Source organism: Parvivirga hydrogeniphila (genome assembly GCF_023371205.1).
Taxonomy (GTDB): domain Bacteria; phylum Actinomycetota; class Coriobacteriia; order Anaerosomatales; family Anaerosomataceae; genus Parvivirga; species Parvivirga hydrogeniphila.
Window position 1 is genome coordinate 1 of the sequence record NZ_JAMCCO010000002.1, and the last position, 115,343, is coordinate 115,343.

105 protein-coding genes and 1 other RNA gene (1 of these 106 running past the window's edge) are annotated in these 115,343 nt (G+C 67.9%); 5 read left to right on the plus strand and 101 right to left on the minus strand.

Going from position 1 to position 115,343, the window contains the following annotated elements:
• From MX659_RS05735 to MX659_RS05825, 19 genes are all read right to left on the minus strand, one after another.
• A partial coding sequence (locus tag MX659_RS05735; protein ID WP_267192526.1) for a DNRLRE domain-containing protein occupies positions 1-5,943 on the minus strand: 5,943 nt, incomplete at its 3' end.
• Positions 5,944-6,111: 168 nt separating this feature from the next.
• A complete protein-coding gene (locus tag MX659_RS05740; protein WP_267192527.1) occupies positions 6,112-8,571 on the minus strand; it encodes an ATP-binding protein in 2,460 nt (819 codons plus the stop codon).
• 162 nt (positions 8,572-8,733) lie between these two features.
• On the minus strand, positions 8,734-9,732 hold the full coding sequence (locus MX659_RS05745) for an RluA family pseudouridine synthase (RefSeq protein WP_267192528.1): 999 nt from the start codon (positions 9,730-9,732) through the stop codon (positions 8,734-8,736).
• Positions 9,725-10,249, minus strand: a complete 525-nt coding sequence (lspA, locus tag MX659_RS05750) for a signal peptidase II (protein WP_267192529.1) — start codon at positions 10,247-10,249, stop codon at positions 9,725-9,727. The genes MX659_RS05745 and lspA overlap by 8 nt, the downstream gene beginning before the upstream one ends.
• Entirely contained in the window at positions 10,249-10,617 is a 369-nt protein-coding gene (locus MX659_RS05755) for a TraR/DksA family transcriptional regulator (RefSeq protein ID WP_267192530.1), read from the minus strand. The genes lspA and MX659_RS05755 overlap by 1 nt, the downstream gene beginning before the upstream one ends.
• Positions 10,618-10,700: 83 nt before the next feature.
• Entirely contained in the window at positions 10,701-11,912 is a 1,212-nt protein-coding gene (locus tag MX659_RS05760; RefSeq protein WP_267192531.1) for a PAS domain-containing sensor histidine kinase, read from the minus strand.
• Between the two features lie 99 nt (positions 11,913-12,011).
• Positions 12,012-14,786, minus strand: a complete 2,775-nt coding sequence (gene ileS, locus MX659_RS05765; RefSeq protein ID WP_267192532.1) for an isoleucine--tRNA ligase — start codon at positions 14,784-14,786, stop codon at positions 12,012-12,014.
• Between the two features lie 354 nt (positions 14,787-15,140).
• Entirely contained in the window at positions 15,141-15,422 is a 282-nt protein-coding gene (locus MX659_RS05770; protein ID WP_267192533.1) for a DUF167 domain-containing protein, read from the minus strand.
• Between the two features lie 4 nt (positions 15,423-15,426).
• Complete coding sequence (locus MX659_RS05775; RefSeq protein WP_267192534.1) at positions 15,427-16,242, minus strand: DivIVA domain-containing protein; 816 nt, start codon at positions 16,240-16,242, stop codon at positions 15,427-15,429.
• A 24-nt stretch (positions 16,243-16,266) separates the two neighbouring features.
• Positions 16,267-16,527 carry a YggT family protein gene (locus MX659_RS05780; protein ID WP_267192535.1) on the minus strand — a complete coding sequence of 87 codons (261 nt, stop codon included), beginning with the start codon at positions 16,525-16,527 and terminating at the stop codon, positions 16,267-16,269.
• Positions 16,528-16,539: 12 nt separating this feature from the next.
• Positions 16,540-17,340 (minus strand): pyrroline-5-carboxylate reductase, encoded by an 801-nt coding sequence (proC, locus tag MX659_RS05785; protein ID WP_267192536.1) that lies wholly within the window; start codon positions 17,338-17,340, stop codon positions 16,540-16,542.
• A gap of 2 nt (positions 17,341-17,342) precedes the next feature.
• The gene (locus MX659_RS05790; protein WP_267192537.1) at positions 17,343-17,882 is read right to left on the minus strand and encodes a cell division protein SepF; all 540 of its coding nucleotides are present in this window, start codon (positions 17,880-17,882) and stop codon (positions 17,343-17,345) included.
• A 25-nt stretch (positions 17,883-17,907) separates the two neighbouring features.
• The gene (locus MX659_RS05795) at positions 17,908-18,585 is read right to left on the minus strand and encodes a YggS family pyridoxal phosphate-dependent enzyme (protein ID WP_267192538.1); all 678 of its coding nucleotides are present in this window, start codon (positions 18,583-18,585) and stop codon (positions 17,908-17,910) included.
• Between the two features lie 6 nt (positions 18,586-18,591).
• Positions 18,592-19,254 carry a phosphate signaling complex protein PhoU gene (gene phoU / locus MX659_RS05800; protein WP_267192539.1) on the minus strand — a complete coding sequence of 221 codons (663 nt, stop codon included), beginning with the start codon at positions 19,252-19,254 and terminating at the stop codon, positions 18,592-18,594.
• A 98-nt stretch (positions 19,255-19,352) separates the two neighbouring features.
• The gene (gene pstB, locus MX659_RS05805; protein WP_267192540.1) at positions 19,353-20,177 is read right to left on the minus strand and encodes a phosphate ABC transporter ATP-binding protein PstB; all 825 of its coding nucleotides are present in this window, start codon (positions 20,175-20,177) and stop codon (positions 19,353-19,355) included.
• Positions 20,174-21,013 (minus strand): phosphate ABC transporter permease PstA, encoded by an 840-nt coding sequence (pstA, locus tag MX659_RS05810; protein ID WP_267192541.1) that lies wholly within the window; start codon positions 21,011-21,013, stop codon positions 20,174-20,176. The genes pstB and pstA overlap by 4 nt, the downstream gene beginning before the upstream one ends.
• Positions 21,010-21,921 (minus strand): phosphate ABC transporter permease subunit PstC, encoded by a 912-nt coding sequence (gene pstC, locus MX659_RS05815; RefSeq protein ID WP_323745490.1) that lies wholly within the window; start codon positions 21,919-21,921, stop codon positions 21,010-21,012. Before pstC ends, pstA begins: the two co-directional genes overlap by 4 nt.
• The gene (locus tag MX659_RS05820) at positions 21,918-22,745 is read right to left on the minus strand and encodes a phosphate ABC transporter substrate-binding protein (protein WP_267192542.1); all 828 of its coding nucleotides are present in this window, start codon (positions 22,743-22,745) and stop codon (positions 21,918-21,920) included. Before MX659_RS05820 ends, pstC begins: the two co-directional genes overlap by 4 nt.
• Complete coding sequence (locus MX659_RS05825; protein WP_267192543.1) at positions 22,724-23,542, minus strand: polyphenol oxidase family protein; 819 nt, start codon at positions 23,540-23,542, stop codon at positions 22,724-22,726. Before MX659_RS05825 ends, MX659_RS05820 begins: the two co-directional genes overlap by 22 nt.
• Positions 23,543-23,690: 148 nt before the next feature.
• Between MX659_RS05825 and MX659_RS05830 the strand changes: the two genes are divergently transcribed.
• Entirely contained in the window at positions 23,691-24,254 is a 564-nt protein-coding gene (locus MX659_RS05830; protein ID WP_267192544.1) for a hypothetical protein, read from the plus strand.
• A 79-nt stretch (positions 24,255-24,333) separates the two neighbouring features.
• Here MX659_RS05830 and ftsZ read toward each other — a convergent pair whose 3' ends face one another.
• The 14 genes from ftsZ to mraZ form a co-directional block, all read right to left on the minus strand.
• Positions 24,334-25,413, minus strand: a complete 1,080-nt coding sequence (gene ftsZ, locus MX659_RS05835; protein WP_267192545.1) for a cell division protein FtsZ — start codon at positions 25,411-25,413, stop codon at positions 24,334-24,336.
• 132 nt (positions 25,414-25,545) lie between these two features.
• Positions 25,546-26,505, minus strand: coding sequence for a cell division protein FtsQ/DivIB (locus tag MX659_RS05840; protein ID WP_267192546.1), 960 nt, complete (start codon positions 26,503-26,505; stop codon positions 25,546-25,548).
• Positions 26,450-27,382, minus strand: a complete 933-nt coding sequence (gene murB, locus MX659_RS05845; protein WP_267192547.1) for a UDP-N-acetylmuramate dehydrogenase — start codon at positions 27,380-27,382, stop codon at positions 26,450-26,452. The genes MX659_RS05840 and murB overlap by 56 nt, the downstream gene beginning before the upstream one ends.
• A complete protein-coding gene (gene murC / locus MX659_RS05850; protein ID WP_267192548.1) occupies positions 27,379-28,761 on the minus strand; it encodes a UDP-N-acetylmuramate--L-alanine ligase in 1,383 nt (460 codons plus the stop codon). Before murC ends, murB begins: the two co-directional genes overlap by 4 nt.
• The gene (gene murG, locus MX659_RS05855; RefSeq protein WP_267192549.1) at positions 28,758-29,882 is read right to left on the minus strand and encodes an undecaprenyldiphospho-muramoylpentapeptide beta-N-acetylglucosaminyltransferase; all 1,125 of its coding nucleotides are present in this window, start codon (positions 29,880-29,882) and stop codon (positions 28,758-28,760) included. Before murG ends, murC begins: the two co-directional genes overlap by 4 nt.
• Positions 29,794-31,104, minus strand: coding sequence for a putative lipid II flippase FtsW (gene ftsW, locus MX659_RS05860; protein WP_267192550.1), 1,311 nt, complete (start codon positions 31,102-31,104; stop codon positions 29,794-29,796). Before ftsW ends, murG begins: the two co-directional genes overlap by 89 nt.
• Positions 31,101-32,495 (minus strand): UDP-N-acetylmuramoyl-L-alanine--D-glutamate ligase, encoded by a 1,395-nt coding sequence (gene murD / locus MX659_RS05865; protein ID WP_267192551.1) that lies wholly within the window; start codon positions 32,493-32,495, stop codon positions 31,101-31,103. Before murD ends, ftsW begins: the two co-directional genes overlap by 4 nt.
• Positions 32,492-33,553 (minus strand): phospho-N-acetylmuramoyl-pentapeptide-transferase, encoded by a 1,062-nt coding sequence (mraY, locus tag MX659_RS05870; RefSeq protein ID WP_267192552.1) that lies wholly within the window; start codon positions 33,551-33,553, stop codon positions 32,492-32,494. The genes murD and mraY overlap by 4 nt, the downstream gene beginning before the upstream one ends.
• Positions 33,546-34,958, minus strand: coding sequence for a UDP-N-acetylmuramoyl-tripeptide--D-alanyl-D-alanine ligase (locus MX659_RS05875; protein ID WP_267192553.1), 1,413 nt, complete (start codon positions 34,956-34,958; stop codon positions 33,546-33,548). Before MX659_RS05875 ends, mraY begins: the two co-directional genes overlap by 8 nt.
• Positions 34,952-36,412 carry a UDP-N-acetylmuramoyl-L-alanyl-D-glutamate--2,6-diaminopimelate ligase gene (locus tag MX659_RS05880; protein ID WP_267192554.1) on the minus strand — a complete coding sequence of 487 codons (1,461 nt, stop codon included), beginning with the start codon at positions 36,410-36,412 and terminating at the stop codon, positions 34,952-34,954. The genes MX659_RS05875 and MX659_RS05880 overlap by 7 nt, the downstream gene beginning before the upstream one ends.
• A 48-nt stretch (positions 36,413-36,460) precedes the next feature.
• Positions 36,461-38,230: a peptidoglycan D,D-transpeptidase FtsI family protein gene (locus MX659_RS05885; protein ID WP_267192555.1), complete on the minus strand. Its 1,770-nt coding sequence runs from the start codon at positions 38,228-38,230 to the stop codon at positions 36,461-36,463.
• Between the two features lie 29 nt (positions 38,231-38,259).
• Complete coding sequence (locus tag MX659_RS05890) at positions 38,260-38,778, minus strand: hypothetical protein (RefSeq protein WP_267192556.1); 519 nt, start codon at positions 38,776-38,778, stop codon at positions 38,260-38,262.
• Positions 38,779-38,789: 11 nt separating this feature from the next.
• A complete protein-coding gene (gene rsmH / locus MX659_RS05895) occupies positions 38,790-39,743 on the minus strand; it encodes a 16S rRNA (cytosine(1402)-N(4))-methyltransferase RsmH (protein ID WP_267192557.1) in 954 nt (317 codons plus the stop codon).
• 10 nt (positions 39,744-39,753) lie between these two features.
• On the minus strand, positions 39,754-40,188 hold the full coding sequence (gene mraZ, locus MX659_RS05900) for a division/cell wall cluster transcriptional repressor MraZ (protein ID WP_267192558.1): 435 nt from the start codon (positions 40,186-40,188) through the stop codon (positions 39,754-39,756).
• A gap of 326 nt (positions 40,189-40,514) precedes the next feature.
• Between mraZ and MX659_RS05905 the strand changes: the two genes are divergently transcribed.
• Positions 40,515-40,664, plus strand: coding sequence for a hypothetical protein (locus MX659_RS05905; protein WP_267192559.1), 150 nt, complete (start codon positions 40,515-40,517; stop codon positions 40,662-40,664).
• A 102-nt stretch (positions 40,665-40,766) separates the two neighbouring features.
• Complete coding sequence (locus MX659_RS05910) at positions 40,767-41,777, plus strand: DUF4349 domain-containing protein (protein WP_267192560.1); 1,011 nt, start codon at positions 40,767-40,769, stop codon at positions 41,775-41,777.
• On the opposite strand, the gene MX659_RS05915 is transcribed toward MX659_RS05910, so the two are convergent.
• The 11 genes from MX659_RS05915 to MX659_RS05965 all read right to left on the minus strand — a co-directional run bounded on the left by MX659_RS05915 (position 41,770) and on the right by MX659_RS05965 (position 54,557).
• On the minus strand, positions 41,770-42,045 hold the full coding sequence (locus MX659_RS05915; RefSeq protein WP_267192561.1) for a hypothetical protein: 276 nt from the start codon (positions 42,043-42,045) through the stop codon (positions 41,770-41,772). The genes MX659_RS05910 and MX659_RS05915 overlap by 8 nt on opposite strands.
• Before the next feature lie 4 nt (positions 42,046-42,049).
• Positions 42,050-43,003, minus strand: a complete 954-nt coding sequence (locus tag MX659_RS05920; protein WP_267192562.1) for an ABC transporter permease — start codon at positions 43,001-43,003, stop codon at positions 42,050-42,052.
• Positions 42,993-44,120 carry an ABC transporter permease gene (locus MX659_RS05925; RefSeq protein ID WP_267192563.1) on the minus strand — a complete coding sequence of 376 codons (1,128 nt, stop codon included), beginning with the start codon at positions 44,118-44,120 and terminating at the stop codon, positions 42,993-42,995. The genes MX659_RS05920 and MX659_RS05925 overlap by 11 nt, the downstream gene beginning before the upstream one ends.
• The gene (locus tag MX659_RS05930) at positions 44,117-45,673 is read right to left on the minus strand and encodes an ABC transporter ATP-binding protein (RefSeq protein WP_323745491.1); all 1,557 of its coding nucleotides are present in this window, start codon (positions 45,671-45,673) and stop codon (positions 44,117-44,119) included. The genes MX659_RS05925 and MX659_RS05930 overlap by 4 nt, the downstream gene beginning before the upstream one ends.
• A 117-nt stretch (positions 45,674-45,790) precedes the next feature.
• Positions 45,791-46,864 (minus strand): BMP family lipoprotein, encoded by a 1,074-nt coding sequence (locus MX659_RS05935; protein WP_267192564.1) that lies wholly within the window; start codon positions 46,862-46,864, stop codon positions 45,791-45,793.
• Positions 46,865-46,972: 108 nt separating this feature from the next.
• Entirely contained in the window at positions 46,973-47,878 is a 906-nt protein-coding gene (gene xerD, locus MX659_RS05940) for a site-specific tyrosine recombinase XerD (RefSeq protein ID WP_267192565.1), read from the minus strand.
• Between the two features lie 69 nt (positions 47,879-47,947).
• A complete protein-coding gene (gene ald, locus MX659_RS05945) occupies positions 47,948-49,060 on the minus strand; it encodes an alanine dehydrogenase (RefSeq protein ID WP_267192566.1) in 1,113 nt (370 codons plus the stop codon).
• 90 nt (positions 49,061-49,150) lie between these two features.
• Positions 49,151-50,230 (minus strand): DUF3866 family protein, encoded by a 1,080-nt coding sequence (locus MX659_RS05950; protein ID WP_267192567.1) that lies wholly within the window; start codon positions 50,228-50,230, stop codon positions 49,151-49,153.
• Between the two features lie 19 nt (positions 50,231-50,249).
• Positions 50,250-51,863, minus strand: coding sequence for a CTP synthase (locus tag MX659_RS05955; protein WP_267192568.1), 1,614 nt, complete (start codon positions 51,861-51,863; stop codon positions 50,250-50,252).
• Positions 51,864-51,871: 8 nt separating this feature from the next.
• Entirely contained in the window at positions 51,872-52,861 is a 990-nt protein-coding gene (locus MX659_RS05960) for a hypothetical protein (RefSeq protein WP_267192569.1), read from the minus strand.
• Position 52,862: 1 nt separating this feature from the next.
• Positions 52,863-54,557 carry a hypothetical protein gene (locus tag MX659_RS05965; RefSeq protein ID WP_267192570.1) on the minus strand — a complete coding sequence of 565 codons (1,695 nt, stop codon included), beginning with the start codon at positions 54,555-54,557 and terminating at the stop codon, positions 52,863-52,865.
• A 63-nt stretch (positions 54,558-54,620) separates the two neighbouring features.
• On the opposite strand from MX659_RS05965, the gene murJ reads away from it, so the two are divergent.
• Complete coding sequence (gene murJ / locus MX659_RS05970; RefSeq protein ID WP_267192571.1) at positions 54,621-56,324, plus strand: murein biosynthesis integral membrane protein MurJ; 1,704 nt, start codon at positions 54,621-54,623, stop codon at positions 56,322-56,324.
• Positions 56,321-57,025: a glycosyltransferase family 2 protein gene (locus MX659_RS05975; protein WP_267192572.1), complete on the plus strand. Its 705-nt coding sequence runs from the start codon at positions 56,321-56,323 to the stop codon at positions 57,023-57,025. Before murJ ends, MX659_RS05975 begins: the two co-directional genes overlap by 4 nt.
• Here the strand turns inward: MX659_RS05975 and MX659_RS05980 are convergent.
• The 57 genes from MX659_RS05980 to MX659_RS06260 form a co-directional block, all read right to left on the minus strand.
• The gene (locus MX659_RS05980; protein WP_267192573.1) at positions 57,022-57,846 is read right to left on the minus strand and encodes a copper transporter; all 825 of its coding nucleotides are present in this window, start codon (positions 57,844-57,846) and stop codon (positions 57,022-57,024) included. The two genes, MX659_RS05975 and MX659_RS05980, sit on opposite strands and share 4 nt — an antisense overlap.
• 20 nt (positions 57,847-57,866) lie before the next feature.
• Positions 57,867-58,988 (minus strand): putative cytokinetic ring protein SteA, encoded by a 1,122-nt coding sequence (steA, locus tag MX659_RS05985; protein WP_267192574.1) that lies wholly within the window; start codon positions 58,986-58,988, stop codon positions 57,867-57,869.
• 67 nt (positions 58,989-59,055) lie between these two features.
• Positions 59,056-60,681 carry a DNA repair protein RecN gene (gene recN / locus MX659_RS05990; RefSeq protein ID WP_267192575.1) on the minus strand — a complete coding sequence of 542 codons (1,626 nt, stop codon included), beginning with the start codon at positions 60,679-60,681 and terminating at the stop codon, positions 59,056-59,058.
• A gap of 1 nt (position 60,682) precedes the next feature.
• Positions 60,683-61,531, minus strand: a complete 849-nt coding sequence (locus tag MX659_RS05995; protein WP_267192576.1) for an NAD(+)/NADH kinase — start codon at positions 61,529-61,531, stop codon at positions 60,683-60,685.
• A 1-nt stretch (position 61,532) separates the two neighbouring features.
• Positions 61,533-62,327, minus strand: coding sequence for a TlyA family RNA methyltransferase (locus MX659_RS06000; RefSeq protein ID WP_267192577.1), 795 nt, complete (start codon positions 62,325-62,327; stop codon positions 61,533-61,535).
• A complete protein-coding gene (gene dxs, locus MX659_RS06005; RefSeq protein ID WP_267192578.1) occupies positions 62,293-64,230 on the minus strand; it encodes a 1-deoxy-D-xylulose-5-phosphate synthase in 1,938 nt (645 codons plus the stop codon). Before dxs ends, MX659_RS06000 begins: the two co-directional genes overlap by 35 nt.
• 94 nt (positions 64,231-64,324) lie before the next feature.
• Positions 64,325-64,582, minus strand: coding sequence for an exodeoxyribonuclease VII small subunit (xseB, locus tag MX659_RS06010; protein WP_267192579.1), 258 nt, complete (start codon positions 64,580-64,582; stop codon positions 64,325-64,327).
• Entirely contained in the window at positions 64,575-65,012 is a 438-nt protein-coding gene (gene nusB, locus MX659_RS06015) for a transcription antitermination factor NusB (RefSeq protein WP_267192580.1), read from the minus strand. The genes xseB and nusB overlap by 8 nt, the downstream gene beginning before the upstream one ends.
• Positions 65,013-65,034: 22 nt before the next feature.
• Positions 65,035-65,376 carry an Asp23/Gls24 family envelope stress response protein gene (locus tag MX659_RS06020; protein ID WP_267192581.1) on the minus strand — a complete coding sequence of 114 codons (342 nt, stop codon included), beginning with the start codon at positions 65,374-65,376 and terminating at the stop codon, positions 65,035-65,037.
• Positions 65,369-66,766, minus strand: a complete 1,398-nt coding sequence (gene accC / locus MX659_RS06025) for an acetyl-CoA carboxylase biotin carboxylase subunit (RefSeq protein WP_267192961.1) — start codon at positions 66,764-66,766, stop codon at positions 65,369-65,371. Before accC ends, MX659_RS06020 begins: the two co-directional genes overlap by 8 nt.
• A gap of 2 nt (positions 66,767-66,768) precedes the next feature.
• A complete protein-coding gene (accB, locus tag MX659_RS06030; protein WP_267192962.1) occupies positions 66,769-68,643 on the minus strand; it encodes an acetyl-CoA carboxylase biotin carboxyl carrier protein in 1,875 nt (624 codons plus the stop codon).
• A 123-nt stretch (positions 68,644-68,766) separates the two neighbouring features.
• Positions 68,767-69,327 carry an elongation factor P gene (gene efp, locus MX659_RS06035; protein ID WP_267192582.1) on the minus strand — a complete coding sequence of 187 codons (561 nt, stop codon included), beginning with the start codon at positions 69,325-69,327 and terminating at the stop codon, positions 68,767-68,769.
• 17 nt (positions 69,328-69,344) lie between these two features.
• Positions 69,345-70,436: a M24 family metallopeptidase gene (locus tag MX659_RS06040; protein ID WP_267192583.1), complete on the minus strand. Its 1,092-nt coding sequence runs from the start codon at positions 70,434-70,436 to the stop codon at positions 69,345-69,347.
• On the minus strand, positions 70,433-70,879 hold the full coding sequence (gene aroQ / locus MX659_RS06045) for a type II 3-dehydroquinate dehydratase (RefSeq protein WP_267192584.1): 447 nt from the start codon (positions 70,877-70,879) through the stop codon (positions 70,433-70,435). Before aroQ ends, MX659_RS06040 begins: the two co-directional genes overlap by 4 nt.
• Complete coding sequence (gene aroB / locus MX659_RS06050) at positions 70,876-72,486, minus strand: 3-dehydroquinate synthase (protein WP_267192585.1); 1,611 nt, start codon at positions 72,484-72,486, stop codon at positions 70,876-70,878. Before aroB ends, aroQ begins: the two co-directional genes overlap by 4 nt.
• Positions 72,483-73,634, minus strand: coding sequence for a chorismate synthase (gene aroC, locus MX659_RS06055; RefSeq protein ID WP_267192586.1), 1,152 nt, complete (start codon positions 73,632-73,634; stop codon positions 72,483-72,485). The genes aroB and aroC overlap by 4 nt, the downstream gene beginning before the upstream one ends.
• Before the next feature lie 122 nt (positions 73,635-73,756).
• Positions 73,757-74,353 carry a hypothetical protein gene (locus tag MX659_RS06060; protein WP_267192587.1) on the minus strand — a complete coding sequence of 199 codons (597 nt, stop codon included), beginning with the start codon at positions 74,351-74,353 and terminating at the stop codon, positions 73,757-73,759.
• A gap of 15 nt (positions 74,354-74,368) precedes the next feature.
• Complete coding sequence (gene pilO, locus MX659_RS06065; RefSeq protein ID WP_267192588.1) at positions 74,369-75,019, minus strand: type 4a pilus biogenesis protein PilO; 651 nt, start codon at positions 75,017-75,019, stop codon at positions 74,369-74,371.
• 4 nt (positions 75,020-75,023) lie between these two features.
• Positions 75,024-75,629: a PilN domain-containing protein gene (locus MX659_RS06070; protein ID WP_267192589.1), complete on the minus strand. Its 606-nt coding sequence runs from the start codon at positions 75,627-75,629 to the stop codon at positions 75,024-75,026.
• Positions 75,626-76,744 carry a type IV pilus assembly protein PilM gene (gene pilM, locus MX659_RS06075; protein ID WP_267192590.1) on the minus strand — a complete coding sequence of 373 codons (1,119 nt, stop codon included), beginning with the start codon at positions 76,742-76,744 and terminating at the stop codon, positions 75,626-75,628. The genes MX659_RS06070 and pilM overlap by 4 nt, the downstream gene beginning before the upstream one ends.
• A 171-nt stretch (positions 76,745-76,915) precedes the next feature.
• A complete protein-coding gene (locus tag MX659_RS06080; RefSeq protein WP_267192591.1) occupies positions 76,916-78,472 on the minus strand; it encodes a hypothetical protein in 1,557 nt (518 codons plus the stop codon).
• Between the two features lie 63 nt (positions 78,473-78,535).
• Positions 78,536-79,114, minus strand: coding sequence for a prepilin-type N-terminal cleavage/methylation domain-containing protein (locus MX659_RS06085; protein ID WP_267192592.1), 579 nt, complete (start codon positions 79,112-79,114; stop codon positions 78,536-78,538).
• Positions 79,114-80,583, minus strand: a complete 1,470-nt coding sequence (locus MX659_RS06090) for a type IV pilus modification PilV family protein (RefSeq protein WP_267192593.1) — start codon at positions 80,581-80,583, stop codon at positions 79,114-79,116. Before MX659_RS06090 ends, MX659_RS06085 begins: the two co-directional genes overlap by 1 nt.
• Before the next feature lie 119 nt (positions 80,584-80,702).
• Positions 80,703-81,512 carry a prepilin peptidase gene (locus tag MX659_RS06095; RefSeq protein ID WP_267192963.1) on the minus strand — a complete coding sequence of 270 codons (810 nt, stop codon included), beginning with the start codon at positions 81,510-81,512 and terminating at the stop codon, positions 80,703-80,705.
• A gap of 112 nt (positions 81,513-81,624) precedes the next feature.
• A complete protein-coding gene (locus tag MX659_RS06100; RefSeq protein WP_267192594.1) occupies positions 81,625-82,014 on the minus strand; it encodes a competence type IV pilus major pilin ComGC in 390 nt (129 codons plus the stop codon).
• A gap of 119 nt (positions 82,015-82,133) precedes the next feature.
• On the minus strand, positions 82,134-83,348 hold the full coding sequence (locus MX659_RS06105) for a type II secretion system F family protein (protein WP_267192595.1): 1,215 nt from the start codon (positions 83,346-83,348) through the stop codon (positions 82,134-82,136).
• A 47-nt stretch (positions 83,349-83,395) separates the two neighbouring features.
• The gene (locus MX659_RS06110) at positions 83,396-84,457 is read right to left on the minus strand and encodes a type IV pilus twitching motility protein PilT (RefSeq protein ID WP_267192596.1); all 1,062 of its coding nucleotides are present in this window, start codon (positions 84,455-84,457) and stop codon (positions 83,396-83,398) included.
• 12 nt (positions 84,458-84,469) lie between these two features.
• Positions 84,470-86,137: a GspE/PulE family protein gene (locus tag MX659_RS06115; RefSeq protein WP_267192597.1), complete on the minus strand. Its 1,668-nt coding sequence runs from the start codon at positions 86,135-86,137 to the stop codon at positions 84,470-84,472.
• 80 nt (positions 86,138-86,217) lie between these two features.
• Positions 86,218-86,928: a hypothetical protein gene (locus tag MX659_RS06120; RefSeq protein WP_267192598.1), complete on the minus strand. Its 711-nt coding sequence runs from the start codon at positions 86,926-86,928 to the stop codon at positions 86,218-86,220.
• 1 nt (position 86,929) lies between these two features.
• Positions 86,930-87,457, minus strand: coding sequence for a GTP-binding protein (locus MX659_RS06125; RefSeq protein WP_267192599.1), 528 nt, complete (start codon positions 87,455-87,457; stop codon positions 86,930-86,932).
• An 18-nt stretch (positions 87,458-87,475) separates the two neighbouring features.
• Positions 87,476-89,332, minus strand: coding sequence for a DUF4388 domain-containing protein (locus tag MX659_RS06130; RefSeq protein WP_267192600.1), 1,857 nt, complete (start codon positions 89,330-89,332; stop codon positions 87,476-87,478).
• Between the two features lie 60 nt (positions 89,333-89,392).
• Entirely contained in the window at positions 89,393-90,019 is a 627-nt protein-coding gene (locus MX659_RS09100; RefSeq protein WP_323745493.1) for a roadblock/LC7 domain-containing protein, read from the minus strand.
• Positions 90,020-90,154: 135 nt separating this feature from the next.
• A complete protein-coding gene (locus MX659_RS06140) occupies positions 90,155-91,837 on the minus strand; it encodes a GspE/PulE family protein (RefSeq protein WP_267192601.1) in 1,683 nt (560 codons plus the stop codon).
• Positions 91,834-92,727, minus strand: coding sequence for a shikimate dehydrogenase (aroE, locus tag MX659_RS06145; protein ID WP_267192602.1), 894 nt, complete (start codon positions 92,725-92,727; stop codon positions 91,834-91,836). The genes MX659_RS06140 and aroE overlap by 4 nt, the downstream gene beginning before the upstream one ends.
• On the minus strand, positions 92,718-93,230 hold the full coding sequence (locus MX659_RS06150; RefSeq protein ID WP_267192603.1) for a YqeG family HAD IIIA-type phosphatase: 513 nt from the start codon (positions 93,228-93,230) through the stop codon (positions 92,718-92,720). The genes aroE and MX659_RS06150 overlap by 10 nt, the downstream gene beginning before the upstream one ends.
• Before the next feature lie 6 nt (positions 93,231-93,236).
• Positions 93,237-93,920, minus strand: coding sequence for a hypothetical protein (locus MX659_RS06155; protein WP_267192604.1), 684 nt, complete (start codon positions 93,918-93,920; stop codon positions 93,237-93,239).
• Positions 93,920-94,657: an ABC transporter permease gene (locus MX659_RS06160; RefSeq protein ID WP_267192605.1), complete on the minus strand. Its 738-nt coding sequence runs from the start codon at positions 94,655-94,657 to the stop codon at positions 93,920-93,922. The genes MX659_RS06155 and MX659_RS06160 overlap by 1 nt, the downstream gene beginning before the upstream one ends.
• Complete coding sequence (locus MX659_RS06165) at positions 94,654-95,601, minus strand: ABC transporter ATP-binding protein (RefSeq protein ID WP_267192606.1); 948 nt, start codon at positions 95,599-95,601, stop codon at positions 94,654-94,656. The genes MX659_RS06160 and MX659_RS06165 overlap by 4 nt, the downstream gene beginning before the upstream one ends.
• Entirely contained in the window at positions 95,598-96,767 is a 1,170-nt protein-coding gene (mltG, locus tag MX659_RS06170; RefSeq protein WP_267192607.1) for an endolytic transglycosylase MltG, read from the minus strand. Before mltG ends, MX659_RS06165 begins: the two co-directional genes overlap by 4 nt.
• Positions 96,757-97,188: a Holliday junction resolvase RuvX gene (gene ruvX / locus MX659_RS06175; protein WP_267192608.1), complete on the minus strand. Its 432-nt coding sequence runs from the start codon at positions 97,186-97,188 to the stop codon at positions 96,757-96,759. The genes mltG and ruvX overlap by 11 nt, the downstream gene beginning before the upstream one ends.
• A gap of 3 nt (positions 97,189-97,191) precedes the next feature.
• Entirely contained in the window at positions 97,192-99,801 is a 2,610-nt protein-coding gene (alaS, locus tag MX659_RS06180) for an alanine--tRNA ligase (RefSeq protein WP_267192609.1), read from the minus strand.
• Positions 99,802-100,965 (minus strand): AI-2E family transporter, encoded by a 1,164-nt coding sequence (locus tag MX659_RS06185; protein WP_267192610.1) that lies wholly within the window; start codon positions 100,963-100,965, stop codon positions 99,802-99,804.
• Positions 100,966-100,967: 2 nt separating this feature from the next.
• Positions 100,968-101,756, minus strand: coding sequence for a SigB/SigF/SigG family RNA polymerase sigma factor (locus MX659_RS06190; RefSeq protein ID WP_267192611.1), 789 nt, complete (start codon positions 101,754-101,756; stop codon positions 100,968-100,970).
• A 2-nt stretch (positions 101,757-101,758) separates the two neighbouring features.
• Positions 101,759-102,154, minus strand: coding sequence for an ATP-binding protein (locus MX659_RS06195; protein WP_267192612.1), 396 nt, complete (start codon positions 102,152-102,154; stop codon positions 101,759-101,761).
• A 23-nt stretch (positions 102,155-102,177) separates the two neighbouring features.
• Positions 102,178-102,510 carry a hypothetical protein gene (locus MX659_RS06200; protein WP_267192613.1) on the minus strand — a complete coding sequence of 111 codons (333 nt, stop codon included), beginning with the start codon at positions 102,508-102,510 and terminating at the stop codon, positions 102,178-102,180.
• 64 nt (positions 102,511-102,574) lie between these two features.
• Positions 102,575-103,873 (minus strand): replication-associated recombination protein A, encoded by a 1,299-nt coding sequence (locus tag MX659_RS06205; RefSeq protein WP_267192614.1) that lies wholly within the window; start codon positions 103,871-103,873, stop codon positions 102,575-102,577.
• Between the two features lie 13 nt (positions 103,874-103,886).
• Positions 103,887-104,441: a thioredoxin domain-containing protein gene (locus tag MX659_RS06210; RefSeq protein WP_267192615.1), complete on the minus strand. Its 555-nt coding sequence runs from the start codon at positions 104,439-104,441 to the stop codon at positions 103,887-103,889.
• Between the two features lie 26 nt (positions 104,442-104,467).
• Positions 104,468-104,634: non-coding RNA, 6S RNA (ssrS, locus tag MX659_RS06215), on the minus strand.
• Between the two features lie 99 nt (positions 104,635-104,733).
• Positions 104,734-106,503, minus strand: a complete 1,770-nt coding sequence (aspS, locus tag MX659_RS06220) for an aspartate--tRNA ligase (protein WP_267192616.1) — start codon at positions 106,501-106,503, stop codon at positions 104,734-104,736.
• A gap of 11 nt (positions 106,504-106,514) precedes the next feature.
• Positions 106,515-107,783 (minus strand): histidine--tRNA ligase, encoded by a 1,269-nt coding sequence (gene hisS, locus MX659_RS06225; RefSeq protein ID WP_267192617.1) that lies wholly within the window; start codon positions 107,781-107,783, stop codon positions 106,515-106,517.
• 62 nt (positions 107,784-107,845) lie between these two features.
• Positions 107,846-109,255, minus strand: coding sequence for a LuxE/PaaK family acyltransferase (locus MX659_RS06230; RefSeq protein WP_267192618.1), 1,410 nt, complete (start codon positions 109,253-109,255; stop codon positions 107,846-107,848).
• Complete coding sequence (locus MX659_RS06235) at positions 109,248-109,628, minus strand: hypothetical protein (RefSeq protein WP_267192619.1); 381 nt, start codon at positions 109,626-109,628, stop codon at positions 109,248-109,250. Before MX659_RS06235 ends, MX659_RS06230 begins: the two co-directional genes overlap by 8 nt.
• Positions 109,625-110,974 (minus strand): B12-binding domain-containing radical SAM protein, encoded by a 1,350-nt coding sequence (locus MX659_RS06240; protein ID WP_267192620.1) that lies wholly within the window; start codon positions 110,972-110,974, stop codon positions 109,625-109,627. Before MX659_RS06240 ends, MX659_RS06235 begins: the two co-directional genes overlap by 4 nt.
• Positions 110,975-111,003: 29 nt before the next feature.
• The gene (locus MX659_RS06245) at positions 111,004-111,870 is read right to left on the minus strand and encodes a cytochrome c biogenesis protein (RefSeq protein ID WP_267192621.1); all 867 of its coding nucleotides are present in this window, start codon (positions 111,868-111,870) and stop codon (positions 111,004-111,006) included.
• Positions 111,867-113,222 carry a cytochrome c biogenesis protein ResB gene (locus MX659_RS06250; protein WP_267192622.1) on the minus strand — a complete coding sequence of 452 codons (1,356 nt, stop codon included), beginning with the start codon at positions 113,220-113,222 and terminating at the stop codon, positions 111,867-111,869. The genes MX659_RS06245 and MX659_RS06250 overlap by 4 nt, the downstream gene beginning before the upstream one ends.
• Positions 113,219-113,683: a hypothetical protein gene (locus tag MX659_RS06255; RefSeq protein WP_267192623.1), complete on the minus strand. Its 465-nt coding sequence runs from the start codon at positions 113,681-113,683 to the stop codon at positions 113,219-113,221. Before MX659_RS06255 ends, MX659_RS06250 begins: the two co-directional genes overlap by 4 nt.
• Positions 113,680-115,343, minus strand: the 3' portion of a protein-coding gene (locus tag MX659_RS06260; protein WP_267192624.1) for an ABC transporter substrate-binding protein. Its footprint extends 1,051 nt past the window's final position; only the last 1,664 of its 2,715 coding nucleotides appear in the window; its start codon lies beyond the right edge, outside the window; the stop codon is at positions 113,680-113,682. Before MX659_RS06260 ends, MX659_RS06255 begins: the two co-directional genes overlap by 4 nt.

Below are 115,343 nucleotides of genomic sequence, written 5' to 3' on the forward strand. Positions count from 1 at the left end.
GGAGGTAAGCGAGCCTGAGGCCACCACCGAGCGCAGGCGCTGGCCGTAGGCGTCATACGCATAGCTCGCAGACACGCCCCGGGACGCGTCGGAGCAGCCGACAAGCCGGTCCGCGTCGTCGTAGGTAAAGCGGACGGTTTGCGGAGAAGCGGGCGTCCCTTGCGAGGCGCGCCTGCCGCGGCTGTCGAAGGAGAAGACCGTCTGCGTCGCGCCTTGCGAGATCAGCGCCGCGATGCGGCCCGAGCCTTGCTCGTAGGCAAGCGTCGTCGTCGGCTCCGAGCCGCGCTTGATGCCGATGAGGTTGCCCGTGCCGGGCTCGTAGGCGTACGCGGCATCCGGCATCCCGGAGATAGACGCGAAGGCGAGCCTGCCGTCCGCCGTGTAGGCGTAGCTGCGCACGCTGTCGGTTCGCCCGCCGAACGCGAACCGGTACGCCTCGGCCTCGAGCCTGCCGGTGTTGCCGTTGTAGGAAAGCTCGGCGCCGGGCACGGCAAGGCCCGCCGCGTAGCCGTAGCCGGACTCGGAGGAAAGCCTGCCCGCCTGGTCGAAGGCGCGCGTCTTCGAGCCGGCGCTCCCCGCGTCGATCGTGCGCGGGCGGCCGGCCGCGTCGAAGTCGCCGAAGGACAGGGACAGGAAGCCTGCCGGCGTGGAGGCGACGCGCGACGCCTCGCGGCCCGCGCCGTCGTAGGTCACCTCCACGCTCACGCCCGCATACGAGACCGTCATCGTGGTTATCGGCGAGCCGGACTCCGGGTACGTGGTGCGGCTCCAGCGGACGGCGCCGCTCACCAGATCCGTCACCGTCGTCTCGACCGTGCGCGACATCGCGTCGTACGTGCGGCTCGTGCGCTTGAGCACCGCGCCTGAGGAGCTCTCCTGGGTCTCCTGCACCACGCGCCCGAACGCGTCATGGACGTACCGGGCCACGGCGCCGTCGGCCTGCCGGGTGAAGACGGCGTTGCCGAGCGCGTCGTACGCGGTCGTCGACGCCTTGCCGTCGACCGCCTCTTCGAGCACGCGCCCGCACGCGTCGTACGTCCACGTCTTGACGACGCCGTCGGGATCGGTCTCAGAAAGCTTCCAGCCCACCGTGTTGTACACGCTGACCGTCGGGGTCGCGCCTTCCGAGGCCGCCGAGACCTGCCGCCCGGCCAGGTCGTAGCCGAACGTCGTCGTGGCGCCGTCGCTCGAGGTCTCGGAGATCTTCCGGCCGCCCACGTCGTAGCCGAAGGTCGTGACCGTCGTGCCGCCGTCCTCGGTCGGCTTGGTCTCCTTCACAGTGTTGCCGGCCTGGTCGTAGGCGTGCTCAGTCCAGCTGCCGTCCGGGTTCGTGACCCGCTTGACCAGGCCGTTCGGGTAGTACGTGGTCACGGTCGCGGAGGTCTCGGCACCTGGCGAAAGCTCGCGGCTAACGCGGCCGTAGGCGTCGTACTCCGTGCGCGTGGCCGCGGTGGGCGACGACGTGTCCGAGCCCTCCGCCCACGCCGCCGTGGCGTTGCCGCGCGCGTCGAAGCGGGTCACGGCCTGGCCGGCCACCTTGCTATCGTCGCTTGCGACCTCCCTGCCCATCTGGTCGTAGGTGTGCGTGACCGTGCCTGCCGCGACCGGCTGGCCTGCGGCATCCGCAAGGTACCTGGTCTCGACCAGCACGCGCGCTTCGGCGTCGTAGGTCTTCGCCACCCGGTCGCACCACGAGCCGTCGCGCGCCTCGCGCCACGTAAGCGTCTCGTTGCCGAGCAGGTCGTACTCGTGGTGCGTGACCGTGCCTGTGGCGTCTTCCGTTTCGAGCACGCGGCCGGCGATGTCGTAGGTGTTCCGCTCGGTGACGACGCCGCACGCGTCGGTGCGCGAGACGACGTTGCCGAATGCGTCGTAGGAGGTGCGCTCGACGAGGTCGAGGGGCTGGGCGCTGGGGGACAGGCGCACGCCTTTGCGGGTGGTGGTCTGCGCCTGGCCGCACAGCGCGAAGTCCGAGTACTCTGTCACAGCCCACTCGTTCGCATTCAGCTGTTGCTTCTCGAGGACGACGGTGCCGGACGCGTTGTACGAGTACTCCACACGCGAGCGGTCCGTGCCGGTAAGCTGCTTCTCCTCGGCGACGAGCGGGCCTGCGCCTTCGAAGCCCGTCGACGCGTAGGTACGGTAGGTCGTGCAGCCGCGCGGGTCGACCTCGCGCACGCACCTGTCGAGCGCGTCGTAGACGTACACGGTGCGGTGGCCTTCTTCGTCGACCTCCTCGATGACGTTGCCGCGTCCGTCGACCGTCCGCGAGACCTTGGCGCCAGTCGGCGAGAGCTCCTGGACGGCCTCGTTGGCAGCGTTGTACGCGTACGTCCACGTCGCGGGGGCCGCTCCTTGCCTGTACGGATCGGTCTTGGACGCCGTCGTGCCGGTGGGGTTCCACGAGTAGGACTGCAGCACGGCGGTTCCTGGCGCGCCCTCCACGGTGCCGAAGCGCGTGACGGTCGCGCTCGCGCCGGAGTACGTCACGTCGATGCGGCGCAGGCCGTCGGATACGTACCCGGGAAGCCTCAGGCTGGCGAGCCTGCCGTCGCCGCCGTAGATGACGCTCCACGACGCCGCCACGCCGCCCGGCGCGTAGCCCTCCACGGAGGCCTGTGCCAGCCGGCCGGCAGAGTGCGCCAGCACCGTGGTGCGAGCCGCGTCACTCCCGGCGTACGCGGTCACCGCGACGGTGCCCCCGCCGCGATCGGCGTACTCGACGGTCCGCGTGCCGGCCGCCGTGGCATACGTCGCGGACTGCACGTGGCCGTCGGCGTCGAAGGACACCGCGATCCTTTGGCCGTTGGCGGCGGTGATCGCAAGCGTCCCCGCGCTGCGCTCATAGGTCACGGCGTTGCCTGCCTGGTCGTAGTCGGCGAGGAGGCGTCCGGAAGCATCGAAGACGCTCGAGCTCCGGTCGCGCTGGATGAGCCGGTAGCGCAAAGCGCCGCCTACGGTCTCGGTCGCAAGCCTGGCATAGCTCCCGTTCGGCGCGTGGTAGGCGCCGCCTGCGAGCACGAACCGGTCGCGCTGCCCGGTCTCGTCGACGTAGGTGACGCTCGTCGAGGTGATCTCGAGCGCGCGCTCGAAGCTGAAGCGCCACCCCGGAGCGCCATGGAGGAGCGAGGGCGCCGTCGACGAGGAGCAGTAGCTCCTGGCGATGCGCGCGGCGGGGCCCCACGAGGCGATCTCGAGGTCGGTCGCGTCGAGCGCAAGCGCGCCCCTGTCGAGCTCGACTGCAGCGTCCATGCCGGCGACGTCGGGAAGCTCGGCGGTGGTGTGGCGGGCCTGGTCGGCGACGCGGACCGTGCGGTTGTCCAGGGTGGGCGTGTACGCCGCGCATGACGAGATGTCGGGCTGCCCGTAGTCGTTGAACGGGACGATCCTGAACCAGTAGTTCGTGCTGTCGTAGTACGTGCTGTTCGCGCCCTTGCGATACAGCGGCCTCGGGTCGTCGCGCAGATCCAGGCCCGGGCCGAGGTAACGCCGGACCTCTCCTCGATCCAAAGAGCCGAGCCAGAAGCAGCCGTTCGCCGGGTCGTAGCATCCGTTGATGACGCGAGTCGTGGCCTGGTTGATTGGCCACTGGTTCGCGATGCGGAAGTCCGACAAGCGGATCTTGGTCACGTGAGCGGAGTCGGTGTTCGCCCACTCGATGAGGTACAGCGCCGAGCCGTCGCACAGCACGCCGTCGATGTACTCGGATGGCACTGCGATGGTGCGGTCAGCGCCCTGCTTGACGCCGTCCGTGCCGAACACGCGGATCGTATAGCCGTTGTACGTCGAGCCGCCGACGCCGTACGCGACGTTGTAGATGTACTTCCCGTCGGTCGTGACCAGCACGTCGCTCGACGCCTCAGTCAGCTCCGTTCCGGTGCGTCGGTCGAGCAGCGGTGCGGAGAACGTGATCTCCCTCGACTGGTCCTCGCCCGCAGGCGCGTCTTTCCACACGCCTCGGATAGCGTTCTTCGCCACAGCCGCTCCACTGAACAGGAACCCATCGAGGTAAAACGCAGAGTAGGAGTCTTGTGCTGCAAGGCTCGGGCCGACCGTGCCATAATCCTTGCCGGCGACTGTCCCGTGGAATCCCGTGCCGATGCGCTTCCATGCAGCGGATCCGGGATAGGTCCCCCACCGCCTGACGAACAGGTACGTGCCGTCGGTGACCACAAGGCCGGCCCCACCTTGTCCCTCAACCGCTACAGTGGCGACCTGCGACATCGCTCTCGGGCTCGCGGCGCGCGTGAGCGCGTTCCTCGATGCTGGCGACCATCCTGCGATCTCGGAGTCCGTCGGGTAGATGCCGCATCCTTGGCTCGTCCACGTCGTGGCGTTCGAGCCGAGGGTGGTACCGACCTTCTCGTAAGAGTCCCCGTCCCACTGGTAGATGTTGTATCCCTCCGCACGCGGGGCGGCAGGCCATGCGAGCTTCACGCCGCCGCGCCCTGCGCGCGGAAGGTCATCCGGCGTGTCGGACACGCCGTCGCCGTTCCGGTCGACCTCGCGGAACCACTCGTAGGCCTCGTGCGTGCACGCGGAGACATCGGTGACCGGGTCGGGGATCACGGTGTAAGTCACGACGAGCTTCGGACGCAGGGCGCTGTCGGAATACTCGCGTGCGTAGAACTTCCGCCAGTGCGTCGTGTTCTCGCTGCCATCCTCTTTCTGGTAGCACATGAACCCGTAGTTCGAAGACGGGCTGGCGACCCAGTTCTGGACCGTGGTCTTGACTGCGGCCTGGGACCAGTTCACCCACACGCCGCGTCCGGCTATCGATTGGCTGGCAAGGTAGGAATACGAGGGCTTCGTGTCCCACGTGGTCGCCGTACCCCATGAGCTGGTGGCCTTGGCGAGGTAGGTCGTGGTCGAGGTGTTCGTGTAGTAGGTGTGGAACTGGTAGATTGAGAACGTAGCCGAGTCCACACGTGCGATCGACGGGATGGCGGTGAGGTCGAATCTGACGAGAGTGCGGTTATGACCGGTCGTCGAGTCGTAGTACCCGCACTTGAGCTCCGTCGACGAGTTGTAGCTCGTGGTCGGATACGCGCTGGCCACGTAGGTGTCGAGCGCCGAGACAGCCGTTAGGCTTGGGTCGATCATCACGGGGAAGCGACGGGAGGGGTCGGCGAGCCACCAGCTCGGGACGCTATAGGTGACGTACGCGCCGCCGCTCACCGGCTCGACCGTCATCGTCGCGTCAGGGCAGTAGGCTGGATCACCCGCGGCGTTCCGGCTCGAGTCGAACACGCACAGGCCGCCGATGCCGAAGACGGGCGCACCGGTTTCCGGCTCGACGAGGACCCAGCCGCCTGATCCGTCCTCGCGCAGGGAAAGCCCGCCTGCATCGAGGTAGAACCGGTAGGAGCTGGCCGCCTTCGGGGACGACAGCACGATCGTCTGCTTCATCCCGTCGTCCTGCGCCTCATAGACCAGGCTCGCGTCTGCCGCCACCCCTGCGTAGCAGGCGTGCGAGCCGAGAGCGAGCGGCCGGCCTTCGGCCACACCCAGCATGTTCAGCCCCACGGAGCGCCCCGAAGCGCTCACCCGCACCGGCGGGCCGCCAGCGGAGTCGGCGCCGAACGAGCACACCGCTGGCGCCGACTTCGTGCGGACCCTGCCTGTGGCGGGATCGCCCACGAGCGTCGTGTCGATCTCGACCCAGGCTCCGGACACGTCCCGGTAGTGGACCGGCGCCTCGGAGATCACCGCCCCGATGCGGCCGTCGGGCAGCCGGTACTGCTTGGCGTTCCTCGTGCGAAGCGAGACATCCTCGACCGCCCCCGGCGGCAGCCCGTCAGGGCTCGCGGCAGCGACGCCGTCTGCCGCGTCTTCCGCGTGCGCGGTCGACGGGAATGCTCCGAGCACAGGCGTCGTCGCAAGAGTGAACGCGAGCAGGAAAGAGACGAAGCGTGCGGACCGAGCGCGGATGAACGATCGCATGGGACCCCTCCCCCTCCGGTGCAGTGCCTGACAGGACCCCCGGCCTGTCACTGCAGAGGGAACCACGGGGGGGTGGAGGTGTCAAGAGCTTCGATCGCTTGCTCGAAGGCAGTCTGCCGCGCATACGAGGTCGAGAAGAGCTGCGCCGCTGCCTCTCCCGGCCTCTGCCTACTCCCCCGCTGGCTCCTCCAGCGGCAGCCGCACCGTGAAGGTGCTCCCGCGCCCCACCTCGCTCGCGACCTCGATGCGGCCTCCGTGCGCGCGCACGATCTCGTCGGCGACGAAGAGCCCCACGCCCAGCCCGCCGAACCGCCGCGTCGAGGACATGTCGGCCTGCGTGAAGCGGTCGAAGAGCTTCGGCGCGTCCTCGCTGCGGATGCCGACGCCTTGGTCGGACACGGCGATGAACGCCTCGCCGCCCTCGACGCCCACGCGCACCGTGACCGTGCCGCCTTCAGGCGAGAACTTCACGGCGTTGCTCACGAGGTTCTCGACGACGCGCCCGATGCGGTCCGGATCGCACACCACGAGCGGCATGTCCGGCTGCGCGTCGACGACGAGCACGTGCTCGGCGCTGCGCGGCACGGCCTCGGCACGCAGCCGCACCACTTGCTCGAGGTCCGCCGGCCGCTTCAGCAGCTTCAAACCGCCCTCGGCCTGGATCGTCGTCGCCTCCAGGAGCTCCTCGACAAGGTCGCGCATCCGGATCGCGCTCGCCTCGATCTTGCGGGCCACGTCTGCGGCCTTTCCGGCGAGGTCGCCGGGATGCATGTTCGACAACAGCTCCGCATACCCGAGGATGCTCGTGAGCGGCGTCCGGAGCTCGTGCGAGACGTTGGCGACGAACCCGCTTCGGAGCTGGTCGAGCATCCGCTCGTCGGTCACGTCGCGCTTCACGACCACGAACCGCGGTCTGCTCACGCCGTCGACCGGCGCCACCGACATCCGCTCGTAGTACCGGCTGCCGTCCTTGCGAAGCCCGATGGTGTCGCCGGTCCACGACTCCGCGACGCCTCCGAGCACGAACAGCCACCCCTCGGATTCGGCCGCCGTGTGGAGGTCGGCGATGTCCCGGCCGAGCAGCTCGGCCTCCGAGTAGCCTGTGAGACGGGCGAGCGCACGGTTGCACGACACGATCATGCCGCGCTCGTCGACGATCGCGATGCCGTCAGCCGCCGACGCGAGCGCCGCCGACTGCATCGCCTGCTCCTCGCGGCTCCGCGCAAGCGCGATGGCCGTCGCGACGGAGGCCGTCAGCCGCTCGAGCATCCGGAGCGTCGATTCGTCGATGCCGTGCGGCAGGCCCGCGAAGTACCCAGCCGCGCCCGCGACGACGCCGTCGATCCACATCGGGACAAGCGCGACGCCCCGTACGCCAGCGTTCCACAAGGGACTGCCGATCTCGAGTCCGGGCTCTTCAGCGGCCAGCACCACCGTCTCGCCGTCGAGGACACGCTCGCCGCCCGGGATCGCCTGCCAAGGCGTCGCGCGCGAACGGATCGCCTCGACGGCGTCAGCCAGGCCGTCTGCCTCGACGGTGGCGGCACCGTCCACACCCAGCAGCGCGACAGCCACCGTGCAGCGCGGGAGCCCTGATGCGGCTGCCTCGCAGACCTGCAGGAGGATGTCGGCGATCGGCGCTCCCGATGCGACACGGGCGTTGACTTCCGCGACGATCCGATCGACAGCCTGGGCCCGCTGCGTCTCCGTGACGTCCTGCCCGAACAGGTAGACCCTGCCCTCCGAGGCCGACACCGTCCAGGCGACGATCCGGGGCTCGCCCCATCGCGAGACGATCTCCTCCCGCAAGCGCACCGAGGCGCCCGCTCGCACGGCAGCCGCGAGGTTGCAGTCGTCAGCGAGGCCGAGCGCTTCTTCGAGGGTGCGCCCCACCGCGTCACCGGCGGCGACTCCGGTCAGCGCCTCTGCGCCTTTCGAGAACAGCATCACCGTGCCGGATGAGTCGAGCGCGACGACAGCCACGTCCGGGACGTCGACGACGCTGCGGGTGAAGTCGCGCTCGGCGCGAAGCTCGGCTTCGAGCGCCTTGCGTTTCGCGACATCAGCGTTGAGTTCCGCGATGAGGTTTGCCTTGACCTCGACCTCTTCGGCGAGCATCTGCATCGCCCGGCGCAGTTCCTCATTCGCCCGCTGCAGCTCCGCGGCCTTCTGCTCGATCTTGTGCACGAGTCGCGCGTTGTACTCGACGAGCACCTCGTGCTCGTCCTCGATCTCCGGTGCGCGCACCTCCTCGGGAGAACCCGCCAACTTCGCCACCTCGCCGAGCTTCTCCAGCAGCGTCAGCGGGTCGAGGGGCTTGCGCCAGAACGCGTCAGCTCCTAGCTCGAGCGCGAACCGCTCGTCTTCCGGGTCGGTGTATGAGGCGGTGTAGAAGACGAGCGGCTTCGTCTTCAGCACATCGTCCGTCTTCCACGAGCGGCAGAGCTGATAGCCGTCCATGCGCGGCATGAGGATGTCGGTGATGACGACGTCCGGCGGGTTGCTCCGTGCGATCTCGAGCGCCTCCTCGCCATCAGCGGCGGAGACGACCTCGTGCCCGCCCGACCGCACCACGGACTCGAGCAGATACCTGTTGGAAGCGTCATCGTCGACGACGAGGACCCGCACCGGCGACCCCCTTCTTCAGCCGATTCTTTACCATCCATATCTTGCAAGTATCGGCTTCAGATCCCCCCGACTGAACCCCGATAGTCCGTGCATACCCAACTGCAGGGGGTCTTTCAGCGGCGCGGTCGGAGCAGCTCGGCATCCCGAGCGCAACGAGAGCGATCAGCGCAGCCCCAGCGTCTCCAAGGCTCGCTCACCCGCGGACGTGACACCCATGGAGCGCTCGGCGATGCTGCGGTACGCGGCCTTCAGGTCCTCGGGCAGCGGATCGGCGAACTCGAGGGTCTCGCCAGTGGCCGGGTGGGCGAAGCTCAGCCGGTAGGCGTGGAGGAACTGCCGCGTCAGCCCCAGATCGGCCTTCGGATGCCGCTTGCCGTACAGCGGGTCTCCGACGCACGGATGGTGGATGTACTGCATGTGCACGCGTATCTGGTGCGTGCGGCCCGTGTACAGCTTGCACTCGATGAGGGTGTAACCGTCGTCGTGCGTCCCGGCCTCGAACCGCTCGAGCACCGTGAAGGTCGTCACCGCCTGCTTGGAGCCCTCCGTGTCGACGACCGCCATGCGGAGCCGGTCTTTCGGATGCCGCCCGATCGGCGCGTCGATGATGCCCGTATCGGGTGCGATGTAGCCGTGCACGAGTGCCGCGTACCGCCGCTCCACTGAGCGGATCTTGAGCGCTTCCGCGAGCGCCGCGTGCGCCTCGTCGCGCTTGGCGACCATCATCAGCCCCGACGTGTCCTTATCGAGCCGATGGACGATGCCGGGCCGGTCGTCGCCTGCGAGCGTCCCGAGCTCGTCCGCGTGCGCGAGAAGCGCGTGCACCAGCGTGCCCGTCTTGTGGCCGCGCGCGGGATGCACCACGAGCCCCGCAGGCTTCGAAAGCACGATGACGTGCTCGTCTTCGTAGCGGACGTCGAGCGGGATCTTCTCGGGCTCGAGCTCTGAAGGCTCCGCGTCTGGCAGGAAGACCTCGACGCGTTCGCCAGCGCGCACGACGTGGTTCTTCGCCGCCACCCGTCCGTTGACGAGCACGTTGCCGTCGGCGATGAGGCGCTGCGCGAACGAGCGGCTCACGATCGCCTCCTCGCCCGCCAGGAACCGGTCGAGCCGCTCCCCTGCGTCGTCCGCGCGCACCGTCACGACGAGCCGCTCACCCATCGCTCGCCTCGCGCGGCTCAGAGCCGGCCGCCTCGCCGGGCTCGGCGTGCGGGCCGCCACCCTCGCGCTCGCCCCCGAACAGCAGACGGATCACGACGATCGCGACGCCGATGTCGAGTCCGACGTCGGCCACGTTGAACACCGGCCAGACGCGCACGTCGAAGAAGTCGGTGACGCCGCCGAGGAACGCACGGTCGATGAGGTTGCCAGCAGCGCCGCCGGCGATGAGCCCGAGCGCCACCACGGTCCACGGATCTCTCGGAGCGTGCCGCCACCAGACGAAGGCGATCCCCGCGAGCACGATGACCGCGGACAGCATGAACCACGCCATCGCTCCCGGGAAGAGGCCGAACGCGGCGCCCGTATTGCGGACGTGCGTGAGGTCGAGCGCGCCGTCGATGACCGGAACCGACGCACCGAGCGGAAGCCAGTGCCGGACGGCCGCCTTGCTCGCCTGGTCGACCGCAAGCACGGCCCCTGCGGTGGCCACAAACCGCAGGGCAGGACGCGAGGACACTACAGGGACTCCTCCTGCGCCTTGCACGTCACGCAGAGCTCCGCCTCGGGCACGGCGCGGAGACGCTCGACAGGGATCTCGGCGCCGCAGCGACGGCAGGTGCCGTACTCGCCGGCCTCGATCCGCGCGAGCGCCGCCTCCACGCGAGCGAGCGACTCGCGGGCGTTCTCTTCGAGCGTCTTGTCGAGCTCCCGCGCGAAAGTCGCCGACCCCTGGTCCGCCATGTGATCGCGGTAGTTGTTCTCGCCCGATACGTCCGAGAGCGTCTCCCGGCCGTCCCTCTCGTACTCGGCGATCTCTTTCGCCAGGCGCTCGCGCTCCGCCTCGAGCGTCGCCTTGAGCGCATCCAGGTCCTTCGCTGCCAGCATCCGGATCCTCCGTCACAGGGCCGCTATCGAAAGACGCCCCGTCCGGGGCGCCGTGTCCTCTCTGATAAGTATAGCACTCCGGCTCAGACGGCTCCTGGCTTGCCCGAGCGCGACGGGTACCGAGCCGGCAACGTGAACACGAACGTCGTTCCCGCCACGGACGTCTCCACAAGCTCGAGCGTGCCCCCGAGCACCTCCGCGACACGCCGCGCGATGGCCAGGCCGAGACCCACGCCGTCGGGGCGCGAACCGTCCGGCAACAGCCCTTGGACGAACTCGTCGAACAGCATCTCGCGCACCGCCTCGTCGACGCCTGGTCCCGTGTCTGCGACCGCGAACCGGACCGAGTCCCCGTCGCGGGCGACAGACATCGCCACCTCTCCCCGCTCGCAGAACTTGACGGCATTCGAAGCGAGATTCAGCAGCACCTGACGCACCTTGGCCGGATCGCTCTCGATGACGATCGGATCGGTCGGCAGACGCGTCACGACCCTGAGCCCCTTGCTTGAAGCAGCCGGCGCAAGCATCTCCGCGATCTGGCTGACGAGATGGCCTGCATCGAACTCAGTGGCGTCCACCTGCAGCTCGCCGGACTCGATCGCGGCGACCTCGAGCACCTGTTCCACGACGCGCAGCAGATGCTCGCCGGCATCCCTGATCATCTCCACCTGGCGGCGCTGCTCCTCACCGAGCTCCCCAGCGAGCCCACGGAGCAGGATATCGCTGAAACCGATGACAGAATTCAGCGGCGTCCGGAGCTCGTGGCTCACGGTCCGCATGAACCGATCCTTGGCGAGGTTCGCCTGCCTGAGCTCGTCGATCACCATCGCGAGCGTTTCATTCAAGCCCTCGAGCTCGGCGGTGCGCGCCGCGACCGCCCGCTCCAGGTCTTGCTTGTGCGACGCGAGCCGCAGCTCAGCGAGCCTGCGCTCGGTGACGTCGGCCATGAAGGTGAAGTTGTACCGCTTCCCGTCGACCACCACAGGCGCCGTCACGAACTGCGCCCAGATGCGACGGCCGTCCTTGCGCGTGATCTCGAGCTCGACGTACGGGGCGCCGCCGCTGAGCGCGGCGACCGCTGCCTCGATCGCGCGGACGCGCTCCTCGGGATCCGGGTACGCGAGCTCGAACCATCCGCGCTCCCGTACCTCCTCGGCCGTGTAACCGCTGATGCGCTCCCACCTTGGGTTGTAGAAGACGATCTCGCCGTCCGGCCTGCCGATCGAGATGCCGATCGGCGCTGCGTCGAGCAGAACCTGCGCCCACTGGTCGTAGGTGAAGCCGTCAGCCGCCATGCCCGCGCGCCATCGCCGGACCGTGCGGGTCCGGTCGAGCGTCCTCAAGGCACGGACCGCCCGTCTGTGCGCTCGGCTCGGCATCGGACGCACCGCCTCTCACCTGATTCGCGCGAGCACCTCCGCGCACCGGCCGCAGACGTCCGGATGCTCGACCGACACGCCGAGCGTCCTGTAGTTCCAGCACCGCGGGCACTTCTCGCCCTCGGCCGGCAGGACCTCGACGGCAGTCTCCCCGCCCTCGCGGACCTCGACCGCCGAGACGATGAACATTTCGGCGAGCGCCTCCTCGCCCCGCTCACGCAGCACGGCGGCCGCCTCGGCCGGAACCGTCACGATAAGCCGCGCCTCCTGGCTCTTGCCGATCGAGCCGACGGCACGCGCGTCCTCGAGCGCCTTCGTCACCGCCTCGCGCACTTCGAGGACCGTCCCGTACGCCTCGCGCAGAGCAGCGGCCTCCTCGGCCGGCACCTCGACGCGCGGCCATCCGGCCAGCTGCACGCTCACGACGCCGTCTTTGAGGTGCTCGGGCATGAACGACCACACCTCTTCCGTGGTGAAGGTGAGCACCGGCGCGAGCAGCCGCACGAGCGCCCGCAGGATCTCCGCAAGCGCCGTCTGCGCGCTTCGCCGGGAGATGGAATCGGGAGCGTCTGCGTACAGACGGTCCTTAAGCACGTCGAGGTAGACGGCCGAGAGGTCGGTCACGCAGTACGTGTACACCGCGTGAAACACCTGGTGGAACCGCCACTCGTCGTAGGCCTGGGTGACCCGCTCGACCAAATCGGCCAATTGCACGAGCGCGAAGCGGTCGAGCTCACGCATCTCGCTCCACGACATGGCATCGTCCGGCTCGAAGTCGTACAGGTTCGACAGCAGGAAGCGGAAGGTGTTGCGGATGCGGCGGTACGCCTCGCTCGTCCGCTGCAAGATCTCGTCAGAGACCGACACGTCTTGCGAGTAGTCCGCGGACGCGACCCACAGCCGGACGATGTCGGCGCCGGACTCCTTGATGATGTCGAGCGGCGAGATCACGTTGCCGAGCGACTTGGACATCTTGCGGCCCTCGCCGTCGACGATGAACCCGTGCGTGAGCACGCGCCGGTACGGCGCCGCGTCGTACGCGCCGACGCTCGTGAGCAGCGCCGAGTGGAACCAGCCGCGGTGCTGGTCGGTGCCCTCAAGGTACAGGTCGGCCGGGCGGCGCAGCTCCGGGCGCGCGTCGAGGACGCTCGTGTGCGAGACGCCGGACTCCCACCACACGTCGAGGATGTCGTCTTCGGGAGCGAGGTCGGCCACGCCTGCGCCGCACCGCGGGCACGTGGTGTCGGCCGGCAGGTACTCAGCCGGCGCGCGGGTGAACCACGCGTCCGCGCCCTCGCGCTCGAACAGGTCGATCACGGCGTCGAAGGTGGCCTCGGTCGCCACGGTCTCGCCGCACTTCGTGCAGGTGAAGACCGGGATCGGCACGCCCCACGCGCGCTGGCGCGAGATGCACCAGTCGGGGCGGTCGGCGAGCATCGACCGGATGCGGTTGACGCTCCACCCCGGAATCCACTCCACCGTGTCGATGGCCTCGAGCGCGCGCGTGCGCAGCCCCGTCTTGTCCATCGAGACGAACCACTGCTCCGTCGCGCGGAAGATGACGGGCTGCTTGCAGCGCCAGCAGTGCGGGTAGCTGTGGTCGATGCTGCCTGACGCGACGAGCGAGCCGCGCTCGCGCAGCCACTCGACGATGACCGGGTCGGCCTCTTTGACGTTCAGCCCCGCGAACGGGCCGCCGCCCGCGTCGAAGGTGCCGTCGTCTTGCACCGGCATCGGCATCGGAAGGCCGTGCCGCACGCCCATCAAGTAGTCTTCCTCGCCGTGGCCTGGCGCCGTGTGCACTGCGCCCGTGCCCGTCGAGAGGTCCACGTGCTCGCCCGTCACGACGACGCCCTCGACGCCGTCGTGGACCGGGTGCGCATACCGCGCGCCAGCGAGCTCGCGCCCCGCCACGGCCGGGCCGACGACTTCGGCGCGCTCCCACCCCGCGGCAGCCGCGACGGAAGCCGCGAGGTCCTCGGCGACGACGAGCACGCGACCGTCGGGCGCTTTTAGCCCGACGTAGCGCGCGTCTTCGGCCAGCGTGACGGCGACGTTCGCCGGCAACGTCCACGGCGTGGTGGTCCAGATGAGCAGCCAGACCTCGCCTTCGGCGTCCCACGGGGTCTGCCCCAGCATCTTGAACGCCACGTAGATCGACGGCGAGCGCTCGTCCGAGTACTCGATCTCGGCTTCTGCGAGTGCGGTGTGGCAGCGGATGCACCAGTGGATCGGCTTCGCACCTTTGTAGACCGCGCCGTCGAGGTACATCTTCTTGAAGATCCGCACGTTGCCCGCCTCGTACGCGGGGTCGAGCGTCAGGTACGGATCGTCCCAGTCACCGCGCACGCCGAGCCGCTTGAACTCCTCGCGCTGCGTGTCGACGAACTTGAGCGCGTACTCGCGACACAGCGCACGGAGCTCCGCCTGCGAGATCTCGGCCATGCGCTCGGGCCCCAAGTTCTTCTCGACCTGGTGCTCGATCGGCTGGCCGTGGCAGTCCCAGCCCGGGACGTACGGCGCGAGGTACCCGCGCATCGACTTGTACTTCACGACGAGGTCCTTGAGCACCTTGTTGTAGGCGGTGCCCATGTGGATGTGGCCGTTGGCGTATGGCGGGCCGTCGTGCAGCACGAACAGCTCGCCGTCGGCGTTCTGCTCGAGCGAGCGGCGGTACACGTCGATGTCCCGCCAGAACTCGAGCCACTGCGGCTCGCGCTGCGCGAGGCTCGCCCGCATGGGGAACTCCGTCTGCGGCAGGTTCATCGTGTCCTTGTAGTCGTTCGCCACTTGATCCGCCTTTCGATCGCTCGAAACGAAAACGCGCTCCGCCCCAGCCGGGACGAAGCGCGAACAGACGCTCCGCGGTACCACCCAGCTTGCGCGAGGACCGTTCCCGCGCGCCACTCGGCTGCCTGGTAACGGAGGCTCCCGTCGGCGCCTACTGCGCGTGAAGCGGTTCGGGCCGAGGCTCGGAGGTGATCTTCGCTGCGCGCTCGCCTGCGGGCTCGCACTGTCCCCGCTCGCTGGAAGGTCTGCTCTCGCAGCTACTCGTCCTCGTCGCTGCCTGTGTCGGTGTTGCCGGCGCCTGCGCGCCGCGTGGTGCCGATGCTAGCGCAGCGCAGCTCGCACGGTCAACGCGCCCTACAGGAGCGGCGTGGGCCGCGGCCCGAACGCACGCTCCAGGTCGGGCTCGTCCACGCCGTCGACCTCGACGAGCTTGTGCCGTGACGTGTGCCCGCGCACGACGCGCACCGACGACTTCGGAACCCCGAGAGCATCGGCGATGACAGCGCACACCGCGGCGTTCGCCTGCCCCCGGTCAGGAGCGGCGGTGACGCGGACAGCGAGCTCAGCGCCCGACCAGCCGTCGCAGCCGTTCGAGCGCGCCTTCGGCGTCACTTTGACGCCGAACACGACGCCCATGGCGCTAATCGATCTCCTCGATGTCGAGGTCGTCGTCCGTCGCGCCCGCCGCGCGGAAGTCCAGCTTGAACTCAGGGACCTCGAAGCGCGGCTCCTCCTCGGTGATGTCGGGCGCCGCCACCTCGCCGAGCTGGATGCCCTGCACGAAACCGGGAGCCGGCGGCTCGCCGACCGGGGCGGCCGGCTTCTCCGCCGCAGCCTCGGCGGCCGGCTCAGCAGGAGCCGCCGCACCTCGGATCTGCGCCTCCAACGCTTCGCGGTAGGAGCGCTGGGCGCTCGTCTCCTCTGCCGGAGCAGGGGCCTGCGCTGCAGCGACCTCGACCTCGCCGACGACCTCGCCGCCGACCTCAGCGGCGAGGACCTTCACGTCCTCGGGCAGCGGGATCTCGGCCACCGAACGCAGGTGCGACTCGAGAAGCGCCCGGAACTGGGCCCGGAACGCCTCTTCGGCCTGCTTGATGCGCACGAGGTCGGCCTGCGCCTTCTGCTTCTGCTGGAGCGCGTTGTGGATGATCTCCTTCGCCTTGACCTCGGCGTCTTTCAGCACCACCTCGGCCTCGTGCTTCGCCTTGGCGATGATGTCGTCGGCGGACTTCTGCGCGGCGAGCAGCGTGTTGTTGAGCGTCCGTTCCATCTCCTGGTACGCACGCACCTTCTCCTCGGCCGCCTCGATGCGCTCGGAAAGCTCGATGTTCTCTTTGAAGAGGCGTTCGAGCTCGTCGGCTACCTGATCGAGGAACTCGTCGACCTCGACCTCGTTGTAGCCGCGCAACGACTTGCTGAACTCCTTGTGGTGGATGTCGAGCGGGGTGAGTTTCATCGGTCCGGTCCTCCCTGACCGTCGCTACGAGACCTGCAGGACCAGTCTAACCAATATCGGCCGGATGAGGTACTTCAGCGTGAGCAGCGCAACAAACGGCGAGAAGTCGATGGAGCCGACGGGCGGCACGATCCGGCGGAAGACGCCGATGTACGGCTCGCACAGCTGTCCGAGCACGCGGTAGACGTCGTAGAACACCCCCGTCGGCCGGAACCAGGACATCAAGACGTACACGATGATGAGCGTCGAGTAGAAGCTCACGAGCGAATCGACGATCCCGAGCACCGTCACGACGCCTCAGAGCTCCCGCGCACGGCGCACCGCAGCCGCCACCGCTTCGCCGAACGCCGCGCGCACCGCACGCTCCTCGAGCACCTGCACAGCCGCGATCGTCGTCCCGCCCGGGCTCGCCACCGCGTCGATGAGCGCCTCGGGGTGCGATCCTGTCCGTTCGATGAGCTCGGCCGTCCCCTTGATCGTCTGCAACGCGAGCGCGAGCGCGACGTCCTTGGACAGCCCTTGCGCGACGCCCGCACGCGCGAGCGCGTCGGCGACGAGCGCGACGTACGCCGGCCCCGACCCTGAGATCGCGGTGGCGACGTCGAAGTAGCGTTCGTCAAGCACGATGGCCGTACCGAGGGCCTCGAACAGCGACCGCACCGTCTCGACCGCCTGGTCGCTCGCGGCAGCGCCGCCGCACACCACGCTCATGCCAGCGCCGACCATGGCGGGCGTGTTCGGCATCACGCGCACCACCGCGACGCCGGCCGGCAGCAGCGCCTCGATCCGGCGGGTCTCCACGCCCGCTGCGATGGAGACCACGATCGCCTCCCGAGGGACCTCGTCTGCAAGGTGTGCGAGCACCGCGTCGATGACCTGCGGCTTGACGGCGAGAATCACGATGTCTGCGTCTCGCACGATCTCGTGACCGTCCGGGACGGCCACGAGATCGTGCGACTCGAAGACCGTCCTGCGGTCTTCGTTCGGCTCAGCGACCGAGATCTCTTCTGGGCGAGCAGCGCCCGAGGCGAGCAGGCCAGCGACGATCGCTTCCCCCATGCGGCCACCGCCGATGATGGCGATACGTCCGAAACCCACCGCTACACCCCCGAGTCGAACAGGCCGCGATCGCGCAGTTCCTTGCGCTGCGCAGCCGAGACGTCCACGTTCGCGGGCGTGAGCATGAAGACCTTCTCCGAGACCTTCTGCAGGCCGCCGTTCAGGCCGTACGTGAGACCGCTCGCGAAGTCGATGAGGCGCCGAGCGAGCTCCGGCTCGGCCGTCGTGAGGTTCATGATCACGGGCTGGCCGCTCTTGAACTTGTCCGCGATGGACTGCGCCTCAGAGAAGGAGCGCGGCTCGACGATCTGCATCTTGACCTGCGGCACCGCCCGCACGCTCGTCGTCGGCAGGGGCTCGACCGACGCGGTCCGCGCACCGTAGCCGCGGGCGCGGTCCAGGTCCGGCTCGCGCTGCAACCGGCGCACGCCGGTGCGAGCCTCGGCCTCGTACGGGCTGCGCACCGCCGGCACGTCGAGGCCGTCGGCCTCTTCGTCTTCGTCCTCGGCGTAGTAGTCGTCGTAGTACTCGTCTTCATCGCCGAGGCCCAGCCGGGCCTTTATCGAATCCCAGAGTCCCACGGCTGCATCCCTTCTCGACACGCGCTCACTTGCCGAATATGGCCCTGCCGACACGGACGATGGTCGCGCCTTCTTCGATCGCGACGCGGAAGTCGTTGGTCATCCCCATCGACAGCTCGTGCATCTCGGTGCCATTGAACCGCAACGCGGACAGAGAGGCAAAGAGGTCCGCGAGCCCGCGGAACACCCAGCGCACCTGTTCCGGTCGAGCGAGCGGCGCGATGGTCATGAGCCCGTCCACCCGAACGGAGCCCATCTCCGCGGCGGCCTTGAGCGCGTCTTCGACCTCTTCGGGCGCAAACCCGTGTTTCGTCGCTTCGCCGGAGACGTTCACCTGAAGGAGCACCGGCTGCACCACACCACGTTCGGAGGCGATACGGTCGATGCGCGCGAGCAGGTCCACCGAGTCCACGGAGTGGATGAGGACGGCACGTCCGACGACATCTTTGACCTTGTTCGACTGCAGCGTGCCGATGAAGTGCCACCGGACGTCGGGGAACAGCCCGTACTTGCCCAAGAACTCCTGGACGCGGTTCTCCCCGAAGTCCCGGATGCCGGCCGCGATGGCCTGCCTGATCTCCGCGACGCCGACGTTCTTCGTGACGGCGACGATCGTGATGTCGTCGGGGTCCCTCCCCGCCGCATCAGCAGCGTCAGCCACGGCCCTCCGGACCGCTCGGTATCGCTCGGCTATCACGCTCACTGAGCATCAGGCCTCGTCGTCTTCGCATGACGCGAAGTGGCCGGTCACCATGTACGTGATGCGCTCGCCGATGTCCACGGCGTGGTCGGCGATCCGCTCGAGGTAGCGCGACGCCAGCACCATCGACGAGCCCCATTCGATGTCTTCCTCGTCCTGCAACCGCGCCAACTCCCGGAAGAACTGCTTGAAGAGATGATCGATCGGCTCGTCGAGGTCCTGGAGCTTGCGCGACATCTCCAGGTCGTTCTTCTCCAGCGCCTCGAGCATCGCCTGGAGCACGCGCTGGACGAGGTTGCCCTGCGCCTGGATCAGGTCGTACAGCGTCTGCGGCCCCTGACGGCCGGCCGTCCGGCGCGCCGCCTTCGCGATGTTCACCGCGAGGTCTGCCATGCGCTCGAAGTGCATCGCGATGTACGCCAGCGAGTGGAGCAGGCGCAGGTCGCGCGCCACGGGGAACTGCGTCGCGATGATCTCGAGCGAGCGCTCTTCGATCCCGAGGCACCGCGCATCGATGTCGCTGTCGCCATCGATGACGCGCTGCGCGAGCTCGACGTCGCCCTCCACGAGCGCCCGGACCGCGTCGCGCGTCACATCCACGATGTCGTGACCGATGGCGAGGACGTTCGCCTTGAGGTCTTTCAGCTCCTTGCGGAATCCTTCTCGCATCATCGGCCCTTCCTCGATCGCATCTGCCTCTGCACGGATTATACCGTGCCGGAAGCCCGACGGCGCCTCGGCCGAGCCGCGAGACGGCAACGGGGCGGCGCTTAGCCGAACCGGCCGGTGATGTAGTCCTCAGTCCGCTTGTCCTTGGGGCTGGTGAAGATGTCGGCCGTCCTGCCGAACTCGACCAGCACCGCCGGCTCTCCCGAGCGTTCCTGCAAGAAGAACGCCGTCTCATCGCTCGTGCGCGCCGCCTGCTGCATGTTGTGCGTGACGATGATGATGGTGACGGACGACTTGAGCTCCGCCATCAGGTCCTCGATCTTCTGGACGCTCGTCGGATCGATGGCCGAGCACGGCTCGTCCATGAGAAGGACGTCCGGCTGCACCGCGAGCACGCGCGCGATGCACAGACGCTGCTGCTGGCCGCCGGAGAGGGTGAGCCCGCCGCGGTCGAGGATGTCTTTGACTTCCTTCCAGAGGTTGGCGCGTTCCAGCGACTCGCGCACGATGTCGTCGAGCTCCGACTTCTTCTTCACGCCGTGCAGCCGAGGCCCGTACGCGACGTTGTCGTAGATGCTCATCGGGAACGGGTTCGGCTGCTGGAAGATCATGCCTACCCGGCGCCTCAGGTCGACGGGATCGACCCCGGGACCGTAGACGTCCTGCCCGTCGAGGAGCACCGTGCCGTCGACGCGCGTACCGGGGATGAGGTCGTTCATCCGGTTCAAGCAGCGCAGGAACGTCGACTTCCCGCAGCCTGACGGTCCGATGAACGCCGTCACCGAACGCGCCTTGATGTCGCACGAGATGCCCGTGAGCGCGTGGAAGTCCCCGTAGTAGAAGTCGAGGTCGCGAACGGTGATCTTGACCTCAGGGGCGGCCCCCTCGACCGCAGGCGAAGCCGCACAATCGAGCGTGTCGCTCATCCTTGCATCCTCCTGTTCCTACGCAGCAGCCACCGCGCGGAGAGATTGAACGCGAGCACCATCGCCATCAGGAGCAGCGCCGTGCCGAAGGCGGCAGGCATGTTGATGCCCTCCATGGAAAGCTGGTACAGGTGGACGGTCATCGACCGCCCGGGGTCGGTCGGCAGGATCGGCGTGTTGATCATCGTCCCCATGGTGAAGATCACGACGGCGGTCTCGCCGACCGCCCGCCCGGCGGCGAGGATGATGCCGGTGATGATCCGGGACGCCGCCGCAGGCAGCACCACGCGGCTCACCGTCTGCCACTTGCTCGCGCCGAGCCCGTACGAGCCCCACCGGATGTACTTCGGCACGGCACGGATGGCCTCCTCGGTGGTGCGCATGACGATCGGCAGCATGAGGAACGAGAGCGCGAGCGCGCCTGATATCACCGAGAAGCCAAGCCCCATGGACTCCACGAACAGCGCGAGGCCGAACAGGCCCATGACGATGGACGGCACGCTCGCGAGCGTGTCTGCCGCGAACCGGATCGTCCGCACGAGCCTGCCCTGCACCGCGTACTCCGCGAGGTAGACCGCCGCGAGCACGGCGACCGGGGTCACGAGCAGCATCGCCAGCCCGGTGACGTACAGCGTCGCGACGATGGTCGGCCAGATGCCGCCCTCAGCGTTCACGCCGTGCGGTTCCGTGAAGATGAACTCGGGGCTTATCTGCCTCGCTCCGTTGATGAACACGTAGCCGATCACGGCGAACAGCACGACGACGGTCGTGATGCCAGCGACCCAGAACGCCGCGAGGGCGAGCGTGTTCGTGAGGTTCTTCGCGTCGCGCTTCATCGCGTCCCCTCACGCAGCCGGGAAAGCCCGCGCACCAGACCCACCAGCCCCATCGAGATGAGGAACAGGATGATCGCGAGACCGAACAAGGCGGTGCGATGGACGCCTGAAGCGTACGGCATGTCCATGACGATCTGGCTCGTCAGCGTCGAGACCGGCTTGCCGATGCCCCGGAAGAAGACGGGCGCGTTGCCCACCACCATGAGCACCGCCATCGTCTCGCCGATAGCGCGACCCATGCCGAGGATCACTGCGTCGATGATGCCGATCTTGGCCGCGGGGAGCAGCACCCGCCAGATGGTCTGCCACGTCGTGGCTCCCATCGCGTAGCTCGCCTCGCGGATGCCGTCCGGCACCGACCCCAGCGCGTCTTCGGTGAGCGTCGCGATGGTCGGCACGATCATGATGGCAAGGATGAGCCACGCCGTGAGCGGCCCGAATCCGAGCCCTCCGGTGAGGTCAGCGACGATCGGCCGCACCACGAGCAGCCCGAAGAAGCCGAACACCACCGAGGGAACGCCGGCAAGCAGCTCGACCGCCGGACGCACCACAGACCGCACGCGCGGAGGCGCGATCTCCGAGAGGAAGACCGCCGTGCCGACCGCGAGCGGGGCCCCAAGGGCGAGCGCGCCCAGCGTCACCACGAGCGAGCCCACGAGCAGCGGCAGGATGCCGAACAGGCCCTGGGTCGGCAGCCACTCGGACCCGCCAAGGAAGCCCTTCAGCCCGACTTCGCTGAAGACCGGCCACCCGCGCCATCCGACGAACAGGAAGATGAGCACGACACCCGCGACAGCCATGGTGGCGCACAGCATGAACAGGTTCTTGAGGGCCGCTTCTTTGAGGTAGGTCGACCTCGACATGAGCTTGAGCTCGCGCGGCGCTGAGCTTGTCTGCGTCTCGCTCACTGGTGTGCGTCCTTCGCGGTCACCGGGATGAAGCCTGCATCGCGAACCACGTCTTCCTGCACCTCGGGTGAGAGCACGTAGTCGATGAACTCTTTCACGAGCCCTGTCGGCTCGCCGCGGGTGAGGAAGTGCAGCACGCGGCTGATCGGGTAGCGTCCGTTCACGACCGCCTCCTCGGACGGTTCGACGCCGTCGATCGCAAGCGCCTTCACCTCCGGGGTCACGAATCCGAGCGAGATGTACCCGATAGCGCTCGGAGCCTGCGCGACCACCGAACGCACCTGCCCGGTGCCCGGCAGCACCACGGCCGTCGGATCGAACCGCTCCTTGTCCAGCACGATCTTGAAGAACGCCTCCCGCGTTCCGGACGCTTCGTCACGGTTCACGAGCCCGATCTCCATATCTGGCCCGCCCACCTGCTTCCAGTTGGTGATCCTGCCCTCGAAGATGGCCTTGACCTGCGCCTTCGTCAGACCGTCCACCGGATTCGACGGGTTGACGATGACGGCGATCGCGTCGTAGGCGATCGGCGTGTCCACGAGCCCCGCGTGAAGCTCGTCGCCTTTGAGGTCGCGGGAGGACGTGCCGATGTCAGCGGTGCCCGCGATGACGTTCTCGATGCCCGCCGAGGACCCGACGCCGCTTACGAGGATGCGCACGCCGGGATGCGTACGCTCGAACCCCTCTTTGGCGACTTCCGCGATGGGCTGGATGGTGGTCGAACCGGTCACGATCACCTGGTCGGACGCGTGGCTCCCGTTCGAGCAGCCCGCAAGCGAGACCGTAAGCGCGCTCGCCACGATCAGCGCGAGGACACGATGCACGCGAGTGCGGCGTGGCGCCCGGTGCGCCCCTCGGCCCGGTAGGAGTAGAAGCGATCCGTGTTGTGCGCGGTGCAGATGCCGAGGTGACACTGGCGCTCTCTCGGGACTCCTGAAGACTCGAGCTCTTCTGTGACCGCCGCCCGCAGATCCAGCGTGCCGGAGGCCCGGCGTATCGTAACAAACTTGTGAGCGAAATGCGAAACGAGTTCGTCGCCGACCTCGTAGCAGCAGGCCCCGATGTGCGGACCGACGTACGCCGCGAGAGGCTCTGCCGGTCCGACGAGGCCGCGCAGCGCCGTCACCGCGTTCGCCACCACGCCGCCCAGAAGGCCACGCCAGCCAGCATGCGCCACCGCGATCGCCCGCGCGCGCTCGGCCACGAGGACGACCGGCACGCAGTCGGCGAAGAGCAGCATGAGCGGGACCCCCTCGTGCGCAGTCGCGAGCGCGTCGGCGCCTGCTACCGGCGGCACACCTCCCGCTGCCCTGCCGCCTGCGCCGGCCTGAGAGAGCCAGACCGTCTGGACGCGGACGCCGTGAACCTGCTCCGCGCAGGTGAGCCGATCGCGATGCTCGCCTAGTCCGAGCGCGTCGAGGAACCGCCGCCTGTTCTCATCGACGGCGTCCGGCGCATCGCCGGTGTGCGCCGCCAGATCGAGGGATTCGAACGGCGCCTCGCTCACCCCGCCCGTGCGCTCGCTGAACGCGACGACGATGCCGCTCCGCTCGCGAAGCGCGACGTCTTCGTGCCACGCGATCTCGCCGACGGTGCACCTGCTGAGGCTCGGCGCAGGCATCGACGTCGCGCGTTCAGAGCTACCCGTGCTGGTTGTTCTCCTCCCGCTCATAGACACACAGTAGCCGATATCGCCCCTCATGGTGCAGAATGGAAGCGCAAGCACGAGATCGCTCGGGCTTGCGACTGCGGTGAAAGGGGGTGATCGCATGAAGCAGTCTGTCAAACGCGTAGCCCCTGTCCTCGTCGCCGCCGGCACGCTCCTTCCCGCCGCGCAGGCGTTCGCGCAGTACGAGAGCACGGACGACAACGCGGCGCTTGGCGCGGTCTGCGGGATCTACGCGTGCCTCGGCATCTTCGGGCTCCTGTCGCTCGTCTTCTGGATCTGGATGCTCGTCGACTTGATCCAACGCCAGGAGTACGAGTTCCCGAACTCGAACGGGAAGAGCAAGACCACGTGGATCATCATCATGGCCGTGTCGTGGTTCCTCGGAGCAGCGCTCATCGCCGCGATCGTGTACTACTTCATGGTCTACAAGAAGATCAAGCGTGGGACCGTGGCAGCGCCCGATCAGGCCGGCGGGTACACGCCGCCAGCACCTCCGGCGGCTCCACCTGCGCCGTCAGCGCCTCCGGCACCTCCGGCGGCTCCACCTGCGCCGCCAGCTCCTCCTGCGCCGCCGGCGCCACCAGCACCGCCAGCGCCACCCGCGCCACCCGCGCCACCCGCGGCGCCCGAGCCTCCGACACCGCCGGAGACCCCGGCCGAGTGACGGTCGCACGATACCGAGCGGGCCGCGCCCTCCGTGCGAGAGCGCGGCCCGCTCGAATCGTCTGAGCAGCTGACGCGCGTCACCTACGCTTCAAGAACTCCGGGATGTCGTACTCGTCTTCCTCGAACGCGCTTCTCACCGGCTCGAACGTCGGGATCGCCGGACCGGCTTCCGCGGCCTGCTCGAACTGCATCGCTTCCTGCTTGCGCTTCGCGCCGAAACCGGTCGCGATGACCGTCACACGGATCTGGTCCATCATCGAGTCGTCGATCACCGCGCCGAAGATGATGTTGGCATCGGGAGCCGCCGCAGCCTGCACGACCTCCGCGGCCTCGTTCACCTCGAACAGACCGAGGTCGCTTCCGCCTGCGATGCTGAGCAAGACGCCTTGGGCACCCTCGATGCTGCTTTCCAGCAGCGGGCTCGAGATGGCTGCCTTCGCCGCGTCGTGCGCACGGTTCTCTCCGCTCGCAAGGCCGATGCCCATGAGCGCCGACCCGGCGTCTTTCATGATCGTCCGCACGTCCGCGAAGTCGAGGTTGATGAGCCCTGGCACCGTGATGAGGTCCGTGATGCCCTGCGTGCCCTGGCGAAGCACATCGTCTGCGATGCGGAACGCGTCCAGGATCGACGTCTTGCGCTCGGCGACCTGCAGCAACCGGTCGTTCGGAATGATGATGAGCGTGTCCACGTGCTCCTTGAGTCGCTTGATGCCTTCCTCGGCCTGGAGCGCGCGCTTCCGTCCTTCGAACGCGAACGGACGCGTCACCACTGCGACCGTGAGCGCTCCGATCTCCTCCTTCGCGATCTCGGCGATCACGGGCGCGGCGCCAGTGCCGGTGCCACCGCCTTCGCCGGCAGTTATGAACACCATGTCCGCGCCCTGCAGCGCCTCCTTGATCTCAGCGCGGCTCTCTTCGGCGGCCTGGAGCCCAACGTCAGGGTCAGCACCGGCGCCCAGGCCCTTGGTCAGGCCGACGCCGATGTGCACCTTGTAGTCCGCGTCCGACATCAAGAGCGCCTGCGCGTCCGTGTTGATGGCGATGAACTCGACACCCTTGACGCCCGCCTCGACCATGCGGTTCACCGCGTTCGTGCCGCCGCCGCCGACGCCGACGACCTTGATCACCGCCAGGTAGTTCGCCCCCGTCTCAAGCATATGTACCTCCCGCTGCCGGGACCGCCGACAAACCATCAACCTCAAGTTGATGTATACATGACGACTAAAACGGTCAATCTTTGCATGAACTTTACTCTATCGTCGCGAGCTGTGCAAGCGTTTGCGAATACCTCATTCGCTCAGCCCTCGCGACACCGGTCGATCAGGGTTGCGGACGTCGATGAACACGACATCTTTGCCCTGTTCGCGCATGATCTTGCGAGCCACTTCGCCCTTCTTCGGCACGTCCACCGCCTCCCCCACCATGATCTCGACGTTGTCGGTCGTGATGAGGGACGTCTCGTCGATAGACGGTGCGCTCACGGCGCGGACCTGCGAGTAGAAGTCACGCGGAAGACCGGCGAGCACCTGCAGCGCGTTGTGCAGCACCTCCGAGGTCGACTTCCTGCCTGGCTTCAATTCAAGACCGGGCACGTCGCGAACCACCGGCAGCGCCGCGCTCGTCTCGGCGGAATCCTCGCTGAGGACCATGCCGTTCGCGTCGATAAGCCAGATCGCCTGGCCAGCGTCCACCCGCGCGAATGGCACGCGCTCGACGATGCGGATGCGCAAGGTGTGCGGGAAGTCCCGCGTGAGGTGCACCTCCGCGACCCACGGATCGGCTGCCAAGCGTTCGGCGATGGCGGCCTTGGGGAACCGAAGCAGCGTGGCGCCGGACGGCACGGCCGCTTTGCCGATGACGGTCTCGGCCGAGAGGTGGCGCACACCGACGACCTCGACCTGGCGTATCTCGAAGACAGACGAGCGCGCAAGCGCGCTGATTCCGACAGCCGATGCCACCACGAGCGCTATCGAGACGAGAGCGCGGACCTGGTTGCGGCGCTTGCGCTGCAACCGCTTGCGCTCGCGCTCCAGGCGCTTGGCCTTCGCGATGCGGTCGCCGACGCCCGGCTCCCGCGGTCCACCGCGAGCGCTCCTCTCGTGCTTGAGCCGCGCGACGCCGAACGGGTCGCGGTGCGCGGGATTCGCACCGCTGCCCCGAGACGCCGTGCTCCGGTGGCTGCCGAAGGCACGTTCACGCCCTCGTGAACTCCCCGAGGAACTTGATCTCCGGTCGTAGCTCGACGCCATGGGTTTCCTTCACGATGAGTCTGATCTTGCGGACGAGACCCAGCACGTCTTGAGCCGTCGCGCCGCCGTCGTTCACGATGAAGTTCGCGTGGACCTCCGACACGCGCGCACCGCCGAGCCGCGTGTTCTTCAGCCCTGCTTCCTCGATGAGACGCCCCGCCGAAAGCCCTGGTGGGTTCACGAATACGCTCCCCGCGCTCGGCTTGCCGATGGGCTGCGTCTGGCGACGCCGGGCCAACGACCGCTCCATCTCGTACCGGATGCGCACCGGGTCTCCTTCCCGGAGCTTGAGCTCGGCTTCGACAATGATACCGCGGCCGGCAAGACCGCTCCGGCGGTACCCCCAGTCGATGTCCGTGCCGTGCACCAGCTCGAGGCCCTGTCCGGGAACGAACAGCGTCACGCTCTCGACCACCGAGGACATCCAGACGTCTCTGCTGCCCGCGTTCATCTCGAGCGCTCCTCCGAGCGTTCCGGGGATCCCGACGGCGAACTCGAGCCCCGCAAGCCCGTGGTGGAACGCGTCCTGCACGACGTGCGCGAGCACCGCTCCGGCACCCGCGCGGACCGTCTCGCCCTCACGGACGCGCTTGCGGAACTCGCGGCCGAGCAGCAGCACCGCGCCGCGGTAGCCTTCGTCGGACACCAGCAGGTTCGTGCCTTTGCCGATGACGACCCACGGCACCTCCTCCTCGGCCAACACGTCCGTTGCGATGGCGAGGTCGGAAAGCGTATCGCACACGACGAACAGGTCGGCCGGACCGCCGATGCGGAACGAGGTGTGGCGGCTCATCGGCTCGCCTGAGCGGACCTCGCCCTCGACCCGGCCGATGAGACGCTCGCGCGCCCGCTCGACAGACGGCTCCACGCCGCTCACTCCTCGATCCTTTGCAACGCGCGCACGATGTCCCGCGCGAGAAGCGTCACGTCCCCTGCGCCGAGGGTCATCACGAGGTCGCCTGCGCGGGCGCTCCGGGCGATGTAGGGGGCGATCTCCGCGCGGTGCGGGAAGTACGCTGCTTGCGTCCGAGGGTCGTGCTCGAGGAGCGCGTCAAGGACGCTCTTGCCTGACACGCCCGGGATGGGTGCCTCTCCGGCGGCGTACACGTCGAGCAGCACCACCCGATCGGCCTCGACGAACGCTTCTCCGAACTCGCGCTCGAGCGCGGCTGTCCGCGTGTAGCGGTGCGGCTGGAACACCGCGATGATCCGGCGGGCACCCGACGACTGACGGGCGGCACGGAGCGTCGCTCGCACTTCCGTCGGGTGGTGAGCGTAGTCGTCCACCACCACGATGCCGTCGACCTCGCCGACGCGCTCGAAGCGCCTCCTCACGCCGCTGAAGCCGGCGACGGCTCGCGCGGCCGCTTCGACGTCGAGCGCAAGCGCCCACACGGCCGCAAGGACCGCAGTCGCGTTCGACACGTTGTGCAGACCAGGCACAGCGGTCCGGCACTCGACGCCCGTGCCGTCCGGGAAAGAGACGTCGAACGCCCATCCGCTCCCACGCTGCTCGAGCGGCCGGAAGCGCACCTCGACGTCGTCGCCGGAGCCGTATGTCACGACGCGCGCTCGCGAGCGCTCGCGCGCGACGTGCGCAAGCTTCGGGTCGTCGCCGCACACCACGACCGTCCCGTCGTCGGCAGTCTTCGCGATGAAGTCCCCGAATGCGGCCACCACCTCGTCAAGCGAGCCGTAGTGGTCGAGGTGGTCCGCCTCGATGTTGGTGATGACGGCCACGAACGGGTCGAGCTCGACGAACGATCCGTCGCTCTCGTCGGCCTCCACGACGTAGAACTCGCCGCTCCCTGAGCGTGCGTTCGAACCCATGTCGTTCAGCTCGCCGCCGATCAGGAACGTCGGATCCTTCCCGAGGGCCGCCAGAACCGTCGCAAGCATCGAAGACGTCGTCGTCTTGCCGTGCGTGCCCGCGACGGCAAGCGTCTTCAGCCCCTTCCCGAGATGCGCGAGCATCTGCGCGCGCGACCACACGGGAAGCCCTCGCTGCCGCGCCTCGACGAGCTCAGGGTTCGACTCGGGGATCGCCGAGGACACCACCACGACGTCGGGGTCGCCGAGGTTCTCAGCGGCGTGCCCGATGGCGACCGGGACGCCGAGGTCGGCGAGCGCTTTCGCGTACCGGGACTCCTTGAGGTCCGAGCCCGTGACCGCGACGCCGCGCTCCACGAGCACGCGCGCAAGGGCGCTCATGCCGGCGCCGCCGATCCCTATGAAGTGAGCGTACGCTGTGCTCACGGCGTCTCCTTGCGCTGCGCGCGCGCCACGACTTCGTGGACGAGCGCAGCAACTCGCTCTCCTGCATCCGGCCTTCCGAGCTTGGCTGAGGCCGCGGCCATCTCCTCGCGGAGCCGCGCGTCTGAGACGAGCCGCATGACGGCGTCTACAAAAGCCTCACCGTCGAGCTCAGCGTCAGGCACGACGAGCGCGGCACCGGCCGCAGCGACCGCCCTGGCGTTCAGCGTCTGGTGGTCGTCCGTCGCGTACGGGTACGGCACGAGCACTGCCGCGCGCCCGATGGCTGTTATCTCTGCAAGCGACGTCGCACCGGCCCGGCTCACGATCACGTCTGCGGCCGCGATGGCGCTTCCCATGTCGTCGATGTACTCGTGGAGCTGGTACCTGCCGTCAGAAGCCGAGAGCGCCGCAGCCATGGCCTCGGCCACCGAAGCGGCCTCAATCCTACCGGCCACGTGCACCACCTGCAAGCCGTCGACGCTCGCAAGGCGAGGCCATATCCGAACCAGCGCCTCGTTGATGTGCCGCGCCCCCCTGCTCCCGCCGAAGACCAAGAGCACGGTCGAGTCGCCGGCCAAACCGAGGGCCTCTCTGCCACGCGAGCGGTCCGCCGACCGGATCTGCTCGCGCACGGGATTGCCGGTCACAACGGCGCGCTCTGGGCGCTTGAGGTGCTTGACCGAGCCAGGGTAGGTCACTGCGACGGCCTGTGCGAAGCGCGAGAGGAACCGATTCGCAAGCCCAGGCACCGAGTTCTGCTCGTGCACGACGAGCGGGGTCTTCGTGAGGGCGGCCGCGATGCCGACCGGCAGCGACGCGTAGCCTCCGAAGCCCACGACGGCGTCCGGGCGCTCTTTCCAGATGAGCGCGACGCCGCGTGCAACCGATGACACGACGCGCGCGCCGGAGGTCACGAGGGTGATCGGCCGTGCGCGGTCGAAGCCTGCGGCAGGCAGCCCGACGAAGCGAATGCCCGCCTCACCGACGAGACGGGCCTCCAAAGAGTCCGGCGCGCCGACGAAGATGACCTCGTCACGCCCGTCCTGTTCGAGGATGCGTGCGACGGTCAGCGCGGGGTAGATGTGCCCCGCTGTCCCTCCGCCGCTCAACAGGAATCTCACGAACACGTCCTTTCCGCGTCGATGACGGCCCGCCCACGGCGGCCGCCGAAGAACGCTTGGCGCTCGCACGGGAGGGCACGGCCGCTGGCGACCGTTCCGCGCGTCGCGCCGCACCCAGCACCAGGCCGACGCACACGAGCGTCAGCATGAGCGACGACCCGCCGTAGCTCACGAACGGCAGCGGTATGCCCGTCACCGGCATCAGCCCGGTTGCGGCGCACATGTTGATGACCGCCTGCGTGCCGATGAGGCCGGTCAGCCCGCCCGCAAGAAGCTTATCGTACTCGCTGGCAGACCCCATCGCCACCAAGAACCCGCCGTACACGAACGCGGCGAAGGCCGCGACCACGGCAAGCGATCCGATGAGCCCCAACTCCTCGCCGATGATCGCGAAGATGAAGTCCGTGTGTGCCATCGGCAGGTACGAGAACTTCTGGCGAGACAGGCCGAGCCCCACCCCGCCCAGACCGCCCGACCCGAACGCGAGGAGCGACTGCACGATCTGATACCCCTTGTCGCCGGGGTCGCTCCACGGGTCGAGGAAGGCCAGCACCCGGTCCATGCGGTACGACTCCACTGCGATGAGCGCGATGCCTGCTCCGGCGCCCGCTCCAAGGAGCCCGAGCAGCACCCGACCGTTCACGCCTGAGAGTACCAGAAGGACGAACACGCCGACGGCGATGGAAACGGCGGTGCCCATGTCGGGCTGAAGGATGACGAGCGCGAAGACCGAAAGGGACGCTCCCGCGATGCCCCAGAACGCACGGTCTGCCGCCATCTCTCCGCGGCGCCACTTCGCGAGGAGCGCAGCGACCAGGAGCACGACGCTGAGCTTCGCGAACTCCGAGGGCTGGAGACCGATCGGCCCGAAGTCGAGCCATCGCTTCGCGCCGTACCGCTCCACGCCGACGGCGAACACGAGCACCAGCCCGGCCACAGAGGCGCACCAGGCCACGAGCCCGAGTGCCAGGGCATCCCGGTGCAGCGGCAGCCGCCGAGAGCTCAACCGGAGGTCGAGGCGAGAGGCAAGCGCCATCGCGACGAGCCCTGCTGCGAGCCACTGCGCCTGCTTCACCAGGTGGTAGGCGCTGTTGCCGAGCACCTGGTAGTCCTTCACTGACGAGGCGGAGTACACCATGACGAGCCCGAACCCGCACAGCCCAAGCGCGCTCACGAGCATGAGCGCGCGGCCCTTGCGCACGAGCGAACGCTGGTTTCTCACGTCGCCCGCCCCGCTTCTTCCACCAGATGGCGGAAGGTAGCTCCTCGGTGGTCGTACCCTCGGAATTCGTCGAACGAGGCGCACCCCGGGGAGAGCAGCACAGCGTCGCCTGCTCGCGCCACCGAGCGCGCGGCCGTGACCGCGTCCGCGAGGCCCGCGGCCCGAAGCAGCCGGCACCCTTCCTTTCCCTCGAACGCCGCTGCGATCTCGTCTGCCGCCTCGCCGAACACCACCACGGCACGCACGCGCGTGCACGCGGCCTTTGCGACGGACGCGAAGCTCGATCCTTTGTTCCTGCCGCCCAGCAAGAGCACGAGCGGCCTGTCGTCGAACGCTGTCAGCGCCTTCAAGACGCTGTCTGGATTCGTCGCTTTCGAGTCGTTGAAGTACTCAACGCCATCCACGACGCCGACCGGCTCCAGCCGGTGCGGCAGGGGCGCGAAGGTCCGGAGCCCCTCGCGGACGCCCTCGAGGTCGGCGCCTGCTGCCAACGCAGCCGCTGCCGCTGCAAGCGCGTTGCTCACGTTGTGCTGGCCTTTGATCCTTATCTCATCGCGCCCGACGAGCTCGACGACCCCGTGCTCTCCAGCCACCACGAGCACGCCGTCGCGCAGGAACGCTCCTCTCGTCGGCTCGCTCGTGAGGCTCACCCGGACCACGGAGACGCCTGCGGCCTCGACGATCGGCGCGTATCGGGCCGAACCCGGATCGTCCACGTCGATCACGGCGGTGTCACCGTGCCCCTGCTGGGCGAAGATGCGGGCCTTGTCTGCGGCGTACGCCTCGAACGACCCGTGGTAGTCGATGTGGTCCGGCGTGACGTTCAGCAGCACGGACACCCGAGGATGAAACCTGAAGCTCGACCTGAGCTGAAAGCTTGAGACCTCTGCGACGAGGACGGTCGCCGGTCCGGTGTCATCGACGACCGAGATGGCGGGACGCCCGATGTTGCCGACGACCTCGCAGGGCACGCCGGAGCAGTCGAGGATGTGCCCGACGAGCGCCGTGGTCGTGGTCTTCCCGTTCGTGCCGGTGACGGCGATCCACGGAGAGCTCGACGCGCGGTACGCGAGCTCGATCTCGCTCAAGACCTCGCGTGCCACCTCCTGCGCGGAGCGCATCAGCGGGCTGTCGGGCCTGATGCCTGGGCTCGCCACCGCCACGGCTGCCGGCGCCGTGACCGCATGCGCACCGAGGACGCACTCGATCCCGAGCGCCTCGAGAGCGGCCGCACGGCTGCGCAGTTCGGGGGTGTCCGCGCTGTCGTACGCGACCACGCGCTCCACGGTGCCCTGATCGAGGCGCTTGGCGAGAAAGCGGCACACCGCCTCGCCTGAGGCCCCCAGACCGAGCACCGCGTACGAACCGGAAGGTATGGACCGCTCGCTCATGCTTGCTTCCACAGCGCAGTCGACACGAAGTAGAGCGCAAAGCCCGCCCCGGCCATGATACCGGTGATGATCCAGAACCTCACCATGACCTTCGTCTCGCTCCACCCGAGCATCTCGAAGTGGTGGTGGATCGGAGCCATCCTGAATATGCGCTTGCCCGTGAGCTTGAACGACGCGACTTGGAGCACCACCGAGAGCGTCTCTACCAGGTACACGCCGCCGATGAGCAGAAGCAAGAGCTCTGTCTTGGTCACGATCGCGAGCGTCGCGATCGCGGCGCCGAGCCCCAACGAGCCCGTATCGCCCATGAAGATGTCTGCGGGGTGGCTGTTGTACCACAAGAACCCGACACACGCTCCCGCCACCGTGGAAGCGAACAGCGACACAGCAAGCGAGTCCTGACGGAACGCGATCGCGGCGTAGGTCAGCATCACGAGCGTCACCGTGCCGGCCGCCAGGCCGTCGAGGCCGTCGGTGAGGTTCACCGCGTTGCTCTCACCGACCACCATGAACCACACCAACAGGAGGTACAGCCACGGGATTCGGACCGCCACGTCGCCCAGTCGCACGACGCTCGACAGCGTCCCGAGGTCGACGTAGCCGACAGGCGGCATGAGCACCTTGGTGGAGATGTGGGCCCAGTTCACGGCCGCAAGCGCGACCGTGATGGCCACCAGCGCTTGCCCGGCGATCTTCGCCCGCGGGCGGAGCCCAAGCGACCGCTCGTGCACGACTTTGGCGTAGTCGTCGATGAACCCCAGAAGCCCGCACGCCAGCATCGCCATGAGCGCGATCAGCCCCTTGCGGTCGACCTCGCCACCGCCCAGGTAGACGACCGACACCACGAGCAGGATCAGCACGCCTCCCATCGTCGGCGTGCCCTGCTTGATCAGGTGGCCTTGAGGACCGTCCGCTCGCACCTGCTGGCCGATGTTGCGGTACTTGAGGATCCGGATCCACAGCGGGAAGAGCGCACCGGCCAGCGACATGGCAACCACCGCGGCCAGGAGGACCTGGTAGGTCGGGTACCGCGCTATCTCTGGTATGAAGCTAAACATGAGGTTCAGTTATCCCCTCGACAACGCGCTCAAGCCCCATCACGCGCGACGCTTTCACCAGCACGGCGTCGCCCGGCTCGAGGAGGTCGTCGAGCACCTCGCTTGCCTCTTCAGGCGTGGCACACGGACGGATCGAGTCCGGATCCATCCCTTCGGCACGAGCGCCCTCCGCGATGCGCCGCGCGAGCGAGCCGACCGTGACGAGCACGTCGATCCTTGAGCGCGCGACCTCCTCACCCAGCTGGAAGTGAGCGAGCTCCGCGAGCGAGCCGAGCTCGGCCATGTCGCCCAGCACCGCGACGCGCCTTCCTGGCGCCCGGACGTCCGTGAGCGCCGCGATGGCCGCCCTCATCGAGACCGGATTGGCGTTGTACGCGTCGTTGATGACCGTCACGCCCGAAGCGGACTCGAACACGTCCATGCGCATGCCGCTCATATTCGCTCCGGCAAGCCCATCGACGATGCGCTCGGCCTCCACGCCGAGATCGAGGGCCACCGCAGCAGCAGCCAGCGCGTTGTAGACGTTGTGCTTGCCGAGCACAGGAAGCGTCACGGCCGCCCGCTCTTCACCCGTCACGAGCGTGAAGACCGGGAAGCCCCCCTCGGCGGTCGAGATGTCTTCGGCTCTGACGTCGCACGACTCGGACAGCCCGTAGCGGACCACGCGCGCACGAGACTTCGCTGCCAAGCGCTCCGTCCACGCGTCGTCGCCGTTCAAGAACACGGCGCCTGTCTCCGGTATGGCTTCGACGAGCTCCCCTTTCGCGTCAGCGATCGCCTCTTGGCTGCCCAAGACACCCACGTGGCTCAACCCGACGTTCGTCACGAGACCGTGCGTCGGTCGAGCGATCGCAGCGAGCTCGGCTATCTGGCCAGAGCCGCGCATCGCCATCTCCACCACGAGGACGCCGGTATCGGCGCCTGCCTCGAAGATGGTGAGCGGCACGCCAAGCTCGTTGTTGCGGTTGCCTTCGCTTGCGACGACTTTGAACCGCGCCTGGAGCGCAGCGCGCAGGAAGTCCTTCGTCGTGGTCTTGCCCGTTGAGCCGGTCACGCCGATGACGGGGCAGATAAGCCTCGACCGGTGGTACGCAGCGAGCGCCTGCACCGCTTTCACTGCGTCGTCGACGAGCACGACCGCCGCGTCCGGATCGCGGGAATCGGCGATTTGCTGGAGGACGGACTCCTCAGCGCGCGTGACGATCACCGCGCGCGCCCCGGCGTCGATGGCTGCACGCACGAAGTCGTGCCCGTCAGCGTGCTCGCCTGCAAGCGCGATGAAGACGTTGCCCGGCTCGACCTTCCGGGAGTCGAGCGCAAGGCCGTTCGTCATTGCCGAGGCGTCTCCGGCGACGAGCGCGCCGCCGGTCACCTCGAGCACGCGCTCGATGCTTGCTCTCAGCACAGCCGCCTCAACTCCTCTCGCGCGACCTCACGGTCGTCGAAGTGGATCGTGCGGTCCGAGAAGATCTGGTAGTCCTCGTGGCCCTTGCCGGCGATGAGGACCGCATCGCCAGGCTTCGCCTGCGTGAGCGCCGCCCGGATCGCCGAACGGCGGTCGACTTCGACCTGATAGCGAGCGCCCGTCGTACGAAGCCCGTCTTCGATCTGCAAGACGATGCCGACGGGGTCCTCGCTGCGTGGGTTGTCGCTCGTCACCACCACGAGATCGGCGCGGCTTCCGGCCGCAGCGCCCATCAACGGCCGCTTCTCGCGGTCGCGGTCGCCGCCGCACCCGAACACCACGATCACCCTGCCGGGCGTCACCTCGCGCACCGCCTCGATGGCCTTCGCGAGCGAGTCCGGCGTGTGCGCATAGTCGACGAGCACCGAGAAGGGCTGCCCCTCGTCGATCCGCTCGAGCCGTCCTGGCACCTGCGGACACGACTCGATGCCGGCCGCGATCGTGGAAAGGTCGATGCCGAGCGAGAGCGCGCATCCGGCCGCGACGAGCGCGTTCTCCACGTTGTGCGCACCGGGCAGCGGAACGCGCACGCGGAGGCGCTGCAGGCCGAAAACGAGGTCGAACTCGCTGCCGTCCGCACCGTGCGCTTCTTCCTCTGCGCGGAGCGAAGCGTTCGGCGAGCGGCCGACGGTGAGCACGCCAGGGATCTCGCTCGCGAGCTTTGCGCCGAAAGCGTCGTCGACGTTCACCACGCGGGCCTCCACCTCGTGGTCGGTGAACAGCCGCTTCTTGACCGCCCAGTACTCCTCGAGCGTCTTGTGGTAGTCGAGGTGGTCCTGCGTCAGGTTCGTGAAGGCCGCCACCGCGAACCGGATGCCGACGACCCGCTTGAGATCGATCGCGTGCGACGACACCTCCATCGCGACGCTCTCCACGCCCGCGGAGCGCATCGTCGCGAGCAGCTCTTGCAGGTCGCGAGACTCAGGCGTTGTCCTCGCCGCCGGCATCCGCTCGTCCCGGACACGGACCTCGACCGTGCCGATGATGCCGGTCACGTGCCCTGCTGCTCGCATGATGGAGTCGACGATGTAGGTGGTCGTCGTCTTGCCATTGGTTCCCGTGATGCCGACCACGGACATCGCGCTGCTCGGGTGGCCGAAGAAGCGGGCCGAGGCCAGCGCGAGCGCCTCCCGCGCGTTGGAGACGAGCGCGACCGGCACCGAGGGATCGAGCGCCGGCAGCGCTCGTTCGGCCACCACTGCCCGAGCGCCGCGCGCGACCGCATCGGGCGCGAAGTCGTGCCCATCGTGCGCGAACCCGGGTATGCAGAAGAACGCGTCTCCCTCGAAGACGCGGTCGGAACGATACGCGATGCCGGTCACGGAAACGGCGGTGTCTGGCACGCTCACGACACCTACGCCCGCCAACAGATCGTCGAGCCTCACGTCACCCATTGCAGAGCCTGCCTTGTCGCCAGCCGACGCATCGTACCACAGCCGTGTTCACCTGCCCGCGCCCTGTGACGGAGCCGTTGATGTCGTGCTCGAGCTCTCCGTCGAACGCGTGGCCTCGCCCGTCGTCTCGACGCGCGGCGGTATCCCCAGGTGCGCCATGCAGAACGCGCCGATTTTCGAGAACGCGGGCGCCGCGACCGTCCCGCCGTAGATCGCGCCGGACGGCTCGTCGACCGTCACGACAATGACAACAGCCGGATCGTCCGCCGGTAGGAAGCCCGAGAACGACGCGACGTACTTGCCTTTCGCGTACCCGCGCACGCCGTCGGTGCGCGCTTTCTGCGCCGTGCCTGTCTTGCCGGCCACGGTGTATCCAGGAACGGCCGCTCCCTTGCCGGTTCCCTCCGTGACGACGTCTTTGAGCACCTCGCGCATCGTCGCAGCGGTCTGCTCCGAGATGGCCCGGCGCGTCGGCCACTCGAGCTTCGTCGTCGGAGCATCGGGCAGCTGCTGCAGCACGTGCGGCGTCACGAGGTAACCGCCATTGCCGATCGCTGCGATCGCCCGCGCCAGCTGGAGCGGCGTCACGGCAAGCCCCTGCCCGAACGGGATGTTGCCGATGCTGGTGGACGACCAGTCCTTCGGCTTCGGCACGCTCGGCGCGGCCTCTCCGGGGTAGTCCACGCCGGAGCGCTCCGTGAGACCGAACCGTTCGAGGTACTCGTACATCTTCTCGGGCCCGAGCAGCAGCCCGAGCTTGACCGCTCCGACGTTCGACGAATTCGTGACGATCTGCGTGAGCGTCCAGTCGACCGTGCCTCGCGGATGCGCCTCGTGGATCGTGCGCGTGCCGATCTTGAGCGTCGGCGGCAGGCGGAACTTCGTGTGCGGCTGCGCCAAGCGCTCCTCGATGGCGGCCGCGGCCGTCACCGCCTTGACGGTGGAGCCAGGCTCGTACCGGTCCGTGACAGGGCGGCACCGGAAGGCCTGCGGGTCGGCTTCCGAGTACCGGTTGGGGTCGAAGTCCGGCACCGACGCGAGCGCCAGGATCGCGCCCGTCTTCGCGTCCATCACCACCACAGACCCGCTCTTGGCCTTCCATCGCTTCACGGTCTCGGCGAGCACTGTCTGGGCCTGGTACTGGATGTCCGCGTCGAGCGTGAGCACGATGTTCTGGCCGTCGATCGGCTCTTCTCTCAGGCTCACGCCACCCGGGATAGGCACGCCGCCGATGCCTTTCTCGCAGATGAGAACGCCTGGCTTGCCGGCGAGGAGCTCGTCGTACTGCTTCTCGACGCCTGACAGGCCGTTGCCGTCCACGCCGATGAACCCGAGAACCTGGCAGGCCAGGCTGCTTCCGGGATACACGCGTCTCGTGTCGTCCTGGAAGTAGATGCCCGCTAGCTTGAGCTGCTCCAGCGCTTGCGCTCGCTCGAGCGGCACCCTGCGCGCGAGGTACACGAAGTTGGACTTCTTCTCGAGCTTCGCCCGGTACGTCTCCTCGCTCCCCCCGAGCGTGGACGCGAGGGCGCGCGCCGCGGCCTGCGCGTCGGCCACTTCGCGCGGCACCGCATACACCGTCTTCGCGGCAGTCGTCACCGCCAGCGGCTTGCCTTCGCGGTCATAGATCGAGCCCCGCTGGGCCGGCAGCTCGAGCTCGCGGCTGCGCTGCTCTTTGGCCATGGCAGCGTACGCCGGACCTTCCACGAGTTGGATGTAGACGAGGCGCGCGCTGACAAGGACGAGCCCCGCCAGCAGCGATACGAGCACGAACAGGTAGCGTCCGAGCCGCCGTCCCCGGCCTCGATCCGCCCTCATCGCCGTCCCTTTCCGCCGAGCGCGCCCGCTCATCTGCGCGACGCGAGCCCGACGTCACCGACGAGCAGCGCCTGCGCCTCGCTCGCGACGATCTCCTCGACGAGCCCAGCGAGCCGGCCTTTGCCGCTCGCGCCTTCCGAAGCGTGCGTGTTGGGCGCCTCAGCGCCCGTGCGAGCGGACGGAACGCAGATGTACTTCGGGGGAGCCGTGGTGCTCATGTTGAGCGCGCTCGACGCGAGCGCTCCGATACGAGAGGGCGCCTCGAGGGCGCTGCAGTCCGCCTCGAGCTCCCGCGTCTCGAGCAGCTCGGTGCGGATGGAGCGCTCGAGCCTGTGCGCGTCGATAGCCGCCTCCTGGGCCCGGACGGCGACCGCGACGCGGGCCACCCCGGCGAATGCGAGGAGCGCGATCGCGGCGATCGAGACCTGCGTGACCAGCGCGGAGGTGCGGCGCTGCCGCCGCCGGGGGCCAGCGGAGGTGCGCACAGAAGCGCCGGATCGCCTGACCGGGCGCTCGTACACCTCCATCTTCCGCGCAGGAAGGCCCATCGCTCACCTCATCACGCCATCGCCTCTGAAACCTTCTCGGCCACCCTGAGCTTCGCGCTGCGAGCCCGCGGATTGGCCGCGATCTCCTCGGCCGACGGAACGATCGGCCGTCTTGTCACGACTCGGATAACCGGCACTCTGCCGCACGCGCACTCCGGGAGACCGGGCGGACAGACGCATCCCTGCATCGCATCCGCGAAGATCCGCTTCACGATGCGGTCTTCGAGCGAGTGGTACGAGATCACCGCGATCCTCCCGCCAGGTACGAGCCACCCGATCGCCGACTCGATGCCTCGCTCCACTGAGCGCAGCTCCTGGTTGACCTCGATGCGCAGCGCCTGGAACGTGCGCTTCGCCGGGTGACCGCCTTCACGCCGCGCTGCCGCGGGGATCGCAGCCTTGACGACGTCGACGAGGTCCCCGGTGGTCGCGATCGGATGGCGGGCCCGCGCGGCGACGATGAAAGCTGCGATGCGCGAGGCCCACCGCTCCTCCCCGTACTCGCGGATGACCCGGGCGAGCTCCTCTTCGCTGTAGGTGTTGACGATGTCGGCCGCGGTCGGCTGCGATGATGCGGCGTCCATCCGCATGTCCAGCGGCGCGTCGCGGTGGTACGAGAAACCGCGGCCGGCCTCGTCAAGCTGGAAGGAGGAGACTCCGAGGTCGAAGATGAAGGCGTCGACGTACGGGATCCTCGCCTCCACGAGCAGGTCGTCGAGATCCCCGTAGTCACCCTTGAGCAGGATGATCGTCTGCTGGCCGAGGGGTAGTACGTCTCGTGCTGCGGTGAGTGCGGCGTCGTCTTTGTCGATTCCCACGAGGATCCCCGTGGGCGCGATAAGCTGTGCAGCCCGTTTCGCGTGTCCTGCCCCGCCCAAGGTACAGTCGACAACGATCGAACCGTCGTGCAACGTCAGGTGCTGCGTCACCTCGGCCAGCAAAACTGGGGTGTGCCGGTATTCCATTCTCAAGGCCCTACAAGATGCCGAGCTCAGCGAGTTCCCGTGCAACGTCCTCGATACGCTCGGCAGTCTCGCCGTTGTAGGCGGCCCAGCGGGCCGCGTCCCACAGCTCGATGCGGTTGCCGTTGCCGATCACCGCGACCTCCTTCTCGAGGCGCGCGTGCTCCCGCAGGTTCGCAGGCAGCGAGATCCGGCCCGCAGAGTCGAGCTCGGTCTCGATGGCGCCCGAGGTGAAGAAGCGCCGTACCTGGCGGAAGCGCGGGTCGAAGTCGTCCTGCTCCATCAGCCGGCGGATGAATGCGCGGTACTCCTCGGCGGAGTACACGTAGAGGCACTCACCGAGGCCCTTCGCGACCACGAGCTTGCCCGTCATCTCCGCCCGGTACTTCACAGGCAAAGACAGGCGCCCCTTGGCGTCCAGCACGTGCTGGTACTCGCCGAGAAACATCCCGTCCCTCCTGGCTCCTCCGGGACACCTTCCGAGGCACACCGCGCCTCGCTGCCACTACGATATTCCACCGCGTCCCACTTTGCAACACTTTTTCACCCAATTTCCCACACAATCGCCCACACGCGCACCCTTGTCCCACGCATGGCATCCAGCGCGCCGTCCGCGAACCCGTCGCTCTCGCCGCGCGTCAAACGGTCAGACGGGCAGGAATCGGGCCTTGACAGCGGAATGAAGGAAGCGACGGCGCGACGTGGTTGCCGGCGGTCGGCACTGAGGGATAGAATCAGCGCGTACCCGCGGGCGCGATGGAGGTGAACACCCCTATGGGAGATTTCGCACCACTGGGCTTCAACGTCGCGAGCATCGTGTTCAACATGCTCGTGGTCGCGTTCTTCGCCGTGGTGGCGATCGGGATCGGCTTCCTTGCCTATGCTGCCAAGCAGCTGAAGGCGCGCGAAGACCAGGTCTCGTAGCGCTCGACCGAACGACATCCGCTGGCTCGACGCCCTGTTCCGCTCGATCGTGACGGCGGCAGGGCGTCGTCGTCTTCGGCCACAAGGATGGAGGACGGACAGATGAAGCGGAACGGACACCGGCTCGCTGCAAGCGCCCTTGCCATCGCGCTCCTGCTCGCGGTGCTCTCCTCGGCAGGGTGCTCCGGGGTGAAGGAGCTCTCCGACGTGCTCGGCACCGCAACGTCGTCTGGCACGGCGGCCTCTCGGGGAGTCGTCGAGCAGACCGCTCCCGAACAAGCGCCCTCCAAGTACGCAGGCGCTGCAGGGACTGCGGAAGGCGCGCCAGACCAGGCGACAGCCGGGCCCACGCTCGCAGGGCCGCTCATAATCAAGAACAAGACGATGCGCATCGAGGTGAAGGCCGTGAAGGCCGCAGTGGACGAGATCCGCTCGCTCGCCTCGAAGCACGGCGGCTCGATCACCGGCCTCAACGTCGCCACTGACGACGAGCCGCCCATCTACCGCCCCGAGGCGGTCGACTACGGAACCGGCTCCCAGGCGCTTCGCGGCTGGGTGACCGTCCGCGTTCCCGTGGGCGCGTACGAGGCATTCGTCACCGACGTCTCGGCCATCGGCACCGTGAAGAGCCAGTCAGAGTCTGCAGAAGACGTCACGCAGCAGCACGTGGACCTCAAGGCACGGCTCGACAACCTTCGCGCCGAGGAGAAGCGCCTTCGCGAGTTCTTCGCGGCGGCCAAGAACGTCGACGAGATGCTCGCTGTCGAGCGGGAGCTCTCACGCGTCCGAGGCGAGATCGAGAGCCTCGATGCGCAGGTGCAGTACCTCGAACGGCAGGCCGCGATGGCCACGGTGACGATCGAGCTCACGGAACCGCAGCCGATCATCCGTCCTCAGGGCGAGAGCTGGGGCTTCCTCGACGCGATCACCACGGGATTCCGTGGCGCGGCTGCGACGATAAAGATCCTGATCGTCGTGGCGCTCACGCTGCTGCCTCTCGTCGTCCTGGCAGCCGCGCTCTTCTACGCGGTGAGGGCCATCGTCCGGCGGAGACGGGCCCACAAGGCGGCCGCTGCCTCCGAGAACGACCTGGCCGAGAGCGGTCTCAGCTGACGCCGGTCTGCGCTGTGCGGCCGCGCACGAGCCCTGCGACGATCGACAGGAGCACGTGCGCGGCCGTCACGATGCCTCCCGCCGCAAGCGGCACGACGACAAGATCGCGCGGGCCCAGCGACGAAGGACCGGGCGCTCCCTGCGAGCCTGCGTAGGTGAGGAGGGCCCCTGCGAGCACGCCGACGGCCACGCCGAGACCCCACGAGAGCGCGTGCACGAGTTCGCGGCCAGCGCTCCACGGGGCCCCATCGCCTGCGACGAGCCGCATGCGCCTAGCCCTTCTCGTACGGCTGCCCCACCGCTGCGGGCCCGACGGCCCGGCCGATCACGCCTGCGAGCACGATGACCGTGAGGACGTACGGCAGCATGAGGAAGAACTGCGGCGGGATGTCGATCTGGCCGCGGAACATCTGCAGCTTGATCTGCAAGGCGTCAGCGAAACCGAACAGCAGCGATGCGAGGTACGAGCCCACCGGCGTCCAGCGGCCGAAGATGTTGGCGGCAAGCGCGATGAAGCCTCGGCCGTTCGTCATGTTCTCCGTGAAGCTGCCCACCTGCTCGATGACCAGGTTCGCACCCGCGAGGCCGGCCAGAGCGCCGCTCATCAAGACCGCGACCCACCTGCCCCGGTACACGCTGATGCCGACGGTGTCGGCGGCCTTCGGATGCTCGCCCAGAGCCCGCAACCGCAGCCCCCAGCGGGTCTTGTAGAGCGCCCACTGCGCGACGATGGCGATGATGACGGCCGCGTACACGATGGGCGTGTGCGACAAGAAGACCCCCTCGATCCACCGCAGCACCTCTCCCCCGAAGCCCGCCAACGGCTTGGGGAACGAGAAGAGCGGCCGGATCATCGTCACGGGGTCGGTCGTCCCGGGATGCCCGTACAGCCGCTCCATCAGAAAGCCGGTGAGCCCAAGGGCGAGGATGTTGAGACCCGTGCCGGACACCACCTGGTCGGCCCTCAGGTTGATCGACGCGAACGCGTGGATCGCGGCGATCGCAACGCCTGCAAGGATCGCTGCGAGGACGCCCACCCAGGGATTGCCGGTCGCCAGCGTGACAGCAGCGCCGGCGAACGCGCCCGTGAGCATGATGCCCTCGAGCGCGATGTTCACGACGCCTGAGCGCTCGCAGATCGTCCCGCCGATGGCTGCGAGCGCAAGCGGGGTCGCCATCCGCAGCGCCGAGGCGAACAGGTCCGGGGTGATGATGTCACCGAGCACGAGCGAGCGCCTCCTTCTGCCGCTTCTGGATGAACCACTGCACCACAGACTCGGACGCGATGAGGAAGATCACGAGCGCCTGGATGATGAGCACGATCTTCTGCGGCACGTCCGCCTCGAGCTGCATCGTGCCGGAGCCTGCCGACATCGCACCGAACAGCAGCGCCGCGGGAATCACGCCGAGCGGATGGTTCTTCGCCACGAGCGCGACGGCGATCCCGGTGAAGCCGAACCCGGAGGAGAACTGGTCGAAGATGCGGTGATGCACGCCCATCACCTCGACCGCTCCCGCGAGTCCGGCGAGCGCGCCGGAGATGCACAAGGACTTGACGATCGTCGCAGGCACGGAGATGCCTGCGTTCTCTGAGGCCCACGGGTTGTAGCCGACGGCCCGGTTCTCGTACCCCAGCGTGGTGTACTTCAAGATGAGCCACACGATCACAGCGAAGAAGACCGCGACGAAGATGCCCATGTGCGCTCGGCCGAGCTTCAGCAACGGCATGGCCGTAAGCGTCGCATCGGAGAAGAGGGACTGGATCCTCGGGAGCTGGGCCGACGTCCCGATCATCTCGGTCTGCGGGATCTGGCCCGGCGCCTTCAGCGGCCCGACGACAAGCCACGACACGATGTACTTGCCGATGTAGGTGAACATCATCGTGGTGATGACCTCGTGAGCGCCGATGCGGGCCTTGAGGACGGCCGGCACGAACGCCCATGCGGCGCCAGCAGCCATGGCAGCAAGCAGCACCACAGGCAACGCGATCACAGGCGACATGCCGCCCAGGCGCACGCCCAGGTACGCGGCCGCGAGCCCGCCGATGAACAGCTGCCCTTCGGCGCCGATGTTGAACAGCCCAGCGCGGAAGCCGTACGCCACGGCCAGGCCCGTGAACATGAGCGGGGTCGCACGCAAGAGCGTGTCCCCCACCGCCTTCGGGCTCCCGAGCGCGCCTTTGAACAGCGCTGCGAACGCGGCCCCGGCGTCATACCCGGAGATCCACATGATGATCGAGCCGATGCCGATAGCGATGATGACGGAGACGACCGGCGCTCCGGCCTTCTGGACGAAGGTCATCCACGGCTTCTGCTCAGGCAGCGCTTCGTGGGTCTCGCTCATCGCTCTCCTCCCGCATCACGGCCCTGCGCTGCGGCCGGCTCGAGCTTCGAGCCGCCGCCGCCAGTCATGTAGTAGCCGAGCGTCTCATCATCGGCCTCTCCGGCGGCGAACTCCTTCACGATCCTGCCCTCGTAGATGACGAGGATGCGATCCGCAAGCGCCATCACTTCCTCGAGCTCGAAGCTCACGAGCAGCACGCCCTTGCCGGCGTCGCGCTGGGCGATGATCTGCCGGTGCACGAACTCGATGGCTCCGACGTCCAGGCCGCGCGTCGGCTGCGCCGCCACCAGAAGCTCGGGATCCCGCCCGATCTCGCGCGCGACGACGACCTTCTGCTGGTTGCCTCCCGACAGCGCGGATGCAAGCACCCGCTCGCTCGGCGTCCTGACATCGTAAGCCTCGATGCGTTCGCGCGCCATCTGCGCGATGACGGCCGGCCGCATGATCCCTCGCGTAGCGTACGGCTCCTCGCGATGATCGCCGAGCACGAGGTTCTCCGCGATAGTGAAGTCCAGGACCAGGCCGCGGCGATGGCGGTCCTCGGGGATGTGGGAGATCTTCGCCTCGATCGCATCGCGCGCAGACGCGTGCGTCACGTCGCGCCCCTTCAGCCGGATCGACCCGCTCTCAGGACGCCGCAGCCCGACGATGGCTTCGACGAGCTCGCGCTGGCCGTTGCCGTCGACGCCGGCGAGCGCCACGACTTCGCCGCCGCAGATCTCGAAGGTCACCCCGCGCACGGCCTCCAGGCGCCGGTCGTCACGCACACGCAGGTCTTCGACCTGGAGCACCGGCTCGCCGCACCGCGCCGTGCCCTTCTCGATGCGCAGCACCACGTCACGGCCGACCATCATGCGAGCCAGCCCCACCATGTCCGTCTCGGCAGGCTTCGTCTCCCCCACCACCCGGCCGTCCCGCATCACGACGATGCGGTCTGCCACCGCCATGACCTCTTCGAGCTTGTGAGTGATGAACACCACCGAGAGGCCCTCGTCGACGAGCGAGCGCACCACGGAGAACAGTTCGTGGACCTCCTGCGGCGTGAGCACCGCGGTCGGCTCGTCCAGAATCAGCACGCGCGCGCCCTGGTACAACGCCTTGAGGATCTCGACGCGCTGCTGCATCCCGACCGAGAGGTCTTGGATCTTCGCATCAGGGTCGACCTTCAGCCCGTACTGCTCAGAAAGAGCGCGCACGCGTTCACGCGCCGTCGGAAAGTCGATGACGCCGAACCGGCCCGGTTCACGCCCCAAGACGATGTTCTCCGTCACCGTGAGGGGCTCCACCAGCATGAAGTGCTGGTGCACCATACCGATTCCCAGGTCGATCGCGTCGCGGGGAGACTTGATCTTGGCCGGCTTGCCGTCGACGTACACCTCGCCGCCATCAGCAGAAAGGAGCCCGTACACGACGTTCATCAGCGTGGTCTTGCCAGCGCCGTTCTCGCCGAGCAGAGCGACGATCTCGCCGGGCTCGAGCGCGAGCGACACGTCGTCGTTCGCGACGACGCCTGGGAAGATCTTCGTGATGCCGCGAAGCTCGAGGACAGGCATCAGCGCCTCCGTCCGTGCTCTGGTTCTCTCACAGGAGAAGGGCGGTCGGGGGATGACCCGGCCGCCCTTCCAGTCTACATCACGAGCGCATGCGAAGAAGCGCTCGATGCGGCCCCGCTACAGCGTGTCAGGGACCTGGATGGTGCCATCGATGATGCCCTGGCGAGCCTTGGCGACAGCGTCCTTGATCGACTGCGGCACCTTGCTCTCGAAGTCGTGGAACGGCGCGAGGTCCACGCCGCCCTCCTTCAGGCCAAACTCCTTGATCGTGCCACCCGGGAAGTTTCCGTCGACGGCGGCCTTGATGGTCTCGAACACCGCGACGTCCACGCGCTTCATCATCGAGGTGAGCATGACATCGCCGCTGTTCGGCACAGTGAGGTACTGGTCCGCGTCGACGCCGATGAACAGCGCGCCTTTCTCCTTGCACGCCTCGATCGTGCCCAGGCCGACAGCACCAGCCGCAGCGTAGATGACGTCAGCGCCCTGCTCGATCAGCGAGTAGCCGAGCTCCTTGCCCTTGGCCTGGTCGGTGAAGTTGCCTGCGTACAGCGAGATGACCTTCACGTCCGGGTTCACTGACTTCGCGCCAGCGATGAAGCCCGCCTCGAACTTTTTGATCAACGGCACGTCCATGCCGCCGACAAAGCCAATGACGTTCTTGTCGTTGATCTTGTCAGACAGGGACTTCTCCTTGGTCGCCAGACCCGCGACAACCCCGGCGAGGTAGCTGCCCTCGTGCTCCTTGAAGGTGAGACCGACGACGTTCGGCGGAACCGGATCGAAGAACTCGTCAACGCCGCCGAACTGCGTGTCCGGATACTGGGGGGCCAGCTTGGAGACGGTGTCTGTCATCAGGAAGCCGACTGCGAAGATGGGGCTGTAGCCAGCAGTCGCGAGCTGATCGATGTTGGACTCGTAGTCCGTGATCTCCTTGGACTCGAGCACCTTGACCTCGACGCCGAGCTCACTTTGAGCACGCTTGAGCCCCTCGTAGGACAGGTCGTTGAACGACTTGTCGCCGAGCCCGCCGACATCGGTGACCATCGCAGCCTTGACCGTCGTCTTCGGCTCTTCCGTGCCACCGGTCGTTCCCTCGTCCGTGGTCTTCTTGGCGCACCCGGGCACGAACGCCACGAGCAGCGTCAGAGCCAGAGCCAGGGCGAGGATCCTGCTCCACTTCGTGTTCACGCTACAACCGCCTCCTTCTATACTGGAACCGGCAAACCTTATTCATCATACCCCTCGCCTTGCAACCTCTACCAGATGGCCTGAGCAGGGATTTTTCAAGCGCCCGCCTTACCGCATCCTCGCGCGCGGATGCGTGCTGAGGTACTCCTCGATCAGGTGGCTGCGATCCACGTGCGTGTAGATCTGCGTCGTGCTGATGTCCGCGTGCCCGAGCATCTCTTGCAACGAGCGCAGATCCGCTCCTCCCTGGAGCATGTGTGTGGCGAACGAGTGCCTGAGCGTGTGCGGGTGGATGTCCACGCCGGCGCGCTGTCCGTAGCGCTTCACGATGCCGAAGACGGCCTGCCGCGTGAGCCGGCCGCCACGCTGATTGACGAACAGCGCCGATCGGTCCTTCTGCACGGCGCTGCGTCTGGATCGGAGGAACGGCCTCCCATGCATAAGGTAGGCCGACACTGCCTGCGCCGCGTACCCGCCGATCGGCACGACGCGTTCCTTCGATCCTTTGCCGAACACCCGAAGGAAGCCCTCGTCGAGGTCGACATGGCCCACATCCAGACCGACGAGCTCGCTCACCCGCAGGCCGCACCCGTACAAGACCTCGAGGATGGCACGGTCACGGAGGCCTGCGGGGCCCTCCGGAAACGGCTGCGACAGCAGCCGTTCGGCCTCTTCGACCGTGATCGCGTCCGGCAGCCGTGATGGGATCTTCGGGAGCGGGAGCCCTGTGGTCGGGTCGATCTCAGCGAGGCCCTCCCGCACGCAGAAGCGATGGAACGAACGCACCGCCGCCATGTTGCGCTCGACGGTGCTGGGAGCGTATCCGCGTGCGAACAGCCGACGCTGGTGCTCGACCACGTCTTCGCGCGTCGCGCGTGGCGGCGAGGGCACGCCTCTGTCCCGCAGCGTCTCTTCGTACCGTGCAAGGTCCCGGCGATACGCGTCGAGCGTGTGCGCGGATGCGCCTCGCTCCACGGTGAGGTGGTCCAGGAAGTCCCGAATGCTCGCGTCCATGGCTGCATTGTACGCGAGCCCCGGCAGATGCTGCCGGGGCTCGCAGACGCATCCACCGAGAGACGACCGCTACAGAAGCTTCTCGAGCGGCGTGTAGTTCATGCCGTGGGCGTCGGCCACGGGCTTGTAGGTGATGTTGCCGTCGAGCACGTTCACGCCCTTGGCGAGGGCAGGATCATCGAGCACCGCCTGCTTCCACCCCTTGTCTGCGATGGCGAGCCCGTATCGCAGAGTGGCGTTCGTGAGCGCGAGCGTCGAGGTGTTCGGCACGGCGCCCGGCATGTTCGCCACGCCGTAGTGCAGCACGCCGTCCACCACGAAGGTCGGATCGGCATGCGTCGTCGGATGCGTGGTCTCGATGCAGCCACCCTGGTCGACCGAGACATCCACGACCACTGCCCCGCGCTTCATGTGCGGCAGCATCTCGCGCGTCACGAGCCACGGCGTCTTGGCTCCCGGGAGGAGCACCGCGCCGATGACGAGGTCCGCCTGGTACACGGCCTCCTCGATGTTGTGCTTGCTCGAGTACAGGGTCCGGACGCGGTTGCCCCAGATCTCGTCGAGGTAGCGGAGCCGGTCGATGTTGATGTCCATGACCGTCACATCTGCTCCCATACCCATCGCGACGTACGCTGCGTTCGTCCCGACGACCCCAGCGCCCAGAACAACGACCTTCGCCGGCAAGACGCCCGGCACCCCGCCCATGAGCACGCCCCTGCCGCCGAACGGCTTCTGGAGATAGGTGGCGCCGACCTGCGCGGCCATGCGGCCAGCCACCTCCGACATGGGTGCGAGGAGCGGCAGCGTGCCGTTCGGCAGCTCGACGGTCTCGTACGCGATGCACACCGCGCCCGACTTGATCAGACCCTGCGTCTGCGGCAGGTCCGGCGCGAGGTGCAGGTAGGTGAACAGGATCTGGCCAGGCCGCAGCATCTCGATCTCGACGGGCTGCGGCTCTTTGACCTTCACGATCATATCAGCGCGGGCGAAGACCTCCTGAGCGGTGTCGACGAGCTCCGCGCCTGCGGCCGCGTACGCCTCATCCGTGAAAGACGACCCTTCGCCCGCCGAGCGCTCGACCAAGACCGCATGGCCGTGGTGAACGAACTCCCGCACGCCGCCCGGCGTCATGCCGACGCGATACTCGTTGTTCTTGATCTCCTTGGGGACACCGACGATCATCGCTGTTCCTTTCCCGCATTCCACGGCTTATCGAGGCGTCGGCCCATGCCGCAAACAGCACGCGTGCGCAACGCGCTAACAGTGTATCACCTAAGCACGACTTCTTCGCGGACGCCGTATGAGCGAGGCAGCCACCGAGCCGGCCGCCGCCGCAGCCAGGAAGAACACGGGATCGTCGTGAGGGCTCCGCCCCATGGAGCGCATCGGAACGCCCCTCGTGTCCGGCATGCGCGCGTCGACGATCACCCGCTCGTGCCGCTCCCAGATGCCCGCAGACTCCAAGGCGCGCTCGACGACATCGGCCTCGGGCGGCTCGAGACGCGGCACCGCCACCCGGGCGCGGGCGAGCGCGACGCGTCCGAGCGCAACGAACGAGTGATGGCTCACGCCTCGATGCCGTTCGCGCGGGTCCGCGAACGAGATCCGCAGCGCCGCAACAGGAGCACCGCGAAGCGCCGCGACCGCGTTGATGGCCTCCCCTGCTGCGACGCCCCCGTGCCCGAACACGCTGCCCGTGCCGGGGACACCGGGGCCGATCGCTGCTACCACCGCGTCCGCAGAGAGCACGCGCACCGCCGCCAAGAGCCCGGAGTGCAGCGTTACCGCCTCCAAGTCGCCGCCGAACGCGTGCCCCGTCGTCACGGTGCCGTCCAGAAGACCGACCGCACGCATCTGCGCGACTGCATCCGATATCGCCAAAGGCAGCGCTGCGTCGTCCGCCATGACGTACACGACGCGCGCATCCGGCACCCCTTCCTTGATGGCAGCGGCGACCGGAAGCACATGCGAGTGCAGTGGGCAGCAGACGACGGGAACGCCGCCCAGATCGTCGGCGTCGCGCAGTGCCTCCGCATGCTCGCTCGCCTGCTCCTCCACCGCTAGGACGTCTCGCTGCAGCGGCGTGTAGCGCAGCTTCATGATATGGCCGCCGGATGCGTCTGAGAACCCGCGCTCGTCATCGCGTGCCACGATGAAGTGGGCACCGCCAGTGCCAAGATCCAAGTCGACCGCCGTGGTGTTCAGCAGCACGCGGTCACCAGCAGCGCACGCGCCCGTGAGCGACGGCAGGCAGACGGCGACCGCGTCCCTCCCGTCGACGCGCACCGCCAGACGCTGGAGCCCAAGCCGTGTCTCGAGGACTTCGACGACCTCGCCCCACGCGAGACGCATGACGCCCCTTCCGCCGCGTCTACGAGCGCTCGGCGCGCCGGCGTACCGCGGCGCCGACGAAGTCGCGGAACAGCGGAGCGGGCCGCGTCGGGCGGCTCTTGAACTCCGGGTGCCCCTGATTCCCGACGAACCAGGGGTGACCGGGAAGCTCGACCATCTCCACCAGGCGACCGTCAGGCGACACGCCGCTGATCACGAGGCCCGCGTCCACGAGCGTCTGCCGGTAGGCGTTGTTCACCTCGTAGCGGTGCCGATGACGCTCGTAGATGACCTCCTCGCCGTATGCTTCCCACGCCTTCGTCCCCGGCGTCACCTTGCAGGGGTACGCGCCAAGCCGCATCGTCCCGCCCATGTCGCGCACGTTCTCCTGCTCTCGCATGAGATCGATGACCGGGTGCTCCGTGACCGGGTCGAATTCGCTCGAGTTGGCGCCCTCCAGACCGGCGACGTTGCGAGCGAACTCGCAGACCGCGACCTGCATGCCGAGGCAGATGCCGAGGTACGGCACCTTGTGCTCGCGCGCGTACTGCGCCGCCCTGATCTTGCCTTCGATGCCGCGGATGCCGAACCCGCCCGGCACGAGGATGCCGTCGTACGGCTTCAGCGCGTCCTCCACCTCGTCCGGTGTCAGACGCTCCGCGTCGACCCAGTGGACGTTCACCTTGTGGTCGTGGTAGATGCCCGCGTGCTGGAGCGCCTCGGTCACCGACAGGTATGCGTCGGGCAGCTGCACGTACTTGCCCACCAGCGCGATGTCCACCTCGCGCGAGAGCTCCTTGCGGTGCGCGACGAAGGCCTCCCATTCGGTCAGGTCGGCCTCGCCGCACGCAAGGCCCAGCCGCTCGATCACCATCGCGTCCAGCCCCTGCTCTTTGAGCGTCAGCGGGACCTCATAGATGCTCTCCGCGTCGACCGCCGAGATGACAGCCTGCGGCTCTACGTCGCAGAACAGCGCGATCTTGCGGCGGATGCCGGTGTCGATCGGGCGGTCGGAGCGGCAGACGATGAAGTCGGGCAGGATGCCGATGCTGCGGAGCTCCTGCACGGAGTGCTGCGTCGGCTTCGTCTTGAGCTCGCCGGAAGCGGCGATGTACGGGACGAGCGTCACGTGGATGTAGCAGACGTTGTCGCGTCCGCGGTCTTTGCGCATCTGGCGGATCGCTTCCAAGAACGGCAGCGATTCGATGTCACCGACCGTCCCGCCGACTTCGGTGATGATGACGTCCGGCTGCGTTTGCTCGGCGAGCCTGACGATGCGGTCCTTGATCTCGTTCGTGACGTGCGGGATCACCTGCACCGTCCCGCCCAAGAAGTCTCCGCGGCGCTCCTTGGCGATGAGCGATTGGTACACGGAGCCTGCGGTGACGTTGCACTCCCGCGAGAGCGACTCATCGATGAAGCGCTCGTAGTGGCCGAGGTCCAGGTCCGTCTCGCCGCCGTCGTCGGTGACGAACACCTCTCCGTGCTGGAACGGGCTCATGGTGCCGGGATCGACGTTGAGGTACGGATCGAGCTTCTGGATGGTGACTTTGAGCCCGCGGGCCTTGAGAAGCCGCCCGAGCGACGCTGCCGTGATGCCCTTGCCAAGCGATGAGACCACGCCGCCCGTCACGAAGATGTGCTTCGTCGCCATCCGGATCCTCAGACCTCCCGAGAGCCGCCTGCGCTGTCGTTGCCATCATAACGCGAAGCGCCCTCGTCGTGCGGCTCCTGTGCGTCGTCGGTCCCAGCCGATGCGCGCCCGAGCGCGTCAAGCCACGCAAGCACACCCACACGCTCGATCACGGCGCTGAACGAGACCCGCTCCGAGAGCAGGTTGAGCGCGAGCACCGCGGCCCCGAACGCCGCCACGCCAGGCAGCGGTAGCGCCGAGACGATGACGAGCCCTGCGACCGCTCCCATCGCATTCGCGCCCGCATCGCCCAGCATGGCACGCTCGCCGAGGTCGTAGCGCCAGCACGCCGCAGCCGGTCCGAGCAGTGCCACTGCGAGGAGCGACGCGCTCGACGCGAAGCCTGCGCCTGCAAGCCGGTAGACGAAAGACGCCAACAGCAGCGCTCCGGCGCACGACAGCGCCACGTATCCCTTGAGCGCCCGGCCGGGGCGCAGGTCGAGCAGGTTCACGAAGTTCGCCGTGAGCGCGACCGTGACGCCCGCGACGAGGATCCCCGCCGGGGAACCGCCCCACGACGCCACGCCAGCCACGGCGCGCGCTGCCGCGAGGCTTGCCACGCCGATGCCGACGAGTTTGAGCCCGCCCGTGGTGAGACTGCCTTCCAGCAGCGCACGGACGTGCCCGGAGAATCCGCGGACGTCCCGGCTGCCGTAGGCGTCGTCGACCAGCCCGAACGCGCTCGTGATGATCGACAAGACGCCCGCGACGACGATAACCTCGCTCGCCGCAGAGGCACCGAGATCGCCAAGCAACCAGCCCGCGAGGAGCGCGCAACCGCCCCACACGGTCCACACCGCGCCGAGCCCGAGCACGACATCTGCGCCGCGCCAGTTCCTGGTCCGTGCGGCGGGCGACGACTGGAGAGCAGGCACGAGCAGGCACGCGACCGCCCAGGGAAGCCCGAAGCACAGCACGCCGACGGCGACCAGAGCGAACGTGAACGTCGTGAGCGTCACTTCACGCCTCCTTCCGCACGACCTGTGCGCTCACGCCCGCGAGCGCGACGGCAGCGTACAGGACGAGCAGCACCATCACCACGACGCTCGAGTCCTCGGTAAGCGACGCGACCGCCCCGCCGACGAGCGCAGCGGTCGCGGCCGCCCGCACGCCGCGGCGTGCGTCGAGGATCCCGGCGAACGGCCTCGGCGCCTGGAATCTGGCCACGAAGAGCAACGCCCACGCGAGGAAGCCTGCGAGCGATGCAGGATGGGCCGCGTACGAGCGGATCACGGCGCTCAGGCGGTCGAGCACCACGGGAAGCGGGCCGCCGCCAGCCTCTGCCTGCGCCGCGGCAGCGCCCACGTGCGTCCCAGCACCCGTGAGGCGCTCCACTGCGACGACGAAGGCCATCGCGGCAACGGCGGCCACGCCGACGGCTGCGATGTCGCGGCCGCGAACGCGGCCCCGGAGCGCCTCCGTCACGAAGACGCCTACCACCACCGTGCCCCACGCCGCCACGACGGAGTTCGCGCCGAGCACCGGCAGGCTGCTTACCGCCACCACGACGGCTCCTGAAACGAGCGTCACACGCTTCCAGGAGCGACCGGGCAGCAGGCCGTGCGCGAGCGCAGAAGCGGCAAGCCACGAGCCCACGAAGACGGCGGCCCCCTCGTTCCCGATGCCGTAGAAGCGGAAGCCCGCGAGAGGCGCGTACGCCAGCGCCGTCCCTGGAGAGAGCGGCGCCCCGAGGAGCTGGTCGGCCGCGAGGACGGCTGCTGTGGCGACGCAGGTCGCGGCGATAGCGGCAGACGGGCCCCGCCGCTCCATGAGCGCCATCGCAGCGATCCACAGGACGCCTGCGACGCCGAGGACCAGCGTGAGCAGACGCGGCGGGCTTTGCGGGTACATGTCGAGCACGCGAGCGAGCAGCGTCGCGGACGGGAGGCTGAGCGCGAACAGCAAGGCCCGGAGGCTCACCACCGTCCAGTACCCCCGCGATGCGCTCGCCAGCGGCAGAAGCGCAAGCGCCCACAGAGCGAGAACGGCCAGACATGCGATCACACCGAACGCGATGACAAGCGGCGGCTGAGCCGTGCGCGCGGCTTCGAAGTACGCCTCGCGCTGTGCGAGCGCCTCGATGGCGTCGTCCACCGGAGCGACGAAGACAGCGGCGCGCGCACGGGTCGTCTCGCTTGACGCGAGCGAGCGCACCAGCGTGACGACATCCTCGTGCGCCAGCAGCCCCGCCCGATGCGTGCTCCTGCTCGCAAGGAGACCACGACCTATGCCGGGCCCTGCCGCCACGACCAGCCCGCCTTCCGCACCGTCCGGATCGCTCAGCACCACGACAGTCGCGCCCGGATCCGCGTCGAGCACGCGGCGTACCGCCGCAACGACCGCCTTCGGAGCGGCGGCGGCATCACCTGCATCGACGAGGGCGACGGGAAGACCGGCAAGGCTCTCGCGCAGCGTCGCGCCTCCGTGCGGGGAGCGCGCAACGAGCGCCGCGGCACCGCGGTCCGCCACGGCCTTCAGCGCCGCGGCCCCGCCCGCACCCGCGATGTCGCGGGCAGAAAGGGAACGGCAGACGACGACCGTCACGGGACCCGAAGCCGGGCCAAGGGGCTCTCGCGCGGCCGCGCACCCTCCAGCAGACGCGACGAGCACGGCTGTCCAGACGACGGCCAGCACCCGGACGATACGATCGCGCATCAGCGGCTCCAGAAGACGGGGTATCCCACCTGGCAGCGCCGGACGCGGCGCGGCACCCATGCAGTGTATACCGAAGGAAACAGCTCCGTCTCGGCCGCGCGCACGGCGCTGCGGGCTCGGATACAATCGTGCAGGCACGCCGTCGCGAGCAAGGAGCGACCGATCGAGACGAAGCCGTCCATAGCGCGTTCGACCGCCACCATGTCGGTGGCCACGACCCTCTCGCGCATCACCGGCTTCGCGCGCACCTGGGCGATGGCCTACGCTCTCGGCGTCACCGTGCTTTCGGCCTCCTACCAGGTGGCCAACAACATCCCCAACATGATCTACGAGCTCGTCGCAGGCGGCACGCTCTCGTCTGTCTTCATCCCGCTGTTCATCGAGCGTATCCAGCGGGACGGCAAGGACGAGGCGTGGCGCTTCGCGAGCACCGTGCTCAACATCACCGTTCTCGCGCTGGGGCTGGTCGCACTCGTCGGAACGCTGTTCCCGGAGCCGTTCGTCCGCACGCAGACGTTCCGCATCTCGCCGGAGAAGGCCGCGCTTGCGGTGCACCTGTTCCGCTTCTTCGCGGTGCAGGTCGTCTTCTACGGGGCGCTCGCCATCTGGACGGGCGTGCTGAACTCGCACCGGAAGTTCCTCACGCCCGCCATCGCTCCCATCTTCAACAACGTCGTGGTCATCGTGACCATGCTGTTCGTGTACCTGCCGCTCAAAGACACCCACCCGCAGGCAGCGATCAACGGCCTTGCCATCGGGACCACCCTCGGCGTCGCGGTCATGGCGCTCGTGCAGGTGCCGGCGCTCGTCCGCATCGGCGCGAAGTTCCACCTCTCGATCGACTTCAAACACCCAGCGCTGAAGAAGCTCCTGCTCAAGATGGCGCCGATGGTCGTCTACACCATCATCAACCTGGTGTGCATCTCGTTCCGCAACGCCTACGCGTTCCAGGTGGCAGAGACGGGCCCTGCGGTGCTTGCGTACGCGTGGAACTTCTACCAGCTGCCCTACGGTGTCTTCGCCATCGCGCTCTCCACCGCGATATTCCCCGAGATCGCATCGCTTGCCGACAAGCAGGACTGGGAGGGCTTCAAGCGCATGTTCGTGCGTGGCCTGAAGTCGCTCACGGTGCTCATGCTGCCGCTCGCAGCGATGCTCATCTCGCTCGCGACCCCGGTCATCCGCCTCTACCGGGCTGGCAACTTCACCGCGTCCGACGTGCCCGTCGTCGCCCAGGTGCTCGTGTGGTGGGCCGCGGGGCTTCTGTTCATGGCAGCGAACATGTACGTGCTGCGTACCTTCTACGCGCTGCAGGACACCAAGACGCCCATGATCACGAACTTCTTCGGAAGCGTCCTGCAAGTGTCGCTCTACGCACTGCTCACGAGCGGGCTGGGCGCGTGGGGCGGCATCGGGCTCGCGGGCATCCCCGTCGCCGACGGGGTCTTCTTCACGCTGCACTTGAGTGCGCTGCTCGTCATCTTGCGTCGCAAGGTCGGGCCGTACGGGCTCAGCGGAGTCGTGAGCACGACGCTCAAGACGGGCCTGGCCGCGCTCGCTGGCGCGCTCGCCGCTGCGGCCTTCGTCCGCGCCACCCCGGGGCTCTCGGGAGGCGGCGTCTTCGTCCTGCAGCTCGTCGCCGCCGGCATCATCGGCCTCGGTGTCACCTACGCGCTCGCGGCAGCGCTCGGCGTGAACGAGATCGCCTCCGGTGTTGCGCGCGTCCGGCGAATGGCGGCGTCGCGTCGTGCCAGGAAGATCCAGTGAGAGCCGCTGTCGTCATCCCCGCGTACAACGCGGCGGCGAGCATCGGCGCGACCGTCCGAAGCGCGGCCGCGATCGACGGGGTGGCGCAGGTCATCGTCGTGGACGACGGGTCGTATGATGACACCGCCGCGCGTGCGGCCGAGGCCGGAGCGACCGTGGTCCGGCTGAACCGCAACCGCGGCAAAGGCGCTGCGCTCAACGAAGGCGTCCGCCACCTTCCCCCCGACGCAGACGCTGTGCTGCTGCTCGACGCCGACCTCGGCGAAACGGCAGCCGAAGGCGCACACCTTTTGGACGCGCTCGTCCGAGGGGAGGCCGACCTCGCGATCGGAGTGCTGCCGGCCCCGCCGCGCTCGGGCGGATTCGGGCTCGTGAAGCGCACGGCGGCCCGAGGCGTCCGGCGCCTCTCCGGCTACGAACCGCGCGCGCCGCTGTCGGGCCAGCGAGCGCTCACGCGGCGGGCGCTCGAAGCCGTGGTGCCATTCGCGCCCGGCTTCGGCGTGGAGGTGGCGATGACCGTCCGCGCGGCGTGGGCCGGCATGCGGATCGCAGAGGTCCCCGTGGACATGGCTCACCGCGCTACCGGTCGCGACCTCGCCGGTTTCGCGCACCGAGGCCGACAGCTCCTCCACGTCGCCCGGACGCTGCTCGCGCTTGCGCTTTCAGCTGCGGCCCGGCGCCGGGCGAGACAGCACGGCTAGAACTCCGGGAACGGCTCCTTCGCGCCCTTCTTCGAGCCGAACCAGCCCTCTGCACGGCCTGAGAGGCACCACACCAGCGAGCAGGTGCCGGCCGGCTCGTCGATGTCGTCGACGGCGGACAGCCCCGCTTGCGCCGCCGCGGCCGCCACGCCGGTGTCCCTGCTCGTAGACTCCGCGCCGACGCACGGCACCCCGAGCGCCTTCAGCGCCGCCCCGAGCGCGATGCCGAACTCGTCAGGGCCCTCCTCCGCCGACGCGAGCACCACGCACGCATCGACGGGGTCTTCCATCCGCCGTGCAGACAGCGCTCCAGACTTGTCGAGCGCGTCGAGCGTCGGGCGCGCAGCTGTCGTCGTGAGCTCCGCAGCGAGCGCTCTCGCGATGGCCTGGTACGCCTCAGGTCCCGGCGCGATCCCGCTTCCAAGGTCCGGCGGCACCGCTGCATCCAGACCGGCGCGCGGCTTCTCGAACATCAAGACCGCGACTTCGCCGCCTGATTGTTCCACTGCGGCGCGCGCAGCATCGAGACCGTCCGCTCGCCCGGCGTTCGTCACGATGAGCACGCGTCGGCCGTCCAGCGCGCCTCGCGTGAGCGCACGCGCCGCGGCGCGTCCGAACGCTTGCTCCGCCTCGAGCGAGCGCTTCAGGTCCGTGTTCTCCTGCTGCAGCGCGTCGAACCGCGTCTTGAGCTGCTCGACGAGCGACTCCACGCGGCCCGTGACGGAGCTTCGCTCAGCGACGACACCGCCCAGCACGAGGCCGACCGTGAGCGCCAGGAAGACCGCCACGAGCGAGGCGACGTGGTATCGAAGATTGTACATCGGCTGCTCCTCACGAATCGTCAGATACCGAGCGCGGCGCGGACCCCGAGGATCGCGAGCCTCACGAGCGCGCGCGCCGCCGGCGATATCAGCAGGAGTCCCGCGATGACGCCGATCGCGGCAAGCGCAAGGGCGACCATCTCGCCAGCGCCGACAGACGCCTTGTACAGACGGCTCACGCCTTTGGCGTCAACGAGCTTCGAACCGACCTTCAAGCGCACGAGGAAGGTGGACGCTGCGCCTTTGCGTCCCTTGTCGAGCTGCTCGATGAGGTTCGTGTGCGTTCCCACCGCTACGATCAGCTCCGCGCCGGACTCGTACGCGAGCAGAAGCGCGAGGTCCTCGCTCGTGCCCGGCGTCGCCCACTCGACGGCCGCAAGCCCGAGCGCCTGCACCCGCGCGCGCCCGGGGCAGCGCCCGTCTGGATACGCGTGCACGACGAGCTCGGCACCGCTTCGGAGGGCGTCGTCGCTCACCGAGTCCATGTCCCCGACGATAAGGTCTGGCGTGAACCCGAGTTCGAGCAGTGCGTCCGCACCGCCGTCGACGCCGATGAGCACCGGACGGACTTCGCGGATGTACGGAACGAGCGCCCGGAGGTCTTCCTTGTAGTCGTAACCGCGCACGACGACCAGGACGTCTTTGCCTGCGATCTGCGTCTTCACGTTCGGCACCGAGACGCCTTCGGTGAGCAGCGCGCGCTCCTTCAGCATGTGCTCGATGGTGTTGCGAGCGAACTGCTCCAGCTGCTGGTCGAGCCCCTCTTTGGCGGCCTCCATCGCACGCTCGACTGCGTCCACCGAAAGCGGAGTGCCGCTCGCGACGACCTCCCCGTCTTTGACGATGTCCCCGCCGACGATCTCGATCTGGTCTCCGTCGGACAGGCGCGCGAAGATGTCCTGGCCGACTGCGTCGATCAGCCGAACGCCACCACGCACGAGGACGAGCGGGCCGAGGTTCGGGTACGCGCCCGAGATCGATGAAGACGCGTTGACGACGGCCTCGACGCCGGTCTCCAGCAGCGCCTCGGCGCTCACGCGATCCATGTCGACGTGGTCGACGATCGCGATGTCGCTCCGGCCGAGACGTTTGACGAGGTCTTTCGTGCGGCGCCCGAGCCGTGCTGTGCCGACGATGCGCATGCTTGCCTTTCACACGACGACGACCAAGTCTACCAGACGCCCCAGGAGTCCGAAGGGAGCGCCGTCCTCACACCAGAGCAGACGCGAGCAGCTCCTTCGCGTGCTCGAGGCTCACAGCGCTCGTCGCACCAGAAAGCATCCGGGCGATCTCGGCGACGCGGGCCTCGCCGTCGACCTCGGTCGCGCTCGTCACCGCGCGCCCGTCGCCGCCGTGGCGCTTCTCCACCACGACGTGGCGGTCCGCATAGGCCGCCACCTGCGCAAGGTGCGTCACGACCAGCACCTGGTGCGAGGCCGCAAGCGCCTTCAGGCGGCGGCCGACGGCCAAGGCGGTCGCACCGCCGATGCCGGCGTCGACCTCATCGAACACGAGCACCGGCGTGCGGTCGGCCGCTCCCAGGACGCTCTTGAGCGCAAGCATGACGCGCGACATCTCGCCGCCGGACGCGATCTTCGCCAACGGTCGCGGCCGCTCCGCGCCTGATGAAGCGAACAGGAACTCCAGGCGGTGAGGCCCTTCGCGCGTCCAGCGCTCGAACGGCAGGTCCTCGAACGCGACATCGAAAACGGCCTTCGGCAGGGCGAGGTCCGCAGCCGCCTCGCGCAGCGCCTCTGCGAACCGCGTCGCGCCCTCACGGCGCAGCGCGCTGAGCCCGCCCCCGGCGTCTTCGAGCCCTCGCACCGCGGCCGTAAGGCGCCGCGCCGCCGCATCCAGGCTGTCTTCCACCGACTCGAGGCGGTCAAGCTCGGCCCGAGCATGGGCAGCGGCCTGAAGCGCCGCCTCGAGCGTGCCGCCGTGCCTGCGCGCGAGCTGCCGCAACGCCGCGTGCCGCTCTTCCAGCCTCTCGAGCGCAGCAGGATCGTGCTCGAGCGCCGCCTCGTACGACTTGAGTTCGAGGCCGATGTCGTTCACGCGCTCGGAAATCGTGCGCACCTCGTCCAGGAGCGCGGCGAGCGACGGGTCGAGCTGCGCGGCCGACGCGAGCGCGTGCTCCGCCGTGCCGAGCAGGTCGAGCGCGGCCCCATCGGACTTGAGCGCGCTCCACGCCTCTTCGGCCGCCGTCGCGAGCCGGTCCGCGTGCCGGAGCCGCGCCAGCCGCTCTTCGATCTCCGCGTCCTCGCCGGGTCGGGGATCGAGCGCCGCCACCTCGTCGAGCACGGAGCGCAGCTGCTCCACGCGAGACTCGCGTTCGGCTGCGGCACTCCGGAGCTCTTCGAGCGCGCGCTCGGCATCGCGCCTCTCGTCGAATGCGCGCCGATACGCAGCGAGCGCCTCCTCAGCCGCCTCCCCCAGGTAGCGGTCCAAGAACGCGGCGTGCCGGGCAGGCGAAATCAGCGACTGGTGCTCGTGCTGGCCGTGGAGATCGACGACGTCCCCGAGGAGCTCGGCGAGCGCGCCGACCGTGGCCATCTCGCCGTCGACCAGGCAGCGCGACCGGCCGTCACGGCCGATGCGCCGTTTCACGACGTGCTCTTCGGACCCGACGAGGAACCTGCCTTCGACGAGCGCTTCTGACGCTCCCTCCCGGACCGCCGTTGCGTCTGCCCGCTCTCCCAGCAAGAGCTTGAGCGCGCCCACGAGCACCGTCTTGCCGGCACCCGTTTCGCCGGTGAGCGCCGTCAGGCCCGGTCCGAACTCCAGCCAGACCTCCTCGACGAGCGCCAGGTCTTTGACGTGAAGCTCGAGCAGCATCTCAGCGCTCCAGCAGTTTGGTGGCAAGCACCCGATAGAAGTCCTCGCCGTCGATCTTGAGCAGCGCCGCCTCGCGCGAGCCCGCCGTGACCGTCACGCGCTCGAGCGCGCGCCTGCACGGGATCTCGTCGCCGTCGACCGTCACGCACGCGCCCGCGCGCGCAGGGTTCGGGCACGAGACCTCGACCACGTCGCTCGGGCCGACCACGACCGGCCGCACCGACAGGGCGTGCGCTGCCACCGGAACGATGAGCATGCCTCGTACTTCGGGCGAGACGATCGGTCCGCCCGCAGATAGCGCGTAGGCCGTCGACCCCGTCGGCGTCGCGAGCACCACCCCGTCGCACACGAACCGCCACAGAACGACGCCGTTGGCGGCCACCTCGAGCTCGACGGCCCGCGAGACGCCGCTCCGGCCCACGAAGACCTCGTTCAGCGCGTGGAAGGTGCCGGCCTCGCGCCCTCCGACGACGACGGATGCCTCGAGCACGCCGCGCCGTTCGACGCGCGCCTCGCCTGCGAGCGCCGCCTCGAGCGCCTGCTCCAGGTGCTCGGACTCCGCACCGGACAAGAACCCGAGCCGCCCCAGGTTCACCCCCAGCAGTGGTACGTCTGGAGATCCGATCGTGTGCACGGCCTTGAGCATCGTGCCGTCGCCGCCAAGCGCCACGGCGAGGTCTGCTTGGCGCGCGTCTGAGCGCGGGACGCCGTGCTCGGGAAGCCCGCACGCCTCGGCATCGTGCGCTTCGAGCACCACCTCGATGCCGCGCGCGGCAAGCCACGCTGCGGCCGTGCGCGTCGCCTCTATCGAGCGCGGGTTCGCCGCATTCGGAACCAGCAGTACCCTCACGTCACTCCCCTAACCGGCGATGCGCCTCCGCCACGACGTCTGTCGGCCGCACGTCTGTCGGCTCGCCGTCCGCGGCCGCCCACACCCAGAATTCTACGTTACCTTCGGGCCCTTTGAGCGGCGAGAAGGTCACGCCGCGCACGACCCACCCCGTTTCTGTGACAGCGGCCACGACGCGTTCGAGCACCTCCCGGTGCAGATCGGGGTCCCGCACAACGCCCTTCTTACCGAGCCGGCCTTTCCCGACCTCGAACTGCGGCTTAACGAGCGCGAGGACCTGCCCGTTCGCTCCCGCAAGCTCGATGAGGCGAGGGAGCACGGTCGTGAGCGAGATGAACGAAACGTCGCACACCACGAGATCGAACGGCGCGCCGAGCCGGAGCGGATCGGCGGTCCGCACGTTCGTGCGCTCGATGACCGTCACGCGCTCGTCGGTCCTCAGGCTCCACGCGAGCTGCCCGTACCCGACGTCGAGCGCCACCACCGAAGCGGCCCCGTGCTTGAGGAGGCAGTCCGTGAAGCCGCCCGTTGATGCGCCGACGTCGATGGCCCGAAGCCCGCGCACGTCGATCCCGAACGCCTCGAGCGCCCCTTCGAGCTTGCGACCTCCCCGCGACACGTAGCGTTCGCGAGGCGCCGCCTGAAGCGTCGCAGCCGGCGACACCGGCTGCCCGGGCTTCAGCGCGACGACGCCGTCTACCCGTACCTCGCCAGCGAGGATCGCAGCGCGCGCTTGTTCCCGCGTCGGGAACAGCCCTCGCTCAACGAGCGCGACGTCGAGCCGGGTTCCCCGCACTGGAGCGCCTCTCGTTCGCCCGGCCCGGGAGGTCCATGAGCCGCCCGAGCACCGCCCCTCTGACACCTTCGGCATCGAGACCGATCTCGTGCAGCAGCAGCTCCGTGGCGCCGTGCGTGACGAAACAGTCCGGAGCAGCAAGACGGAGCACCGGCACGTCGATCGCAAGATCGGAAAGCGCCTCGAGCACCGCAGCGCCGAAACCGCCGCACCCCGTGTTCTCCTCGACGGTCACGACCAGACGATGCCCGCGGGCCACCTCGGAGATCATCTCGAGGTCGAGGGGCTTCACCCAGCGAGCGTTGACGACCGTCGCGTCCACGCCCTCTGCGGCGAGCAGATCGGCGGCCTGCTCCGCGACGGAAACCATGCGTCCGATGGCGATGAGCGCCACGTCCGAGCCCGTCCGCCGCACCTCCGAGCGCCCGGCCTCGAAGACCACCGGCGTCTTGGGCAGCTCGACGCCTGCGCCTGCGCCTCGCGGATACCGGATCGCGACCGGCCCGCCCGCCACGAGCGCGGTGTGCAGCATGTGCACCAGCTCGGCCTCGTCGGCCGGCGCCATGATGCTCATGCCAGGGATCGAGCGCAGGTACGTCAGGTCGAACACGCCATGGTGCGTCGGCCCGTCTTCGCCGACCAGGCCCGCTCGGTCGAGCGCGAACACCACGTGAAGCCCCTGCAGCGCGACGTCCATGATGAGCTGGTCGTACGCGCGCTGGAGGAACGTCGAGTAGATCGCTACCACCGGTAGCAGCCCACCGGACGCGAGGCCCGATGCGAGGCCCACGGCGTGCTCTTCGGCGATACCCACGTCGAAGAACCGCTCAGGGAACCGCTCAGCGAAGTACGACAGACCGGTGCCCGACGGCATCGCCGCCGTGATGGCCACGATGCGCTCGTCGCGCTCGGCCTCCGACACGAGCGCTCGGCCGAAGACCTCGGTGTACGAGCGCGAACCGCCGCTTCCATCGACCTTGCCGCTCTCCACCGAGAACGGGCTGATGCCGTGGAACGCGTCGGGACGGTCCTCCGCGTGCACGTAGCCCTTGCCCTTGCGCGTCACCGCGTGGATGAGCACCGGGCCGTCGACGTCTCGTGCCGCGGCCACCGCGCTCTCGACCTGTCCGATGTCGTGGCCGTCGATGGGACCGACGTACTTGATGCCGAGCTCCTCGAAGAGCATGCCCGGCACCAACAGCTGCTTGAACGACTCCTTCGCCGCCTCGCCCGCGGCCACCATCGCCGCTCCGATCTTGCTGCGTGCGAGCGCAGACTCCACGTCATCGCGCAGACGGCGGTACCGGCGGTCGAGCCGCACCCGGCCCAGGTAGCTCGCCAAGGCTCCCACGTTGCGAGAGATCGACATCTCGTTGTCGTTCAACACGACGATCATCCGCGTCTGCAGGTGGCCGAGGTGGTTGAGCGCCTCGAACGCCATACCGCCCGTGAGCGAGCCGTCGCCGATCACCGCGACGATCGTCTCGTCGGTGCCCGCGCGGTCCCTCGCGCACGCGAGTCCGAGCGCGACCGACACCGAGGTGGACGCGTGTCCGGTGTCGTGGACGTCGTACGGGCTCTCGGAGCGCTTCGGGAAGCCGCAGACGCCTCCGTAGGTGCGCAGCGTGTCGAATCGCTCCCGCCGGCCCGTCAGCAGTTTGTGGACGTACGCTTGATGGCCGACGTCCCAGACGATCTTGTCCTTCGGGCAGTGGAGGGCCCGATGGAGCCCGAGCGTGAGCTCCACCACGCCCAGGTTCGGAGCGAGGTGCCCCCCGGTCTTGGAGACGGTGTGGATGAGCGTCTCCCGGATCTCGGCCGCGAGCGCCTCGAGCTGCTCGCGCGAAAGCCCCTTGAGATCGGCTGGCGAATCTATCGTATCGAGGATGCGCTCAGCGCACACGGACTGTCATCTCCCAAGAACGGCGGGTCCGCCCGATGGACGTCTGGATGGTAGCACTCGCGCTGCCGTCCTCGCCCGCCCGGTCACCGTCCCGTCACGCGCCGCCCTCCTCGGCGGCCGCCGGTTCGCCCTCGCCGTGCTCCGGCCCGCCTTCTGACTCGTCTGGCGGAGCAGCCGCCGTCGCACCCACGTCCGTGCGGTCGACGAGCTCGGTGCAGACGTTCGCGAGCCGTACGCTTTCTTCCAGCAGCTCGAGGCTCCGCTCGAGTGAGGTGTCCTTCTTGCGCACGAGCGATGCGATCTCTTCGAGCCTCGCCCTGGCCTGCTCGAACGTGTACCGCTCGTCACTCACCTGCGTCCTCCGTCGCCTTGGTCTCGACCGCTTCGTGCTTCTCTGCTATCCGTCCAAGCACACCGTTGATGAACTTCGAGGAGTCCTCGCCGCCGAAGACCTTGCCGAGCTCCACCGCCTCGTTGATCGCCACGGAGTTGGGCACGTCGTCCTCGAAGATGATCTCGTAGACGGCAATCCGCAAGATGTTGCGGTCCACGAGCGGCATCCGTGAGAGCGTCCAGTGCTCGGAGGTCTTCTCGATCTCCGCGTCGATCATCTCCTGGTTGGCTTCGACGCCTTGCACGATCTGCTGGCAGTACTCGGTCGGCTCTCCGTCCTCGAGCGCGTAGCTGCGCTCAGCGAGGATGCGCGCGATCGGATCGCCCGTGATCTCCCGCTGGTAGAGCATCTGCAACGCTTGCCGCCTCGCGCGGGTCCGCTCGAGCATCACCATCACCGCAGGGCCAGCTTCACTGCTCTGGGAACACGATGCTGTCGATGAACACGTCGACCGAGCCGACCTCCTGCCCGGTCTGCGCACGCATCGCATCAGCGATGGAGAACTTCACGTCTTCGGCGACCTGCCGAAGCGGCTTGCCGTACCGCACGACGACGTGCACGTCCACCGCAAGTGTCCCGTCGGCGTCCGTCTCGACCGTCACGCCACGAGACGACGGCTTCCCCACCAGCCCGGCAACCGGCCGCGCCGAGACGGCCTCGACGCCCTCGACGCTTTCCGCCGCCAGCGTCGCGATGGTTTCGAGCACGGAGGGGGCGACGCCGAGCCCCTCGAGCAGGATCTCCTCACCCATCGCTTGCCTCCCTGTCATGGCCCCGCACGAACGCCTCCAGCGCTCCGTGCGGCACGTGCTTCTCGACGTAGTCAGTATAGACCTCGCCGCGCACGAAGTGCGGTTCCTCGACCACGAACTGGTGGAAGGGGATCGTCGTCGGGATGCCCACGATGATGAACTCGTCCAGCGCGCGCCGTGCTCGCGCGATGGCCTCTTCGCGCGTCTCGCCCCACACCACGAGCTTGGCGAGCAGCGAATCGTAGTGCGGCGGCACGTGGTAGCCGGAGTACACGTGCGAGTCGAACCGCACCCCGAACCCGCCTGGCGGTCCGAAGACGTCGATGCGGCCAGGGTGCGGCCGGAAGGCGTGCAGCGGATCCTCGGCGTTGATGCGGAACTCGATGGCGTGCCCGGTCAGGCGCACGTCGCTCTGGGCGCGATGCTTCATCGGCTCGCCCGCGGCGATGCGGATCTGCTCCTTGATGATGTCGACGCCGGTGACCTGCTCGGTCACGGGGTGCTCGACTTGCACCCTCGTGTTCATCTCCATGAAGTAGAACCGCCCGTCGGCATCCAGCAGGAACTCGACCGTGCCCGCGTTCACGTAGCCGACGGCCCTGACGGCCTTGATAGCCGCCTCGCCCATCGCGGCGCGAATCTCGGGAGTGAGCGCCGGGCTCGGCGCCTCCTCGATCAACTTCTGGTGACGCCGTTGCACCGAGCAGTCGCGCTCGAACAGATGCACCGCGTTGCCGTGCGTGTCGGCGAGGACTTGGATCTCCACGTGGCGCGGGCGCGTGAGGTACTTCTCCAGGTACACGGAATCGTCGCCGAACGCCGCTGCGGCCTCGGTCCTCGCAGCGGTGAAGTTGCGCTCCAGCTCGCCAGGATCGTTGGCGACGCGCATGCCCTTGCCGCCTCCGCCGGCAGCGGCCTTGACGAGCACGGGGTAGCCGACCTCCGATGCGAACGTCAGCGCCTCGTTCACGTCCTCGACGACGCCATCGCTGCCGGGCACGACCGGGACGCCTGCGGCTATCATGGTGGCGCGCGCCACGGCCTTGTCGCCCATCTTCTCGATGGCCTCAGGCGATGGGCCGATGAAGGTCAGCCCCGAGTCTTGGACCGCCCGGGCGAACGCGGCCTTCTCGGCAAGGAAGCCGTACCCGGGGTGCACGGCCTCGGCACCCGTGATGAGCGCCGCTGAGACGATCGATGGCATCGAAAGATAGCTCTGTGACGACGGGGCCGGGCCGATGCAGACCGCCTCGTCGGCCATCTTTGTGTGCAGGCACTCGCGGTCGGCCTCCGAGTACACGGCGACGGTGGCGATGCCCATCTCGCGGCAGGCGCGGATGATGCGCAGCGCGACTTCGCCTCGGTTCGCGATGAGGACCTTCTTGAACATGCTCACGCCAGTGGCTCGTAGTAGAACAGCACCGTGCCGTACTCGACCGGCTGCCCATTGGTGACGCACACCTGTCGGATGATGCCCGGCTCCTCGGCCGCGATCTCGTTCATGAGCTTCATCGCCTCGAGTATGCAGAGGGTCTGGCCTTCCTCGACGCGGTCTCCGACCTTCACGAACGGATCAGCCCCCGGCGACGGCGCCTCATAGAAGGTGCCGACCATCGGGGCGGTCACGGCCTTCCAGGTCGCTGGCGCCTCGCTCGGCTGGTCTGCCACATCGAGCACCTGCGAGGACTCGGGTGAGGCTGGCGTCCCCTGCTCGACGGCGGCCGCCGTCCGGCCGTGCGGCGCTGCCGGCTCGCTCGCAACGCCGCCCTTCCGCACGACGATGCGGGTGTCGCCTTCCTCGACCACGATCTCCGTGACGCCCGACTCCTCGACCATCTTCACGAGCTCACGGATCTGGTTCACGTCCACGGCGTCGTCCTCCTTGACAGTCCGGATCTCCTCACCTGTGAGGAACACCGCACGCTCAACGCCCTCGCGGTGCTTCTGCAGATACGTCCGCGCCTCGTTCGGGAAGAGCGCGTACATGAGCACGTCCTCTTCGCTGCGGGCAAGGTCGCCGATCTCCTCGGCCACCTCATCGTAGGTGGTGGTGACGAGGCTTCCTGGCCGCACGTCCGGCGGCAGCGGCTTCTCGTTGCCGAGCACCCGCTTGACGACGTCCTCGTCCATCGGCCCTGGGGCCTTGCCGTACAGGCCGCGGATGTAGTCCTTCATCTCCTGCGGAACCACGGACCAACGGCGTCCCGTGAGCACGTTGATGACCGCTTGCGTGCCCACGATCTGCGACATCGGCGTCACGAGCGGTGGATAGCCGACTTCAGCGCGAACCCGCGGTATCTCCCGGAGCACGTCGGGCAGACGGTCGCCAGCCTTCTGGAGCTCGAGTTGGCTCACGAGGTTCGAGAGCATGCCGCCGGGGACCTGATGGCTGAAGACCTCCATGTGCATGAGCGAGGTGACGCCGCGCTTGAGCTTCTTCCCCTCGCGCACGTGCTCCCAGTACTCGGCGATCTCAAAGAGCAGATCGAGGTCGAGGCCGGTGTCGTATGGGGACTCCTTGAGGGCAGCCACGATCATCTCGACGGCCGGCTGGCTGTTGCCGAACGCGAGCGCGACCACCGCGGTATCGATGATCTCCGCGCCCGCTTCTGCGGCCTTGAGGTAGTTCATGGGCGCCATGCCGCCGATGTAGTGGCAGTGCACGTGGACCGGCAGCCCGACCTCTTGCTTGAGCACCCGCACCATCCGCTCGGTGCGGAACGGCGTGAGCATGCCCGCCATGTCCTTGATGCAGATCGTGTCGGCACCGAGCTCCTTGAGCTTGTGCGCGTACTCCACGTACGCGTCGAGGGTGTGCACTGGCGAGACCGTGTAGCTGATGGCGCCCTCGAAGTGGCCGCCGCACTCCTTGACGGCCTCCGCGGTCACCTGGACGTTGCGGATATCGTTGAGCGCGTCGAAGATGCGGAAGACGTCGATGCCGTTGCGCTTGGCAGCGAACACGAACCGGCGGCAGATCTCGTCGGAGTAGTGCCGATAGCCGACGAGGTTCTGGCCCCGGAGCAGCATCTGGAGCGGCGTCTTGGGCGCGTGCTGGCGGATGATGCGCAGCCGCTCCCAGGGGTTCTCGTCCAAGAACCTGAGCGCGGCATCGAAGGTGGCGCCGCCCCAGACCTCCAAGGACCAGTACCCCACCGCGTCCATCTTCGGAAGGATCGGGAGCATGTCGGCGAGCGCCATCCTCGTCGCCCACAGCGACTGGTGCGCGTCGCGCAAGGTGGTGTCCGTGATGTGGATGTGGCTCATCCCACCGTCCCTTCCGCCGCGACCGGCGCCGAACGGTCGGCCGGCCATGGTCGCACTAGTATACAGGACGGGAAGCGGCATCTGCGCTTCCCGTCCTGCGTCCGCTTGAGCGCACGCACGCCGTCAGACGCGTGTCACGTACCGCCCGTCCCGCGTGTCGACCTTGATGACATCGCCGGTGTTGACGAACATCGGCACCTGGACGACCGCACCGGTCTCGAGCGTCGCAGGCTTGCTGCCGCCCTGCACCGTGTCTCCCTTGAAGCCGGGCTCGGTCTCGACGACTGCAAGCTCGACGAACATCGGCGGCTCCACGCCGATCATCTGGCCGTCAGCGATGAGCACCTCGGCCTCGTCGTTCTCCTTCAGCCACTTGGCGGCCTCTCCTACGAAGTCCGCCGCAAGCTCGAACTGCTCGTAGGTGTCGGTGTCCATGAAGTGGTACGCACTGCCGTCCGAGTAGAGGTACTGCAGCTTCCTCGTCTCGACGCGCACGTCGTCCACCTTCTCGCCTGCGCGGAACGTGACGTCCACCACGCGACCGGTCTTCAGCTCCTTGAGCTTCGTGCGCACGAACGCACCGCCCTTGCCCGGCTTGACGTGCTGGAACTCGACGATGATCCACATCTTGCCGTCGTACATGATGCACATGCCGTTCTTGAAGTTGTTGGTGCTGACAGCCATCGTGACCGCGCCCTTCCTCAGTCCAGCTGGATCAGTTCCTTCGGAGATCGCGTCAGGACGCGGCATCCCGCTTCCTCGACGACCACCAAGTCCTCGATTCTAACACCGAACGTCCCTTCCAGGTACACGCCGGGCTCGACGGTGACCACCGAACCGGTGCGCAGCACGTCGCGGCTCTGCGCATTCAACGTCGGGAGCTCGTGGATGTCGAGCCCCACACCGTGGCCGACGCCGTGCGTGAACGCATCGCCCAACCCGCGCGCCGCAAGGACGTTTCGCGCCGCGGCGTCCACGTCGCGCGCCGCCGCGCCGCCCCTGACCGCGGCAAGCCCCGCCTCGTTCGCTTCGAGCACGGCGGCGTAGACCTCTCGCTGGCGCTCGCTCGGCACACCGACGACGACCGTGCGCGTCATGTCCGCACGGTAGCCGCCCACGCACGCCCCGAAGTCCATCTTCACGAAGTCTCCGCGCTCGATGGTCCGACCGGTCACCGTCGCGTGAGGCCGCGACGAGTTCGGCCCGCTTGCGACGATCGGCGCGAACGCCACTCCTTCCGAGCCGTTCGCACGCATCCAGATCTCCAGCTCGAGAGCCACCTCCAGCTCGGTGAGCCCGGGCCGGATGAATCCGAGCACGTGCTCGAACGCTGCGTCGGTGAGCCGCGCCGCCTCCTGGATGCGTTCGATCTCGGCGGCCTCCTTGACCTGCCGGATCTTCTCGATGAGCCCGTCGGTGACCCTGACCGACCCGACGAACTGCTCGGAGATGAACTTGAAGCGCCCGTACGGGACCGAGCTTTCGATCGCGATCTCGGTCACGCCCTCTGCTTGCAGCTCCCGGCAGATGTCGATGTACATCGAGCCGGAGGTCTGCCGCACCGTCCACGGCGTGCCGCCCGCAGCCGCCTGCGCCGCCTCGGAGTAGCGCGCGTCGGTGTAGAAGCGGGCGTGCTCGCTCGTGACCAGGCACGCGGCATTGATCCCGTCGTCGAACACGCCGTCGAAGCCGGTGAGGTAGCGCATGTTCGACACGGCCGTGACGAGCATCGCCGGGACGCCTTCGTCTGCGAGGGCCCTCCTGATCGCGGCGAGCCGGTGCTCCGCCCTCACGATGCCGCCTCCTCCATCGCGTCCAGCACCGCACGAAGCCCGAGCGCGTACGACCGCGGACCGAAGCCCGCGATGACGCCCACGCAGGCAGGCGCCGTGACGCTCGTGGCCCGGAAGTCCTCGCGGGCGTGGATGTTGCTCAGATGCACCTCCACCGCGGGCACGTCGACCGCGAGCAGCGCGTCACGGATCGCGTACGAGTAGTGCGTGTACGCTCCTGGGTTGATGACGATGCCGTCCGCGTCGTCCGCAGCACGATGGATCGCGTCGACGAGCTCCCCTTCGTGGTTCGACTGCACGAACGACACCTGCACGCCGAGCTCCTCGCCCAGCCGCACGAGCTCTCCTTCGATCTCGGCGAGCGTCGTGCGCCCGTATACCTCCGGCTCGCGTGTGCCGAGCAGGTTGAGGTTCGGGCCGTTCAGCACCATGACGCGTCTCATGCCGGCGCACCTCCTTCGTCTAGCAGCTGACCGAGCGCTTCGGCGAGCGCCGCCTCAGGCACGGCCTCCGTCACCCACGCTCCAGGTGCCGTGAGCAGGACGAAGCGGATCGTCCCGCCGATGGCCTTCTTATCGGTTCGCATGGCCCGCATGAGCCCGTCGACCGTCATGCCCTCGCGCGGCGCTCGTGCCACGCCGAGCGCATCGAGGGTGGCGTCGATCCGGTCGGGCAGGTCTGCGCTCGCGCCGCACAGCGCGACGCTCAGCCTCGCAGCGAAGCGCAGCCCTTCCGCGACCGCCACGCCGTGCGGCACCACACCGTACCCCGCTTCGCGCTCGATGGCGTGCCCGAGCGTGTGCCCGAGGTTGAGACACTCCCGGATCCCCGCCGACTCCCGCGCGTCGCGCGACACCACATCGGCCTTGAACCGCACACAGGACTCGACGGCCCACGAGACGGCCGCATCGTCACGCGCCGCCAGGTGCGCCGCGTCGCGCTCGACCCTCTCCCAGAACGGACCGCCCGCGAGCAGCGCCGTCTTCACGGCTTCTGCCCAGCCGTTCTGCCACTCGGCGTCAGGAAGCGTGTGCAAGAAGTCCTGGTCGGTAAGCACCGAGAACGGCTGCCAGAAGGTGCCGGCGAGGTTCTTGCCGGTCGCGAGGTCGACGCCCGTCTTCCCGCCGATCGAGCTGTCGACCTGCGCGAGCAGCGTCGTCGGCACATGCACGACGGGAACCCCGCGCATGTACACCGAGGCCGCGAATCCCGCCAGGTCGCCGATCACGCCGCCTCCGAGCGCCACGACCGCGCTCTTCCTGTCCAGACCCAACGACGCCAGCCGCTCGAGGAGCGCTCCGGCGGTCTCCCACGACTTCGAGCGCTCCTTAGGAGGAACGGCAAGCACCGCCACCGAAAGCCCGGCGCTCTCGAGCGCGCTTCGAACCGCATCGCCGTGGAGCGAAACCACCGTCTCGTCGGTGACCAACGCGACCGTTCCGCTCGGCGCGGCCGCGGCAGCAATCTCTGGAAGCCGCTGGACGGCCCCATGGCCCACGACGACCTCGTATTGCGGCTCGGTGCGCACCTGCACCACGGCGAACGCTTGGCCCTGCAGCAGGCGCACCACCTCATCGGCCACCTCGCTCGGGGCACGCCCCGTGGTGTCCACTGTGAGGTCCGCAGTCGCGCGGTACAGCGACAGGCGGGCGTCGAGGATGCGCGGCGCGATCGCCCGCGCATCGCCTGCGAGGAGCGGCCGGTCCGACGCATCGCCGATGCGGGCGAGCGCCTCGTCGGCCGACACCGCCAGGTACACGACCGTGCCGTGCTCTTTGAGCAGGCGCCGGTTCTCGTTCCGAAGCACGACGCCACCGCCGCACGCGACCACTGAACCGAGTCCTCGCACGGCGTCCAGGAGCGCTGCGTGCTCGGCTTCGCGGAACGCCTCTTCCCCATCGCCACGGAAGATCTCGCTCACGCTCCGTCCAGCACGACGCTCGATCTCCTCGTCCAGATCCACGAACGGCAGCCCCAGCCGCTCGGCCACGATACGGCCGACCGTGGACTTGCCCGACCCCATGAATCCGGTGAGGAACACGTGGCTCATCGCACAAGCCTCGCTTTGTATCGCTCCAGCGCGTCCAACATGTCGGAGAGGCACCTGCCGCCGAAGGCCTCCTGGTACGCGGTTGCGAGCACCAGCGCGAGCTCCGCTTCGGCGACCACGGCTGCAGCAGGCACTGCGCAGACGTCCGAACGCTCTTTCGCGGCGTCGACGGGCTCGAGCGTCGCAAGGTCCACGCTCGGCAGCGGACGCATGAGCGTCGGGATGGGCTTCATCGCCGCTCGGACGACCACCGGCTCGCCGTTGGTCATGCCGCCCTCGATGCCGCCAGCGTGGTTGGTGGGCCGCACGATGCCTTCGCCTTTCCGGTACAGGATCGGGTCGTGCACCTGCGAGCCAGGCCGGGCCGCGGCCGCGAACCCGTCGCCGATCTCGACCCCTTTTATCGCCGGGATCGACAGCATCGCGGCACCGATCCGCGCATCGAGACGCTGGCCTGCCTCCGCGTAGCCGCCGAGCCCTGGCACGACGCCGAGCGCAGCGACCACGAACACGCCTCCGAGACTCTCGCCATCGGCTCTCGCGGCGTCGATCGCAGCGCGCATCGCTTGAGAGACGCGCTCGTCCGGGCAGCGGACGTCTGACGCGTCGATGGAATCTGAATCGATCGTGCGAGGATCCGGCTCGTTCGGCAGCGCGACCTCGCCGATCCGCGTCACGAACGAGAGCACCCGCACCCCGAGCTGCGACAGCAGCGCCTTCGCGACCGCCCCGGCCGCGACCCGCGCCGCAGTCTCCCGCGCGCTCGCGCGCTCGAGGATGTCGCGCACGTCGTGCGTAGCATTCCGCAACACCCCTGGCAGGTCCGCGTGACCCGGCCGTGGTGCAGTCACGCGAGCGCGATCGACGGGCTCGCCGGAGACCGCCATCACGTCCAGCCACTGGTCCCAGTCTCGGTTCGCGATGACGAGCGCCACGGGCGAGCCGATGGTCGCGCCGAACCGGACGCCGGAAAGGACTTGCACCTGGTCGCGCTCGATGGCCATGCGGCCGCCGCGCCCGTATCCACGCTGCCGCCGTGCCAGGTCCCGGTCGATGGCGGCCGCGTCGACTGGCACGCCGGCGGGAACGTCGCTCACGATCGCGACGAGCGCTCTGCCGTGCGACTCTCCTGCCGTTGTGTAGCGCATCACGCCCTCCTTGCCACGATTCTACCGGAAACGTGAAGCGCCGCAGGTGCGCGGCGCTCACGGGGTCCTGGTACCGGGCGGGGCACCCGGGACTGCTTCGTGCGTGTCGAGTGCGTGCGGCGCTACTTCTGGATGCCTTGCCCGACGCTCAAGACGACCTGCTGGTCGCCGTACAGCATGACGACCGAGGTCGTGCGGATGTCCAGCACCTGCCACGGTGAGTCCGGGATAGCGTCGCCCTCTTGAAGCGTGTACTGCTGGCGGTCCCACACCATGACAGCGCTCGGAGTGTCTCCCGTCGTGCTGATGCTGATGAGGTACAGGGTGTTCGCCGCGTACTCCGTCGCATCGCCGGTGTCGGTCGTCGTCTCGCTCGGCGCTGGCTCGGCAGAGGTCTCTTCCGCCGGCTTGATCAGCGGGTCGAAGATGTCCCGGAAGCGGAAGACCTCGTCGTACGAGACGGCAGGAGCAGGCCCGGACGGCTGTTCACCGGAGGCGGTCTGCGTGGCGGGCTTGCTCTGCTGCTGTTGCGGCACGCGGATCTCGTCCACCGGCTGCGGAAGCACGACTTTCAGCACCACCGCCGCAGCAACGCCCAGCACGATCGCCAGCAGCGCGAGTGCGCCGACGATCATCACGAGCCTCCCGTTGGGTGTCGAGAAGAAGCCTGTCTTGGCCTGCCCGGGCTGCTGCGGAGCCTGGATGTTCTCGTCAGCCACCGTTGGCCTCCTGCGTCATTGCCCTGACGGCGTCGCGCCCGCTGGGGGCGTCGACGGCGTCGACGGCTGCCCCGTCGTGCTCGGGGCAGCAGGCTGGATTATCGTCATGGTGTACACCTCGAGCTTGATGACTCCCTCGACATACGCAGGCTCCGTGTCCGACTCCGCAACGTAGCTGTACGTGGCGTCGGTCACCCGGACTCCGCGCTCGAGCTTCGCGAGCCGACGGAGATAGTCGATGTGGTCCGCCCACGCGCCGCGCACGGTCACGGTGATGGGGATCTTCGTGTAGCCGAGGTCCTTGTTCGATGCGTCCGTCGCTGGAGCGGGCTCCCCGGGCATGATCTGCGCGAACGTGAGGCCGGCAGCGTTCGCCGCGTCTTGCAGGTTCACGATGACAGACGGCAGCTCCGGCGATTCCGGAACCTCGTTGGCGATGCGCAGCATCTCGACCTGCGCCTCGGCTGCTTGCGCCTTCGCGCTCATGCGTCGTGCCACGAGCGCCTTCTGCGTCTGGATGTCGCTCTCGACCTTCGCGATCTCGCTGTCGATCTGCTTCGCGCGGTCGAACTGCGGAAGGATAGCGAGGAACACCGAGGCCACGGTGACCGCGACGATCACCACGGCGCCGATGATGAGCTGGTTCTGCGGAGACAGACGGTTCATCTCATCACCTGCCCCCGGTCCCAACGGTCGCCGTCGCGGTCGACGCCGGCTTCACGATCGACGCCGTGACGGTGAACTGCAACGCAGGCCGGTCTTCGACCGCCGTCTTCACCGAGTTCGTCAGCCACACGTCAGCGAGCTGCTCGAGCTCTGCGAGTCTCACGAGGAGCTTCGCCACGGTCTTGTGGCCGTAGTCGGGCGTGTCGGTCGCATCCACAGAAAAGCCGTCCAACTGCAGTTTGGACTCGCTGGCCGCCGCAAGAGCGTTCAGCCACATGTCGGACGGCAGCACGAGCGAGATCTCGTCGAACAGCTTGGCCCAGTCCTGCCGCGCGTCGAGGGCGAGCTGAGCGACCTGCTTGCGCCTCGCCAGCTCGGTCTGTTGCGCCTCGAAGATCTCGAGCGACGCGGCCTGCTGTGTGACTTGCTGCAGTTCCTGCTGCTTCGCTTCGAGCGTGCGCTGCTTCGAGTTCGCTCTGGTGAGCGCGAAGCCCCAGACGCCAGCAAGCACGAGCGACACGGCGATGAGCGCGGCCACCATGTACGCCAGACGCCGCTCCGCTCTTCGCTTCTCGAGTATCTCTGGTGGCAGCAGGTTGACGCGGATCATGCCTGCAGCCCCCCCATCGCAAGACCGACCGCCGTGACGCACCCCATACGGTCCTCAGTGAGCAGCGCCTGCAGGCTGCTCGGAATCTGCAGCCTGCTGAGAGGATCTCCTGGCACCACGCTCGCTTGGAGTCCCTTCTCCAGGTAGCCGACGAGGTTCTTGAGCTTCGCGCCGCTTCCGGTGACCACGATCTTCTGGATCGAGCGCACCTGCGATGTCTGGGTGAGGTAGTAATCCAAGGAGCGCCGCACTTCAGCGATGAACTTGTTGACCTCGCGCTCCAGAGCGTCTTGCACCGCTTGCGCGGTCTGCGGATCGACATCAGGCGGAACGTCGCTCGCGCCGGTCGTGATGTCCGGAAGCCCCACTTTGATCTTGAGCGCCTCGGCCTCGTCGAAGGTGAGCCCGAGCGCATTGGCGATCGCATTCGTGAACTGCTCGCCTGCAAGCGACGAGATGCGGTTGAAGCGCGGGATACCGCGCTCGACGACGGTGATGTTCGTGATGTCAGAGGCGATGTGCACCACGCCGGTGGCACCTGCCTCTTCGTCGAAGAAGCCGCCCTCTTGGCCGAGCAGCGCACGCACGATAGCGAAGGAGGTGACGTCGATCTGCGTGAGCTTCAGCCCTGCACCTTCGACGGCGGCCACGACGTTGCCGATCATGTCGCGCTGCGCGGCGACGAGCAGCACTTCCATCATGTGCTCGTCGGACGGGGTCATGTAGTCGCCGAGGATCTGGAAGTCGAGGATGCTTTCCTCGACCGCCATGGGGATGTAGTCCTGCGCTTGATACTGGATCGCACCTTCAAGCTCGGCGCGCTCCATGAACGGAAGGTCGATGAGGCGGACGACGACCTTCTGGTTCGCCACGCCGACGCACACGTCCTTGCCGCGTACGGCCGAACGGCGCCACAGCTCCTTGATGGCCGCGGACACGTTCTCCGGTGCCACGATCTCGCCGGCCACGACCGCCCCCATCGGCACGTCCACGAGACCGTACGCGGACACGGCGAAGCCCGCCCCCGCAGGGCGAAGCTGAGCGACCCTCACGTGATCGGTCCCGATGTCGAGACCTATGGCGGATGACCCGCCACCGAAGGAGACGGAAACCACGCGACCCTCCTTCAACAGTGCCACGACGAAGCTGCGATCGGTGCTGGCTGCGTGCTGCGTGTACCCCCTCGTGGTTCCATCAAGGCCTACGAGCGAGCGGCCATGTGATTCAACGCGAATACATCGAACCGCACTGTCGACACATTGTCAATACGCGAACCGCAGCGCCGCTCACCTGCGCGTCCACAGACCCGGCATCAGAAGCCCGGTATCGACGCCCGGCAGCGACTGCGGCAGGTAGGTCGGCAGCAGCGGGTTCGTGACCAGGCACATGTTCGGGTGCTGTGAGTCGATACGCCCGGCGATGACCGATCCGCGCATCAGGACGTTGTGCTGGAAGGTGACGACGCCTTGCGCGTAGAACGCGCCCGCCACCGTGGGCGACGCCTTGCGCGCCTGCTCAAGATCCGAGCCCCCGCTCAGCGGGTTGTTGTCCTGCGTCGCCACAGTGAGGTTGCCAGGCGTCGCGAGCCCGAGCGCCCATTTGTTCTGCTCGCCGATCCAGTTGTAGTTGCCGGAAGCGTCCGGGGTGTTGCTCCCGTACGGCCTCAGCATGCCGTTCACGGTGATGTCGCCGTTCGCCACGATGGTGCCGTTGCCGATGTAGTACATGTCCTCGTCGAAGTACACCGGTCCGTCCACGAACACCGTTCCTTCGACGTACAAGATGTTGCGCTCATCGTCGTACGCGAAGTCGTCGTGGCTGTTCGCAAGCGTGTAGTGGCCGTCGCCGGGAAGCGTCGTGCCGGTGGTCGTGAGCGACCCCCACGACCCAAAAGACCGTCCGCCGATGTGGAGCGCCGTCGTGCCCTGACCGGGTGCGGAGATCGTGCCGTCAGCGTTGCCGATGAACTTGTAGTTCGCGTTTCGCGTTCCAGCAGCACGGGTGTCCGCATACTGACGAGCCCACGTCGCAGAGTTCGGCGGTTCCATCGTCGTGTAGGTGTTGGGGTCGTTACCGACCGACTCGAGGTTCGTCACCTGCGACCGGTCCGGCGGCCCCATGATGTTGTCGATCGATTCGGCCTGCGCCTTGGTCGCCCATGCCTGGAGCTGCTCGTAGGAGATCTGTGGCAGCGTGATGTCAGGGACCGAGCGGGAGACCTGGCTCACGAACACACCGCCTGCTTCGCCTTTCGTGTCGTTCGGAGGCACTGTGCCGTCGCAGAAGACGCGGATGTAATATGTCGGCGCCCCCAGCTGCCCGCTCGACGCCACGCTGATGCTGCCGCCTTTCACGAAGAGAGGCCCTTCCAGCACCGACATGTTCGCGCCGATGGCGAGGTTGCCCTTCATGTAGAACGGCCCCACGATATTGCTCGTGCCTTTCAGGCCGCCCGAACCGCTGATGAGGGTCTGATCGCCGGTGCCTGCGAAGTTCATCTTCCATAGGTTCATGAAGTAGAACTGCTGGGACACCGTCTCGCGCGTACCGTCGACCCCGATGCCGACCGAAGTCAGCCGGTATTCGCCGTAGCCCGGATCGATGCTCTCGATCGTCACGGTGTACGAGCCATCAGGCGTCGTGCCGCTGAGGGGGAACGTGCCGTTCGTCACGCTTTCTTCGCTGAAGGACGACAGGACGCGTTCCAGGCCTGAGTTCGCCGCGCGGAACGCCTTCGACTCGCTCTCCACGCGCTTCGTCTCGTGGAGCGACTGGCTCGCGATGGCGTAGGAGCCGACGGCGAGCACGGTGATGATAGCGATGACGCCCATGACCGTGAGCATCGCGACGCCTGTATCATCTTGAAGCATTCGTGACATGCGCACCGACATCGCCACCACACCCCGTCAGTAGTTGCGGAACAAGACGGTCCTCGAGTCCGAGAACTGCTTGCCGTCGTAGATCGTCACGACGGTCACGACGACCTTGATCGCCTGCGACGGCACGTCGCCCATGTTCGTGATCTCGTTGCCCGCCTTGTCAAAGAAGCGGAAGAGCGGCGTGCCCGTCTCCACGTTGTAGTTGTGCGTGGACCACGCGTAGGTGGACGGAGCGCGCTCGTACGTCCCGTCCTGACGGACTTCCGAGTTCGAGATGACGAGCCGGTGGTCGGTCGTGGCCTGGATCTCCCACGCCTCGTAGTTGCCGTCGTTGTCGGCGTCCGTCTCACACTTGATGCGGTAGGGCGTGACGCCCGGATACGTCGAGTCGATGCGGTACTGCTGCTGCATCACGCGCTCGATCTGCAGCAACGGCGAGCTCACCTCGCGAGCGAACCAGCCCTGCCGGTCGGACAGCTTGCTGTAGTTGTGCGATGCCTGGAAGCCTGCCCAGGTAGCAGCGAGGATGACGCCGAGCAGCCCGAGCGCCGCTACCAGCTCGGAGAGCGTGAAGCCGTCGTCTTTGCGCAACGACATCATCGTCATCACCAGATCACCGGCATGGGCGAGGTGCTCGACGGTCCGACCACGTTCGAGCGGACCGTGACCGCTGTCGGAGCCGACAGCAAACCGCCCGCATTCCCCGTCGGCGTCACGGTCACCTCGAACTGGTAGTAGTAGCTGTCCGTCTTCTTGAACGAGTCAGCGTACGTGTTGCCTGTCGCGGTCGCCAGCAACGACAGGTTCGTCGAAGACGTGCCGCGGTACACCTTGTAAGTGATGGACGAGTAGGGGAACTGCGGCGTGGAGCACGTCAGGGTGACCGTCCGTGTCGAACCGCTCACCGTGCTCGTTGCTGTCAGCAACGGCCGGCTGATCCACGCCTCGGGATGGTAGTACCAGTCCGTCGGCCGCAGGTCGCGCGCGCTGTGCGCCTGCATGCGCATGTAGTAGCGCGAGAACGGCTGCGTCGCGAACGTGCCCGACGTCCCCTTGTAGACGTTCGTACCACCCACGTAGTCGGCGAAGGTCCACGTGTCGTCGGTGACAGACTGCTTGTAGCCCTCGACTTGGTAGTGGTCGGCAGGCGTGGTGCCGTCCATGACCTCGCCCCACGAGATCCTCGTCTCCGTCGCGGTCAAAGGCTCGATGGTGGAAGTGGTCGGAAGCGGCGGCACCTCGTTGTCGACGAGGAAGTGCCGCACGGTGTACTTGCTGATACCGCCGGAGTCGAGCACGTACGCGCTCACTGTCCGATAGCCATCGACGATGACCCTGTTCCCGAGATCGTCTGTCTGCAGGGTGTCCCACACGAACGATGGAGTGGTGAACGACTGCTGGTCGATGTTCGCCCAGGAGCCGAGGTTGCCCATCGTGTCTTTCAAGATGAACTGGTCATCGCACCACAAGACGACCGAACTCACCGTCCTGCCCTCCGCCGCTTCCGCATGAGCGCCCACCGTGAGCGCCCCGCCCGCGTGCTGGCTTCCCCACACCACAGTGCCTTCGGGCGGTGTCGTGTTGGTGAACGCGATGGTCGGATCGGTCTGCGGGCTGCTCACCGCCTGCGTCAAGAAGGTGTCGCGATCGCGGATGAGCACCTCTGTCGAATACGACATCGGGTTCGCGCCGCCCCGCGTGACCGTGACCTCCAAGCGCAGGCGCTTGAGGGTCGGATTGGTCGAGGAGGTCATCGTCGTCGGTATAGAGACCGTCGGACGGATGACGACCGTGAACTCCCCGACCGTCTGCGTCTCGACGTCAGACAACGCCCCGCCTTCGCTCACGAGCTTCACTTGCGCGAACGGCATGGCGCTCACACGCTCGACGTACGCGTTGATGGCGTTCGTCATCACCGCACGCTGCTTCGCAGCGATGCTCATCTGGGTCGTCGTGCCGAGCAGACCCAAGACGGCGGTCAGCACGAAGAAGAAGATGACGGCGGAGACCACGATCTCGAGCATGCCGAGACCGTCGTCTGCTGCCAGCCGTCTGAAGACCTTGGCCTGTGCCATCGCAATCGCCCCTGAATCTGGTCGCATCGCTGCAAAGTGTATCGGCGCGGCCCGCTTTCAGCTTGAGCGTTCCGTGACGCTCAACACATTCTACATACGTGATGATTCTACCCCGGTCGTCACGCGAGTCCGGCCAGGCGGAGATAGGCTGCCACCAGCCCATCGCCCCACAGCGCCGTGACGACCGCGCCCGCCGCTAGATACGGCCCGAACGGTATCGCCGCCTCTTTCGAGCGCGCGCGCGTCGCCAGTCCGACGACAGATCCCACGACGCTGCCGAGAAAGAGGGCGATGAGCACGTGCGGCCCGAGGAACAGCCCGAGCGCGCCGAGGAGCTTCACGTCCCCCATGCCGAGTCCCGTGCGGCCGCGGACGCGTTCGTACAGAAGCGCGGCGAGAAGCGGCACGCCCCCGCCGAGAAGGACGCCCACGGCAGCGTCGAGAAGAGCGGTAGCGCCTGTGGCCCCGCCGGTCAGCGGACAGGCAGAAAGCCCGGCTGCGCTCGCAGCCGCTCCCGCCACGCCGATGGTGAAAAGGAGCGCCACGAGCGGGTTCGGTAAGCGGCGATGGTCGAGGTCGATGGCCGAGAGAATCAGAAGAAGGTAGAAGAGCGCGATCGCGAAGGCCGTCTTGAGCGAGGCCCCCCACCGGAGCGCTGCGGCCGCCCACAGGACGCCGGACGCGATCTCGACGAGCGGATAGCGTGCGGAAATCGGCTCGCGGCAGGTCCTGCACCGCCCGCGCAGCACGAGCCACGAGAGCACGGGCACGTTGTCGTGCCACGCGATCGGCGTGCCGCACGTCGGGCAATGCGAGCCCGGAGCGACGAGCGACTCGCCGCGCGGCAGCCGCCAGATGACGACGTTCGCGAACGAGCCGAAGACGAGGCCGAAGACGGCCGAGAGCGCAAAAAGCGCACTTGGTTGCACTGACGCCAAGAATCCACCGTTCCCTCGCTGCGGACACCATCAGGAGGATACAGCAAGGGCAGGGGCCGCGCGATGCGCGACCCCTGCCGGCCATCGGTCCAACCGACGAGTATTAGAAGTGCGAATGCGTCAGGGTGCCGTCAGTCAACCAGCCACCGTCGCCGTTGTCGCCAGTGACTGTACCTGCAGCGTTGACGTAGTAATACTCAGCCCCGGTGCCTGCCGGGCAGTGCGGGACGTCCTTGATGTACGCGCCGCCCGCAGTCAGTTCGTCGGCGCCGTCGATTGCCTTCGCAGCCCACTGGTTGTTGGGGTCAGCCGCGAGCCACTGCTGAACCGCTCCTTCAATCGTGCGCTGGTTCGAGTGGCAGGTACGGAGCCGCGCGTTGCGAGACGCTGCGTTGAAGACCGGGATAGCGATGGCGACAAGGATACCGATAATAAGCACGACCACCATGAGCTCGACGAGAGTGAAGCCCTCGTCCCTTCTGAACATCCGCATGGATGCTCACCTCCTCTTCCTCGGGGCACTCGCCCCAGTTGCCTACGCTGGTTGTATCGGCATTCTCGCGCGCCACTTGAGGCGCAATCCTGAAGATTCCCGAAAAACGAGCACCACTGTCACTTCACGAGCGTGATGACCTGGAACATCGGCATGTAGAGCGCGATGACGATGCCGCCGACCACCACTGCCAGCGTCGCCATCATCAACGGTTCGATAACCGAGGTAAGACCGTCGACGGCGGCGCTCACCTCTTCGTCGTAGAAGTCGGCGATCTTGGTGAGCATCGCGTCCAGCGCGCCCGTCTCTTCGCCGACGGCGATCATCTGCACCAGCATCGACGGGAAGATCGGATTCTCGCCGAGCGGCTTGGCGATGGTCTCGCCTTCTTTGATCGCGGAGCGCACCTTCTTCACCGCCTGCGCGACGACCTCGTTGCCTGAGGTGTCGGCCACGATGTCCAGCGCAGACAGGATCGGGACGCCCGCTGCCACGAGCGTGCCGAACGTGCGCGTGAAGCGAGCGAGCGACATCTTGCGCACGAGCGGCCCCACGATCGGCATCCGGAGCTTGATGCCGTCCCAGATAAGCCGGCCAGAATCCGTCGACTTCCACGCCCGGAACGCGATGGTGCCCACGATGACGGCGACCAGCGTGATGAGCCCTGGCAGCCCGCGCGCGCCGGCCGAGATGTTCACGAGTATCTGCGTCGGGACGGGCAATTTCCCGCCCATGTCAGCGAACATCTTCTGGAACGTCGGAACGACGAAGATCATCATGGCGATCAAGACGAGCAGCACGAGGACCGCCATCGCGACCGGGTAGGTCATGGCGGACTTGATGCGGCCTTTGAGCTTGGCATCGTTCTCGAAGTGATCCGCCACGCGCAGCAGAACCTCGTCGAGCACACCGCCCGTCTCACCGGCGCGCACCATGTTGATGAAGATCGGCGGGAAGATCTTCGGGTGCTTCGCCATCGCCTCAGAGAGCGACTGACCGGCCTCCACATCGCGTCCGACCTGCGCGATGACCTCACGGAGCTCCTTGCTCTCCGACTGATCGGCCAAGATCGAGAGACACTTCGTGAGCGAGAGGCCCGCGTTGATCATCGTCGCGAACTGCCGCGCGAAGATGGTGATGTCCTTCGTCTTGACCGAGGTCCCGAACTGGATCTTGTTGAGAGCGGCGAGCCTGTCTTCGCTCAAGTCGAGGACGATGTAGCCCATCTGCCGCAGCTTCGCGGCGACCGCGTCCCGGCTCTCGCCCTCCAGCCTCCCGCTCGTGACCTTGCCGGTCTTGTCGCGGACCGTGTACTTGAAGGTGATCGTGGCCATCGTGCGCCCCTTCTTCTAGCTGCGACTGCCGCTGCGTTCTGTGCTTCTTATCGGCTCCGGGTGAGCAACTGCTTGAGCGTGTTCTGGTCGATCGCCCGTTGCAGGGCCATGTCCATCGAGATGAGCCCTCTGCGGCACAGCTCTGCGAGGCTTTGATCCATCGTGACCATACCATACTGCTGACCCGACTGCATGGCGGTGGTGAGCTGGTGGGTCTTGCCCTCGCGGATGAGGTTCCGGATGCCCGGCGTCGGCACGAGCACCTCGCACGCGAGCACCCGTCCGCGTCCGTCAGCGGTCGGAAGGAGCTGCTGGCTCACGATGCCTTGCAGCGTGCCTGAGAGCTGCACCCGGACCTGCGCCTGCTGGTGCGGCGGGAAGACGTCGACGATGCGGTCGACGGTCTGGACCGCGTCTTGGGTGTGCAGCGTCGCCAGCACGAGGTGGCCCGTCTCCGCGGCGGTGAGCGCCGCTGAGACCGTCTCCAAGTCACGCATCTCACCGATCAAGATGACGTCCGGATCTTGCCGAAGGACGTACTTCAAAGCCGTCGAGAAGCTCTTCGTGTCAGCGCCGACCTCCCGCTGGTTCACCATGGCCTTCTTGTGGTGGTGCAGGTACTCGATCGGGTCCTCGATCGTGATGATGTGCACCTCACGACGCTCGTTGATGTGGTCGACCATAGCCGCAAGCGTCGTCGACTTGCCTGAGCCGGTCGGGCCGGTGACGAGCACGAAGCCGCGCGGCTTATCGCACAGCTCCGCGACGACCGGCGGAAGCCCGAGCTCCTCGAAACCTCGGATCTCCGCCGGGATGTGCCGGAACGCCGCCCCGACGCTCGCGCGCTGGTAGTAGGCGTTCACGCGGAACCTGGACACGCCCGGCAGAGAATACGCGAAGTCGAACTCCCAATCGGTCTCGAGCCGCTCGCGCTGCTCTTGCGTGAGGATCGAGTACACGAGCTCTTTCGTGTCGCGCGCCGTCAGCCGTGGGCGATCGGTGACGGTGAGCCGTCCGTTGATGCGCAGGACCGGCGGCATTCCCGCCGTCAGGTGCAGGTCGGACGCCCCTCGCTCGACGAGCTCCATCAGCAGTTCGGCGATGTCCACGTGTCCCCCATCTCACACGACGACGCGGGCGATCTCCTCCAGCGACGTCAGTCCCATGCGGACTTTCTCGAGGCCGTCCTGCCTGAGCGTGAGCATGCCTTGTTCGATGGCGACCTGACGGATCTTCTCAGCGGTCGCTTCTTTGACGGTGAGGTCCGAGATCTCCTCGCTCACGAGCATGACCTCGTGGATGCCCATCCGGCCCCTGTACCCCGTGCCACCGCACTTCTTGCAGCCGACCGCGCGGTAAACGCGCTCGGGCAGGTCATCTTCCGGGAACCCGGCGTCGATGAGCGCCTGCTTCGGCGGCGCGTACTCCTCCTTGCAGTCCTTGCACAGCCGCCTCGCGAGGCGCTGCGCCAAGACGCAGTCGACAGCGGACGCCACGAGAAACGGCTCCACGCCCATCTCGATGAGACGGGTGATGGCGCCGGGCGCGTCGTTGGTGTGCAGCGTCGACAGCACGAGGTGACCGGTGAGCGCGGACTCGATGGCGATCTTCGCGGTCTCCTGGTCGCGGATCTCGCCGACCAAGATGATGTCGGGGGAGCAGCGCAAGAACGAGCGCAGCGCTCGGGCGAAGGTGAGACCGGCTTTCGGGTTGGTCTGGACCTGGTTCACGCCCGGCAGCCGATACTCGACCGGATCTTCGGCGGTGAGGATGTGGCGCGAGGGCTCGTTGAGCACGTTCACGGCCGCGTACAATGTCGTCGACTTGCCCGAGCCGGTCGGCCCGGTCACCAGGATGGCGCCGTACGGCTTGCGGAAGGACGATTCGAACCGCTTGAGCGACTGCGGCAAGAAGCCGAGGTCCTCCAGCCTGAGCATGATGTTGTCCTTGCGCAGGATACGAAGCACGACCCGCTCACCGTACACCGTCGGCAGGGTCGAGACGCGGAAGTCCATCTTGTGGCCGCCGATGGTGAGCGCAGTGTGGCCGTCCTGCGGCTTGCGCGACTCGGCGATGTCCATGTCGGACATGATCTTGAAACGGCTGATGATGGCCTGCTGCGTCGACTTGGGGCTGCGCATCATCTCGTGCAGCACGCCGTCGATGCGGTACCGGACCCGCAGGTCCTTCTCCTGCGGCTCGATGTGGATGTCCGAAGCGCGGTCGGCGACCGCCTTGTTGATGATGTAGTTGACGAGCTTGACGATCGGCGCCTCGTCGACGAGTTCGGTGAGCTGCGAGAGATCCAGCTCCTCCTCTTCGGCTGCCGTCGCGTCCACATCGATCTGCTCTGCGACGCGGTAGTACTCGTTGATAGCGGCGACTATGTCGTCTTTCGTCGAGATGCCCGGCTTGATCTCGTAGCCGGTGATGATGCGCAGGTCGTCCAGCGCGAGCACGTTGTGCGGGTCGGCCATGGCGACCACCAGCCGGCCTTCTTCGTCGAACTCGACCGGCATGAGCGTGTAGCGGTTGGCGAGGTCCTTCGGGACGACCGCGATCGCTGCGGGATCGGGCTTCTGCTGCGAGAAGTCGATGTACGGGACGCCGATCTGCCGCGCCATGACCGAGAGGATCGCGCCTTGCGACGCGTACCCCAAGTCCACGAGGACGCGCCCGAGCGGGCTTCCCGTGGCCTTGTGGACTTCCAGGGCGTCGTTGAGCTGGCGCTCGGTGATGATACCGGCGCGCACGAGCAGCAGACCTAGACGTTCGCCAGCCTCGGCCACCTCTGATGACCCCCGTCACGCACGGCAGACCCGACGGTATGCAAGCCGCTCATAATGCTACGACGACCCGGCGATGATGGCTACTGCTGGCTGCGCGAGCGGGCGTCCTTGAGCTCGCCCAGCAACGCTCGCGCGAGCCGCTGGAACTCGTCGTGCGTGCGCGTTCCCGGACGGACGCCGATGCGGCCGCCACCCTCAGTGAAGTGGAGCTCGACGGGCGCCACGAGCCGGTACTCTGGCGGAGGCGGCGCAATCTCAGCGGTGGACGGACCAGGCTCGGGCGGAGATGGCGCAGGCTCAGGCGCGGGCGCTGCGGGCGCGGGCGGGGATGACAGGACGGCTGACGCCGAGGGCTGCGGCGCGGGAGCGTGCGTCGGCGCGGGCGCTGGCTGCGGCGCGGGCGCGGGTGCAGCCGCTGGCTGCGCCGCCTGAATCTCCAGCTCTGCCTGTCGCTCCAGCGAAGCAAGCAGCCGGGCGATGCGCTCGGCCTCGTCCGGCGGCATCGGAGCGCTCTCCACGGGAGCCGGCTCCACAGGCATCGCAGGGGCGACCGGGGCCGGTGCGGAGACCGCCGGCGCGAACGGGTCGGATTCGAGCACGGGCGCCGGCCCGATCGGCAGGATGGGCTCTGGCGTCACCCCGATCTCTGGCGAAGCCGCAGCATTCGCGCGCCCTCGCCGGGCTCGCATACGGCCCGCAACGTACCCGACGATGGCGACCATAAGGTAGACGGCCGAAACGAGGGCGAGGAATGCAAGTCCACCGAGGATGTACAGACGCGGGTCCAGCACCTCAGCTCATGCTTTCCAAGATCCTGTAGAGCAGACCGAGCAACACGGCCTTCACGCTCTCCTTGCTGCGTGCGTCGCACGGCAGGAGCGGCACGTCCGCTGCAAGTCCGAGCTCGGAGCGTATGCGCGTCAGCGACGCGACGTCTTCTGCCTCGATCTTGTTCGCAGCCACGACGAACGGGACGTCGGACATGTTCGTGAAGAACTCGATCATGGAGCGCGCATCGGAGATCGATTCGGCAGACAGCCCGTCCACGAGGAGCACGAAGCCGAGCATGCCCTCCGAGAGCGTCTCCCACATGAACGAGAATCGCTCCTGGCCAGGCGTGCCGAACAGGTAGAGCACCACGTCGTCGGAGATCGTGATCCGACCGAAGTCCATCGCGACGGTCGTCTCGCCGCCACCCTCGCCGGAGACGTCGCTCACTTGGCGCTCCGTCGAAAGCACCGTGATCTCGCTCACCGACTTGATGAACGTGGTCTTGCCGGCGTTGAACGGCCCGGTGACGACGACTTTCACAGACTGCATCCGGATTCCGCTCCTCGTCTACAGCTTCTCGATGCCATCGATGATCTTCAGCACCAGGTCCCGATCGACGAGCCGGTCGCGATGGATCGCCGGCTGCTCGCCTGGCTCGGGAAGCTTCGCTACGGTCGTCGTCGGGCGCGCTCTGCCGGAGCCGCCGCCGGTGAGCGCCGTGATCTCGTCTGTGAGCGCGCTCGAAAGCGTGACGTCCGTCTCGAACTCCGCGAGGTACGCGTCCGTGGAGATGACCTTCGGCGCTTCTTCGGCCTGGGCGGGCGTCGACGCTTCCTCTTCACCGCCCAACGAGCGAAGCAGCTCGCTCAAGGCTTCGTCCGTCGAGACCTGCTCGACTTCGGCTGCCGGCTGCTCGGCCTCCTGGACGCCCAACGGTTCGCGCGCGACCGGCTCTTCTGTCTCGACGGGAAGCTCTCCTAAGCCGAGCGCGAGGAGGTCCTTCTCCAAGTCGCCTGTAGGAGTGAAGGATGGCCCGGACGATGCCGGTGCTTCTGTCGCTTCGATCGGCTGCTCGGCTGCTTCCTCGAGGACCGGCGCCACCGGGATCTCCCCGAGTTCGGCAGGCGATATCGGTCCGATGCCGGGTGCCGCCTCTGCGGTCGGCACAGGCGTCTCAGGAGCCTCCGGCGCGACGAACACCTCCGGCGCCTCTGGAGCGACGAACACCTCCGGAGCTTCGGGTGCTGTGGCAGGCGGCTCGACGGTCTCCGGCACCTCAGGCGCCGGAAGCGGCTCGGATGCGGCCTCTTCTTCCCCGGCGACCGACGCGGCCTCGCTCGCCGGCGCTTCAGGCGGCGCCTGCTGCGGGTGCGGTTTGAGCACGGCGCCCATGACCTGCTCGAAGACGGCCATGTCATCAGCGCTCGGCGCCGCTTTCGGTGCCGCCAGGAACTCCGGCTCCTCCGCTGCTTCACGCACGGGGACGGTCAGGGCCTCCGCTTCTGCAGGGGCCTCGGGAACCGGCTCCGGAGCGACCGTCTGCGCCGACTCGGGAACCGCTGCCGGAGTGCCGACCGTCACGGCCTCCGGAGCGACCGGCTGCACGACAGGAGCAGCAGCGGCCCGCCGCTCCGCCGACTCCGCTGCACGGGCAGCCCGACGCGCCTCGCGTTCCGCCCGCTCGGTGCGCAGACGCTCGACCTCCTCATCGGAAGCGACCTCGAGAAGCCCCGCAGAGAACAGGCCGTAGATGATGCGCGCGACCTCGAAGTCCGTCTTGCCGAGCTCGCGAGCGAGCTCGGCCACGGTGCGCGTGCCGTCAGTGAGCAGCAGCAGGTTCCACTCGGTGGGCTTGAGGGAGATCTCGAAGGTGCCCTCGCCAGGAGCCGTAGCCATCTTGAAGACCATGTCCATCGAGGGGACTTTCTTCTTGATGCGGTTCCACTCCTCGATGCGCCGGCTCCCCTCCATCACGATGTTCTCGATGGAGACGGAAAGCCCGATGTCTTCGTCGACGACTTCCGGCAGGATCTCGAAGTTGAACTCGCCCTCGTCCCACCGCATGAGGTCGAAGATGGTGTCCTGGATCTGCTCTTGCACGAAGGCCTCCAGGACCGGCTGCGTGATGTAGCCCTCGTCGACGAGGATCTGGCCGAGGCGACGCCCGCCGTGCGGCTCGGAGGCGCGGATCTCCATCGCCTTGGCAAGCGCGCTTGGCGTGATGCGCCCTGCGTTCACCAGACGCTGGCCCAACGGCTCTCGGTTCCAGTCCGACTGCGCGAAGAAGACCTCGCCGTCGCGGAACCATATCGACCCCTCCGCGTCCGGACGCTTGATGCGCAAGACCCCCGTCTTCTTGCTCAGCTGGACCAGCTGGAAGACGTCCGGAAGACTGAAGTCTTTGAGGTTGCCGCGAAGCGCCATATCGCTTGCGATCGCCCTTCCTATCTGCGCTGCCTCGGTTGACCGGCGCGGCGCCCCCCGCTACCCGAGAATCTCCGCCACCTGCGCTGCAGCCGTCTTCATATCGTACAGGACAAGCCCGAGCTTGGCTTGCGCGCTCGCCATCACCGTCAGCACCGCACGCGAGCCGGCGGCCACCAACAGCACGTAGCCGTCTTCGCCTTCGATGAACACCTGCGACAGGTGTCCCCTTCCGAGCTCGGTGGCAGCGCGCTCGCCCAGACCGAGAATGGCTGCAGACATAGCGCCGACACGATCCGACTGCATGCCCGCTGGCAGAGCCGCGGCCATCGTGAAGCCGTCCAGGCTCACGAGCGCAGCGGCCTGTATGTCCGGATCGCCCTGGATGAGGCCGTCGAGCACGGCGGCAAGGCGCTCCTCGCGCGAGGCAGGCCGACCCACCGCAGCGACAGGCCGCACTGCAGCGGACGGCTGCTGCACGGCAGCTGGAGCCGGCGGCGCGGGCGCGGCGGCGGGCTCAGGCGCCGGCTGGGGCGCCTCGACGACGGCGGCCGGTGCAGGCGAGGCCGGTGCCGCCGCGGCCGGCTGTCGAGGAATCACGATCGGCGGCTTGAGCAGATCGTCGTCCTCGAGCGGTTGCACGTCGGCATCGCTGATGAAGTAGTCGCCGACTCCTTGGTCGACCATCCCCTACACCTCCGAGTGCGAGTCGTGCGCGGAAGCCCTAACGAACGGACGAGATGCGCCTATGCTGCGCGAACGTGCTCAGTTTCTCACGCTTGGCAGACCGATACAACAGCGAGAACGCGCTCCGCCGCGGCTCTACACGACGACGCGCAGCACCTCTTCGATGGAGGTGAGGCCCAACCGCACCTTCTCGAAGCCGTCCTCGCGCAGCGTGCGCATGCCTTGCGAGACCGCGATCCGCTTGATCTCGTCGCCTGAGGCGTGCTCGACGCACGCCCGTTCGATCTCCTCGGTCACCGTCATGACCTCGTGGATGCCCATGCGGCCCTTGTAGCCGATATTGTTGCACTTGTTGCACCCCACCGGACGATACAGCGTCGGGATGTTGCCCGGCTCGTACGGGAACCCCACTCTGTCGAGCGTCTCCGGATCGGGCGTGTACGGCTGCTTGCAGTCCTTGCACAACCGTCGGGCGAGGCGTTGGGCGAGCACGCAGTTCACGGCCGACGCAGTGAGGAAGGGCTCGACGCCCATCTCCGTCAGGCGCGTGAGGGCAGACGGCGCATCGTTGGTGTGCAGCGTGGACAGAACGAGGTGGCCCGTGAGAGCAGCCTCGATGGCGATGGTGGCCGTCTCCTTGTCGCGGATCTCGCCGATCATCACCACGTCCGGGTCCTGGCGCAGGATCGAGCGGAGCGCCGCCGCGAACGTGAGCCCTGCTTTCTCGTTCACTTGCACCTGCGACAGACCGGCAAGCCGGTACTCGACCGGGTCTTCGACCGTGATGAGGTTGACGGTCGGCTTCGTCGTTCGGTTGATGGCCGCGTACAGCGTGGTGGACTTGCCCGAACCCGTCGGACCTGTGACGAGGATGGCTCCGTACGGCTTGTCGAGCGCCTCGAGCAGCTTCTGCATCGGCTGCTCGAGGAACCCCAGGTCTTCAAGCCCGAGCATGATGGCGTCCTTGCGAAGCAGGCGCATGACTGACATCTCGCCGTTGACCGCGGGAAGCACGGCCACGCGGAAGTCGACCTCCTTGCCGTCCAACACGACGCCGAACCGCCCGTCTTGCGGGATGCGCTTCTCGGCGATGTCCATCCCAGAGGCGATCTTGATCCGGCTGAGGAGCTGGCGATGCAGCTTCTTCGGCGCGCGCATGATCTCCTGGCACACACCGTCGATGCGGTACCGCACACGGAGCTCGTTCTCGAGCGGTTCGACGTAGATGTCGCCCGCGCCTTGACGGATCGCTTCGGTCACGATGACGTTCATGAGCTTGGCGACGGGCGCGCTCTCGTCAGTGGCCTCCTCCTCTGCTTCGCGCTCCGCCTCGACGGTCGTGCTCTCCAAGTCCCCGACCATTCGGTCGACGTCCTGGTGCATCGTCGCGAACTTCTCTATGGCGGCGAGCACGTCGCTCTCGGTGGCCACCACCGGCCGCACCTCGTAGCCGGTGACGATGCGCAGATCGTCGATGGCGAAGATGTTGGCCGGGTCGGCCATCGCCACCAAGATCTCGTCTTCCTCGATCTTGATCGGCAGCGCCTTGTGCCGCTTGGCGAGATCCGGGCTCAGCAGCATTGCTGCGTTCGGATCGACCTCGTAGCCCCCGAGGTCGACGAAGGGAAGCCCCATGTTCTCGGCGACGGCCTGCGCGATCCGTTGCTCGCTCGCGATGCCCATCTCGACGATCACCGAGGTGAGCGAGACGTCCTCTTGCTCGCTTTTCTTGAGCGCCTCTTCGAGCTGCTCGGGCGTGCAGACGCCCGCCTGCACCAAGATCTTGCCGAGACGCCGTCCTGAAGCTGCGGCCGTCATCGCTCGCTCTCCGTGGCAACCGGCCTCGAAAGCGCGTCCTCGGCAGCGCGCCGCATCACGTCACGCGGGACCTTGAGCTGCGAGGCGCCGCTCCATATCTCTATTGCGAGCGCGCCTTGCTCGATAAGCATCGGCAGCCCGCCCATCACAGTCGCGCCAGCATCGCGGGCGACACGCATCAGGTCCGTCTCCAGGCGCTGGTAGATCATATCGCAGACGACCTGTCCCTCGTGCAGCCACTCGGGCGGAACAGGGCTCGGGTCGCCGTCGACCATGCCGACAGGCGTCGCGTTGATGACGAGGTCGGCCGACTCGACCGCCTCCCGGGCGCTGCGGTCGAGCGGCAACGCCGCGGCAGCAGCGCCACGAAGGTACGGCCTCATGCGCTCCACGATCGCTTCCGCGCGTTCCACGGAGCGGTTCACCAGCGTGAGGCTCGCCGCCTTGCCGACGATCAGGCCGACCACCGCGGCCCCCGCTGCGCCGCCGGCGCCGATAACGACGGCCTTCTTGCCAGCAGGATCGAACCCGACCTCCGACTTGAGCGCATCGATGAGCCCTCGGCCATCGGTGTTGTAGCCGACGAGGGTGCCGTCCACGCAGTGCACCGTGTTCACGGCGTCGGCCATCTGCGCGAACATGGCGACCTCGTCGCACAAGGGAAGGATCGCCTGCTTGTACGGCATCGTGACGTTGAACCCCACGAACGGCAGCGAGCGCACAGCATCGACCAGGCGCACGAGCCCCCGTTGGTCGGAAACCGGCAACGGCAGGTACACCCAGTTCAGCTCGAGCGCCTCGTAGGCCGCGTTGTGCATGGCCGGCGACAGCGAGCGGTCGATCGGCCATCCGACGACGCCGGCCAGCTTGGTTCGCCCGTCTATCCGCATGATGACTCCTCGCGAGCGCGTTCGGCGGCGCTCTTCCCCATTATGAGCGACTCGAGCCGCCGAAGCATCAACGTGTGCGGCAAGTCATGCGACGAACGCGGCGGCACCATCACGACTCGGCATCCGACGAGGCGTGCGCCGAGCACGTCAGTGAAGAGCTGATCGCCGATCACCACGCACTCTTGAGCACGGACACCGAGGAGCTTCAGTGCGCGCCAGAACGCGAACGGCAGCGGTTTGACCGCCTTCGCGACGATCGGGAGTCCGAGCTCGGCCGCCACTTCCCGCGCACGCCGGTGCCAGTTGTTCGACACGAGGCACACCGAAAACCCAGCGTCTTTCAGTCCGCCCAGCCACGCGCGCACCGACGCAGGGATGTCCTGGCGGTCGCGCGGCAGGAGCGTGTTGTCCAGGTCGATGATGGCGGCCCTGGCACCGAGCGCCGCAAGCGACTCTGGCGTGATGCTCTCGACGTCCTTGCAGAACCCGTCGGCCTCCAGCACGGTTCCTCACTCGTTGTGGTGGTGATGATGCTCGTTCGCGGCGTCCTCGCCTGCTTCGATGCGTGCGCCGATCTCCCGCATCCTCGCCTCCGCGGCATCGGCCTCGCTCGCAAGCCCGTTCGCGCGAAGGATGTCTCGCGCGAACGCGTAGCACTCGAACTGCTCTTCCAACGATCGGAAGGTCATCCCGGGCCTCAGCACGGCTCGGGCGTACGGGAGCGCTGCCTGGGGGTCGTGCCGGAACAGGTACAGCATCTGCGCGTATGACGCGACGAGGAGGCCTGACCGCGGGTTCGCCTCCATGCCTTTGCGCGCGAGCGCGATGCCCTCTTCCACTTTGCCGTTCCGTGCCACGATCCACGACCCCACGTACCACGGATCGAGCAGCGTGGGGTCGAGCGTGGTGACCATCGCCACCCACGGCAGCATGTAGCGCTGCTCATCCAGCGGCACATCGCGGTAGTACGCGTGGTAGATCGGGTCGATGCGGTTCCACATCACGGCGGCCGCGAACGTCCGAAGACCGCCTAGGTACGACCAGCCGGCGCGCGCGACGACGCGCGTCGTCGTGGTGCGCTCGGCCTGCGGGAAGACCGACTCGCCCGCCGCTTGGCCGATCACTGCGAGCGCAAGAAAGCATGCCGCGAGCACCACGGCGACAGCGCGTTCGCTCCTCTTCAGCGCGGACATCACAGGTCCCTGCCTCCGAAGAGCGCGGCCCCGATGACGAGCAGCACGCCGACGAAGCCCACGAACACGACGAGCATGCTCACGAGGTAGAGCAGAGGAACGCCGTTGCCGTGGGTGACCGGCGCGACGATGTTGAACGCGTCGAGCGACGGGTAGAACGCCCTGAGCGCGAGCGCACCCTCTTCGCCCACGAGTGTCGCTCTCGAGTGGCCGACGAACAGGAACGCCGCCTCGGCGACAATCGCCGTCACCGGCGAGACCACCGTCGAGACAGCGATGCCGAACGCGGCGAGCACTCCCATCTCGAGCCATATGCCGAGCGCGCCGACGGCGAGCAGCCACAGCGGCCTCCCATAGACCACCGCTCCCACGGCGATGTCGACGCCCGTGAACGCGGCCACGAGCACGCCGACCATCGCGAAGGTCCCGAGCCACGTTCCGACGAGGTACTGCCAGCGCGCGACCGGCCGCGCCAGCACAGGGTAGACCGTGCGCCGCTCGACTTCGCTCGGCACGCGCGTCACCGCAAGGCCGAGGGTGACGACGAGCGAGGCCAGAAACGTCACCGCGAGGGCGATCTCGCCGAACACCGCCGTCTCGACCCCGAGCCCGTAGTCTGGCAGCGACGGGATCATCGCCACCATGACGCCCGCGAACACGAGGACCGCCAACAGGATGCGGCGGCGGATGCTGTCGAAGAACACCGCTTCGGCGATCGTGAAGACGCTTCGCATCACGCCACCTCCTCGCCTGCGCTCGCAAGCAGCCGCGCGAAGTAGTCTTCGAGCGATTCTCGCTTCGGCTGGACCGCCAACACCACGCCGCCAGCGTCGTCGATGGCGTCCACCACCGTGCGGACGGCCTCGTCAGGAACCGAGAACGCCCACACGCTGCCGGAGAACGCCACGTCGTCTGCGAGCGCTGCTACCGCCTCCGGCAGCTTCGCGATGCCGCGTGCCCGAACGGCCGTCTTGCCCTCCACGTTCAAGAGCCGGTCGATGTGGTCCTCGGCGACGACCACGCCACGGTTGATGATCGTCACGCGGTCGCACACCGCTTCGACCTCGGAGAGCTGGTGCGAGCTCAAGAGCACGGTGGTGCCCTCGGCACGCAAGTCGAGCATGAGATTGCGCACGTCGCGCTGGCCGACCGGGTCGAGCCCTGAGGCGGGCTCGTCCAGCACGACCACTTCGGGCGACCCCAGCAGCGCCTGCGCGATGCCGAGGCGCTGCAGCATGCCGCGCGAGAACTTCTTGAGCTCCGTGCGCGCCGCATCGGCAAGCCCGACGCGCTCGAGAAGCGAGGCCGCCTCCTCATCGAGGCGCTCTGTCGCGACGCCGGTGAGCGCCCCGTAGAACCGCATGGCCTGCATCGCCGTCAGGTTCACAGGAAAGTACGGCTGCTCCGGCAGGAAGCCGACGCGTCGCCTGCTCGCCAGGTCCAACGCGTCGCGGCCGAGGATCTCGAACCGACCGCCCGTGGGACGGACGAGACCGAGCAGCATCTTGAGCGTGGTGGTCTTGCCTGCTCCGTTGGGCCCCAGCACGCCGTGGATCGTGCCGCGCGCCACGGTGATCGAGACGTCGCGCACGGCCTCCTTCGGCCGCCCGACGAGCGAGCGATAGACCTTCCGGGCCCCCTCGACGCGGATCGCGACGTCAGCGGGTGCATCTACGCTCACGGTACCACCTCCTTCGACTTCGCCTTCGCGCGCTGGAACTCCTCGTAGGTCGCGCAGAAGGTGTGCGAACCGTCCTTTCCGGTGAGGACGTAGTACAGGTACGGAGTGTCGGCAGGCTGCGCCGCCGCCTTGAGCGAGGCAAGTCCCGGGTTCGATATGGGCCCCACCGGAAGCCCAGGGTAGAGGTAGGTGTTGTAGGGGCTGTCGATCTTCAGGTGCTTGTTGAGCAGCCGGGGACGGTTCCCGGGCAGGATGTACTCGATGGTAGCGTCGATCTCGAGCTTCATGCCCTTCCGCAGGCGGTTGTAGATCACCGACGAGACGAGCGGCCGCTCCGTGTCCAACCGCGCCTCACGCTCGATTATCGAAGCGATGATGACGACGTCGTGCAGCGTGAGGTTCTTGCTCGCCGCGTAGCTCAGGTCGACCTGGGCGATCTCCTTGTCGAACTGGTCGAGCATGGCGCGCACCACGTCGTCCGCCGTCATCTGTTCCCTGATACGGTAGGTCTTCGGGAAGAGATACCCCTCGAGGGAGCCGGTCTTGACGTCGTGGAGGTAGGGCCTGTCCGCCGCGTACTTCGCCGCACCGTGCTTCGCGAGCACGAGGAACTCGTCTGCCGGTATCCCGGCCTTCTCCTCGAGACGCGCGGCGATCTGATCGATGGTGAAGCCTTCGGGAATCGTGACGTCCACGTACGCGACCGGCGGGCCTGCGAGCAGCTTCTTCACGAGATCGTCGTACGGCATGCGCGTCGCGAGGTCGTACGTGCCTGGCTTGAACGCGCCGTCGACGCCGTCGAGCCGGGCCCGCAGCCGGAACATCTGCGCGTTCTCGACCACACCGGCCTCGGCGAGGATGCGCGCGATGTCCGCCGTGCCGGAGCCTTCCGGCACCGTGACTGTGACCGGCCTTCCGGCCTCGACCCGCACGTCGGGCTTGAGGAGCAGCGTGTAGGCAGCGAACGTCGGGACGCCGAGCGCGATGACGAGACCGGCGAGCACGACGAGCGCGAGCAGCGTCTTGCGGCGGCGCGCTCGCTCCTCCGGGCGCATGCGGCCGACGGGCGGCCGGTCGCCAGCCGCGATCTGCCGCTCCTCGCGCGGCACACGGCGACGCGCCGGTCGTGGCACGCGCCTGTCGTCCCGTGCCCGCTCACGACCCATCGGATCGCCTCGCCTTCCGCCGATCCAGGTATGCTTGCAGCATGATCGCGGCGGCCGCCGCGTCGAGGCGTCCGCGCTGGGAGCGCCCCCTCACGCCGCCCGAGCGCATGGCGGAGCTCGCCGCTACCGTCGTGAGCCGCTCGTCGAAGTACTCCACGGGAAGCCCGAGAACCTCTTTCAGCGCCTCGCCTGCCACCCGGGCGCTTCTCGCCTGCGGACCTTCCTCGCCTGCCATCGTGACGGGCAAGCCGACCACGAGAAGCTCGACGCCTTCTTCCTCCACGATCGCCTTCAGTTCGCGCGGGTCGCGAAGCAGCTGCTTGGCGTCGAGCACGCACCGTGGCGTGGCGACCGTGCCGCTCGGGTCAGAGATGGCGACACCGACCCGGACGCTCCCGATGTCGAGTCCGAGCACGCGCACCGCTCATCCGGTCCCGAGGGCGGCGCGCACCCGAGCGAGCGCGTCGTCGACCGCGCCCGGATCCTTGCCGCCCGCCTGCGCGAACGCGGGCTTCCCGCCGCCGCCTCCGCCGACGATCCGGGCCGCCTCGCGCACGAGCGCGCCGGCGTCGAAGCCCTTCGCGACCGCCTCGTCCGTTCCAGCGGCGACCAGCAGCACCGCCCCCTCGTTCACGCTCGCGAGGAACACGGCGCCGGAAGCCGCGCGGAGCTCGTCGGCGAGCGCTCGCAGCGCCTGCGCATCGAGGCCATCGACGCGTCCGATCCGCACGGTGTACCCCGCAGCGGCGACCGCTTCGGGAACGGCAGCGGCGTCCACAGAGCGCGTCGCGGCGGCCTTCGCGCGCGCCTCTGCCTGCTTCACCCGCTCGAGCAGCGCTTCGACCTTGCCGGGCAGCTCGGCTGTCCGGGCCTTGAGCGTCCGCTCGAGCTCTGCGAGCACCGCTTCTTCGCGGTACACGAACTCGAGCGCGTCGAACGACGTCACCGCCTCGATGCGGCGCAGGTTCGCGCCGATGCTGCCTTCCGAGACGATCTTCAAGAACCCGATCTCGCTCGTTCGGCCGACGTGCGTGCCACCGCACAGCTCCTTGCTGAAGTTGCCGACCTCGAGCACGCGCACGATCTCGCCGTACTTCTCCCCGAACAGCGCGGTCACGCCCATCTCGCGCGCGGTGGCAAGCGAGGTCTCGTAGTTGCGCACCGGATGGTTCTCCATGATCTTGGCGTTCACCAGCCGCTCGATCTTCTGGAGCGCCTCCGCGCCGGGCGCCTCGAAGTGCGTGAAGTCGAAGCGGAGCCGGTCCGGCGCCACGAGCGAACCGGACTGCCGCACGTGCTCGCCGAGCACCGTGCGGAGCGCCCAGTGCAGGATGTGGGTCGCCGTGTGGTTGCGCCGGATGCGCTCCCGGCGCGCCACGTCGATGGCAGCGTGCACGCTGTCTCCTACAGAAAGCGTGCCGCTCTCGAGCACGCCGACATGCGAGATCACACCGGGCGCCGGAACTTTGGCGTCATTGACGACGAAGCGCGCGCGTTCGGATGCGATGATGCCCGTATCGCCGACCTGGCCGCCCTGCTCGCCGTAGAACGGCGTTGCGGCGAGCACCACTTCGGCCTCCGTGCCGGCCTCGATCGTCTCGACCTGCTCGCCGCCGACGACGATGCCTGCCACGACCGTGTCGCACTCGTCTTTCGCGTATCCGACGAACTCGACGCCGCCGAGCCGCTTCCCGATCTCTGCGAAGGCCGCGCTGATGCCGCTCCACGACTCGTCCTGGACGGCCGCGCGCGCCCGCTCGCGCTGCTCGTGCATGTGCCGCTCGAACGCCTCGTGGTCGACGGACAGGCCGGACTCCCCGGCGATCTCGGAGGTGAGCTCGAACGGGAACCCGTAGGTGTCGTGCAGCATGAACGCGAACCCGCCGTCGAGCGTCGAGGCGCCGCTTGTCTTCGTGCGCTCGATCTCGCTGGTCAGGAGTGCAAGCCCTTGCTTGAGCGTCGCCCCGAATCGCTCCTCCTCGCTCAGCACGATGCGCTTCACCAAGCCGTGGTGCTCCACGATCTCGGGATAGGCGTCCCCCATCCGCGCCACGACCTCGTCGACGAGCTCGCCCAGGAACGGCCGCTCGACCCCGAGCAGCCGCCCGTGTCGGACCGCTCGGCGAAGCAAGCGCCTCAGCACGTAGCCGCGGCTTTCGTTGGACGGGAGCACGCCGTCGGCGATGAGGAACGTCACCGCGCGCGCGTGGTCGGTCAGGATGCGGAGCGAGGTGTCGGTCTTCGCCGAGCGGCCGTACTCGACGCCGGAGATGCGCTCCGCCACGGCGAGGATGCCGCGCAGGATGTCGGTCTCGAAGTTGGAGTGCACGCCTTGCATGATCGCAGCGACGCGCTCGAGGCCCATGCCGGTATCGATGTTCTTCTTCGGCAACGGCACGAGCGTGCCGTCTTCTTGCCTGTCGTACTGCATGAAGACGAGGTTCCAGTACTCCAAGAACCGGTCGCAGTCGCATCCCGGGGCGCAGTCCGGCGAGCCGCATCCCACCTCGGGTCCCTGGTCGTAGTACAGCTCCGAGCACGGACCGCACGGACCGGTGGGGCCGGCGCTCCAGAAGTTGTCCTTCGCGCCCATGCGCACGATCCGCTCGGCAGGCACGCCGACCTCGTCGCGCCAGACCGCCTCGGCCTCGTCATCGTCCTCGTAGATGGAGAACCACAGCCGGTCGGGATCGAGGCCGAGCACCTGCGTCGAGTACTCGTACGCCCAAGCGCACGCCTCGCTCTTGAAGTAGTCGCCGAAGCTGAAGTTGCCCAGCATCTCGAAGAAGCTGTGGTGGCGGCCGGTGGTGCCGATGATGTCGATGTCGGTCGTGCGCGCGCACTTCTGGCAGGTGGTCGCGCGCGTGTACCCGGGATCCACGAGCCCTAAGAACACGGGCTTGAACTGCACCATCCCTGCCGAGGTGAGCAGAAGCGACGGGTCATCCGGCACAAGCGATGAGGACGGCACCCTCGTGCAGCCCTTGCCCTCGAAGAACTGAAGGAAGCTTTCGCGGATCTCTGCAGACTTCACCTAGCGCTCCTCGTCCGTCATCGCACTGCGGTCATCGGTCTCGCACGGCACCGCGCTCCGGAACAGCGCGCCGTTCTCCGTCGCAAGGCTCGAGTCGGTCCACTTCTCGAAGTAGTAGACGAACAGCCCTTTGGCGATCGCGGCCACCGGGATCGCGAGCACCATGCCCACGATGCCCGCGAGCGCCGCGCCAGTGAGCAGCGAGAATATCACGAGCACAGGATGCAGGTCGACCTGCTCGGACATCACACGAGGCGTGATGAACATGTCGGTGATCTGCTGGGCGCCGATGACCACCAGCACCGCCCACAGCGCGAGCCACGGGCTGACGAACGCCGCGGCGATCGCCGAGATGACTTCGGCGACAAGCGGTCCGAACCACGGAACGATGTTGAGAGCGCCCGCGAGCAGCCCGAGCACGAGCGCGTAGGGAACGCCGAGCACCGTGAACCCGATGGTGACGATGACGGCGGTGGTGGCCGACACGATGGCCTGGCCGCGCAGGTACCCGCTCAGCACCGTCGACACCTTGCCGATCACGATGGACGCCTCGTCGCGACGCTTCGGTCCAGCGAGCGCCACGAACTCGCGCTTGATGACCTCCATGTCTTTGAGCAGCCAGAACGCCACCACGAGCGCAAGGAAGACGTTCAGAAGGAAGCTCACCGCACCGCCGCCGACCGAGAACAGCGTCTTGGCGAGGTTCGCCGACCAGGACGCGAGCTGCTCCGCGAGCCCGTCACGGATGCCCACCAGCGCGTCGTCAAGCCATGACGGCCACGCGACGGCGCTGTACTGCCGCTGCACCTGCCCCCACAGGTCGAGAACGCGGTCGTAGTAGCCAGGGAACGCGCCGAGGAACTGCCGGACCTGGTCGACGAGCGGCGGCACGATGAAGAGCCCCAGGACCGCGAGCGCGGCCAGGATGGCGAGGTAGCAGACCGCGACGGCGGCGCCGCGTTTCAGCCTGCGCCGCTCCAGCGCGGCCACAGGCGTCCGCAGCAGGAAGACGATCACGAGCGCGAGCCCGAACGGCACGAGGGCCGGGGAGATCCGGACGAGCGCGAACACAGAAGCGGCAGCAAGGATGAGCACCCCCACGAGCGCCCACGACACCGTGAGCACGCGACGCCAGCGCTCGAGCGACTCCGACCGGTCCGGCATCCTCACACCCCCTCGGGGACGAGCGCGTCCCGCAAGACCTTGAGCGTCTTGCGCAACATCCGCGAGACCTGCATCTGCGAGACGCCCAATCTCGCTGCGATCTCGGTCTGTGTGAGCCCCTCGAAGAACCGCAGGTACAAGACGTGCTGCTCGAGAGGCGTGAGCTGTTTGAGCCCCTCGGCGAGCACGGCCCTGTCTTCGACGACGTCGATGAGGTGGTCGTTCTTGCCGATGTACTCCAGGATCGAGAAGGTCGAGTCCTGGTTCTCGCTGTTCCTGTCCCCTTCGAGCGACACGAAGTTGTACGCTTCGCTCGATTCGAGCGCCTCGAGCACCTCTTCTGCCGTCGCCCCGACACGTTCGCCGATCTCCTCGATCGTCGGAGCGCGCTGGAGCTCTTGCGTGAGCGCGTCGAGCGACTGGTTCACCTTGAACGACAGCTCCTGCAGACGCCGCGGCACCTTCACCGCCCAGCCCTTGTCACGGAAGTGCCGCTTGATCTCCCCGACGATCGTGGGCGTCGCGTACGTCGTGAACTCCACGTCGCGGTCGATGTCGAACCGGTCGATGGCTTTGATGAGCCCGATCGTGCCGACTTGGATGAGGTCGTCGAGCGGCTCGCCGCGGTTCCGGAACCTGCTCGCGAGGTAGCGCACGAGGTTCAGGTACATCGAGACGAGCTCGTCCCTGGCCGCCTCGTCGCCGTGCTCACGGTAGCGGCGGAACAGCTCGCGGGTCCGCGCCTTGTCCCACACGAGACGCCGCACGGGTTTCTTCGAGGAGCCGGACACGATCACTCCTCGTCGTCCGACGCGCGCTTGACGATGCGAAGCCGGGCGCCATCGTCGCCGGGCTCCACGACGAACGTGTCGCACACGGCTTCGAGGATGAACGACGCGTAGCGTCCGGGCGCGTCCTGGAGCGGATCTTCCGACTCGCCCACGGAGGCGATGGGGCCGACGCACATCGTCAGCTCCTCGTCTGTGAGCTCGAACTGGAAGACGACCGTGCCGGTCTCAGACGTCCTGCTGCACGCGTACACGAACGCTTCGTCGGCCGCCATGCGCACGTCTTCGATGCGGTCGTACGGCATCCCAAGCCGCACCGCGAGCTCTGAGGCCGTCATGCGGACCGTGCGCGCGTACTCGCCGCGCGCGGGCACGGTGAGCGTGACCTGTTCTGGTGCCATGCTTCCTCCGTTCTTGGAGCGGCTCACGACCGCCGTGCACGAGAGATGGCGCGCGCGATCCTGCCGCCGAGCGAGCTCAACGCCTCCACGGGCGACTTGATGACGTCTGTGGCTGTCGACACGGTGTCCGACACGTTCTCCACGTCGCTCACGATCCCGTCGATCCGCAAGAGCTCGACGTTCGCCGCGTCTACGGCCACGTCGATCTTCTCCAGAAGCGGCGGGAGCGTCTGCTCGAGGTGCGCCACGACCCGCTCGGTCCGGTGGGCGAGCCGCACCACTTCGACCGCCGCATAGATCGCGACGCCGAGTGCGACGATGCCCAGGACTGCAAGGACGATCGACAACGGTGCCATCTGCTCTCACGCGCCCTTCGTGCCGACGTGCGCTGCCGTTCCAGTGTAGCAAACGGCGGGCCTTTCAGAGCGCGTCGTCGCCCTCGTGCGCTGGCGCTGGCGGCTCGTCCTTCGGCCGGTAGAAGCGTCTGCCAGCGAGCTCTGGCGGCAGGTAGGTCTGGGAGGCCGCTTCGGCGGGGCGGTCGTGCGGATAGACGTACTCCGGGTAGGTCTCGGCGCCGGGACGATGCCGGTCGCGCAGGTGCTCTGGCACGGCGGTCGCCGGCCCCGCTTCGACCTCGGCCATCGCTTCGTCGATCGCCCGGTAGCACGCGTTGGACTTCGGCGCGAGCGCCAGGTAGATTGCGGCGTGCGCGAGGTTGATGCGGCACTCTGGAAGCCCCACGAACTCGGCGGCCTTCACCGCAGCGTGCGCCACCGAGAGCGCCTGCGGATCGGCCATCCCGACGTCTTCGGACGCGAAGATGAGCATGCGCCTCGCGATGAACTTCGGGTCCTCGCCGCCTGCGATCATGCGCGCAAGGTAGTACACGGCAGCGTCCGGATCGCTCCCGCGCATCGACTTGATGAAGGCCGACGCGAGGTCGTAGTGCTCGTCGCCTGCCTTGTCGTAGCGCAGGTGCCGGGTCTGCGTCACCTCTGCCACGTGCTCTGCCGTGATGTGCGCGAGGCCGTCTCGGCCGCGAGGCGCGATCGACGCGGCGAGCTCGAGGGCCGTGAGCGCGGCGCGCGCGTCGCCTGATGCCGCGAGCACGATGCGGTCCTCGGCCGCCGGCTCCAGCACCACCTGGCCGCCGAGGCCGCGCTCGGCATCGCTGACGGCGCGCCGGACGATCGTCCGCACAGCGTCATCGGACAGCGCGCGCATGACGATCACGCGCGAGCGGCTGATGAGCGGCGCTGCCACCTCGAAGAACGGGTTCTCCGTTGTGGCGCCGACGAGCACGATGAGCCGGTCTTCCACCGCGTGCAGCAGCGCGTCTTGCTGCGTCTTGTTGAAGCGGTGGATCTCGTCGATGAAGACGATCGTGCGCTTGCCGGTCATCGCGAGCCGGTTGCGCGCCTGGTCGATGAGGGCCCGGACCTCCTTGACCCCGGAGGTCACAGCGGAGATCTCCTCGAAGTGTGCCTGGCTCGCTCGTGCGATCACGCGCGCGAGCGTCGTCTTGCCGCACCCCGGCGGGCCGTAGAGGATGACGGACGTGAGCGTGTCGGTCTGGACGGCGTGCCGCACGAAGGTGCCCGGCCCGACCACCTCGTCCTGGCCAACGATCTCGTCGAGCGTCCGCGGTCGCATCCGCACCGCGAGCGGCGCCGAAGCCGCGAGCGCGTCGTCAGCACTGGTCGAGAACAGATCGTCCATCGCAAGCGCCGCGTCACTGCGTGGCGCGCAGCACCTCGCGCTCGATGACGTCACGATCCACGAAGCCGAGCCAGCGCCAGGTGATGTAGCCGTTGCGGTCCACCACGATGATGTACGGCGTCGCCTTCACCCCGAGGTCGGCGGCGAGCCCGGCCGCTTGCTTCGCTGCCTCCGTCGCCTGCCCGGAGTCGCCGCCATTGACGTCGAAGGCGACAAGGTCGATGAGCCCGCGGTAGTCGCTCAGAACGGCATCGATCTCCCCGCGCTGCTCCTTGGTCTCCGGCTCGCTGGAGTCGTAGAAGAACAGGAGCATCGGGCGGCCAGCATCCAGCTTCGACTGCACTGTGCTCGGCAGTGCGGTTGAGAGGGTGGACGGGAAGGGCACGAGCGTGGGGGTCTCCTCCGGCGAGCGGTCGACGGTCGTCGGCTGCTGCTGCGCAGAGCGCGCGGGAGCCTGCTGCGCCGGCTGCTGTGTGTCCGTTTGCTTGGTGCCGCCTCCCCCGCCGCCGCACCCCACGAGGGTCAGCGCACACGAAGCGACGACGATTGCTGCGATGAACCTGCGCATCGACACCCTCCCGACATCGGCAAGACAACGACTCCGCCTCGCGCGCTTCGGCAGGTGAACCTGCCTAAGCAGGTGGGTGCCCGCACCACGGCTTCGCGCTTCCCCAACGAGGGGGATACCGTTCCACCGAGGGATCGTTAGGGCTCCCTATCAAGAAGCGTTGGTTCGACCATTTTGGCCGAAGCAGCGCAAGGCGAAGCACTTGTATCGTAGCACCTGCTGCGACTCGCTGCCACCGCGTGCGAGCACCGTCCGACGACCGGGCGGTGCAAGCCTGTTGCGCGGCTGCTTCTCACTCCAGCCGCAGGTGCACCTCGCGAAGCTGGCGCGCTGAGACCCGCCCCGGCGCGCCGGTGAGCGGACAGGCGCCGGACGACGTCTTCGGGAACGCGATGACGTCGCGGATCGAGTGCTTGTGGGCAAGAAGCATCACGAGCCTGTCGAGACCGAGCGCGATACCGCCGTGCGGCGGCGCCCCGTAGGTGAGCGCGTCCAGAAGGAAGCCGAACTGCTCGCGGGCCTCGCCCTCAGCGATGCCGAGCACCTTGAGCACGCGCTGCTGCAAGCCGGCGTCGTGGATACGGAGCGTCCCGCCGCCCACCTCGATGCCGTTGATGACCAGGTCGTACGAGTACGAGAGCACGGAGGCCGGGTCCGACTCGACCAGCTCGACGTGCTCGTCGAACGGCCGCGTGAACGGGTGATGGTTCGCGCTCCACTTGTCCTCTTCGGTGTCCCACTTGAACAGCGGAAAGTCCACCACCCACAGGCACGCGAAGCCGTCTGCCGCGAGGCCGAGCTCGCCTGCGAGGTGGGTCCTGAGCGTGCCCAAGACCTCGTTCGCGACCATCCGCTCGTCCGCTGCGAACAGCACCAGGTCGCCCGGCTCGACGCCCAGACGCTCCGTGAGAGCGGCCATCTCCTCCTCGCTCAAGAACTTGGCGATCGGGGAGCGCACCTCGCCTTCGGAGGTGAACGCGATCCACGCGAGGCCCTTCGCGCCCACCTCGGCCGCGACCGGCGCGAGCGCGTCGATCCGACCGCGGCTCCAGTCGCCAGCACCTTTCGCAGCGATCGCCTTGACGACGCCGTCAGAGGCGAGCGCGGACGCGAACACCTTGAACGATGTGCCCGCGAAGACGTCCGACAGGTCGACGAGCTCCATCCCGAAGCGCAGATCCGGCCTGTCGCTGCCGAACCGGTCCATCGCCTCGGCGTAGGTCAGGCGCGGGAGCGGGAGCGGCAGGTCGACGTTCGCCTCGCGCAGCACCTCGTGCATGACCTCTTCCATCATCACAAGGAGGTCCTCTTGCGTGATGAACGACATCTCGATGTCCACCTGCGTGAACTCGGGCTGGCGGTCGGCCCGCAGGTCCTCGTCACGGAAGCAGCGCGCGATCTGGTAGTACCGCTCGATGCCGCCCACCATCAGGAGCTGCTTGTAGAGCTGCGGCGACTGCGGAAGCGCGTAGAACTCGCCGGGATTCAGCCGGCTCGGAACGATGAAGTCCCGCGCGCCCTCCGGCGTTGAGCGACCGAGCATCGGCGTCTCGACCTCGATGAAGCCGCGACGCTCGAGCGACTTTCGGAAGCGCTGCGTGATGCGGTCGCGCAGCACGAGAGCGTCGAGCACCTCAGGCCGCCGCATGTCGATGTAACGATACTTCAGCCTGAGCGTCTCGTCGGTGGCGACCGCGCTTTCGACCTCGAACGGCGGCGTCTCGGCACGGTTCAGCACCTCCGCCTCCGTGACGAGCACCTCGACCTCGCCCGTCGCGAGCGCGGGGTTCTCGGTCCCTGCCGGACGCCTGCGCACGTCGCCCGTGAGCTTCACGACCCACTCGGGCCGCATGGACTCGGCGAGCGCGAACGCCGCCTTCGAGTCCTCCGGGTCGAACACGCACTGCACGAGACCGCTCCGGTCGCGCAGGTCCACGAAGATGAGCCCGCCGTGGTCGCGCCGCCGGTGGACCCACCCAGCGAGCGTCACCGTCGTGCCCGCATCGGCAGCGCGCAGGGCACCCGCCACGTGCGTGCGGATCGAATACCGTGCATCGAACATGAGCAGCCTCTCTAGCCGATAAGCGCCGCGACGTGCGCCGGCACGTCAGCGAGCGCGACCCGTCGTTCGTCCTTCGTCACCATATCCCGCACCGTCGCCTCGCCTGCTGCGAGCTCATCAGGCCCGACGACGACAGCCACGCGAGCACCGAGCTTGTCCGCGTGCTTGAACTGCGCCTTGAGGCTCCGGCCGCGGTGGTCGAGCTCGGCGGCGACGCCTGCGTCCCGAAGCGCCATCGCGAGCGAGAACGCCGCTTCGCGCACGCTCTCGTCGACGGCCGCGATGTACGCCGCGACGCCCTCGCCCGCGCCCGGCTCGATACCGGCGGCCTTCAAGGCGAGCAGCGTGCGCTCGAACCCGAGCGCGAAGCCGAGCCCGGGCGTCGCAGGACCGCCGAGCGTCGAGAACAGCCCGTCGTACCGCCCGCCCCCGCCGATCGCGTTCTGTGCGCCGAGTCCTTCGGCCTGCACTTCGAAGACGGTGCGGGTGTAGTAGTCGAGCCCCCGTACGAGCCGCGGCTCCTCCTCGTACGCGATGCCGAGCGCGTCCAGGTGCTGCTTGACGGCCTCGTAGTGCGCCCGACAGTCGTCGCACAACGCCTCGGAGATGCGCGGCGCTTCTGCCATCACGCGCTGGCAGCCCTCGTTCTTGCAGTCGAAGGCGCGAAGCGGGTTCGTGTCCGCGCGGCGGCGGCACTCATCGCAGAGCGCGGCCTCGTGCGCCCGGATGTAGGCCGCGACCGAGTCGCGGTAGGCCGGGCGGCAGGCCTCGTCGCCCATGCTGTTCACGAGCAGCCGCATCCTGTCACGCGGCAGCCCGAGCATCTCGAAGTACCGCACGAGAAGCGCGATCACCTCGGCGTCCGCGCTCGGCTCTCCGGCTCCGAGAAGCTCGACGCCGATCTGCCAGAACTGGCGCATGCGGCCCTTCTGTGGGCGCTCGTAGCGGAACATCGGGCCGGCGTAGTAGAGCTTGGCGACCGCGCCGTGCGGCACGAGCGCGTGCTCGACTGCCGCCCGAACGACGCCGGCGGTGCCCTCAGGACGCAGCGTGAGCGAGCGGCCGGAACGGTCCTCGAAGGTGTACATCTCCTTCGAGACGATGTCGGTCGCCTCGCCGATGCCTCGTGCGAACAGCTCGGTGTGCTCGAAGAGCGGAGTGTAGATGGGTTCGTAGCCGTACCGCTCGAAGAGCGCCTGCGCCGCGGCCGAGAGCCGCTCCCACGCGCGAGCGGTCTCGGGAAGCATGTCGACGGTGCCTTTCGGGGCGCGGAGCTCCACGGGGTGCCTTTCATGACGCCAGCAGTGCGGTATCCGAGTGTAGCGGAAGCGGCGTGCGGCCGCTATTCGTCCGGCACGCGCGGAGAGCCAGGCGCAGCTGCATCGCCCTCGGCCGCAGCGATGCGCTGGAACGCCGAGAGGGCGGCCTCGCCGCGAGCGCGAGCGCCGGCGTCCTCGGCTCCCGCCACGAGGTCCTCGACGACGGTCGGGCACGACAGCGTCACGTCGTCGTCACCTAACTCGCGCCGGAGCTCGAGGTAGTCTGCCTTCGGAGAGCTGCTGGAGATGAGCATCGACTTGAAGGCTATCGAGAAGTTCACGTACGCCTCCAGCAGCCGGAACGTGCCCGTGTCTCCCATCGGTCCGACCGGGCGGTCGCCCGGCTCGAGCTCGGCACGCCCGGACACGACGCGAGCGCGGCCGGCGATCTCGAAGCCGCCACGCTCGTCGGTCCAGCCGAGGTTGTCGGTCTGGACGCCGATGACCGTCGGCAGGTTCGCGAGGTCGTAGTGGCACAGCAGGCCCATCTCACCAGGCGGCAACGGATCCCCTTTCGCCGGGTCCACGGCAACCACGCGCGTCCACGGCGGGGCCGGCTTGTGACGCTCGCCGCTCAGACCCATGACCGTGTTTCGCAGCGTATCGTCGAAGTAGTTCGTCGCGCTTTCTGCCATCCCGAGCGTGTTGATGCACCACGACCGCTCGACGCCGAAGGTCTCGAAGACCATGTCGTAGAAGTCCTCTCGCGTCACCTCGCCGAAGCGCCCGCGATACCCGCCGCCATCGCACACGCGGCTCCCGGCAGGCAGACAGAACCGCATCCGCTTGCGCCTGCACGTGTGCATGAAGTACACGAACGCCGACGTCGCGCCGACCATCGTGACCGGCGTCCCGTCCGTCTCGGACTGTCGGAGCATGCGGACCGTCCGCTTGACGTCGACCCCGGTGCGGCCGACGAGGAACGCGCTGTCGTCGGTCCCGAACCGCTTGCGCGTCTCGTCCATCCCGATGGCCATCCCCATCGTCGGCGCAAGGTCGGGCCCGGGCGTGAGCAGGAGCAGCCGCAGCCTGCCGGTCCGTTCCAGATCAGGGAAGAGGTAGCTTCCTGTCATCACGGCATTCGCCTTCAGGATCAAACCCCTCCCGATCTCGTCCCGGAAGATCTGCCCACGCTGGTTGGGCGACGTCGTGCCGCTGGTGATGTTCGCCATCACGGCCTCGGCGAGCGGGAACGACGTCACGATGTCGCGCTTGAAGGACTCGGTCGGGTACGCGGGGATCTCCTGCCAGTCTCCGACGGACTTCGGCGTCGCGCCGAGGGCGTCGCAGAACGCGCGGTATGGCCCGTTGTGCTCGTACTGGTAGGCGAAGACATCCAGCGCAAGCGCTTCGAACGCAGCGGGATCGCCGTCCACTCCTGCGTCGATCATCGCGTGGACAGCACCCGCAAGACGCTGCCGTTCGTCAGTCACAGGGGTTCGACACCTCCGGCTCGGCCTTCACGCGGCGGGCGACGCGCCGCCACATCACCGCTCCTGCAACGACGGCCGCGACCATGAGCGCGTGCTTCACGATGAGCGCCGGCACGATGCCTTTCACGACGGCAGGGTCCCACTCGTAGCGGGTGAAGAAGATCGTGCGCGGGATGCCGCCGATGACGATCCAGGCCAGCGCGACGCGGGCGAAGCGTGTCAGCGCCGGATAGGACTGCCGGAGCGCGGCGAGCCCTTCTGGAGAGCTCTGCGCGTGCCGTTCGAGCACCCACAGGATGACGGCGCTCGCAAGCAGCACGGCGGTCGCCACGTCGTGGAAGTAGTTGTTGAGTATGACGAGGACGTCTTTCATCGCGCGTGCTCCTTCGTGCGTTGCATGCGTGCGTGCTCACGAGCGAACTCGTGGAACGCCCGGCCTTGCGGATACTGGACCGCCCACGAGGTCATGTGCGCCATCGGAAAGCCCTTGAGCCCGACTCGCGTGATCCTGCGCAGTATCTTCGGTATCGTGAACACCTCGTCGCGAAGCCGTATGAGCTCGTGCTCGCGCGCTTCTGGCGTCATCTCGGGGTCGTCGTGGTAGAAGTTCGCGTGGTTGCCGTCGTACAGGTCCCAGTCCTGACCGCTGATGAGGTACGGCCTGTACTTCTCGTACAGCTTCGTCCCCGGGAACGGCGTCGTCATCACGGGGTGCACGGCCACGTCGAGAGCGTCGCTCAGCTCGCGGATGCGCTCGAAGTCGCGCAGGTGATCGGCCCGGCTGCCGACCATGATGAAGAGCATGACCTCGATGCCGGCCGCCCGTATGCGCTTGATGGCGTCGAGCCGGTCTCTTCCTTGCTTCTTGGTGGCGTCGAGCTCCTCCAGCACCACGGGGCTGTCCGACTCGTAGCCGACCATCGCCGCGGTCATGCCGGCCCGCCTAGCAAGGTCGAGCAGCTCATCCGCCCTTGGATGCTGGAGCGTGACGAGGTCGCCGGAACCGAACCACCACTTCCCGCGCACCTGCTCGGCCATCTCACGATACAGGTCGATGGAGCGCTTCACGTTCACGCCCCACACGTTGTCGTCGATGTTCCAAAAGAGGCGCTTCGTGCTCGCAGCGACCTCCTCCACCACCTCGCCGATCGGTCGCATACGCACGGTGCGTCCGAAGAACTCGTGGACAGAGCAGAACGCGCACGAGTGCGGGCATCCGCGGCTCGTGAAGAACGACCCGAACACGTACCGGTCAGGCAGCAACCCCGTGATGGGCCGAGGCAGGTTCTCGAGCGGCGCGTACGGGCCATCGTAGCGCGGCTCGAGGCGTCGCCTGGTCGCGTCGTCGAGGATCCTCCCCCACACGGTCTCCGCCTCACCGACCAGGATCGCGTCCGCATGACGCGCAGCCTCGTCGGGCAATGCGTGGACGTGGATGCCGCCGAGCAGGACCTGGATACCGCGAGCGCGCAACGCATCGGCGGTCCGGTACGCCCAGGGCGCCTGAGGGGTCAGCACGGTCATGCCGACGAGGTCGGCCTCGCACGCGTCGGGGTCGAAGTCGCGCAGATTGGCGTCCACCAGGGTGATCTCGTGCTCGCCAGGCCGCACCTGTTCGGTGAGACCGGCCAGATACTCCAGCACGGGTGGCGCGATAGGAAGCCCTTTGGACTTCTGGCCGCCCTCGCCGAACGGAGGCGATATGAGGGTGATGCGCACGCAGGCTCCTCGCTCCGGGTCGCGCGCGGTCACTGCGGCCGACTGAGCCGCGGCATGCCCGATCCGATGTTCCTGAACAGGTGGTAGCTTGTCGGGACGAGCTGCACCCCCCAGAAGACCATCATGACCCCGAACAGGCAGAACAGCGCGAGCCACGCGAGACGGTCGGCGCTCCACTTCAGCGTGACCTTCGCGTGGAGGTAGAAGCCGTAGGCCAGCCAGGTGAGGAGCGACCACGTCTCTACCGGGTCCCAGCTCCAGTACGAGCCCCACAGTCGGTACGCCCAGATCGAGCCTGAGGCGATCATGACGGCGTTGTTCAAGAAGCCGAACGCGACGAGCGGGAGCGTGAGCTCCTCGATGCGCTCTGCCGACGGCAGCCACGGCGGGAGCCCGTCCGGCTGGCCGCGGCGCTCCGCGCGCCTCCGGATGAGGTGCACGGCCGCCAGCCCCGCGACGGTCGAGTAGGCCGCGTAGGTTATCCACGCGAACGTCACGTGCACCACGAGCCAGCCCGACTGGTACGGCGGCGTCACAGGCCCGGCGGGACCGGCTTGCGTGATGCCGTACCCGCACGTCACGAGCGTCACGGGCAGGATGAGCACGCCCGCCAGCGCCGTGCCACGGAACCGCAGCGCGACGACGAAGTACGCCAGCACCATCACGAACGCGCCGACGAGCACGTTCTCGTAGTCCTCGATGTACGGGAAGTGGCCTGCGGCGACCCATCGCGCGACGATGGCGACGCTGTGGGCTGCAAGCCCCGCACCAGTGGCTGCGAGAGCGGCCGTCTGCAGAGCGGGCTTCTTGAACGACAGCGCCGCGATGATCGCCACCGCGCCCACCGCGTACAGCGCGATCGCGATCCAGAACGTCGTCGCCTCCAAAGCGTTCATTCGCGCGAGCCCTCCTCGCTCGACTCACGTCGCTCCATCTCCTGCGAGCAAGACAAGCATACGACCTCTGCCTCGCCCGCGCGCGTCTGCATCCACGGATAGACCCGCAGGACGGCCTGCAGGGCTCCGTCCTCGCCTCGCTGGACGACGGCGCGACGCTCGGGCACCGCGAACCGCCACATCGCACCGAGCACGACGAGCCAGAAGCCCGCGTAGGTCACCCATCGGGCGGGCTCGCCGCGGACGAGGAACCTGCTCCACAGCCCGAGGCCCTCGAAGATCACGGTGGCGCCGCCGACGGAACCCGATGACTCGCCAGGCGCGAGCACGCCCTCCCAGCGCGCGTCCGCGTGCTCGACGACGATCGCAAGCCGAGGGTCCCGGATCGCCAGCTTCTCTTCGACGGCTTCGTCGCTGGACGAGACCGGGCGCGGCGTCGCGGACAAGGAGAGCGCGACGTCGCCTGCGTCCGTCTTGACGACGATGTCGTCGCGCCAGCCGTACGGCGTCTCTGACGCCAGCTTGACCGCCAGGGGGAGCGCTTGCCGTCCGTCGACGCGGACGACGACGCGGGCCACGTACCCGGAGTCCTGCAGCAGCCAGCTCTTCCCTCCAGCGTCCAGCGGGTGGTTCACGCGCACGTCCTTGCGGACGATGCGACCGTCCGGCTGCACGGCGCGCATCCGCGCCACCGCGGACACGACGGTGCCGCGCTCGTAGGCGACATGCATCGAATCGAGGGTGATCCGCGTGCCTCGATACGCAGGGCCCACTCGCGGCACGACGCCCACGGTCTCGTACGCGCTCGGCTCGTCCCGCACCGTCTGCCCCTCCGCGATGACCGCCTGCCCGCGGAACGCGGTAACAGACGTCGCAACGCCGCCGATGATGACGACGATGAGCCCGGCGTGCATGATCGCGCTTCCCCAGAACCCGCTACGCCCTTTCACAAGCGTGACGGAGCGCGGTCCTGCACGAAGCACGGTCCAGCCCTCGCCCAAGGCCCTGCTGACGAACGCGGCGAACTCGGCAGGGACGGCACCTTCGCGCGACGAGGAGCGGCGTCGTGCGCTGACGCGGCGCACCGTGCAGACCGTGAGGTTCACGCCGAGCAATGCCGTCACGACCGCGATGGGCCACCCGCCGTACACGCGGTCCAGGCCCACGGCGCTGACGAGCTTGGCCACCGCAGGCGCTCGATGCGCGAAGTCCTCGTACGCTGCGCCGAGGTATGCGCGCTGCGGCACCACGACAGAGACGATGGACAAGGCTCCTAAAGCGGCGATCAGCCATGCAGCCAACCGCACTGAGCCTGCCTGCGACAGGAGGCGCAAGACGCGAGGCGTCCTCACGGCCGCTCGTCCTCCAGCACGCGCGAGAGGTAGACCTTGAGCGTGCCGCCGCCAGAAAGGAGCGTGTACTCGATGCGCTGACGCCGCTCGGACGCCGGCCCGCGAACGGCTCCTGTGCGCGTGTCACGCTGCGTCTCGCGCCAGCGCTCGACGACGACCGCAGTCACCGTGGGGTCCTTCGAGCGGACCTTCTCGACGTGAAGATCGAGCAGCTCCGCGTCGAGCCGGGTCGCTGTGCCTTCGAGGAGGATCATGTAGTTCCTCACCCTGCCGATCTCGCGCGGCAACGCGACGCCTTGCAGGCGTTCCGCGTCCAGCGAGCGCAACGCCTCTGCAAGCGCGACGTCGTAGGCAGCGACCGCGGCCCGGACGCGCCGCTCCTGCCAGGCGCGGTACCCGAAAAGGCCGGTGCCTGCGAGAAGCACGAGGAAGACTGCGAGCGCGACAAGCCGCCGCTTCATCGGCCCGCTCCTGGAGCCGACAGCTGCGCCACGTCGCTGAACACCCCTGCAGGGAATGCACGCACGACGAATCCCGTCGCGCCGCCGGACACCGCGACCCGCCTCATCTCGTACCGCTCCCCGATGGCCAGCACGAGCTCGTCGAACGCGCGGCGCGTGATCTCCCGACCGATGGCGGCCCGCTTCTCGCGGTCGTACTCGGCCTTGGCGGTCGCGTACAGCTTCGCAAGCGTCGCGTCGCGCGGCGCTGCGATACCGATCCCGTACGGATTGGCCGGAGACGGCACGTCGCCCGAATCGAAGACCCCACCCCACCCGGGGTCTGGATACCCCGGGAACACGCCGAGGCCCACCGTGTAGCTACCTGTGCTCAAGGCGCCGCGGCGCCACACGGCCTCGTAGTGACGGAGCGAAGCGGGATCGTACCGGTCGAGAGCCCCCATCTCGCGCCACCTGAGCTGCATCGCGTCCATCGCTTCGAGCGGGATGTCCGTGTCGTTCCACAGCCGGTGGGTCGACAGACCTTCCACCTCGAGGACCTCGCCGAACCGCTTCCACACGCGGCGAGCGAGCTTCTCGTCTGGCGTCGACCGCCACCCGCTCGCCGAGAGCACGCTCCGCGCTGTCTCTAGGTCGTCGCCCTTCACGGGCCCGCGCGACGGATCGTGCGCCGGCGAGACGACCGGGTGCGCATCGACCGGGACGCTCGTCTCCGACGGAGCGTAGACCTGGGAGTGGAGCGCGTCGCGCGGGTACGCTGCACGGATCGCTTGACGGACAGCGAGCTCGGCAGTCGGCTTCCGACGCGGGTTGAGAAGCGTCCCCCACCAGCGTCCGCTCGCGTGCTCGGCGACCTCGACGCCGCTCTTGCGCAGCTCCACCACGCTCGCGTCGTCCACCCAGTCCCACACGACGGGGCCCGGCGTCTGCCGATACAGCGCAAGAGCGTCTTGCCCGTGCGCGAACGCGATGCGGACCTTCCCGACCTGCCCCGGCTTCCGAGAGCCGGCGCGGTGCGCAACGAGGTACCACGCGGTCCCGTCCTCCCAGCGCGCGAGCCGGTACGGCCCGCAGCCGATGGGTGCCGCGAAGACCGGCGGGTTCACCGTGGTCGTCTCAGGCAGCGCGTGGCTGGGCAACACGTACGGGAAGAACGCCTCGGGGGCGACCCCGACCGGTCGGGAGAGGCGGACCACGACCGACGAGCCTTCGGCCCGGACCTCCTCGATCGCATCGAAGCCGGGGAAGGGCCGGCCGTGCGGCAGGTACGAGCGGTCGCGAAGGTACTCGTAGGTGGCGACGACGTCGTCGGCGCTGACCGCTCGCCCGTCGTGCCAGAGCACTCCGTCCCGGATCTCCCAGCGGATCGTGAGCCCGTCAGCGGAGACGAGCCCGTTTTCCTTGCTCGGCACGCGCTTCGCGAGATCGGGCACGGGTGTCAGCGACGCATCGTAGGCCACGAGGCCGCTGTAGACGAGCCTGAACAGGTCGCGCTGCGCGTCGTCGATGGCGGCGTACGGGTCGCCGCTTGCCGGTTCGACGGGCTCGATGACGGTGAGCTCGGGCTGGAACGGCGCCTCCGTGTCGACCGTCACGCGACCGCCAGGAACCAGCTCCACGACCGCAAGCTTCTCGCCCGAGACGCGGCTGGTGACGAGCG

What these genes read in the sequence shown, in the direction of transcription:
- MX659_RS05745 (WP_267192528.1), bottom strand. Translation starts at nt 9,732, where the DNA reads ATGGGTGAGCGGCTCGTCGTGACGGTGCGCGCGGACGACGCAGGGGAG.
- MX659_RS05755 (WP_267192530.1), bottom strand. Translation starts at nt 10,617, where the DNA reads ATGCTGGCAGCGAAGGACCTGGATGCGCTCAAGGCGACGCTCGAGGCG.
- MX659_RS05760 (WP_267192531.1), bottom strand. Translation starts at nt 11,912, where the DNA reads ATGGCGGCTGACGGCTTCACCTACGACCAGTGGGCGCAGGTTCTGCTC.
- MX659_RS05770 (WP_267192533.1), bottom strand. Translation starts at nt 15,422, where the DNA reads ATGGGCGTCGTGTTCGGCGTCAAAGTGACGCCGAAGGCGCGCTCGAAC.
- MX659_RS05775 (WP_267192534.1), bottom strand. Translation starts at nt 16,242, where the DNA reads ATGAAACTCACCCCGCTCGACATCCACCACAAGGAGTTCAGCAAGTCG.
- phoU (WP_267192539.1), bottom strand. Translation starts at nt 19,254, where the DNA reads ATGATGCGAGAAGGATTCCGCAAGGAGCTGAAAGACCTCAAGGCGAAC.
- pstB (WP_267192540.1), bottom strand. Translation starts at nt 20,177, where the DNA reads ATGAGCGACACGCTCGATTGTGCGGCTTCGCCTGCGGTCGAGGGGGCC.
- pstA (WP_267192541.1), bottom strand. Translation starts at nt 21,013, where the DNA reads ATGAAGCGCGACGCGAAGAACCTCACGAACACGCTCGCCCTCGCGGCG.
- MX659_RS05825 (WP_267192543.1), bottom strand. Translation starts at nt 23,542, where the DNA reads ATGCCTGCGCCGAGCCTCAGCAGGTGCACCGTCGGCGAGATCGCGTGG.
- MX659_RS05830 (WP_267192544.1), top strand. Translation starts at nt 23,691, where the DNA reads ATGAAGCAGTCTGTCAAACGCGTAGCCCCTGTCCTCGTCGCCGCCGGC.
- ftsZ (WP_267192545.1), bottom strand. Translation starts at nt 25,413, where the DNA reads ATGCTTGAGACGGGGGCGAACTACCTGGCGGTGATCAAGGTCGTCGGC.
- MX659_RS05840 (WP_267192546.1), bottom strand. Translation starts at nt 26,505, where the DNA reads ATGGCGTCGAGCTACGACCGGAGATCAAGTTCCTCGGGGAGTTCACGA.
- murD (WP_267192551.1), bottom strand. Translation starts at nt 32,495, where the DNA reads ATGAGCGAGCGGTCCATACCTTCCGGTTCGTACGCGGTGCTCGGTCTG.
- mraY (WP_267192552.1), bottom strand. Translation starts at nt 33,553, where the DNA reads ATGTTTAGCTTCATACCAGAGATAGCGCGGTACCCGACCTACCAGGTC.
- MX659_RS05880 (WP_267192554.1), bottom strand. Translation starts at nt 36,412, where the DNA reads ATGGGTGACGTGAGGCTCGACGATCTGTTGGCGGGCGTAGGTGTCGTG.
- MX659_RS05885 (WP_267192555.1), bottom strand. Translation starts at nt 38,230, where the DNA reads ATGAGGGCGGATCGAGGCCGGGGACGGCGGCTCGGACGCTACCTGTTC.
- MX659_RS05890 (WP_267192556.1), bottom strand. Translation starts at nt 38,778, where the DNA reads ATGGGCCTTCCTGCGCGGAAGATGGAGGTGTACGAGCGCCCGGTCAGG.
- rsmH (WP_267192557.1), bottom strand. Translation starts at nt 39,743, where the DNA reads ATGGAATACCGGCACACCCCAGTTTTGCTGGCCGAGGTGACGCAGCAC.
- mraZ (WP_267192558.1), bottom strand. Translation starts at nt 40,188, where the DNA reads ATGTTTCTCGGCGAGTACCAGCACGTGCTGGACGCCAAGGGGCGCCTG.
- MX659_RS05905 (WP_267192559.1), top strand. Translation starts at nt 40,515, where the DNA reads ATGGGAGATTTCGCACCACTGGGCTTCAACGTCGCGAGCATCGTGTTC.
- MX659_RS05910 (WP_267192560.1), top strand. Translation starts at nt 40,767, where the DNA reads ATGAAGCGGAACGGACACCGGCTCGCTGCAAGCGCCCTTGCCATCGCG.
- MX659_RS05915 (WP_267192561.1), bottom strand. Translation starts at nt 42,045, where the DNA reads ATGCGGCTCGTCGCAGGCGATGGGGCCCCGTGGAGCGCTGGCCGCGAA.
- MX659_RS05925 (WP_267192563.1), bottom strand. Translation starts at nt 44,120, where the DNA reads ATGAGCGAGACCCACGAAGCGCTGCCTGAGCAGAAGCCGTGGATGACC.
- MX659_RS05930 (WP_323745491.1), bottom strand. Translation starts at nt 45,673, where the DNA reads ATGCCTGTCCTCGAGCTTCGCGGCATCACGAAGATCTTCCCAGGCGTC.
- xerD (WP_267192565.1), bottom strand. Translation starts at nt 47,878, where the DNA reads ATGGACGCGAGCATTCGGGACTTCCTGGACCACCTCACCGTGGAGCGA.
- ald (WP_267192566.1), bottom strand. Translation starts at nt 49,060, where the DNA reads ATGATCGTCGGTGTCCCCAAGGAGATCAAGAACAACGAGTATCGCGTC.
- MX659_RS05950 (WP_267192567.1), bottom strand. Translation starts at nt 50,230, where the DNA reads ATGCGTCTCGCGTGGGGCGAGGTCGTCGAAGTCCTCGAGACACGGCTT.
- MX659_RS05955 (WP_267192568.1), bottom strand. Translation starts at nt 51,863, where the DNA reads ATGGCGACGAAGCACATCTTCGTGACGGGCGGCGTGGTCTCATCGCTT.
- MX659_RS05965 (WP_267192570.1), bottom strand. Translation starts at nt 54,557, where the DNA reads ATGCGCGATCGTATCGTCCGGGTGCTGGCCGTCGTCTGGACAGCCGTG.
- MX659_RS05980 (WP_267192573.1), bottom strand. Translation starts at nt 57,846, where the DNA reads ATGTACAATCTTCGATACCACGTCGCCTCGCTCGTGGCGGTCTTCCTG.
- steA (WP_267192574.1), bottom strand. Translation starts at nt 58,988, where the DNA reads ATGCGCATCGTCGGCACAGCACGGCTCGGGCGCCGCACGAAAGACCTC.
- recN (WP_267192575.1), bottom strand. Translation starts at nt 60,681, where the DNA reads ATGCTGCTCGAGCTTCACGTCAAAGACCTGGCGCTCGTCGAGGAGGTC.
- nusB (WP_267192580.1), bottom strand. Translation starts at nt 65,012, where the DNA reads ATGCTCGAGCGGACCCGCGCGAGGCGGCAAGCGTTGCAGATGCTCTAC.
- MX659_RS06020 (WP_267192581.1), bottom strand. Translation starts at nt 65,376, where the DNA reads ATGGGTGAGGAGATCCTGCTCGAGGGGCTCGGCGTCGCCCCCTCCGTG.
- accC (WP_267192961.1), bottom strand. Translation starts at nt 66,766, where the DNA reads ATGTTCAAGAAGGTCCTCATCGCGAACCGAGGCGAAGTCGCGCTGCGC.
- accB (WP_267192962.1), bottom strand. Translation starts at nt 68,643, where the DNA reads ATGAGCCACATCCACATCACGGACACCACCTTGCGCGACGCGCACCAG.
- efp (WP_267192582.1), bottom strand. Translation starts at nt 69,327, where the DNA reads ATGGCTGTCAGCACCAACAACTTCAAGAACGGCATGTGCATCATGTAC.
- aroQ (WP_267192584.1), bottom strand. Translation starts at nt 70,879, where the DNA reads ATGAGACGCGTCATGGTGCTGAACGGCCCGAACCTCAACCTGCTCGGC.
- aroB (WP_267192585.1), bottom strand. Translation starts at nt 72,486, where the DNA reads ATGAGCCACGTGTTCCTCACCGGATTCATGGGGTCGGGCAAGTCCACG.
- aroC (WP_267192586.1), bottom strand. Translation starts at nt 73,634, where the DNA reads ATGCGCTACACAACGGCAGGAGAGTCGCACGGCAGAGCGCTCGTCGCG.
- pilO (WP_267192588.1), bottom strand. Translation starts at nt 75,019, where the DNA reads ATGAACCGTCTGTCTCCGCAGAACCAGCTCATCATCGGCGCCGTGGTG.
- MX659_RS06070 (WP_267192589.1), bottom strand. Translation starts at nt 75,629, where the DNA reads ATGATCCGCGTCAACCTGCTGCCACCAGAGATACTCGAGAAGCGAAGA.
- MX659_RS06080 (WP_267192591.1), bottom strand. Translation starts at nt 78,472, where the DNA reads ATGCTCACGGTCATGGGCGTCATCGCTATCATCACCGTGCTCGCCGTC.
- MX659_RS06085 (WP_267192592.1), bottom strand. Translation starts at nt 79,114, where the DNA reads ATGACGATGATGTCGTTGCGCAAAGACGACGGCTTCACGCTCTCCGAG.
- MX659_RS06090 (WP_267192593.1), bottom strand. Translation starts at nt 80,583, where the DNA reads ATGGCACAGGCCAAGGTCTTCAGACGGCTGGCAGCAGACGACGGTCTC.
- MX659_RS06100 (WP_267192594.1), bottom strand. Translation starts at nt 82,014, where the DNA reads ATGCGGATGTTCAGAAGGGACGAGGGCTTCACTCTCGTCGAGCTCATG.
- MX659_RS06105 (WP_267192595.1), bottom strand. Translation starts at nt 83,348, where the DNA reads ATGGCCACGATCACCTTCAAGTACACGGTCCGCGACAAGACCGGCAAG.
- MX659_RS06125 (WP_267192599.1), bottom strand. Translation starts at nt 87,457, where the DNA reads ATGCAGTCTGTGAAAGTCGTCGTCACCGGGCCGTTCAACGCCGGCAAG.
- MX659_RS06130 (WP_267192600.1), bottom strand. Translation starts at nt 89,332, where the DNA reads ATGGCGCTTCGCGGCAACCTCAAAGACTTCAGTCTTCCGGACGTCTTC.
- MX659_RS09100 (WP_323745493.1), bottom strand. Translation starts at nt 90,019, where the DNA reads ATGGTCGACCAAGGAGTCGGCGACTACTTCATCAGCGATGCCGACGTG.
- MX659_RS06140 (WP_267192601.1), bottom strand. Translation starts at nt 91,837, where the DNA reads ATGACGGCCGCAGCTTCAGGACGGCGTCTCGGCAAGATCTTGGTGCAG.
- aroE (WP_267192602.1), bottom strand. Translation starts at nt 92,727, where the DNA reads ATGCGGATAGACGGGCGAACCAAGCTGGCCGGCGTCGTCGGATGGCCG.
- MX659_RS06155 (WP_267192604.1), bottom strand. Translation starts at nt 93,920, where the DNA reads ATGTCCGCGCTGAAGAGGAGCGAACGCGCTGTCGCCGTGGTGCTCGCG.
- mltG (WP_267192607.1), bottom strand. Translation starts at nt 96,767, where the DNA reads ATGGGTCGTGAGCGGGCACGGGACGACAGGCGCGTGCCACGACCGGCG.
- MX659_RS06185 (WP_267192610.1), bottom strand. Translation starts at nt 100,965, where the DNA reads ATGCCGGACCGGTCGGAGTCGCTCGAGCGCTGGCGTCGCGTGCTCACG.
- MX659_RS06195 (WP_267192612.1), bottom strand. Translation starts at nt 102,154, where the DNA reads ATGGCACCAGAACAGGTCACGCTCACCGTGCCCGCGCGCGGCGAGTAC.
- MX659_RS06200 (WP_267192613.1), bottom strand. Translation starts at nt 102,510, where the DNA reads ATGGCACCGTTGTCGATCGTCCTTGCAGTCCTGGGCATCGTCGCACTC.
- MX659_RS06205 (WP_267192614.1), bottom strand. Translation starts at nt 103,873, where the DNA reads ATGGACGATCTGTTCTCGACCAGTGCTGACGACGCGCTCGCGGCTTCG.
- MX659_RS06210 (WP_267192615.1), bottom strand. Translation starts at nt 104,441, where the DNA reads ATGCGCAGGTTCATCGCAGCAATCGTCGTCGCTTCGTGTGCGCTGACC.
- aspS (WP_267192616.1), bottom strand. Translation starts at nt 106,503, where the DNA reads ATGTTCGATGCACGGTATTCGATCCGCACGCACGTGGCGGGTGCCCTG.
- MX659_RS06235 (WP_267192619.1), bottom strand. Translation starts at nt 109,628, where the DNA reads ATGAAAGACGTCCTCGTCATACTCAACAACTACTTCCACGACGTGGCG.
- MX659_RS06245 (WP_267192621.1), bottom strand. Translation starts at nt 111,870, where the DNA reads ATGAACGCTTTGGAGGCGACGACGTTCTGGATCGCGATCGCGCTGTAC.
- MX659_RS06255 (WP_267192623.1), bottom strand. Translation starts at nt 113,683, where the DNA reads ATGAAGCGGCGGCTTGTCGCGCTCGCAGTCTTCCTCGTGCTTCTCGCA.